90 protein-coding genes (2 of these 90 running past the window's edge) are annotated in these 115,343 nt (G+C 55.2%); 34 read left to right on the top strand and 56 right to left on the bottom strand.

The window, feature by feature from the left end:
* A protein-coding gene (locus tag MKY96_RS06965) for a Gfo/Idh/MocA family protein (RefSeq protein WP_340939421.1) crosses the window boundary here: on the bottom strand, positions 1–634 show its 5' portion. Its footprint begins 302 nt before the window's first position; the window shows 634 of its 936 coding nt (coding positions 1–634); the start codon lies at positions 632–634; its stop codon lies beyond the left edge, outside the window.
* Between the two features lie 162 nt (positions 635–796).
* On the opposite strand from MKY96_RS06965, the gene MKY96_RS06960 reads away from it, so the two are divergent.
* The gene (locus MKY96_RS06960; RefSeq protein WP_340939419.1) at positions 797–1,408 is read left to right on the top strand and encodes a TVP38/TMEM64 family protein; all 612 of its coding nucleotides are present in this window, start codon (positions 797–799) and stop codon (positions 1,406–1,408) included.
* Between the two features lie 98 nt (positions 1,409–1,506).
* The gene (gene msrA / locus MKY96_RS06955; protein ID WP_340939416.1) at positions 1,507–2,493 is read left to right on the top strand and encodes a peptide-methionine (S)-S-oxide reductase MsrA; all 987 of its coding nucleotides are present in this window, start codon (positions 1,507–1,509) and stop codon (positions 2,491–2,493) included.
* Between the two features lie 209 nt (positions 2,494–2,702).
* On the opposite strand, the gene MKY96_RS06950 is transcribed toward msrA, so the two are convergent.
* Positions 2,703–3,845: a DUF4349 domain-containing protein gene (locus MKY96_RS06950; RefSeq protein WP_340939414.1), complete on the bottom strand. Its 1,143-nt coding sequence runs from the start codon at positions 3,843–3,845 to the stop codon at positions 2,703–2,705.
* Positions 3,846–4,217: 372 nt separating this feature from the next.
* Between MKY96_RS06950 and MKY96_RS06945 the strand changes: the two genes are divergently transcribed.
* Complete coding sequence (locus tag MKY96_RS06945) at positions 4,218–4,370, top strand: DUF1540 domain-containing protein (protein ID WP_076079942.1); 153 nt, start codon at positions 4,218–4,220, stop codon at positions 4,368–4,370.
* A 190-nt stretch (positions 4,371–4,560) separates the two neighbouring features.
* On the opposite strand, the gene metE is transcribed toward MKY96_RS06945, so the two are convergent.
* Together metE and MKY96_RS06935 are read right to left on the bottom strand one after the other, a co-directional pair.
* Positions 4,561–6,861: a 5-methyltetrahydropteroyltriglutamate--homocysteine S-methyltransferase gene (gene metE / locus MKY96_RS06940; protein ID WP_340939412.1), complete on the bottom strand. Its 2,301-nt coding sequence runs from the start codon at positions 6,859–6,861 to the stop codon at positions 4,561–4,563.
* 195 nt (positions 6,862–7,056) lie between these two features.
* Positions 7,057–7,917, bottom strand: a complete 861-nt coding sequence (locus MKY96_RS06935; protein WP_340939409.1) for an undecaprenyl-diphosphate phosphatase — start codon at positions 7,915–7,917, stop codon at positions 7,057–7,059.
* 194 nt (positions 7,918–8,111) lie between these two features.
* Here MKY96_RS06935 and MKY96_RS06930 point away from each other — a divergent pair, with 194 nt between their 5' ends.
* The 4 genes from MKY96_RS06930 (at position 8,112) to MKY96_RS06915 (ending at position 10,890) form a co-directional block, all read left to right on the top strand.
* Positions 8,112–9,143, top strand: a complete 1,032-nt coding sequence (locus tag MKY96_RS06930) for an NADH:flavin oxidoreductase/NADH oxidase (protein ID WP_340939408.1) — start codon at positions 8,112–8,114, stop codon at positions 9,141–9,143.
* Between the two features lie 88 nt (positions 9,144–9,231).
* Entirely contained in the window at positions 9,232–9,666 is a 435-nt protein-coding gene (locus MKY96_RS06925) for a MarR family winged helix-turn-helix transcriptional regulator (protein WP_340939407.1), read from the top strand.
* Positions 9,667–9,795: 129 nt separating this feature from the next.
* The gene (locus tag MKY96_RS06920) at positions 9,796–10,068 is read left to right on the top strand and encodes a PQ-loop domain-containing transporter (protein WP_076079946.1); all 273 of its coding nucleotides are present in this window, start codon (positions 9,796–9,798) and stop codon (positions 10,066–10,068) included.
* A gap of 78 nt (positions 10,069–10,146) precedes the next feature.
* Complete coding sequence (locus MKY96_RS06915) at positions 10,147–10,890, top strand: class I SAM-dependent methyltransferase (RefSeq protein WP_340939406.1); 744 nt, start codon at positions 10,147–10,149, stop codon at positions 10,888–10,890.
* 73 nt (positions 10,891–10,963) lie between these two features.
* On the opposite strand, the gene MKY96_RS06910 is transcribed toward MKY96_RS06915, so the two are convergent.
* The 5 genes from MKY96_RS06910 to MKY96_RS06890 form a co-directional block, all read right to left on the bottom strand.
* Positions 10,964–11,650 carry a YitT family protein gene (locus MKY96_RS06910; protein ID WP_340939405.1) on the bottom strand — a complete coding sequence of 229 codons (687 nt, stop codon included), beginning with the start codon at positions 11,648–11,650 and terminating at the stop codon, positions 10,964–10,966.
* 321 nt (positions 11,651–11,971) lie between these two features.
* A complete protein-coding gene (locus MKY96_RS06905) occupies positions 11,972–12,472 on the bottom strand; it encodes a Crp/Fnr family transcriptional regulator (RefSeq protein WP_036731809.1) in 501 nt (166 codons plus the stop codon).
* Positions 12,473–12,646: 174 nt separating this feature from the next.
* Positions 12,647–14,596, bottom strand: coding sequence for a PTS fructose transporter subunit IIABC (locus tag MKY96_RS06900; RefSeq protein WP_340939404.1), 1,950 nt, complete (start codon positions 14,594–14,596; stop codon positions 12,647–12,649).
* A 47-nt stretch (positions 14,597–14,643) separates the two neighbouring features.
* Positions 14,644–15,555 carry a 1-phosphofructokinase gene (pfkB, locus tag MKY96_RS06895; RefSeq protein WP_340939403.1) on the bottom strand — a complete coding sequence of 304 codons (912 nt, stop codon included), beginning with the start codon at positions 15,553–15,555 and terminating at the stop codon, positions 14,644–14,646.
* Positions 15,556–15,594: 39 nt separating this feature from the next.
* Positions 15,595–16,356 carry a DeoR/GlpR family DNA-binding transcription regulator gene (locus tag MKY96_RS06890; RefSeq protein WP_340939402.1) on the bottom strand — a complete coding sequence of 254 codons (762 nt, stop codon included), beginning with the start codon at positions 16,354–16,356 and terminating at the stop codon, positions 15,595–15,597.
* A 347-nt stretch (positions 16,357–16,703) separates the two neighbouring features.
* Between MKY96_RS06890 and MKY96_RS06885 the strand changes: the two genes are divergently transcribed.
* On the top strand, positions 16,704–17,021 hold the full coding sequence (locus tag MKY96_RS06885; RefSeq protein WP_340939401.1) for a hypothetical protein: 318 nt from the start codon (positions 16,704–16,706) through the stop codon (positions 17,019–17,021).
* A gap of 26 nt (positions 17,022–17,047) precedes the next feature.
* Here MKY96_RS06885 and MKY96_RS06880 read toward each other — a convergent pair whose 3' ends face one another.
* Positions 17,048–17,515, bottom strand: a complete 468-nt coding sequence (locus MKY96_RS06880) for a hypothetical protein (RefSeq protein ID WP_340939400.1) — start codon at positions 17,513–17,515, stop codon at positions 17,048–17,050.
* Positions 17,516–17,699: 184 nt separating this feature from the next.
* Between MKY96_RS06880 and MKY96_RS06875 the strand changes: the two genes are divergently transcribed.
* Positions 17,700–18,836, top strand: coding sequence for an AI-2E family transporter (locus MKY96_RS06875; protein ID WP_340939399.1), 1,137 nt, complete (start codon positions 17,700–17,702; stop codon positions 18,834–18,836).
* 262 nt (positions 18,837–19,098) lie between these two features.
* Here MKY96_RS06875 and MKY96_RS06870 read toward each other — a convergent pair whose 3' ends face one another.
* From MKY96_RS06870 to MKY96_RS06855, 4 genes are all read right to left on the bottom strand, one after another.
* Complete coding sequence (locus MKY96_RS06870; RefSeq protein ID WP_076079955.1) at positions 19,099–19,503, bottom strand: hypothetical protein; 405 nt, start codon at positions 19,501–19,503, stop codon at positions 19,099–19,101.
* Between the two features lie 31 nt (positions 19,504–19,534).
* Complete coding sequence (ung, locus tag MKY96_RS06865; protein WP_076079956.1) at positions 19,535–20,203, bottom strand: uracil-DNA glycosylase; 669 nt, start codon at positions 20,201–20,203, stop codon at positions 19,535–19,537.
* A gap of 71 nt (positions 20,204–20,274) precedes the next feature.
* On the bottom strand, positions 20,275–20,940 hold the full coding sequence (gene rnhA, locus MKY96_RS06860; RefSeq protein WP_076079957.1) for a ribonuclease H: 666 nt from the start codon (positions 20,938–20,940) through the stop codon (positions 20,275–20,277).
* Positions 20,941–21,097: 157 nt separating this feature from the next.
* Positions 21,098–21,673, bottom strand: coding sequence for a TetR/AcrR family transcriptional regulator (locus tag MKY96_RS06855; RefSeq protein ID WP_340939398.1), 576 nt, complete (start codon positions 21,671–21,673; stop codon positions 21,098–21,100).
* Between the two features lie 158 nt (positions 21,674–21,831).
* Between MKY96_RS06855 and MKY96_RS06850 the strand changes: the two genes are divergently transcribed.
* The 3 genes from MKY96_RS06850 to MKY96_RS06840 all read left to right on the top strand — a co-directional run bounded on the left by MKY96_RS06850 (position 21,832) and on the right by MKY96_RS06840 (position 24,815).
* Positions 21,832–22,383, top strand: a complete 552-nt coding sequence (locus tag MKY96_RS06850; RefSeq protein WP_076079959.1) for a hypothetical protein — start codon at positions 21,832–21,834, stop codon at positions 22,381–22,383.
* A gap of 93 nt (positions 22,384–22,476) precedes the next feature.
* A complete protein-coding gene (locus MKY96_RS06845) occupies positions 22,477–23,838 on the top strand; it encodes a metallophosphoesterase (protein ID WP_340939397.1) in 1,362 nt (453 codons plus the stop codon).
* A gap of 74 nt (positions 23,839–23,912) precedes the next feature.
* Positions 23,913–24,815, top strand: a complete 903-nt coding sequence (locus MKY96_RS06840; RefSeq protein ID WP_340944480.1) for a manganese catalase family protein — start codon at positions 23,913–23,915, stop codon at positions 24,813–24,815.
* A gap of 120 nt (positions 24,816–24,935) precedes the next feature.
* Here the strand turns inward: MKY96_RS06840 and MKY96_RS06835 are convergent, their stop codons facing one another.
* Complete coding sequence (locus tag MKY96_RS06835) at positions 24,936–26,054, bottom strand: DNA alkylation repair protein (RefSeq protein ID WP_340939396.1); 1,119 nt, start codon at positions 26,052–26,054, stop codon at positions 24,936–24,938.
* A gap of 173 nt (positions 26,055–26,227) precedes the next feature.
* Here MKY96_RS06835 and MKY96_RS06830 point away from each other — a divergent pair, with 173 nt between their 5' ends.
* The 7 genes from MKY96_RS06830 to MKY96_RS06800 all read left to right on the top strand — a co-directional run bounded on the left by MKY96_RS06830 (position 26,228) and on the right by MKY96_RS06800 (position 34,032).
* On the top strand, positions 26,228–26,476 hold the full coding sequence (locus tag MKY96_RS06830) for a hypothetical protein (RefSeq protein ID WP_340939395.1): 249 nt from the start codon (positions 26,228–26,230) through the stop codon (positions 26,474–26,476).
* Positions 26,477–26,691: 215 nt separating this feature from the next.
* Positions 26,692–27,687 (top strand): LacI family DNA-binding transcriptional regulator, encoded by a 996-nt coding sequence (locus MKY96_RS06825; protein WP_340939394.1) that lies wholly within the window; start codon positions 26,692–26,694, stop codon positions 27,685–27,687.
* 137 nt (positions 27,688–27,824) lie between these two features.
* Positions 27,825–29,246 carry a tagaturonate reductase gene (locus tag MKY96_RS06820; RefSeq protein WP_340939392.1) on the top strand — a complete coding sequence of 474 codons (1,422 nt, stop codon included), beginning with the start codon at positions 27,825–27,827 and terminating at the stop codon, positions 29,244–29,246.
* A 64-nt stretch (positions 29,247–29,310) separates the two neighbouring features.
* Positions 29,311–30,798: a UxaA family hydrolase gene (locus MKY96_RS06815; RefSeq protein ID WP_340939389.1), complete on the top strand. Its 1,488-nt coding sequence runs from the start codon at positions 29,311–29,313 to the stop codon at positions 30,796–30,798.
* 36 nt (positions 30,799–30,834) lie between these two features.
* Positions 30,835–32,256 carry a glucuronate isomerase gene (uxaC, locus tag MKY96_RS06810; RefSeq protein ID WP_340939388.1) on the top strand — a complete coding sequence of 474 codons (1,422 nt, stop codon included), beginning with the start codon at positions 30,835–30,837 and terminating at the stop codon, positions 32,254–32,256.
* Between the two features lie 17 nt (positions 32,257–32,273).
* Positions 32,274–32,960 carry a rhamnogalacturonan acetylesterase gene (locus MKY96_RS06805; RefSeq protein WP_340939387.1) on the top strand — a complete coding sequence of 229 codons (687 nt, stop codon included), beginning with the start codon at positions 32,274–32,276 and terminating at the stop codon, positions 32,958–32,960.
* Positions 32,961–33,189: 229 nt separating this feature from the next.
* Complete coding sequence (locus MKY96_RS06800) at positions 33,190–34,032, top strand: sugar phosphate isomerase/epimerase family protein (RefSeq protein ID WP_340939385.1); 843 nt, start codon at positions 33,190–33,192, stop codon at positions 34,030–34,032.
* A 331-nt stretch (positions 34,033–34,363) separates the two neighbouring features.
* Here the strand turns inward: MKY96_RS06800 and fucU are convergent, their stop codons facing one another.
* From fucU to MKY96_RS06780, 4 genes are read right to left on the bottom strand one after another with little or no spacing between them, the layout of a single operon-like run.
* Complete coding sequence (fucU, locus tag MKY96_RS06795) at positions 34,364–34,804, bottom strand: L-fucose mutarotase (RefSeq protein WP_340939384.1); 441 nt, start codon at positions 34,802–34,804, stop codon at positions 34,364–34,366.
* A gap of 23 nt (positions 34,805–34,827) precedes the next feature.
* Positions 34,828–35,478: a class II aldolase/adducin family protein gene (locus MKY96_RS06790; protein WP_340752660.1), complete on the bottom strand. Its 651-nt coding sequence runs from the start codon at positions 35,476–35,478 to the stop codon at positions 34,828–34,830.
* Between the two features lie 53 nt (positions 35,479–35,531).
* Positions 35,532–37,127 (bottom strand): rhamnulokinase, encoded by a 1,596-nt coding sequence (locus MKY96_RS06785; RefSeq protein WP_340939383.1) that lies wholly within the window; start codon positions 37,125–37,127, stop codon positions 35,532–35,534.
* A 24-nt stretch (positions 37,128–37,151) separates the two neighbouring features.
* On the bottom strand, positions 37,152–38,918 hold the full coding sequence (locus tag MKY96_RS06780; RefSeq protein ID WP_340939382.1) for an L-fucose isomerase: 1,767 nt from the start codon (positions 38,916–38,918) through the stop codon (positions 37,152–37,154).
* A gap of 321 nt (positions 38,919–39,239) precedes the next feature.
* Between MKY96_RS06780 and MKY96_RS06775 the strand changes: the two genes are divergently transcribed.
* Positions 39,240–40,013, top strand: a complete 774-nt coding sequence (locus tag MKY96_RS06775) for a DeoR/GlpR family DNA-binding transcription regulator (RefSeq protein ID WP_340939381.1) — start codon at positions 39,240–39,242, stop codon at positions 40,011–40,013.
* 3 nt (positions 40,014–40,016) lie between these two features.
* Here the strand turns inward: MKY96_RS06775 and MKY96_RS06770 are convergent, their stop codons facing one another.
* On the bottom strand, positions 40,017–40,856 hold the full coding sequence (locus MKY96_RS06770) for an MBL fold metallo-hydrolase (protein WP_340939380.1): 840 nt from the start codon (positions 40,854–40,856) through the stop codon (positions 40,017–40,019).
* A gap of 192 nt (positions 40,857–41,048) precedes the next feature.
* On the opposite strand from MKY96_RS06770, the gene MKY96_RS06765 reads away from it, so the two are divergent.
* Positions 41,049–42,986, top strand: coding sequence for an NAD(+) synthase (locus MKY96_RS06765; RefSeq protein ID WP_340939379.1), 1,938 nt, complete (start codon positions 41,049–41,051; stop codon positions 42,984–42,986).
* Positions 42,987–43,077: 91 nt separating this feature from the next.
* On the opposite strand, the gene MKY96_RS06760 is transcribed toward MKY96_RS06765, so the two are convergent.
* From MKY96_RS06760 to MKY96_RS06745, 4 genes are all read right to left on the bottom strand, one after another.
* Positions 43,078–43,506, bottom strand: a complete 429-nt coding sequence (locus tag MKY96_RS06760; protein WP_340939378.1) for a GreA/GreB family elongation factor — start codon at positions 43,504–43,506, stop codon at positions 43,078–43,080.
* Between the two features lie 173 nt (positions 43,507–43,679).
* The gene (locus MKY96_RS06755) at positions 43,680–44,612 is read right to left on the bottom strand and encodes a class I SAM-dependent methyltransferase (protein WP_340939377.1); all 933 of its coding nucleotides are present in this window, start codon (positions 44,610–44,612) and stop codon (positions 43,680–43,682) included.
* A gap of 143 nt (positions 44,613–44,755) precedes the next feature.
* Positions 44,756–45,157: an RrF2 family transcriptional regulator gene (locus tag MKY96_RS06750; protein WP_340939376.1), complete on the bottom strand. Its 402-nt coding sequence runs from the start codon at positions 45,155–45,157 to the stop codon at positions 44,756–44,758.
* 291 nt (positions 45,158–45,448) lie between these two features.
* The gene (locus MKY96_RS06745; RefSeq protein ID WP_340939375.1) at positions 45,449–48,121 is read right to left on the bottom strand and encodes a glycoside hydrolase family 78 protein; all 2,673 of its coding nucleotides are present in this window, start codon (positions 48,119–48,121) and stop codon (positions 45,449–45,451) included.
* A gap of 157 nt (positions 48,122–48,278) precedes the next feature.
* Here MKY96_RS06745 and MKY96_RS06740 point away from each other — a divergent pair, with 157 nt between their 5' ends.
* From MKY96_RS06740 to MKY96_RS06725, 4 genes are all read left to right on the top strand, one after another.
* Positions 48,279–49,187, top strand: a complete 909-nt coding sequence (locus MKY96_RS06740) for a helix-turn-helix transcriptional regulator (RefSeq protein WP_340939374.1) — start codon at positions 48,279–48,281, stop codon at positions 49,185–49,187.
* An 82-nt stretch (positions 49,188–49,269) separates the two neighbouring features.
* On the top strand, positions 49,270–51,015 hold the full coding sequence (locus MKY96_RS06735; RefSeq protein WP_340939373.1) for an ABC-F family ATP-binding cassette domain-containing protein: 1,746 nt from the start codon (positions 49,270–49,272) through the stop codon (positions 51,013–51,015).
* 111 nt (positions 51,016–51,126) lie between these two features.
* The gene (locus MKY96_RS06730; RefSeq protein WP_340939372.1) at positions 51,127–52,881 is read left to right on the top strand and encodes a sensor histidine kinase; all 1,755 of its coding nucleotides are present in this window, start codon (positions 51,127–51,129) and stop codon (positions 52,879–52,881) included.
* Positions 52,871–54,559, top strand: coding sequence for a response regulator (locus MKY96_RS06725; protein WP_340939371.1), 1,689 nt, complete (start codon positions 52,871–52,873; stop codon positions 54,557–54,559). Before MKY96_RS06730 ends, MKY96_RS06725 begins: the two co-directional genes overlap by 11 nt.
* Before the next feature lie 355 nt (positions 54,560–54,914).
* On the opposite strand, the gene MKY96_RS06720 is transcribed toward MKY96_RS06725, so the two are convergent.
* The 10 genes from MKY96_RS06720 to MKY96_RS06675 all read right to left on the bottom strand — a co-directional run bounded on the left by MKY96_RS06720 (position 54,915) and on the right by MKY96_RS06675 (position 72,162).
* Positions 54,915–56,453, bottom strand: coding sequence for a hypothetical protein (locus tag MKY96_RS06720; RefSeq protein ID WP_340939370.1), 1,539 nt, complete (start codon positions 56,451–56,453; stop codon positions 54,915–54,917).
* Positions 56,454–56,515: 62 nt separating this feature from the next.
* On the bottom strand, positions 56,516–59,278 hold the full coding sequence (locus tag MKY96_RS06715; RefSeq protein WP_340939369.1) for an FAD-dependent oxidoreductase: 2,763 nt from the start codon (positions 59,276–59,278) through the stop codon (positions 56,516–56,518).
* Positions 59,279–59,296: 18 nt separating this feature from the next.
* Positions 59,297–60,133 carry a carbohydrate ABC transporter permease gene (locus tag MKY96_RS06710; protein ID WP_340939368.1) on the bottom strand — a complete coding sequence of 279 codons (837 nt, stop codon included), beginning with the start codon at positions 60,131–60,133 and terminating at the stop codon, positions 59,297–59,299.
* A 2-nt stretch (positions 60,134–60,135) separates the two neighbouring features.
* Positions 60,136–61,119 carry a carbohydrate ABC transporter permease gene (locus MKY96_RS06705; protein ID WP_340939366.1) on the bottom strand — a complete coding sequence of 328 codons (984 nt, stop codon included), beginning with the start codon at positions 61,117–61,119 and terminating at the stop codon, positions 60,136–60,138.
* Between the two features lie 80 nt (positions 61,120–61,199).
* Entirely contained in the window at positions 61,200–62,723 is a 1,524-nt protein-coding gene (locus tag MKY96_RS06700) for an ABC transporter substrate-binding protein (protein WP_340939364.1), read from the bottom strand.
* Between the two features lie 384 nt (positions 62,724–63,107).
* A complete protein-coding gene (locus MKY96_RS06695; protein ID WP_340939362.1) occupies positions 63,108–66,293 on the bottom strand; it encodes an alpha-mannosidase in 3,186 nt (1,061 codons plus the stop codon).
* 48 nt (positions 66,294–66,341) lie between these two features.
* Complete coding sequence (locus tag MKY96_RS06690; RefSeq protein WP_340939360.1) at positions 66,342–69,581, bottom strand: alpha-mannosidase; 3,240 nt, start codon at positions 69,579–69,581, stop codon at positions 66,342–66,344.
* Positions 69,582–69,830: 249 nt separating this feature from the next.
* On the bottom strand, positions 69,831–70,253 hold the full coding sequence (locus MKY96_RS06685) for a hypothetical protein (RefSeq protein WP_340939359.1): 423 nt from the start codon (positions 70,251–70,253) through the stop codon (positions 69,831–69,833).
* A 166-nt stretch (positions 70,254–70,419) separates the two neighbouring features.
* Positions 70,420–71,460 (bottom strand): LacI family DNA-binding transcriptional regulator, encoded by a 1,041-nt coding sequence (locus MKY96_RS06680; protein WP_340939358.1) that lies wholly within the window; start codon positions 71,458–71,460, stop codon positions 70,420–70,422.
* Positions 71,461–71,646: 186 nt separating this feature from the next.
* Positions 71,647–72,162, bottom strand: a complete 516-nt coding sequence (locus MKY96_RS06675; protein ID WP_340939356.1) for a hypothetical protein — start codon at positions 72,160–72,162, stop codon at positions 71,647–71,649.
* Between the two features lie 249 nt (positions 72,163–72,411).
* Here MKY96_RS06675 and MKY96_RS06670 point away from each other — a divergent pair, with 249 nt between their 5' ends.
* Positions 72,412–73,419: an ABC transporter substrate-binding protein gene (locus MKY96_RS06670; protein ID WP_340939355.1), complete on the top strand. Its 1,008-nt coding sequence runs from the start codon at positions 72,412–72,414 to the stop codon at positions 73,417–73,419.
* A 150-nt stretch (positions 73,420–73,569) separates the two neighbouring features.
* On the opposite strand, the gene MKY96_RS06665 is transcribed toward MKY96_RS06670, so the two are convergent.
* From MKY96_RS06665 to MKY96_RS06640, 6 genes are all read right to left on the bottom strand, one after another.
* Positions 73,570–74,916, bottom strand: a complete 1,347-nt coding sequence (locus MKY96_RS06665; RefSeq protein WP_340939354.1) for a glycoside hydrolase family 30 protein — start codon at positions 74,914–74,916, stop codon at positions 73,570–73,572.
* Positions 74,917–74,977: 61 nt separating this feature from the next.
* Entirely contained in the window at positions 74,978–76,618 is a 1,641-nt protein-coding gene (locus MKY96_RS06660; RefSeq protein WP_340939353.1) for a sugar ABC transporter substrate-binding protein, read from the bottom strand.
* Positions 76,619–76,651: 33 nt separating this feature from the next.
* Entirely contained in the window at positions 76,652–77,539 is an 888-nt protein-coding gene (locus tag MKY96_RS06655) for a carbohydrate ABC transporter permease (RefSeq protein WP_340939351.1), read from the bottom strand.
* Between the two features lie 13 nt (positions 77,540–77,552).
* Entirely contained in the window at positions 77,553–78,548 is a 996-nt protein-coding gene (locus MKY96_RS06650; protein WP_340939349.1) for an ABC transporter permease, read from the bottom strand.
* Positions 78,549–78,673: 125 nt separating this feature from the next.
* Entirely contained in the window at positions 78,674–79,693 is a 1,020-nt protein-coding gene (locus MKY96_RS06645) for a LacI family DNA-binding transcriptional regulator (RefSeq protein ID WP_036698589.1), read from the bottom strand.
* A 391-nt stretch (positions 79,694–80,084) separates the two neighbouring features.
* Positions 80,085–80,840 (bottom strand): YheC/YheD family protein, encoded by a 756-nt coding sequence (locus MKY96_RS06640; protein ID WP_340939345.1) that lies wholly within the window; start codon positions 80,838–80,840, stop codon positions 80,085–80,087.
* 217 nt (positions 80,841–81,057) lie between these two features.
* Here MKY96_RS06640 and MKY96_RS06635 point away from each other — a divergent pair, with 217 nt between their 5' ends.
* Both MKY96_RS06635 and MKY96_RS06630 read left to right on the top strand, forming a co-directional pair.
* A complete protein-coding gene (locus MKY96_RS06635) occupies positions 81,058–81,873 on the top strand; it encodes a DUF6492 family protein (RefSeq protein WP_445671474.1) in 816 nt (271 codons plus the stop codon).
* 16 nt (positions 81,874–81,889) lie between these two features.
* On the top strand, positions 81,890–83,215 hold the full coding sequence (locus MKY96_RS06630; RefSeq protein WP_340944479.1) for a sugar phosphate nucleotidyltransferase: 1,326 nt from the start codon (positions 81,890–81,892) through the stop codon (positions 83,213–83,215).
* A gap of 177 nt (positions 83,216–83,392) precedes the next feature.
* Here the strand turns inward: MKY96_RS06630 and MKY96_RS06625 are convergent, their stop codons facing one another.
* The 7 genes from MKY96_RS06625 to MKY96_RS06595 form a co-directional block, all read right to left on the bottom strand.
* Positions 83,393–86,881 carry a glycoside hydrolase family 2 TIM barrel-domain containing protein gene (locus MKY96_RS06625; protein WP_340939342.1) on the bottom strand — a complete coding sequence of 1,163 codons (3,489 nt, stop codon included), beginning with the start codon at positions 86,879–86,881 and terminating at the stop codon, positions 83,393–83,395.
* Between the two features lie 56 nt (positions 86,882–86,937).
* Positions 86,938–87,816 (bottom strand): carbohydrate ABC transporter permease, encoded by an 879-nt coding sequence (locus tag MKY96_RS06620; RefSeq protein ID WP_036698597.1) that lies wholly within the window; start codon positions 87,814–87,816, stop codon positions 86,938–86,940.
* A 13-nt stretch (positions 87,817–87,829) separates the two neighbouring features.
* Complete coding sequence (locus MKY96_RS06615; protein WP_340939340.1) at positions 87,830–88,738, bottom strand: ABC transporter permease; 909 nt, start codon at positions 88,736–88,738, stop codon at positions 87,830–87,832.
* 86 nt (positions 88,739–88,824) lie between these two features.
* Entirely contained in the window at positions 88,825–90,420 is a 1,596-nt protein-coding gene (locus MKY96_RS06610) for an extracellular solute-binding protein (protein ID WP_445671473.1), read from the bottom strand.
* 189 nt (positions 90,421–90,609) lie between these two features.
* Positions 90,610–92,892 carry an AraC family transcriptional regulator gene (locus tag MKY96_RS06605; protein WP_340939338.1) on the bottom strand — a complete coding sequence of 761 codons (2,283 nt, stop codon included), beginning with the start codon at positions 92,890–92,892 and terminating at the stop codon, positions 90,610–90,612.
* Positions 92,893–93,099: 207 nt separating this feature from the next.
* A complete protein-coding gene (locus MKY96_RS06600; RefSeq protein WP_340939337.1) occupies positions 93,100–93,894 on the bottom strand; it encodes a Nif3-like dinuclear metal center hexameric protein in 795 nt (264 codons plus the stop codon).
* An 86-nt stretch (positions 93,895–93,980) separates the two neighbouring features.
* Positions 93,981–96,062, bottom strand: coding sequence for an alpha-glucuronidase family glycosyl hydrolase (locus MKY96_RS06595; RefSeq protein WP_340939335.1), 2,082 nt, complete (start codon positions 96,060–96,062; stop codon positions 93,981–93,983).
* Between the two features lie 194 nt (positions 96,063–96,256).
* Between MKY96_RS06595 and MKY96_RS06590 the strand changes: the two genes are divergently transcribed.
* Positions 96,257–97,162 (top strand): AraC family transcriptional regulator, encoded by a 906-nt coding sequence (locus tag MKY96_RS06590; protein WP_340939332.1) that lies wholly within the window; start codon positions 96,257–96,259, stop codon positions 97,160–97,162.
* A 207-nt stretch (positions 97,163–97,369) separates the two neighbouring features.
* Here the strand turns inward: MKY96_RS06590 and MKY96_RS06585 are convergent, their stop codons facing one another.
* A complete protein-coding gene (locus MKY96_RS06585; protein ID WP_340939331.1) occupies positions 97,370–98,023 on the bottom strand; it encodes a GntR family transcriptional regulator in 654 nt (217 codons plus the stop codon).
* A 227-nt stretch (positions 98,024–98,250) separates the two neighbouring features.
* Between MKY96_RS06585 and uxuA the strand changes: the two genes are divergently transcribed.
* Positions 98,251–99,327 carry a mannonate dehydratase gene (gene uxuA / locus MKY96_RS06580; RefSeq protein ID WP_340939329.1) on the top strand — a complete coding sequence of 359 codons (1,077 nt, stop codon included), beginning with the start codon at positions 98,251–98,253 and terminating at the stop codon, positions 99,325–99,327.
* Positions 99,328–100,944 carry a mannitol dehydrogenase family protein gene (locus MKY96_RS06575; protein WP_340939328.1) on the top strand — a complete coding sequence of 539 codons (1,617 nt, stop codon included), beginning with the start codon at positions 99,328–99,330 and terminating at the stop codon, positions 100,942–100,944.
* Positions 100,945–101,335: 391 nt separating this feature from the next.
* Here the strand turns inward: MKY96_RS06575 and MKY96_RS06570 are convergent, their stop codons facing one another.
* The 3 genes from MKY96_RS06570 to MKY96_RS06560 are packed head-to-tail and all read right to left on the bottom strand — an operon-like array spanning position 101,336 to position 105,695.
* Positions 101,336–102,919 (bottom strand): glycoside hydrolase family 43 protein, encoded by a 1,584-nt coding sequence (locus MKY96_RS06570; protein ID WP_340939326.1) that lies wholly within the window; start codon positions 102,917–102,919, stop codon positions 101,336–101,338.
* Entirely contained in the window at positions 102,916–104,895 is a 1,980-nt protein-coding gene (locus tag MKY96_RS06565) for a YjhG/YagF family D-xylonate dehydratase (protein WP_445671422.1), read from the bottom strand. The genes MKY96_RS06570 and MKY96_RS06565 overlap by 4 nt, the downstream gene beginning before the upstream one ends.
* A gap of 41 nt (positions 104,896–104,936) precedes the next feature.
* On the bottom strand, positions 104,937–105,695 hold the full coding sequence (locus tag MKY96_RS06560) for an IclR family transcriptional regulator (protein WP_340939325.1): 759 nt from the start codon (positions 105,693–105,695) through the stop codon (positions 104,937–104,939).
* 96 nt (positions 105,696–105,791) lie between these two features.
* On the opposite strand from MKY96_RS06560, the gene MKY96_RS06555 reads away from it, so the two are divergent.
* Positions 105,792–106,706 carry a dihydrodipicolinate synthase family protein gene (locus MKY96_RS06555; RefSeq protein WP_340939324.1) on the top strand — a complete coding sequence of 305 codons (915 nt, stop codon included), beginning with the start codon at positions 105,792–105,794 and terminating at the stop codon, positions 106,704–106,706.
* A 247-nt stretch (positions 106,707–106,953) separates the two neighbouring features.
* A complete protein-coding gene (locus MKY96_RS06550; protein ID WP_340939323.1) occupies positions 106,954–107,982 on the top strand; it encodes a CdaR family transcriptional regulator in 1,029 nt (342 codons plus the stop codon).
* A 40-nt stretch (positions 107,983–108,022) separates the two neighbouring features.
* On the opposite strand, the gene MKY96_RS06545 is transcribed toward MKY96_RS06550, so the two are convergent.
* From MKY96_RS06545 to MKY96_RS06525, 5 genes are all read right to left on the bottom strand, one after another.
* Positions 108,023–109,165: a glycerate kinase gene (locus tag MKY96_RS06545; protein ID WP_340939322.1), complete on the bottom strand. Its 1,143-nt coding sequence runs from the start codon at positions 109,163–109,165 to the stop codon at positions 108,023–108,025.
* A gap of 27 nt (positions 109,166–109,192) precedes the next feature.
* Positions 109,193–110,494, bottom strand: coding sequence for a GntP family permease (locus MKY96_RS06540; protein WP_340939321.1), 1,302 nt, complete (start codon positions 110,492–110,494; stop codon positions 109,193–109,195).
* A gap of 642 nt (positions 110,495–111,136) precedes the next feature.
* A complete protein-coding gene (locus MKY96_RS06535; RefSeq protein ID WP_340939320.1) occupies positions 111,137–111,358 on the bottom strand; it encodes a hypothetical protein in 222 nt (73 codons plus the stop codon).
* Positions 111,359–111,454: 96 nt separating this feature from the next.
* Positions 111,455–112,084 carry a hypothetical protein gene (locus MKY96_RS06530; RefSeq protein ID WP_340939319.1) on the bottom strand — a complete coding sequence of 210 codons (630 nt, stop codon included), beginning with the start codon at positions 112,082–112,084 and terminating at the stop codon, positions 111,455–111,457.
* Positions 112,085–114,079: a hypothetical protein gene (locus MKY96_RS06525; protein ID WP_340939318.1), complete on the bottom strand. Its 1,995-nt coding sequence runs from the start codon at positions 114,077–114,079 to the stop codon at positions 112,085–112,087. It abuts the gene before it with no gap.
* 697 nt (positions 114,080–114,776) lie between these two features.
* On the opposite strand from MKY96_RS06525, the gene MKY96_RS06520 reads away from it, so the two are divergent.
* On the top strand, positions 114,777–115,343 hold the 5' portion of the coding sequence (locus MKY96_RS06520; protein WP_340939316.1) for a sensor histidine kinase. It continues 1,224 nt past the right edge of the window; 567 of the gene's 1,791 nt are visible here — the first part of the coding sequence; it begins with the start codon at positions 114,777–114,779; the stop codon falls past the right edge of the window.

Raw genomic sequence — 115,343 nt, 5'->3', positions numbered from 1 at the left:
CCCAGCCAAGCATTCCTGAGGCGTGCAGAAGCCGCCCCTCCGTATCCGCCTTCAGGCTGGTGTGCAGCAGCTCATAATCCCCGCCGGACAGCCAGAGCAGCAGATCCAGCATATGGATTAGATCATCATGGATCGTCTCATGGCTGCTGCCCTGCTGCAGCTTCGTCCGGTGTTTGACAGCAGCGGATTGGCTGATGCCTCCGGCCTTATGCAGCCAGGATTTGGCGGCGGCATACATCGGGGCATAGCGGCGGTTGAAGCCCACTCCCAGCAGCAGCCCCTTGTTCTCAGCAAGCTCTGCCATCCGGCGGGATTCCTCCAGATCATAGGAGAGCGGCTTGTCCACATACACGGACACCCCATGCTCCAGACAAGAGGTAACCAGCTCATAGTGCGTAGTTGTAGGACTATGTATGAACACAGCATCCAGATCCCAGGACAGCAGCTCCGTAAGCTCGGTTGTCCCCCGCTGAAGGCGATAAGCCTGGACTGCCCGCTCGACCGTAGCAGAGGAATGGCTGAGCACTCCCACCACCTCGGCCTGATCATGCCGGGAGAGCAGCGGCAAATAGACTTTACGGGCAATATCGCCTATGCCGATCATTGCCACTCTTTTACGGACAGGTAGTTTCATTACAGCAGCATCTCCCTTACATGTTGGGGGAATTTCTATTCCCTTATAGATGTATTATACCGTGACATGCTGCGGGAACAATGATCTTTGCTTCAATAATTGCTTTAATTGCTTTTTTTTCAGTATGATGAAATGGATGGAGTGAAGAAGGGGCATAGTATAATGAGAAAATGGCTAACGGTTGTTCTGTATGTTTCGTGCATAATCCTCGCGTTTATCTACAGGTATGAACTCCTGGCCTGGCTTAGAGAGGATCATCCTTTGTATTTGTCCATGCTCGCCGCCACAGTGCTGGCCTTATTTCCGGTCCTGCCCTACAAGCTGATTATCGGATTGTTCGGGTATGCTTATGGAAGCTTCGCAGGAGCGTTAATTTGCTGGAGTGCTACTACGATCGCGGCAGCCCTTGTCTATGGAGTCGTTACATCCATGTTCCGGAGCAAATCGATGGCCTATCTAAGCAGCATTTCCGCGCTGGACAGATTTGTGTCTGCTGTGCAGCAGCGTCCTTTTGCATCTGTAGTGATCGCCCGCCTGGCACCGTTCATTCCGCAGATGGCTGTGAATATCTACGCCGGTGCCGCCGGACTGCCTTTCTGGAGCTATCTTGGAGCCACCGCACTTGGCAAAATTCCCGGCATCGCCCTCTACGCCTTCCTGGGAGGACAGATGTTCCAGCATCCGCGAAGTGCAGCTGTAGCTATAATCGTGTATATTGCCGTACTGGCTGTAGCCGGATTATCCATGCGCCGCCGTCCTTCTGCGGGCCGCTGACGCTTCAAGAATTTCCGGTATGCTGGCAGTAAGCCTCTATTTGATTTATAATTAAATTGTGATCTATTTAATTGCATTCTACAGATGGAGGGATAACAATGAGTGAATTTCAAGCTGATTCTATAAATTTCAAGACCGAACAAGCCACCTTCGCCGGTGGATGCTTCTGGTGTATGGTATCCCCTTTTGAAGAGCTTCCGGGCATTGTCAAGATTATCTCCGGTTATACAGGCGGACATACTGTGAATCCGACCTACGAGGAAGTATGCTCGGAAACCACCGGACATGTTGAGGCGGTACAGATTACGTTCAATCCGGATATTTTCCCATATAGCAAGCTGCTTGAGCTGTTCTGGCAGCAGATTGACCCTACCGATGCCGGAGGGCAATTCCATGACCGCGGCACTTCTTATGGAACGGCAATCTTCACCCATTCGGAGGAGCAGCGCCAGCAAGCAGAGGCTTCCAAGGCGGCCCTTCAGGCCAGCGGACGCTTCTCTGCTCCCATTGTGACGCCTATTCTTCCGGCTAAGCCCTTCTACCCAGCCGAAGAATATCATCAGGGCTATCATCACAAGAATCCAGCCCATTACAAGCGTTACCGCAAGGGTTCGGGCCGGGAAGCATTCATCGAAGCTCACTGGACGCATAAGGAGGACCCGCAGAGCCTGAAGGAGCGCCTGACTCCGCTTCAATATGAAGTAACGCAGAACAGCGCTACGGAATCTCCATTCCGCAACGAATTCTGGGATCACCACGGAGACGGGATCTATGTGGATATTGTCTCCGGGGAGCCGCTGTTCAGCTCAGAGGATAAGTTCGATTCCGGCTGCGGCTGGCCGAGCTTCACGCGTCCGATCCGGGACTATGCGGTCAAGGAGAAAACCGACCTCAGCCACCTGATGGTCCGCACCGAGGTACGCAGCAAGACAGCGGATTCCCACTTGGGCCATGTATTCAATGACGGCCCCGGAGCGAACGGATTGCGGTACTGTATCAACTCGGCAGCTCTGCGCTTTGTTCCCAAAGAGGACCTGGAGAAGGAAGGCTATGGCGAGTACCGTGTGCTCTTCCAGCATGCTTAAGGCTGGCTGGAGGTCCCGGCTTGTCTGCTCCTCTAATGGACAGCTTTAAACACTTACCTGCGCGCTAGCACAATGTATGCTGTTTTCCGCGTACATTCGGACCACACGCCTGCATTTCCTGAACAAGAACAAAGCCTCCAGCCCGTATTCACGGGTAGGGAGGCTTTATTCTTTACAAATGATCCTTATGTTTATTTGTGCAGCCCGTTCTACTTGTTCTGCTTATCCGTATTCTCCTCTTCCGGTGCAGTTGGTACTACAGGTGCACTCTCAGGATGAGGCTGCGATTCCCGGCCCGGCAGATGCTTACCGCCCAGCCGTGCCTGTTCAGGGTGCGCAGGTTGCCGCCGCTTGAAGCTTCGCCGTAACCAGAGCACCAGCGCAACCACCACTCCAGCTACGAGCAGGACGGGGAGAGCAGCCGCCAGTACAACAACAAGCCACTGGAACATCACAGACAACGCCTTCATGCTGCCATTCAGCGCTTCTGAAGCCCGTACACCCAGCGGTCCCTGAGCATTGGTCTTCGTAAGGGTAAGACTCTTCTCCGTCTGGTAGAGGCGAAGCTCCACTGTAGAGAAAGATACGTTCTGATCGATATACCGCATTCTGCCCTTGATCTGTTCGATTTGCTCCTGAATTTCCCCAAGCTGGTTGGCGAACTGGACGAGATCGGCCGGTTTGGTTGCTTTTTTCATAAAATCAATATACTGCGCCTCCATCATCTGCTTCGCCTTAAGGCGTGACTCCAGGTCCACATATTCCTCCGACACATCCTGCCCCTGGATGCTTCTCTGGAGCTTCTCATGCTTAATCTTCTCCAGATTGTTCAGGAACGGAGAGAAGCCCGCCGCAGGCACTTTTAGGATAAAGGTTCCGCCCTGTTCATATTCAGACATATTCTCTGAGAATTCGATAATGTAGCCCCCGGCCAGAGTAACCATATTCCGCACTTCAGTCTGCGCTGCCCCGTAGTCGCTTACCTCCATATTGAGGTTCGCCTTGTAGATCAGCTTCTTGTTCAGCCCTGCTACCACATCGGTGCCGGTGAATCCGGCAGAAGCATCTGTCCCTTGCTCAGCCCCCGCCCCAGGGACTGCCGAATTTCCGCCGCCGCCTTTCTGGTCAGCCTGATCATTAACAGCCATCGCAGTATTCGAGGTTAGACTATCCTCCTTGATCTCCACCGCAGCAGGCGCACTCTCCGCCGATCCGTCTGATGCTGCTTCATTTCTGAACGCGCTTTCTGTATTCGCGGCCGAATCTGAATTGCTACTCGACGCGCCGCAGCCCGTTAGAACCACGGCTACAACCACTAGATACAACAAGTAATGCAGACCCCATTTTCGCATGCTCATTCCTCCATCAAGTGTAATTGTATACTGCTTCCTGTGTTTCAGCTTCCGCGGCGAAAGGCCGTTATCTGTATCGGTCCGTTCCGCGCTTATCCCTCTTGACGTTCCAAAAGCTGGAAGGTTGCAGCCATTTACGGAAAATAACAAATAAGACCATTCAGCCATAGATAGCCAAGTGTGGTCCTGTTTGCGTATTGCCTCTTTATTTGTTACAATTACGATGATAAAACGGCAAAAAAACACCAAAAACCCTATTCGCATAGAATAAGGTTATGGCGCTATTCGGACAAGCTCCACCTTGCCCGGGCAGCTGTAATTGATTTCTTGCCGATTTATGATGCCTACTACTACAAGAGGAGGTGAACCCTCATGGCAAAAGACGTATTGTGCGCAGTTAATTCTTGCACCTACTGGGCTGAAGAGAACAAATGCAACGCTGAGTCGATCTTCGTTGCTTACCACAGCTCCAAGCAGCCTACACAATCTGAGGAAACAGATTGCAAAACCTTTGAAAGCAAATAATGAATGATTGCAGAAGTTGAAGGAGCCCTCCACAGGTTCCTTCTTTCTTTTCTCATTCTATCAAGAATGAGAATTATTATCAAGTGTTTCCTGCAAAAATAAAACCACTGCTGGCCGGAGACTGTACTCTCCCGCTTGCAGTGGTTTTTCTGTGCGAATCCAAGGATCTTAAACGGAACAGCTCCGGCTGTTAACGGGTCACTGCGCCGTGCTGCTCTCTCACCAGGACCGCAGCCTTCACCATATTACGCAGTGCGCCTGTGGTCTCTTCCCAGCCCCGTGTCTTCAGTCCGCAGTCGGGATTAATCCAGAACTGCTGGACATCCAGCACGCGCAGCGCACGTTCGATGGCCGAAGTCATCTCCTCTACCACCGGTACGCGCGGACTGTGGATATCATACACACCCAGTCCAATTCCCTTGTCGTATTCCTGCTCCTCGAAGCTGACGATCAGCTCACCATGGCTGCGCGAGGTCTCAATGGAGATGACATCCGCATCCATCGCCGAGATCGAACCGATCATGTCATTGAATTCGCTGTAGCACATATGCGTATGCACCTGTGTGGTGTCCTTGACATGATTCGTGGCAGTCCGGAAGGATTTCACCGCCCAGTTCAGATAATACTCATGATCTCTCGCCTTCAGCGGCAGGCCTTCGCGGATCGCCGGCTCATCGACCTGAATCATCTCGATCCCAGCCTCCTCCAGTGCGGATACTTCATGACGCAGGGCGAGGGCAATCTGTCCAGCCACCGCCTCGCGGCTGAGATCATCGCGGACAAAGGACCAGTTCAGGATCGTGACCGGTCCGGTCAGCATTCCCTTAACAGGCAGCTTCGTCAGTGACTGGGCATACACGCTCTCCTTGACGGTCATCGGCTCGATGAAGGCAACATCCGCATAGATGACCGGCGGCTTCACGCAGCGTGAGCCGTAGGACTGAACCCAGCCGCCTGCGGTGAACAGATAGCCAGCCAGCTTCTCCCCGAAGAATTCCACCATATCCGTACGCTCGAACTCTCCGTGTACCAGCACATCCAGACCAAGCTCCTCCTGAAGCGTAATCGCTTCAGCGATCTGCCGCTTGATGAACAAGTCATAACGCTCCTGGTTCCAGACTCCCTTGCGCCATTTCAGACGGGCCTGGCGGACTTCAGCCGTCTGCGGGAAGCTGCCGATGGTCGTGGTCGGCAGCAGCGGCAGACGCCACTTCTCCTGCTGAACCTTGACACGCTCGGCGAACGGAAGGCTGCGGCGGTCCGGCAGCTGGGCAAGGGCACGCACCTGCTCCGCTACATCCTTACGCCCGCGCTCCGGCAGGGCACGGAATACGGCCAGCACCTCACGGCTGCGCTCCAGCTCGGCGGCGTAACGCTCTCTTCCTTCGTTCGCGGCTGCCGCAATCAGAACAAGCTCGGCCAGCTTCTCATTGGCGAACGCCAAGGCATTCTTAACCGCAGCCTTCAGCTTGACCTCGCCCTCAACCGTTACAGGCACATGCAGCAGACTTGACGCTGGCTGGAGAATCAGCTGCTCCTTAGGCACATAGGTCAGCAGCTTCTCAACCAGCTCCAGCTTGGCATCGGTATCGGCGCGCCAGATGTTGCGTCCGTCAAGGATACCGGCTCCGAGTGTCTTATCCTGCGGCCACCCGAGGCGTGCAACCGACTCCAGATTCTTGCCGCCGTCATGGACGAAGTCAAGACCCAGACCCTGCACAGGCAGCGCCAGCAATGCTTCAAGCGGCTCCGCAGCTTCGAAGTACGTCTGCAGCATCAGGTTCAGACCAGGTACGGCCGCAGCAATCTCACTGTAAATGTTCTGCAGCAGCGCGGTATCCTCAGCCGTTAAGCCTGTAACAATCGCCGGTTCATCGATCTGTACCCAGGCCACTCCTTCCGCCTTCAGCTCCTGCAGCAGCTGCACATACAGCGGGAGGAAGCGTGCGGCAACGGCGGCGATGTCTGCTGCCGGGAAGCCCTTGGACAGCTTCAGGAAGGTATACAGTCCGACTATAACCGGCTTGCCCTCAATGCCTGCCCGCTCCTTGGCGAAGCGGTAGGCGGCCAGCGGTTTATTCGCTGTCAATACCGGGGACAGGCTGCCGATCTCAGGTACAATGTAATGGTAATTCGTATTGAACCATTTCGTCATCTCGCAGGCCGGAGCCTCTGCATTGCCGCGCGCCATTGCAAAATACAGATCCAGCGGAATCTCTCCGCCCTTATATCCATAACGCGCCGGTACGATCCCGAACATGGCGGCAGTATCCAGCACATGGTCATAGAAGGTGAAGTCGCCCACAGGAATCAGATCAATTCCGGCCTGCTGCTGGGTCTGCAAATGCTGAAGCTGAATATCCTCCATCTGCGAGCGGAAGCTTTGCTCATCGATTTTGCCGGCCCAATAAGCCTCCAGCACTTTCTTCCATTCACGGTTCTTGCCGATTCTCGGATAACCGAGGCTGCTTGTATTGATTCCTTTACTCATAGGTGTCCACTCCTCTGTATAGTTGTCTGTCGCTTATGCCTGCAAGCCTTAATCTGATGCCATCTTACTGCACGGCTTCCGCGCCCTGCAACAGTTTCCACGCAATCCGGCTATACAGATTCCCTATAGCAGAACGCCAAAAAAAGCCGCACCCCCATGAAGGAGGAGCAGCTTAGACTCTGCGGTCCGGCGAAATCAGAACCAGATCAGATAGACCACACCGGCAAGCACAATCCGGTAGATTGCGAAGGGCAACAACTTGATCCGGTTAATCAGCTTCAGGAAGAAACGCATCGATACCAGTGCGAATACGAAGGCGCTAATGAAGCCGGCAATGAAGAACGGCAAGGCATCCAGCGTAAAATACTGCCAGTTCTTCAGCAGTGAAATCAGGCTTGCCCCGGCCATAATCGGTACCGCCATGATGAAGGTGAAATCGGCTGCTGCACGGTGGCTCATCCCCAGCAGAACCCCGCCGGATATCGTCGAGCCGGACCGCGAGAAGCCCGGCCACAGGGAGATACATTGAATCAATCCGACTGATAGCGCCTGCCTATATGTAATTTGATCCACACTCTCAGTCCGGGCATTCGCAGGCGCAAAACGGTCAGCACAGATCATGAACAACGCTCCTACCACAAGTCCAATCAGCACAGTAAAGGTAGAGAACAGATGCTCATCGATGTAATCCTCCAGCAGAAATCCGAAAATACCGGCAGGCAGCAGTCCAATGAGGATATGCGTCAGCTTCAGCCGTCCTTCAACCGGAGCCTGCCGCTGCCCTTCCGGCACTACGGCCAGATCCTGGCGGCTAAGCTTCCTCAGGCCCAGCAGATCAATGAACCGGTTACGGAAAATAATGACGACTGCAAGAATGGAGCCTAATTGAATCACTACCTTGAAGGAGTTGGCCGTGTACTTCCCCAGGAACTCCTGCGATTTAAGCCACATATCATCAACGATGATCATATGGCCTGTCGAGGATACCGGAGCAAATTCGGTCAGCCCTTCTACAATGCCCAGGATGATTGCTTTGACAATGGTCAGCAGCTCCATGGCGATCCCCCTTTATTGTTTTCAATATAATAATTGTAAACTCGCACAGCTATTTCTGAAACTTACAGCGTATATGCAGTATTGCAAATTTTAATCCAGCTGACTTGACAGGCAGAAACCTACGGCTTATATTTATATGCATGCGCATGCATTTATTGTTTATCCATCCCATATAGAACGAAGGAGCGACATTCATGACGAAAGATCTGTTCACCCCCTATGAGTATAAAAACTTAAAACTGAAGAACCGGGTGGTGATGCCGCCCATGTGCCAATATTCAGTTACCAATAAGGATGGCATCGCTAACGACTGGCATTACAATCACTATGTAAGCCGTGCTGTCGGCGGCACCGGACTGATCATTGTCGAGATGGCTGATGTGGACCCGGACGGCCGGATTACCGATTATGATCTGGGCCTCTGGTCTGATGAGCAGATTCCTGCGCTGGCGCGGATTGTGGAAGCCAGTCATGCCCATGGAGCCAAAATCGGAATTCAGGTGGCCCATGCCGGGCGCAAGGCGGAGGATGCCAAGGTTCCTGTCTCCTCTTCGGCTATTCCTTTTGACGGCAACTCCAAGACTCCCCATGCCCTGACAACAGAGGAAGTTAAAGACATGGTCCAGAAATTCAAACGCGGCGTAGAGCGTGCGGTTCAGGCCGGGTTCGACACTATTGAGCTGCACGGAGCCCACGGCTATCTGATTCACCAGTTCCACTCTCCGCTGACCAACCAGCGGACTGATGAGTATGGACAGGATCTGACCTTGTTCGGCCGGGAGGTAATCGCTGCTGCCAAGAGTGTGATGCCTGAGGATATGCCGCTAATCATGCGGATTTCCGCCAGAGAATATGTGGAAGGCGGCTACGGCATCCAAGAGGGGCTGGAGATCAGCAGAGCCTATAAGGAAGCGGGGGCCGATATTTTCCATATCAGTTCAGGCGGTGAAGGAGCCGTTGACGCAGAGAATGGACCGGGCAACCATGCAGCTTATCAGTTACCACTGGCCAGAATCATCCGCCAGGAGCTTAACGTGCCGGTGATTGCTGTCGGCCGGTTGGATGAAGCGGTGCTTGCCAATGCGGTCATCGGCAATGAAGAAGCTGACTTGGTGGCAGTGGGACGGGGAATGCTCCGTAATCCTTACTGGACGCTGGAAGCCGGTGTGACGCTGCGCAAAGACGCAGATATACCTAAGCAGTACACATTAGGATTCCCGCGTTAAGGACAATTCGTCAGCAGCTTGCCTATGGTGATGGTATACTGTATAACAACTACTATTCATTACAGGTATACACCGGGAGGATGAAGACATGACTAACCCCCCTTCAAATGATCTGATTAACAGCTGGTTATCGCTCTCTCTGATACAGATGAAGGTGGCCGCAGTCCTTGAAGCGAAGCTGACCGAGAACTATGAGTTATCGCTTAAGGAATTCTATGTATTGCTGTTTCTGTCCGAAGCCCCTGAGCAAAAGCTGAAGCTCCAGCAGCTGGAATCGATGGTCGGGCTTAGCCAGAGTGCTGTGTCCCGGCTGGTCAGCCGCTTCGAAGCCAAGGGCTGCGGAGCGCTGGAGCGCAAGTCCTGCGAGGCAGACCGCAGAAGCATCTATACGTCCCTGACTGCCATTGGGCAAGACAAGGTTGACCGGGCGAAGCAGACCGTTAATGAAGTGCTGCAGGAAGCCTTTCCTGTAGACGACACGCAGCAGCTGCTGAAGCAGCTTATCCAGCTGAAGCAATCCTAGACCCGGGCAGATGCCTGCCGGGTGAACCCGCCGTCCCTCCCGAGGGATGGCGGTTTTTTTGTCTGAACCTCCATTCCCCCTAGAGCATACATCGTACTAATACGAAATTAAGAATAGCGGGGTGTATGAATGGTGTTCACAGTTATGCAGCTGGTTGGCGGTCTTATTCTCTCTGTAGGCTGGATTCCGCAGATTGTGCAGATCCTCAGGACCCGTTCTGTTGCAGATCTCAGTCTGAAATCTTACCTGCTGATGCTGCTGGGCATCGCACTTATGGAGGCTTATGCGGTTAACCTGGCCGCGCAGGGGGTCGGATTTGCTTTTCTGATCACCAATTCCTTATCACTAGCCGTTGTAACAACGGTAGTCCTGCTGATTATCCGCTACCGGACCCAAGGGTAATAAAGCATTCTTAAGGCTGCACCCCCGTCCCATCTGCGTTATACTTTCTGTAATACAAGGATGTGGGAGGTTCAAGAAATGAAGCAAAATAAGTATGACGACGCGGGTTTTTTTGAGAATTACAGCCTGATGCCCCGCTCTACGGGCGGACTGGAGGCTGCCGGAGAATGGGAGGTCTTCCGTACCCTGCTGCCTGATCTGTCCGGCCAGCGGGTGCTTGACCTGGGGTGCGGGTTCGGCTGGCACTGCCGGTATGCCCGGGAGCAGGGGGCGGCTTCCGTCGTAGGCATAGATCTCTCCGCCAATATGCTGGAGCGTGCCCGTACGATGACAGACGACCCGAAGATTGAGTATCTCCAGCTCGCGATTGAGGATGCCGCATTCGGGGCAGAGCAATTTGATACCGTGATCAGCTCGCTGGCGATCCACTATATTGAAGATTTCGGCAGTCTCTGCCGCCAGGTCCGGCATTGCCTGAAGCCCGGGGGAGCCTTCGTCTTCTCTGTGGAGCATCCGATCTTCACCGCGCTCGCCGCGCAGGATTGGCATTACAGCCCGGACGGGGAGAAGCAGCACTGGCCCGTGGACAACTACCATCTCGAAGGGCTAAGACTGGCTGATTTTCTCGAACACGAGGTTGCCAAATACCACCGGACCACCGCCACCTACCTGGGTACACTGCTCGAATCAGGCTTCGTCCTGAAGGAGATGTCGGAGCTGCAGCCGACCCCTGAGATGCTGGAGAAGAATCCGGCCTGGCAGGAGGAGACGCGGCGTCCGATGTTCCTGCTGCTGTCCGCGGTGAAGCAGTCCACGGACTAATCTTACCGCACAAAAAAAAGACCAGCCGGACGGTAGTCCGCTGACCTTTTATCATCCCCGTGGTTCACGGAGTTCACATTGCATTATTCACATTCACTGTACCTTCCTGAGTCTTGGCAAGTGCGGACGGAATCTTAGGTGCCTGAACCAGCTTCCGTCTGCCCAGAGAGGTTGTAAAAGTGATTACATAACCGGCTACAACTACAGCCATCACAGTGTACAGGGTTTCTCTTAACGGCATATAGAAGAGGGAGAAAGCCAGAACGATTACATCCATCAGGATAAATACGGTTCCTACCTTAATACCTTTCCATTCACTGATCAGCACGGACAAAATATCGTCCCCGCCGCTCGCCCCGCCGCCCAGCAGGACCATTCCTGCGCCCAGACCTGTCAATACCCCGGACAACAGCGCCGCAACCGGCAAGTTATCCTGCAGGTCAATAACCCAGCCGGAATAGCGTTCCATCATCCCGTAGAATACCGTGAAGGCCACTACGGAGATGAAGGTGTTCACTACGAATGATTTTCCTTTGAAAATGATTGCGATGATGAGTACCGGAATGTCCAAAATCAGGATGCTAAGTGATGGTGAAATCCCCAGTACATACTTGCCGAGCAGCGACAATCCTACGAATCCGCCTTCGGTCAAGTGGTTCTGATAATTAATGTGATAATACGTAAATGCAAGCAATAGTGTTCCGGTCAAAATAATAGCTAACCGGAGCGGCAAACTCATGCCACTGTCTTGTTTCCTCATTACTCGGTCTCCCCTTATCGTATATGGCGGCTAGACGTTCGTGCCAGCCTCTACGAAGGGTTATACCGGAGGAGATGTTGCTCCTTCGCATACAATACTTCCTTCCCTTCGCAGAAGCGGCTTCGTCAATGAACAACGGTTCGCGCACATGCTACAGGGAAGCTAAGTATAAGACAGATCATAACGTTTCCAAATCGTCCTTTGGGGAATCGTCCTTCGGGGACACATGGTATCCTGATCCTTTCTTTAGTTTGATATGTTCTGAATAGATTATACCACGCGGAGGGGCCACTCTAAACAGTTTCCACTGAAAATAAGCAATCAGCCCGGATTCCGCAGCAGACGGTTGACGGTCTCGCGGCGGACGCCGATCAATTGTCCGATCTCTTCCTGTGTCAGCAGATCTGTGAGCTGTGCGCCATGAGAATATTCGGTCAGCCAGCGGGTCAGCAGGGCCATCCGCTCCCCCGGCGTTCCAACCGTGAGATGATCGAGCCTCGTCTGCATGAACCGCACCTTCTCCTGAAGCAAAAGGGCGATCTCCATCACCTTCTCAGGCTTCTCCCTCAGCTCCCGGTACCATTCTGCAGCCGGAATCAGCTCGACCTCACTTTTCATCATTGCAACTGCGGTTCCATGCGCCTCCTTCGGCGAAATGAGGGAATGATGCGGAACGGTCTCACCCGGATATAGCAGGTTGAACAATACCATGTTCCCGTTCTCATGCAGTCTCGTGACCTTGAACAGTCCGCTCTTCACCTTGAACAGGTTCTGGCCGCCGTCACCCTGGCGGAATAAGACCTCACCTCTGTGCAGAATCATTTCGCATTCTCCTTTGCCTTCTCTGTATATATATTTTTAATTATACCGAAATAAGACACCAAATTGGAGGGGCAAGCGTAAAACAGTCCTGTTACAGGGTCTAAATGGCAAAAACCGCCTGGGAGCAGAGGTCTGTCTCTGCTCCCAGGCGGTTCCAGGGAAAGGCAAGATACGTTATTTTGCTGTGATCGGCTTCTTCCAGAGCCCCAGGATCAGACCGGAAATCACGGAACCGATCAGCACAGATAACAGGAACAGCGCGGCATTGCTGGACAGGAAGGCTACGAACACACCGCCATGCGGTGCGGGAACGTTGAGGTTCCACAGCTGGGTAAGTCCGCCGGCTACGGCAGAGCCCAGAATACAGGAGGTGAGCACCCGCAGCGGATCAGCCGCAGCGAACGGAATAGCCCCTTCGGTGATGAACGACAAGCCCAGCACATAGTTGGTTACACCGGATTTGCGTTCGGTCTCCGTGAATTTATTCTTGAAGAACGAGGTCGCCAGGGCAATCGCCAGCGGAGGCACCATCCCTCCGGCCATCACTGCGGCCATCATCATTCCGTTTGTATTGCCGCTGGATGTAAACACGCCGATAGCGAAGGTGTAGGCTGCTTTGTTGAACGGACCGCCCATATCAATGGCCATCATCCCGCCAAGCACCAAGCCCAGCAGAATCTTGTTGCCGGTACCGAGATTGTTAAGCGCATCGGTCAATCCTCCGTTAATCCAGCTAAATAACGGATCGAACAGGAAGAACATAACTGCGCCAGTAATTAGCAAACTGAATACGGGATAGAGCAGAATCGGCTTCAGACCGTCCAGTGTGCGCGGCAGGCCCGAGAAGGCTCTGCGGAGCATAATCACAACGTAGCCGGCCAGGAACCCGGCAGCCAGACCGCCGAGGAAGCCCGAATTGGAGTTAAGGGCCATCAGACCGCCGACCATACCCGGCATCAGCGCAGGCCGGTCACCGATGCTCATCGCGATAAATCCGGCAAGGATCGGAATCAGGAAGTGGAAGGCTCCGTCTCCGCCGCCAATGCTCTGCAGCAGCTTGACCAGCGGATTGTCGGGACTGGCCACCTGTTCAATCAGGAAGGAGATCGCCAGCAGAATGCCTCCGCCGACTACGAACGGCAGCATATGCGAGATGCCGTTCATCAGGTCTTTGTAGATTTTGCTTCCAATAGAACCGGACTTCACAGGCGCTGAGCCTTCTTCATTGCGACCAGAGCCGCGGTAGATAGGCGCATCTCCTGCAACTGCAATCCGGATTAGCTCCTCTGACTTGCGGATACCGTCGCTAACCGGACGCTGGAGCACAGGCTTGCCGCTGAAGCGCTCCATCTCCACGTTCTTGTCGGCGGCAACAATGACCCCGCTGGCCCGGGCGATCTCATCTGGGGTCAGCACATTCTGCGCACCCTCCGAGCCGTTCGTTTCGACACGGATATTGACACCCATCTCCTTGGCCTTCTTCTTGAGGGCATCCTCTGCCATGTAGGTATGGGCAATACCCGTAGGACACGCTGTTACAGCAACAACGAAGCTCTGTGAATCCGGGTTCCCGGTAATGATTCGTGCCGGTTCAGCTTGCGGTGCGGCTGCCTTAGGAGCAGCTTTCACTGCCGCTGCCTTGGCTTCCGCTTCCGCCTGGGCTTCAGCCTCCGCTTGCTTGGCATCGAATAAGGCGGACACCTCGGCAGGATTCTTGGCCCTCATGATTTGTTCGATGAATTCGCTTTCAATGAGCAACCTGGACAGTGCAGCGAGTGTCCGCAGGTGCATATTTCCAGCTCCGTCCGGCGCGGCGATCATGAAGAAGATGTGGGCCGGCGCTTCATCCAGGGAGGCAAAATCAATTCCGGCGCTGCTCTTCGCAAAGACTACTGTTGCTTCGCTAACGGCCTTGGTCTTGGCATGAGGCATAGCAATGCCTCCGCCGATGCCTGTGCTGGACTGGGCTTCACGCTCCAGAATCTTCTCCTTGAACAGCTTCGCATCCGTGATGCGGCCGCTGGCCGCGAGGCTGGCAATCAGCTCGTCAATGACCCCTTCCTTCGTTGTCGCCTGCAGCTCCATAATCATCGTTTCCTGTATCATCAAATCTGTAATTTTCATCAATTCTCAACTCCCCGAATGTACTTGAACCTGTTAACCTCTGTTATTCATAGCTGAGAAATGGCAATAAGCGGACGAAGCTCTTCAATCAATGCCCGGTCTGCCAGATCATCGGAGAACGCTGTGGCACTTCCTGATGCCACACCGACACGGAATGCCTCCAGCACATTCCCTGTCAGCGACAAGGTGCCCACGAATCCGGCAATCATCGAATCTCCCGCACCTACTGAATTCCTCACCTGGCCCTTAGGAGCGCTGGCATGGTATACTTCTTGCCCGGTAAGGAACAATGCGCCTTCGCCAGCCATCGAGACCAGCACGTGCTTGGCACCACCCGTAAGAAGCTTGCGTCCGTAAGTGATAATCTCTTCTCTGGTACTGATCTGAACACCGAACAGCTCTGCCAGCTCATGGTGATTCGGCTTGACCAGCAATGGCCCCCGGGATAAGGCGTCCTGCAAGGCCTGCCCGGTCGTATCAATAACGAACTCCGCGCCCTTCTGCCTGCATACTGCAATCAGTCTGCTGTAGAAATCTCCACCCAGCGAAGGTGGCGTGCTGCCTGACAGGATCACAATGTCACCCGGCTTCAGGGCTTCCAGCTTAAGCAGCAGCGAAGACATCTCGGTCTCCGTAATGACAGGCCCGGCCCCGTTAATCTCTGTCTCCTGCCCGGCCTTAAGCTTGATATTGATCCGGGTATCGTCCGCAATATGAACGAAGTCGCCGGTGATCCCCTCCTGGCCCAGCCAGGTATCAATGTAGCCGCCGGTGAAGCCGCCCAGAAATCCGGTTGCCGTATTCTCAACGCCCAGCTGCTTCAGAACGCGGGATACGTTGATTCCCTTCCCGCCGGGCAGCTTCATATCACGCTTCATCCGGTTGAGTCCGCCTAGTGTTAATTCTTCTACCTCCACGATATAATCGACGGAAGGATTGAGTGTCACAGTATAGATCATCATTCATCCCTCATTTATAATGTTTGTCTTCCCATCCCGTCACACCAGTGTATAATCCACATCCAGCTTCTCAAGCTGCCTCCTGAAGCTATCCGGTGTGCCCGTATCCAGAATGCAGTGATCCATCTCCTGCAGATCTGCAACCTTGCAAAAGGAGATCTGCCCGATCTTGCTATGGTCGGCCAGCAGGATCGTCTGCTTCGCTACAGCGATCATTTTGCGCTTGGTGGCCGCTTCCAGCATATTCGGCGTCGTAATCCCTTCACGGATATCCAGCCCGTTGGTGCCAAGGAAAGCCTTATCCACCCGAACCATATCCAGCGAGCGTTCGGTCATTGGTCCGACAAAAGCCATGGTGTCCGGCCTTAGCATCCCGCCTGTAATAGACACCTCGATATGGCGGCAGTCCTTCAGCTCGTTCAGCGCCATGATTGAGTTGGTAATGACCTTGAGATTGCGGAACGATTTCAGCGCCCGGGCAATCTGCAGGGTAGTGGTACCTCCGTCAAGGAGAATGGCATCACCATCCTCAATCATCTCCACAGCCTTCCCGGCAATCCGCAGCTTCTCTTCCAGGAACCGGTCTTCCTTGTCCGTAACCGCCGCTTCAAAGTTCACACTCTGCAGGGATACCGCCCCGCCATGCGTACGCTTCAGCAGCCGCGCTTCCTCCAGCTCCTTAAGGTCCCGGCGGATGGTCGATTCCGAGACGGACAGCTCCTGGCCCAGCTCCTGAACCGAGGCTCTTGTGTGCTTCTCGACAAACAGCAGAATCATCCGTTTGCGTTCTTCTTCAAACATGCAGCTCACTCCTTAGGATGTGCAGCTACCCGCTGCTGGATTCCTATATATACACTAACTACCTGAATTGAAAGATAAGATGACTGGATTCAAATCACTTGTGACTGATGTTGATCATTTGTGCTCATTTATGATTGTAACAGCGTTTTCATGAACTGTAAAGAGGCTACTATTCCAGCCGGATACACTACTGCTGTAAGTATTCGCGTATGCTCTGCTCATTTATGCTCATTTCAGCCTTGTAACTATATCATCCGGTGCGGCAAATTACCTCCCGATTGCCCATTTCACAATGGCAGCGGGCGACATATTTATATTACATATGGGGAAAAGCGGGTGAACAGGAGATGGCCTATTACAATAACAACGGATATGGCAGCGCGGGCGGTAACGGCGGTAATGGCAGCAATGGCGGCATTAACGGCCAAGGAGGGAGCGGCAGTGACGGCCCAGTAGAAACCGAGGAGCTCAGTGCAGAGGATTATGCGATTATCGCTGCCGGCTTTGGCGTACTCGGGGAACTGTTTGCTTTTTTCTCTCTGGTAAAAGCCAAGCAGGTGACCAAGGAAACCGGCGGACAGGTAGGTGCCGGCATCGACCCCGTGCTGTTCGTACAGAACCGCAAAAAAAAAGCAGCCAGACGAAAGTCCCGCCGGCTGCGTTGATCCCTTATATTTTCCGAATCCATCGCTTAATTCAAAGGTATGACATCATGCTTCGCAAATATGGTCTGCACTCTCTCCCGCAGCTCCTCTTCAGGCAGAAGGACAATGACAATAATATGCTCCAGGTCAGCATGCTTCGCATACGCCTCCGCGTCATCTTGCGGAATCCCCATTCCGATCAGGCTGACCGCAAGGCCGTCTGTCTCCAGATCCGCCCCCGCGAGCTTGCGGGCTGCCGGACCTGCTGCGACCGCAGAATCAGCGACCATATCCAGGCCTACCCCAAGCCCGCGGGCTGTACCGTACAAGCCATTATTCCCCTGCCCCGTCTCCACTTCTCCAATCGCGGCATCCTTGCTGATGATCTCCAGCGTGTTCTTCTGCTTCGTGACAGCTGAGATATGCTTCGCCTTGATCCCACTCTTCTTCAATTCTTCGATCGCCAGCACCGCATCACTCCGGTGTCCAAAAATCCCCAATACCAATGTTGGCATGCGGCATCCCTCCTATTACTGCTACTGCAATATTTCCACTCTGCTACTGCGATATTACCACTCCGCCTGTGGCTTGAATCCCGCATGTGGCGGCGGCTCCCGGTCAGGCCTGAATCAATCTCTTCTAATTGGGTTATAAAGATACGTATACATAAACATAACTTAAGAGATAGGGGGGGCTGCTGTGCTTCAAAGCAAGTATTTTCGGACCTGCCTGGCCATTATCGCCTTTTTGACGATTCTGTACCTGGGCTCGAAGGTCATTTTTCTGTTCACACCGCTGGTATCTATCATTCAACTGCTGCTCGTACCCATGATGCTGTCGGGCTTTATGTATTATCTTCTGCGGCCGATTGTCAACTATCTGGGGACCAAAAATGTTAACCGCGGGCTGTCCGTCCTGCTGATTTATCTTGTGTTCGCCGGACTGTTCGTCTTATTCTGGGTGCTGGTCTGGCCTACACTGCGCGAGCAAATCCAGAATTTCATCGACAATACGCCATATCTGGTCGAGGGTATACAAAACCAGTTCAACAAACTGCAGAACGACCCGTCACTCTCCCGCTTCTTCAAGGGTGACACGGATGTGACCACACGCCTGACGGAGTATTTGAACAGTGCCATTAACTGGGTGACCAATTCGATGTCCAACCTGATCACAGTGATCTCCAGTATTGTCGTGGTTATCGCTACCCTGCCGATCATTCTCTATTACATGCTGAAGGACGGGCACAAGCTGTCCCCGATTCTTCAGGGCCTGATTCCGAAGAAATACCGCAAGGAAGGCCAGGAGATGTTCAAGGATATCGACTCTGCACTCAGCGGCTTCATCGTTACACGTGTCCTGCTTAATGTGGTGCTGGGCATCTTGCTATACATCGGATTTTTGCTGATCGGCCTGCCTTATTCTCTGCTGCTCGCCGTGATCTCCATCCCGCTGAATTTCATTCCCTATGTGGGCTCGCTGCTGGCGGCGGTTCCCGTTGTTATCGTGGGGTTCATCGAATCGCCTTCACTCGCGATCTGGTCAGCCGTCGTCATTCTGATCGCGCAGCAGATTCAGGATAACGTGCTGTCACCGGTCATCTATGGCAAGTCGCTGGATGTTCACCCGCTCACAACAGTGCTGCTTGTACTCGTGGGGGGCGACTTCTATGGACTGATCGGCGTCCTCATTGCGCTTCCGGTCTATATGATTATCAAAATCATCTTCCTGCGCATTTACGAGATCATTGTCGCCGAACGGGTGGATCAACCCGTACCCGAGCCAGGTGCTCCGCCGGGGATTGAGATTGAGATCGTCAAGGACGATAAGGTATAGCAAGTGGAAACGGCTTTGCCGTCCTTTTAAAGGACGGTACCGTTTCAGCGAGAAATAGAAGGATAAGTTATCGTGTGCAACATATAAATTCTATATTTTAAAACAACCCCACAAAGTGGGGCTTTAGCGCAGGTGATAACTCAAGTACTTTGCGGGGGCCCCAAAACATATAAATTCTTATCTTTTAATAAAAAGCCCTCCGGCGCTGATGATCTCCGCGCCGGAGGGCTTTTCAATGTACACGCTTGAATGTATCTGGACTTCATCCCCGCAGCGAGCGGACCACGAAAGTGTGGTTGCCCTTAGGCAGGTTCTGCCCGTCACGCAGCGTCACGGAGCCTTTGGTATGTGCGATGATCGTCGCATTGAATGCAACCAGCTGGTCCCCTTTCCAGACAGTAACCGCTGATTTGAAATAGACGGCATTATCAAACTGCAGACGTTCTCTCATAATATATCCGACCGAATGGAGAACCGGGGGCAAAGCCCTCTCTTTGGGAGCCAGAGCCTTGATGTACACAATATCGCGGAAAGGGACGGCAATCTCCTGATGCCCGATGACGGCTACCGAAGCTGCAAGATCCCATCTGCGCAGAACGCCTTTCATAATCGTATATGGCTGCTCGCCGCAGTACATAATGACCGGTCTGCCAACCCAATGCTTCATGGCTCCACGCCCTTCCCTGTGCCTGAACTACTTATACCTTCGGTATGGACCAGTCTATGCCCTTAAGCCCATGCTGCTCCAGATACTGGTTGGCCTGAGAGAACGGGCGGCTGCCGAGAAATCCGCGGTGTGCTGAGAACGGGCTCGGGTGCGGGGACTGGATCACCTTGTGTCTGCTGCGGTCAACTACCGCGCCCTTAAGCTGGGCATGGCTGCCCCAAAGGATGAAAACCATCGGTTCCGTCCGCTCGTTCAGCTTCTCCATAATGGCATCCGTGAAGGTCTCCCAGCCCAGCCCCTTATGCGAATTCGGCTGGCCCTCGCGTACTGTCAGTACGGCATTGAGCATCAGCACACCCTCTTCCGCCCAGTGCAGCAGCGATCCGTGGCCCGGCACCTCCAACCCGAGATCACTGTGCAGCTCAGCGTAGATATTGCGCAGAGACGGCGGAATCCTTACACCCGGCTCTACCGAGAAGCTAAGACCATGGGCCTGTCCTGCGCCGTGATAAGGGTCCTGTCCCAGAATGACTACCCGGGTCTTACTGTAAGGCGTCAGCTTCAGCGCCGAGAACAGCTTGTCCTTCGGGGGATAGACTGTATACTGCTTGTACTCGCGTGCCAGGGCATAGCGCAATTCCTCAAAGTAAGGCTTCTGCGTCTCTTCCTGCAGCACTTCATCCCAATCGTTGCCAAACATTCGGTTCTCCTCCCAATTACCCTGCTATTAGTATTGTTTCATTATCTGTTATTAACCAGAATAACAGGAACTTATTTGCGGCCATAGTCCGCCTTGATCTCGCCCCATGACTTCGTCTGCCATTTCAGCACCTTGTTGTCATAAGTATGGCTGCGCAGCCAGCTCTCCGCCCGGTCAATCAGCTGCCAGATCTCCTCTGTAGAGGCATCCCGGGGCAAGGTCGTGGCCACCTTTTTCTGCTTGACCCATTTCATTGCATTGACAGAATCACTATAGACCGTCTTGCTGCTGCCTTCCTGCTTAAGATGAGCCAGCGCATGCACAATCGCCAGGAATTCTCCGAGGTTATTGGTGCCTTTACGGATCGGACCGCAGGAGAAAATCACATCCCCGGTCTGGGTATCTACGCCTTTGTATTCGACCGGTCCGGGATTCCCCCGGGTGCCTACATCCACGGAGATGCTGTCATAATCGATCTCCTCAGATGTCTCCACTCCGGCACTCCGGCTCCAGGACTTGCCTGACTTGCTTGTGCCGGAAGTCCCTGAAGCTGCCGCACCCGTTCCCCAGTTGCCCTTCCAGCCTGCCTTGAAGGCTGTCTCAGCCGCCGCCTTGCTCTCATAGGACTTATATTTCGCTCCGGTATAATGATCCGTCTGCGCCTGACATTCCGCCCATGTATTGTAGACTCCGGGCTGCTTGCCTTCCCAGACAACGTAGTATTTCTGCTTAGCCATTCCTATTGCTCCCTCCTGCCGGTGTAACCTTATCCAGAATAATATTGTACTGCATACTGCGTTCATATTGAAGTCTGAATACACCCGCACGCCTGCTGCCCGCCCGAATATCTGTTTGGATAATTACCGGCAGGCGCGTTCATACTAATACGGCAGCTCAGTCCAGCACAGCCAGCGTAGTATCAATAATGGTCTGGAGCTTGCCTTCATCCCTCGTTGCCTTGACCATAACCCGCAGTCCAACCAGGGCATTGTGCAGATAAGCAGCAAGCGCCGGAGCCGCATGCCGGGAGGAGAGTTCTCCAGTCTCCTGTCCATGCAGGATCAGCTGTTCCATTAATCTCTCGGTATTCAGAAAAGCTTCATTGGCCCGCTCAGCTGCTTCCGGATCATGAGCCGACAGCTCCACTGCCGTATTCACCAGCATACAGCCCTTCGGCTCCGCTTCACTTCTATAGACTGTGGCTTCGAATAAGAGGCGGATGGCTGCCTTGGCAGAGGTGATGCCTTCGATCCGGCTCTCCAGCCTGGAGCTTTGAATGGAAGCAAAGCGTTCCAGCGCTTTTATATATAAGGTATGCTTGTCTCCAAAGGTGTCATACATGCTTCGCTTGTGAATTCCCATGCCGGCTACAAGATCCTGCATTGACGTCTTCTCATAGCCCTGCTGCCAGAAAATCGTCATTGCCTTGAGCAATACATCATCAATGTCAAACTCTTTGCTTCGCGCCATGATCATGCTCCTTTCGCGGTCTATTTTACCATTTATAGAACGATCGGTAAATATTATTGTAGCAGTGTTAACTAGATCACATCAATTCCGCACCAATCATTCTATATTAATTTTAAGGAAAATACCATCAGCATTACACACCCCAAGGAGGTTATCACATGAGAAAACTCGCAGTAATACTTGCGGCATTCACCCTGACCCTGCTGATCGGATGCGGCAACAATAACAAAAGTACAGAGAACACTAACACCTCAGCGAACACGGGCAATACGGCTACCGCTGCCCCGGATGCGGTCACTTCAGCTTCAGTGGTCGACAACGGCGAAGCCTTCAAGAAGGCGATCAGCAAGGACGGCACCTGGATTGCAGCCACCCTGAAAGACCTGAGCTTCTCCGAGGAGCTTGTGGTGGACGGACAATTCATTAACAAGGAAGAACCTGCCCGCAAAATCGCGCTCTATACCCAGGATGCCGATCACAACATCACGAACTCCTTCAAGCTCACCGCCCCCAAATTGACGATCCGCAGCGAGAATGCCCGGATTCAGGGAGGGACCTTTGTGGGTGATGTCTATGTGGAGGCTGACGGCTTCGCCGTCGTGAATGCCACCATTGAAGGCAATGTCTATTTCTCCGATGCCAAGTACCAGGCTACCTATACAGCAGCTGATCAGGGTAAGGTAACCGGCGTCACCGAAGTGAAAAAATAATGCGGCTGGGTGCGGGGTGTTCCTCTTCGGGCAAGCGGCCGGGGAGGATACCCCTTTTTCTTGTTCCTGCCCGCGAAAAGGGGTGCTGGCCTAATGAAGTTCATCCGTAAATATGCTATTCTTCCTCTTCTGCTCCTGATGCTCTCCTCCTGCGGCGGACAGGATGTAGCGGAGCCGGAGCCGCAATACCGGATTCAGTCCGGCCATGATCTGAGTATTCTGACAACGAGCGACACCCATTATTTAGCGCAGGAGCTAAGAGATCTCGGACCTGCCTTCCAGCAGTTTCTGGCTGCCGGAGACGGAAAGCAGCTCGGCTACAGCAAGGAGATGATGGAGGCGCTGGGCTATGATATCGGAATCCGCAAGCCGGATGTAATGATTATCAGCGGGGATCTCAGCAACAACGGGGAAGAAGCCAGCCATAAGGAGCTGGCCGGACATCTGAAGCGCATTGAGCAAGATACCGGAACCCGGATCTATGTGATCCCGGGCAATCATGATATCCGGAATCCCTGGGCCCGGAGCTTCCGCGATAAGCGCCAATATGCCGCAGATTCCGTGAGCGTCAAGGCATTCCGCCAAATCTACGGCAGCTTCGGTTATGATGAGGCCCTGCTGAGAGACGAGGATTCGCTCAGTTACCTGGCCGCCCCGTCGGAGGATCTGTGGCTGCTCATGCTTGATACTGCACAGTATAAGGACAATAAAGCACTGGGACATCCCCAGCTGGAGGGACGGGTCAGCGGCCGGACCCTGGAATGGATCGCCGCCTGCGGCGCGAAGGCCGCGGCCGCAGGCGCGCAGCTCGTGACGGTCATGCATCACAGCCTGCTGAATCACAGTGAATTCATTCAGGAGGGCTTCACTGTAGAGGATCATGCCAAGGTTACAGATGCCTTGATGCAGAGCGGTGTGCGGACGGTTCTCAGCGGGCATATACACATTCAGGACATCAGTGAATATAGTCATGACGGGGAACATATCTATGACATCGCCAGCAGCGCTTTATCTGTTTTTCCCCATCAATATGGACTCTTAACCTATTCCTCCGCCCGTCAGACTCTGGATTACAGCACGGCAAGATTAGGGATGGAGCAATGGGCAGCAGCCACCGGCAATACCGATCCGAATCTGCTGGGCTTCAGGGCCTACAGTGAAGCCAGCTTCCGCAAGCGGTCTGCCACCCGGAGCTATTCCCGTCTGGCTGAAGACCCCGCTTATGCCAGCTATACGGAGGCTGAGCTGAAGCAAATGGCTGACGTTGTCGGAAGGCTGAACGAGAATTACTTCGCAGGCTCTGCCAGTACAGGCAATGCCGCCGTGACCGCCACAGCAGGCTACCGGCTTTGGCAGGACGCCCCGGCAAGCGGAACGAGAAGCTATGTTCTGGAGATGGCCTCGCAGCAGCCGAAGAACAATCATGAACTGCATGTCCAGCTTCCTCAGCGGTGATGTTTGAAAAACTGGAAACAGGTGTAAAATAGACAAGTATGCTTACACCTACTGCTGAGGAGATGATGATCACCATGTTCACACGTATGGATGAGATAATGATTGAAATCCCGGACGTCGAGAAACCAGATCCTAATGCTGCAGCAGCCGTTCAAGAGCTGCTCGGAGGCAAATTCGGTGAAATGTCAACACTCAATAACTACTTGTACCAGTCCTTCAACTTCCGCTCCAAGGACAAGCTGAAGCCCTTCTACGACCTGGTAATGAGCATTACCGCCGAGGAGCTGGGCCACGTTGAGCTGGTCTCCCACGCCGTGAACAAATGTCTAAGAGGTTCCACGGCTTATAAGAAACCGGATTCCACGCCGCTTGCGGATGTCAAAGACGCACGGCTGTCTTATCATTTCCTGGCAGGCGCGCAGGGGGCCATGCCGTTCGATTCGATGGGCAATCCATGGACCGGAGCCAATGTGTTCAACAGCGGCAACCTCGTGGAAGATCTCCTGCATAACTTCTTCCTGGAGTGCGGGGCCAGAACCCATAAAATGAAGGTCTACGAAATGACCGACCACCCTGCAGCCCGGGCGGTAGTCGGCTTCCTGCTTGTCCGTGGAGGTGTTCACGTGGTCGCTTACGCCAAGGCGCTGGAGATTGCCACAGGCGTCAATGTTACCAAGCTGGTGCCTATTCCTTCCTTGGACAACAAAGCATTCAATGAAGCCAGAAAGTACGAGGAAAAAGGCGTTCATACGAAGCTGTATACCTGGAGCGATAAGGATTTCAGCTCCATTGACCAGATCTGGAAGGGTACTCACCCCGAGGACGGGCTTCCGCTTGAGGTCATTCAGGGCGTACCGGAAGGCTTCCCTATCCCCGAGGCCCCGGAATTGAAGGAAGAATTCGCACCGGGCATCTCTGCCGAGGAATTCAAGGAGATTGCCAAACGGCTTAAAATGGCCGGGAATATTCATGACTAGCAGCCGGAGCCAAGCATAGCGAATAATATCACCCATAGAGAAGCGGATGTCCCGGAAGCCATGAACTGGCTGCCGGAACATCCGCTTTATTTGGGAATGGATTCTTCTAAGATCTCTGCCTTATAACTCCGGTAACTCCGGCTCAAGCAGTAGTAGGGTATCGGCAACAGCCCGCCCATTCACAAGCAGCACTATGGTATGCTCTCCGGGATAGTGCTTCCGTGTAGTCAGGTTGGCCCAGCGGTGGGTCCGTGTACCGGAGAGTCTGGTGCCGCCGGGCACGGTTTTGTCGGATAACAGAAACAGCTTGCGCGAGGTCTTGCCGCCGGCCTTGACGAAGTTGATCCCGTATTCAATGCGGATGCGTACCGGTCCGCCCTCCCGGATGGTCAGAGCGTATTGCAGCTCACAGTGCTCTCCGATCCGCAGTACAGCCGGGTCTGCCGTGAGGACAGCCGAGCTGACCAGCGGGGTGCCGCTCTCCTCCGGAGCATATCCGAACAGCTCCATGATCTCAGGATCTGCCTTGCGGATCAGTGAGCGGCAGCCATGCCGCACAATCCAGTTCGTGTTCGCGTTACTGCCCAGCCAGCGGCGGGCGGTAGCTATCACGATATCGGGGTGATCCTTCGCGATATCGTTCAGGTTGTTGGCTACACTTTTGCGCACATAGAGTGACGGGTCAGCCTTCAGCTTCTCCAGCAGCGGCAATAGCGGAGACGGATCGCGCTTGAACACCGGCAGTGCCTGGCCCCAGGGCAGGCGGGGACGGCATCCCTCACTGGCGAGCCGCCGCACATGCTCCCCCGGATGCTCCGCCCAGACCAGCATCTGGTCTATCATCGCTTGCGGATCACGCAGCAGGAACGGCCTGACGGCAAATTCCGCCGAGGACCTCTGGGTGAACCGCTCCAGCGCCTCCATCGACAGCTCCCAGTGCTCCCCGCTTCCGCCATACACCTCCACGAAATCCGGGAAGATCAGATACGGGAAGCCGACACAGTCCTTATCTATCGCATACAATATCTTCAGCGCTTCCTCATAGGCCGGGGGCAGGCAGCTGCCCAGTGTCTCTGTAATCCTCCGCATCCGCGCCTTCAGCTCCAACTCCTCCCATGGCTCCTTCATCGCCTCAGCCATGAAGCGGTCTGGCTCGAACGAACCGTAGACGGCTTTAATTTTCATTCCCAGGCTATGCAGGAATTCTTGGTTGTACATTGCTTTCAAGGGTTCGGCCATTCTTGAGTTCCTCCTGCTGTTGTAATTAGATTCTCTTAATAATGAGAGCATACCATACGAACCGGACATCCCTGTGTCAACTTTCAGCTGGATATATATACACCAACTATAGCCTATGTTCAAATCCGGCAGCCTGTCGTACAATAAGGTTTAAGTTTTTTTGCCCGCTGACGATGTACTACCTCATGAAAGGACTGGGACTTTTGCCACAGACACTTGTTAAAAACATTGATTTTTTCGTAGCCGCACTGTCACAGACCTTCGTATCCGCCCTCCAGCTTGACCCTGACGGAATGTACTCCCAGGTAGGCAGCGGAGTCGTTGAGAAATTCTCTGATGAGTATGTCCGGCTGAAAAGATTCGACGGCACCACCTCGCATTACGCCCGCGATATTACGAAATTCCAGCACAACCATGCCTGAGAAGGCTTCGGGGTCTCTTCATCAGAGGAGAAGCAGCGCTCGCCTGTGATCCTTCCTCCCCTCTTCAAACGCAGACCCTGGACCCTGATCCGGGTCTGTTTTTGCGTTGACTTTTCACAAAATATTAACGTGTGCATTCCAATAAACTATTGACTTGACGCTGCTGGAGAACTAAACTGAAATCGTTAACAATTCCATGTACCCGGGGAGAACCTATGATTACCATCAAAGATATTGCCCGTGTTGCCGGTGTGTCCCATACTACCGTATCGAGGGCGCTGAACGGCAACCCGCTGATCAAGAAGGCCACCCGGGATAAGATTGAACGGATCGCCGCCGAAATGAATTATGTGCCGAATTACAGTGCCAAGAGCCTGGTCACCAAGAGATCGTTCATCATCGGCCTGTTCTTCTCCAGTATTGAGCAGGGGACTTCCGCAAGCTTCCTGGTGGATGCCATCAAAGGCATTACGCACAGTCTGGATGAGAACTATAATCTGACGGTAAACGGGATCGACGGTGTGCAGCATTTCAGCAATATTCAACCGCAGCGCTTCGACGGCATTCTGGTCATGAGCCAGAGCGATGAAGACAATGCCTTCATCTATCATGTGAAGAAGACGGGCATTCCGCTAGTGGTGCTGAACCGCCAGCTGGAGGACCCCGGCATCATGAACGTGGTCGCCAATGACCGCGAAGGCGTCAAGGAAGCGATTGATTATGCTGTGCAGCAGGGTCACCGCAAGCTGGCTATTATTGAAGGCAAGCCCGGCTTCAAGTCCTCAAGCGAACGTAAGCAGGGCTTCCTGGACAGTCTGATTGCAGGCCGGCTTGCGCTGAATCCTGATTATTTTGCCCCCGGAGATTACAGCATTGAGAGCGGATATGCGGCGATGAGCAAGCTGCTTAGCCTGGAGGACCGGCCTACGGCGGTGTTCTGCTCCAATGATGATATGGCGATTGGCGCCATGAATGCCTGCTATGCCCACAAGGTGCAGGTGCCGGAGCAGATCTCACTGATCGGCTTCGATGATATGATGTTCGCCCGCTATACGAATCCTGCCCTGACCACGGTCCGCAAGCCGATTGCCGAGATCAGTGAGCTCGGCATTACCATGCTGATCCAGCTGCTTCAGCAGCCGGAGACCCCGCCGCAGCAGCTGTTCGTTAAGACTTCGCTGGTGGTACGGGATACGGTTGCCGGAGTATAACTCTATCAGTACCCCACCCGCTATTTTCTGCAGATACGGAGCCTTCCTGGACAAGAGAAGGAATTCCGGATCTTGCTTAAAATAAAATGTTAACGTGTGCAATTAATCACTGTATTCTAAAGGAGATCATGACCATTATGACAAACCGTTTATCCAGAAGCACTCACCCGGGGCTAACCCTCCATCCGGAACGGATGATTCAGTTCGGCGAAGGCAACTTCATGCGTGCGTTCGTAGACTGGCAGCTGCAGCAAATGAACAATCAGGGTCTGTTCAACGGAAGCGCTGTCCTCATTCAGCCCATTGCTCAGGGACCCGGAGGAGTAGCTGATCTGATGGCCGCTCAAGACAACCTCTACACTGTGCTGCTTAATGGCATCATGGACAACGAGACCGTCAATTCCCGCGAAATTATTAGCTCGGTCAGCCGGGTGATTAACCCATACATGGATTATGAAGCTTATCTCGCGCTCGCCGAGAATGATGATCTGGAGTTCATCACCTCCAATACTACCGAAGCCGGCATTGCCTATCTTCCAGGCGACCGCGCAGACGATGCTCCCCCTAAAAGCTTCCCGGGCAAGCTGACCGCCCTGCTCCACCGCCGCTTCGAGCTTGGCAAGAAAGGCTTCGTTATTATTCCTTGCGAGCTGATTGACCGCAACGGCGAGAAATTGCAGGAGATCGTAGAACGTTATGCGGCTGACTGGAATCTTGGCGCAGAATTCCTGCAATGGCTGAAGTCCGAGAATACCTTCTGCTGCAGTCTGGTGGACCGGATTGTTCCTGGTTATCCGCGTGACCAGGCTGCTGCTCTCGAAGCTGAGCTCGGCTATCTCGATAACGTAATGGTGACCGCAGAGCCGTTCCTCTTCTGGGTCATTGAAGGACCGGAGTCTCTGGCAGAGCGCCTGCCGCTGGCTAAGGCCGGACTGAATGTCGTGGTGACACCGGATATGACGCCTTACCGTGAACGCAAGGTTCATCTGCTGAACGGACCGCATACCGCTATGGTCCCTCTGGGCCTGCTTGCCGGTCTTGAGACGGTTGAGGACGTCATGAATGACAGTACCTTCTCCCGCTTCGTGAAGCAATTGATCGAAGAGGAGCTGATCCCTATGCTGGATCTCCCTGCCGATGAGCTACTGTCCTATGCCGGCGCTGTGCAGGAGCGGTTCCGCAATCCGTTCATCCGCCATGAGCTGACCTCAATCTCGCTCAACAGCATTTCCAAATTCAAGGCCCGCCTGCTCCCGGTCTTGCTTCGCTACCAGCAGGAACGCGGCAAGCTTCCGGAGCGGATGACCCTCGCCTTCGCCGCCCTGCTGCTCAGCTACCGGGGCGACCGTATTCCCCGTCAGGACGGCGCAGAGGTACTGGCGGTGTTCGATCAGGCCTGGAGCCAGCCGGCCAGCTTCGTGAACACAATTCTTGCCGACACCAGCCTGTGGGGACAGGATCTGACCCGGCTGCCGGGACTGGCTGATGCGATAGCCGCCCATTTGCAGCAGCTGGAGCTTGAAGATTCCCGCGCAGCATTACAGGAACTCGTCGGCTGAACCGGCGTGTTTGTACGAAGGAGCTCAGGAAAGCGCAGAATCACTAACTTTTAGGAGGGCCAACATGAAGAACTTAATGAAAATGAACCCGAGAGATACGGTAGCTGTAGCCTTACGGCCGATTGCTGCCGGAGAAGAACTGACGATAGACGGACTGACGCTTCAGGCCGCCCAGGAGATTCCGCAGGGTCACAAGATTGCCCTGACCGGTTTCAGCAGCGGAGACATCATTACCAAATACGGTTCCCCGATCGGCCATGCCACGGCTCCGATTGCCGCAGGCGACTGGATTCATACGCATAACATCAAAACCAATCTGTCCGGCGAGGAAGAATACGAGTATGTGCCTGATGTCCATCCGGTGATCTATCCGCGCCGTGATCTGACCTTCCAGGGATACCGTCGGAGTAACGGCAAGGTGGGCATCCGTAATGATCTGTTCATTATTCCGACCGTGGGCTGTGTGAACGGCGTTGCCGAGCAGATGCTGCAGGAGTTCAAGGCCGAGCATCCCGATCTTGGCGGATTCGACAACCTGACCGTGCTGAAGCATCCTTACGGCTGCTCCCAGCTGGGCGATGATCACCGCATGACCCGCAGCATTCTGCTCGATGCCGTCAATCATCCCAATGCAGGCGGTGTACTCGTCTTCGGCCTTGGCTGCGAGAACAATATCGTCTCCGAGTTCCGCAGCATGCTGGGCAATTATGACGAATCCCGGGTTAAATTCCTGGTGGCCCAGGAGGTAGGCAATGAGCTGGAAGCTGGTCTTGTGCTGCTGGAGGAGCTGTATGAAGCCGCTGCGAACGACGTTCGTGAGCCGGTTCCGCTCAGTGAGCTGAACATCGGGCTGAAATGCGGCGGCTCTGACGGGTTCTCCGGCATTACGGCCAACCCGCTGCTGGGCGCATTCTCCGACTTCATTATCTCCCAGGGCGGAACGTCGGTGCTGACGGAGGTGCCGGAAATGTTCGGTGCGGAGAAGGTGCTGATGGCCCGCGCAGAGAGCAAGGAGGTCTATGATGATATCGTCTCGCTGATCAATAACTTCAAGCAGTATTTCCTCTCCTACGGCGAGCCTGTCTATGAGAATCCGTCTCCGGGCAACAAGGCTGGCGGCATCAGCACGCTGGAGGACAAATCACTCGGCTGCACCCAGAAGGCCGGATCGTCGCCGGTGGTGGATGTATTGCAGTATGGCGTGAAGCTGCGCAAAAAAGGGCTGAGCCTCTTACAGGCTCCCGGCAACGATCTGGTTGCTGCGTCTGCGCTTGCCGCTTCCGATTGCCAGCTCGTGCTGTTCACAACTGGCCGCGGCACGCCATTCGGCAGCTTTGTGCCTACAGTCAAGGTGGCGACCAACAACGACCTTTTTGCCAAAAAAGGCCACTGGATGGACTTCAACGCAGGTCCCCTGCTGGAAACGCCGATGGCCGATGTGCTGGAGGAATTCATCACGTATATCATTGATGTCGCCAGCGGCCAAAAAACACGGAACGAGCAGAATGAAGTGCGTGAGCTGGCTATTTTCAAAACAGGCGTTACCTTGTAGAACTTATTCCAATCCATTCAAAGGGAGATCCTACTCATGTTCCTAAACGAGGACTTCATGTTGTCCGGCGAAACAGCACGGCTACTCTTTCATAATCACGCCAAAACCATGCCCATTATCGATTACCATTGCCATCTGGACCCGCGCGAAATCTATGAGGACCAGCCCTTTGAGAATCTGACCGCAGCCTGGCTGTACGGGGATCATTACAAATGGCGGCTGATGCGCGCAAACGGCGTGCCTGAATCGCATATTACCGGCGACGCCTCTGATTATGATAAATTTCTGGCCTGGGCCCGTACACTGCCTAAGGCAGTAGGCAACCCGCTGTACAGCTGGACGCATCTGGAGCTCCGCCGTTTCTTCGGTGTAGAGGAGCTGCTGTGTGAAGCCACGGCGCCGGCCATCTGGGAGAAGGTCAACCGTAAGCTGGCTGAACCGGGCTTCACCCGGCGCGGCCTGATCCGCAGCAGCGGTGTCAAGGTGATCTGCACCACCGATGATCCGGCAGATTCCCTGGAGTATCACAAGCTGCTGCAGGGGAGTGAGACCGCCTTCCAGGTGTTCCCGACCTTCCGTCCTGACAAGGCGCTGAACATCGATGCCGAAGGCTTCGCCGCCTGGATCGGGAAGCTGGAGTCGGCCTCCGGCCTGCCGGTCAAGAGCTATGCCGGACTGCTGGATGCCCTGCGTAACCGGGTTGCCTTCTTCCACGAGCAAGGCTGCCGCCTGTCGGACCATGCGCTGGATGTCCTGCGTTACGAAGCGGCTGCGCCTGAGGTGGTGGAAGCTATTTTTGCCAAAAGAATGCAGGGAGCTGCGCTGTTACCGGAGGAAATCACCCGCTACCGCACAGAGCTGCTGACCGCGCTGATCGGCTTCTATCATGACAAAGACTGGACTATGCAGCTTCACCTGCATGCCTACCGCAATAATAATACGCCGATGTTCCAGCGGCTTGGACCGGATACCGGCTATGACGGCATCAACGATCTGCCGCTGACCACAGCACTGTCGCAGCTGCTGGACCGGGCCGAGAGCGGCAGTGGTTTGCCGAAGACGATCCTATACTCGCTGAATCCCGGCGACTACCCTGCCCTGCTCGCTCTGCTGGGCTGTTACCAGAAGGATACCCCCGGCAAGCTCCAGCTTGGCTCCGGCTGGTGGTACAACGATACGCGCAGCGGCATGCGCCAGCAGCTGACTCTGCTGGCTGAGGGCAGCCTGCTCGGCAACTTCGTCGGCATGCTGACCGATTCGCGCAGCTTCCTGTCGTATACCCGGCATGAATATTTCCGCCGGGTCCTGTGCGGACTGCTTGGTGAACTCGCCGAACGCGGGGAAGCGCCGGATGACCTCGAAGTCCTCGGGGCTATGGTCCGGGATATCTCCTACAATAACGCAGCCGGGTATTTCGGCTTCCAGACTGCCGGCAGTGAAGCCGGAGTCACTGTCTAGATGGAGGCATGCTGAAGATGCCGACTATCTATATCGCCGGAGACTCTACCGCCGCCCAGAAGGGCGGCGGGGAATGGCCGATGGCCGGATGGGGCGAGTACCTGCGGCAATACGTCAGCCGGAAGGTGCGGATTGAGAACCGGGCCATCAACGGACGGAGTACACGCTCCTTCCTGGCTGAGGGAAGGCTGACAGACCTGGAGCGGGACTTCCTCCCCGGAGATTTCCTGATGATCCAGTTCGGCCATAATGACCAGAAGCTGGAGGACCCTCTCCGTTACACGGAGCCGCATACCGATTACCGCGAGAATCTCAAGGTATTCATCGATTCTGCCCGCAGCCGGGGCAGCTTCCCTGTGCTGCTGACCTCCGTGAGCCGCCGCCGCTTCACTGCGGACAGTGAACCGGACCCGCAGGCTGTGGGACTCTATCCGCAGGTTATGCAGGAGGTTGCAGAGGAGACCGGAACACCTCTGCTTGATATTTTTGCCGCCTCCCAGCAGCTCTACCGCAGACTGGGGACCGAAGCATCAGCCGGGCTGTTCATGCACCTGCCGCCGGGTGCCCGCCCCAACTACCCGGACGGCATTACCGATGACACGCACTTCTCCCAATCCGGAGCGCAGCAGATCGCAGCGCTGGTAGCCGAAGCGCTCGCACAGTGTGAGGAGCTGAGGCTGCTGCACCCGTATCTGCGGGTGTAACTGGGGGATGCAGGGGAGTGTGTCGCGCGGATTAGGTTATTCATCGGCCTGTGGAGCATTGCAAACGCAGCGCACATTATTCGCCATTCTTACATGTTGCTCACTCCTCAGTCAGCATGATCAGGCCGCCTGTGACCACTTTCGGACACAGGCGGCCTTCTTCGTGGGAACCCGGCCCTTCGGTGCTCCATGCGAACTCTTATATCTGAATACAAAGGAGTCTAACCCTATGACCGTTCCGTTTCACCTGGGCGTCCGTGCCCATGACTTCAAGCGGTGTCCGCTGCCGCAATTAATAGATAAGCTGAAGGAGTATGGCTTCCCGGCAGTTCAGTTGGCGTTGCACAAGTCTTTTCCGGAGAGTGTGGCCGAGCTTGGCGCACTAAGTCCGGGCGCTGCTGCGTACTATGGCGATACCTTCAGACAAGCCGGTATCAAGATTGCAGTCCTCGGCTGTTATGTGAACATTATTGATGCTGACCCTGCCAAGCGCGCGCAGGCGCTGAGCGACTTCAACACTCATCTGCGGCTGGCCCGTGACTTCGGCGCAAGTCTGGTAGGGACAGAGACCGGCAGTATGGGTCAGGGGTATACACCGGATAATTTCACGGAGGAGGCTTTTCTGGAGGTCGTTGCCTCGGTTAGCGCCATGGTTGCTGAGGCCGAACGGTTCGGAGTAACTGTAGGCATCGAGGCAGGCGTCAACCACCCGCTCTACACGGCCCCGTTAGCCCGGCGTCTGCTGGATACCGTGGCGTCCAATAACCTGCAAATTATACTGGATGCCGCGAATCTGATGACCCCGGAGAATTACCTTCAGCAGGAGCAGATTGTGGCACAAGCGCTGGAGCTCCTCGGAGACCGGATCGCGGTTCTGCATCTGAAGGATTTCACCGTTAAGAACGGCGCCATCGACATCGTGCCTGCCGGACAAGGCATGCTGAACTTCGCCCCGCTGCTCCGCTACATGAAATATAAGCGCCCGCATATCCAAGGCCTGCTGGAGAGCACTCCTGAGGAATATCTCCAGCCCAGCGCGCAATTCCTGCGGAAAATGTATAACGAGGTTTAACAAAAGTGCTCTGTGGATGGATGTTGAGTGCTGGATGAGAGTAATCTTGCACAAATTGCAGCATTTCCCCCAACTTATACACTCATAGCTGGAATTGTTGCACAAAAGGCAGGAATCCTCCTCCAACTAAGCATCCTGGCCTGCACATTCCTGCATTTCCTGCAACAATCCTCTGGCAAGCCCCGGTTTCAGGGTAGCCAAGTTGCATAACTTGCAACATTTGAGTTATTTAAGGGTGTTTGCTCTAAACGAGCGGTTCACTAAGCAGCGCGCTCTAGGTATAGCAATAAGACCGCCCATAGTTAACCAGGCGGTCTATTGCTTGAGGCTGCTATTCCCCGGCCTCGGGGGAAATCACACCTTTTTTGAGAATAATATTCCCGTAGAGCGCCTCTTCCCCTGTAATCAGAATGGCGTAGCTGTGCTTGGAGCGGTCATAGAAGTCAAAACGCTCTTCATACTCCACCTGCACCGCAGGATCATGCCGGGTAAGAATCTCCTTGTACGTGTCCCATATCACAGGGACTGTGGGGTCTCCCTCCACTACAGCCATGAAGGCCGCCTGAGCCGGAGCATAATGATCCAGCGGTAGCAGCTCCAGGATGGCGTCAAGCAGCAAGGGGATACCGATCCCGTCAGCCCGCAGCACCCGGGAATGCAGCGCATGTCCCGGATAATTGGCATCCGCCAGCACCAGCTCATCCCCGTGGCCCATCTCCATCAGGGTGCGGACGAGCTCGGGGGAGAGCAGTTTGGGTATTTTTTTGAGCATTATCCTATCTCCTCCCGGCTTCCTTACATCCCGTAGAATGATCTCAGCGCCACCAGCTCCTCAATCCGGTGCGGCGGCAGCTCGCGCTCTCCCCCGATCATGCGGGTCAGGAAGGTCAGCTTCGCCGTATACTCAAGCCGCTCCATGTTCATATAAGCAGCCATTACATCCTTGCCCCAGGTCAGGGCCCCGTGGCTCTCCAGCAGCACAGCGGTCTTCTTGCCCAGGAAGGGAGTCAGCGAATCCGGGATCTCATCGGTCGAAGGCGTCCCGTATACCGCCAGTGGAATGTCCCCCATGGCAATGACGGATTCCGGCATCATCATTTTGTCCAGCGCTTCACCCTTGATGGCAAAAGCGGTAGCATACGGCGGATGCGCATGCACCACCCCGCCCATCTCCGGCAGCTCGTTGTAGATCTTCAGGTGCATCTTCACTTCCGTGGAGGGCCGGTAGCCCTCCGCTGCATCCAGGATTTCTCCCTGCAGATTGACTTTGACCAGCATATGCGGCTGCAGATAGCCTTTGCTGACTCCGGTGGGCGAAGTAATGACCTCGGTGGCCGACAGGCGGGCGGAGATATTGCCGTCATTGGCCGCGATGAAATCCTTGTTGAACAGATTCCGGCCGATATCGCAGATTAGGCGCCGTAGTTCTTCTTCGTGATTATTCATAATTGCCCCCTTGATTGCTACTTGATTGCTAGTTGATTGCTGTATGAAGCTTATCAGTTCTGATGTGTTAAAGACGGCTGGTACCGGAGCGTTGAGCAGGACCGGGCGGCCACCCTTCGGACCTCTGCGGGATCGACAGCACCGAGCGCCGTCAATTGCACCAAAAGGTTGCCGATCGCGCTCGCTTCTACCGGTCCGGCAAAAACCTCTTTGCCGGTGGCATCCGCCGTCAGCTGGCACAGCAGCTTGTTCTGAATGCCGCCGCCGACCATGTGAATGCAGCGCACCGGACGGCCGGTGAGTGCCTCCAGCTCGCGGATCGTATCCGCGTAAGACCGGGCCAGACTCTCCAGAATCGAGCGGATGATCTCCGCCCGGGTCTGCGGCACCGGCTGTCCGGTGCGGATGCAGTAGGATTCAATCCGCAGCGGCATATCGCCCGGCGTGCTGAAGAGCGGATCGTTCGGGTCCAGCATGGCGATGCACGCACCCGGCCGGTCCAGCTGCCCGGCCAGCTCGGCGGCTTCCTGATGGCTCAGCGGTTCCCCCGCTTCAGCCCAGCTCCGCTGGGTCTCCTGGAGCAGCCAGAGGCCGGTGATATTCTTCAGCAGCCGGTTCGTGCCGCCGAAGCAGCTCTCGTTGGTGAAGCCGCTGGCCCGGGCGGCATCGCTTAATACAGGCTCCGCCGTCTCCAGGCCCACCAGCGACCAGGTTCCGCAGCTGATGAATGCAGCGGATGGCAGCGTGGGGCTGAGTCCGGCGGGCCGGTAAGGTCCGGCGGAACTTGGATCTGGGGAGCTAAGATCGGCGTTGCTAGGATCAGCGCTGCCAGGGCCGACGTAGCTAGAGCCGAAGCCGCCGTAAGGAATGGACGCCAAGGCCGAAGCCGTATCATGCGAGGCTCCGGCGATGATCTTAAGCGGACCGCTGCCCAGCTCTTCCTGGAGCGCGGGCCGGAGCTCCCCCAGCACCGTGCCTGCCGGAACCAGCCGGGGCACAAGCGTAACCGGCAGCTCCAGCCTGCGCAGCACTTCGGCTGCAGGCGCTGTGGACTGCGGATTCAGCAGGCCGCTGGTGCTCCAGATGGTCTGCTCGGCTACGGCCACGCCGCTGAGCATATAATGGAACAGATCCGGCATCATCAGGAGCTGTCTGGCAGTTGTCCGCAGCTCCGGCTTCGCCATAAGATCGGCAAACAATTGATACACCGTATTAATCGGGCTGGACTGGTTGCCCGTCAGCTTGAATTGCTCTGCCGGAGGCAGCGCAGCCTCCAGCACTGAAGCGATGTCCGCCGTCCGCTGATCCCTGTAATGATGCGGAGCGTCCAGCAGCCCGCCCTGTTCATCCAGCAGGCCGTAGTCGACTCCCCAGGTATCAACGCTCAGAGAGCGCAGCGGGCCATACTTTGCCGCAGCCGCTGCAATCCCTTGCTTGATCTCCTCAAGCAGCCGCTGCACATCCCAGTGCAAATGTCCGTTAACCTCTACCGGTCCGTTAGGGAAGCGGTGAATCTCCTCCACCGTCACCTTCCCGTCCCTGTAGCTTCCCAGCATCACTCTGCCGGAGCTGGCTCCCAGGTCGATGGCCAGCAGCCGGATTCCTTGGTTACCGGTTACCTCCATCACTTGCGTCTTCGCCTCTGTCATCTTCCCACCTCTTCACGTGGAGGATTAGTAGAGCGGGCCAAAGTTGCGGCAGGCTCTGTAATCGGCACTCTCCAGATTCTCTGTGCCGAACAGCGACCAGACGCGCGGGCGGAAAATCCGTGATTCTTCCACGTTATGCATGCTGACCGGAATCCGCAGGATCGAGGCCAGCGTAATGAGATCCGCACCGATATGCCCGTAGCTGATCGCCCCGTGATTGGCACCCCAATTGTTCATCACATCGTAGACAGACTGGAAGGAGCCCTGGCCGGTCAGCTTCGGGGCGAACCAGGTTGTCGGCCAAGTAGGGTCCGTCCGCTGGTCGAGCGTGTCATGCACTTCTCCCGGCAGCTCCACCGTGTAGCCTTCCACCAGCTGCAGTACAGGTCCCAGACCCTTCACCAGATTGAGCCGGGCCATGGTGACCGGCATACCGCCACGGGTCAGGTAATCCGTCGAGAAGCCGCCTCCCCGGAAATATTCCTGGGAAGCCGGACGGAACTGGGTCTGCGCGATACAGGCCGCCGCCTCTTCATCCGTGATGTCCCAGAACGGCTTGATCGCCGGCTTGCCGTCAATACTCTGCTCGCCGGTGCCGTCCAGCGCTGCCGAGCCGGAATTAATCAGATGCAGCAGGCCGCCTGCCGCTGCTCCCTCCAGCTCATACCCGGTCACGCGCTTCACAGCAGCCGGACTCCAGAAGGTGCGCACATCAGCAAAGATCTGCGCCGTATTCGTCAGCAGGTAATTGAACAGCATCGTCACCCCGTTCAGGCTGTCATTCTCGGTGGCGACGATATAAGGCGCCCGTCTGCCGTTCCAGTCGAACGAGGAGTTCAGAATCGTCTCCATGAAATCGCCGTTAGGGAAGTGATCGGTCCATTGCCGCTGGCCCTGGAAGCCGCCCAGCAGGGCATTGTGACCACTCGCTTCTTCTTCGAAGCCAAGCTTCGCAAGCTGCGGATTGCCGGTCATGAGATCACGGGCAATCAGCGTCATTTTGACAACCGTCTCCCACTGCTCTTCCTTAACCTCTTCAGTGAGCTGCAGATGCTGCGGGTTATTATCCGCCCCCACACGGCAGTTGTCCTTCACCCAGGCCAGCGCCCGCGTGAACTCCTCGGGATCATAGATCCCTTCCTCAAATCTGCGTACAAATTCGGACATATCGATATATTCATTGCGCATGCCGAGATATTCCTGGAAGAACTGCTCGTTTACAATAGAACCGGCGATTCCCATCGACACGGAGCCCATCGACAGATAGGACTTCCCCTTCATCAGAGCAGCCGCCAGTGCGGACTTCGCAAACTGCAGCAGCTTCACCTGAACATCCGCCGGGATCTCCTCGCTGCTGGATTCCTGGACATCCTCTCCGTAGATGCCGAAGGCCGGAATGCCTTTTTGCGCATAAGCAGACAGAACTGCCGCCAGATATACCGCCCCGGGGCGCTCCGTTCCGTTGAAACCCCATACCGCATGCGGGATTGTCGCATCCATATCCATCGTTTCCGATCCGTAGCACCAGCACGGGGTGACTGTAATGGATACGCCTACACCTGCACCCGCGAACTTCTGCGCCGCCGCCGCAGCCTCCTTCACACCGCCAATCGTAGAATCGGCAATGATACATTCCACCTGAGAGCCATCAGGATACCTTACATTCTCCTGCAAAAATGCCGCCACGCGCTGCGCCATGCCCATCGTCTGCGCCTCCAGCGATTCGCGCACCCCGCGTCTTCTGCCGTCAATTGTCGGCCGGATTCCAATCTTCGGATAATTTGCTGTCACTGCTGTTCCTCCCCCAAATCGTTAGTTGATAGTATGAGAACATTACACTGGAGCTATAGCTCCGATTAGTAAGCGCTACCAAATACAGCCTCTGCGGTCTGCACCCTTTTGTCTTTCGCCGCAGGCTTTCCATTTCCTCTACATCATAGAATCACTCACCTGCAAAGTCAACACTATTCCACACTTTAAATTTGGTTTTTGTGTGGTTTTATGTGATATAATTTCGATGAACTGTGGAATTGTTTGTGATTGTGGGATTTATGTCAGGCAGCAGATTATAGTAAACTGTATACAACTACATAACGTAAGGGTGGGCATGATATGAAGGCTTTTGAACGGCGGGATCTGGTCATTAATGAGCTCTACAGGCATAAGAAGGTTCACGTTGCGGATCTGGCGCAGAAATTCGGTGTATCGGAGGAGACGATCCGGCGCGATCTCGACCGGCTGGACAAGGAGGGCATTGCCAAGAAGAATTACGGCGGGGCGATTCTGAACGTCCACACCAACGAGGACCCTTCCTACTCGCACAGGCATCAGGTCAACATTGAAGCGAAGCGGATGATTGCGGCAAGGCTGCTGGAGCTGATTAATGACGGGGACAGTGTGATGACGGACACCAGCACAACGGCTTTTGAAGGCTTGCGGAGAATCGTCGAGGACAAAAAAAATCTGACCATCATCACCAATTCCCTGGCGGTATTGTCAGAATTCCAGCATTCCGGGCAAAAGCTCATCTCCACGGGGGGCCTGCTCGGGCCGGAGACCAGCTCTTTCGTAGGGCCTACGGCCTCGCAGACCATCCTGAAATATAATGTGGATGTGGCTATTTTCAGCTGCAAGGCACTCTCCATGAACGGCGGACTCTGTGATTCCAACGAAGCGGAGACCGAGCTTAAGGTGCTGATGCAGCAGCAGGCGAGCAAGGTGGTCCTTCTGGCTGACCATTCCAAGTTCGACCGGATCGCCTTCATCCGGCTGTTCAGCTTCGACAAGGTCGATTATATCGTCACCGATCAGCGGCCGTCTGAGGAATGGATCGAGTTCCTTGCCAAGTATCAGGTCTCCCTGCTCTACCCTGCGGATTCACAATAAGTCTTAACGTTCACGCTTAAAAGCCTGCGCAGACACGTACACGAACCGTTCCGCTCTGGCCATCATATGGAACTTCTGCTCCGGGAAGTGGCGGTACAGGTAATCCACGAAATAGCCCGGATTCTCGGCGTTGCCGGCGAACAGGTCATAATGCAGCGGAACCACGGTCTCAAAGCCTGAGGTTGCCGCAAACTCCGCCGCTTCCCGGTAATTCATATTGCCGACAATATTGCGGCTTCCCCGGTAATAGTCACGGCCGTTAATCGGCAGCAGCGCCAGATCGATCTTGCGGCTGCCTACCTCCTCAATCAGCTCAGGGAACAGCACGGTATCCCCGGCATGATAGAGCTTTACCCCGTTCAGCTCCAGAATGTAGCCGATATACTTGGGATTGCCCTGTTCATCGCGGTCCAGTTGCTCATGCGCCGCTGCCACCGGATAAACCTTCAGGCCTTGTGCGGGCTCTGCTTCACTGGCAGGCAGGGCAGCGGTGAGGCGCTCCTTGCCAATGCCCAGCTCCTGCAGACGCTCCAGGCAGACCGCCGGAGCCATGAACTGCGCCTGCGGATTCAGTCCGGCAAGCACGGGCAGGGCCTCCTCATCCAGATGATCCGAGTGGTCGTGGGTAATCAGGCAGACCTCCATATTCTTAATATCTGCCGGTGCAACCGGCGGCGGGAAGCTGCGGTCCGGATTCGGTGATACATACGGGTCAATATATACGGTTACATCTGCGCCCTTGACAATAACGCTGGCTTGTCCGAGGAACCAGACCGCCAGGCAGCCGTAAGGCACCTCGGTGCTGCGGATTTCTTCGATTAATTCTTGTCCTGCTAATGGCATAGCGGGTTGCTCCCTTCCTCTTCTATCTCTCATTCTTCACAGCTGTATGTTACATCCCTGTTTAGTTTATACCCGCGAGAAGACAAATGGAAGCGCTTGTGATAATCCCTGCTTGTTACCAATGCCATTTCATGGGTACAATTATTAGATAGTCTACTTCTATAATGGACAGGTAAAGGACAGGTGAAATGAATGCAGAATTACGGATTCGCAAGAGTCGCCGCCGCTTCCCCGGAGCTCCGGGTGGCCGACTGCGTCTTCAATGCAGACCAGATAATTGAAGCCATCAATACAGCCAGCACCCAGGAGGTGGAGTACCTGGTACTCCCGGAGCTGTGCATCACCGGCTACAGCTGTGCGGACCTGTTCCTCCAGCCCCGGCTGCTGGAATCCGCGATGCAGGCGCTGCTGCGGATTACAGCAGCTACGGCAGAGCACCGGATGATTGTCATTGCCGGTCTGCCGGTCTCCATCAAAAGCAGGCTGTTTAACTGTGCCGCAGTCCTCCAGCAGGGCCGGATTCTCGGGATGGTGGTCAAGACCTGCATCCCCGGATACAGCGAATTCTATGAGCCGCGCTGGTTCGCAGGAGCCGAAGAGCTGGAGGTGTCCGAGCTGCGGATCGGCGGATCGGCGGTGCCGGTGGGCAATGATCTGATTTTTGCCTGCGAGAGTGACGGGAATCTGTCGTTCGGTGTGGAGATCTGCGAGGATCTCTGGGTGCCGGTGCCGCCAAGCAGTCTGCTGGCCCAGGCTGGGGCGACGCTGCTGTTCAACCCGTCGGCCAGCAACGAGCTGGTTGGCAAGGCGGATTACCGCCGCCAGCTGGTCGGCGGCCAGTCCGCCTCCTGTGTGGCCGGTTATGTCTATGCCAGCTGCAATACGGGCGAATCGACAACAGACGTTGTCTTCGGCGGACATTCGCTGATCGCGGAGAACGGCCAGCTGCTGGCCGAATCGGAACGCTTCACCCATGAGAGCCGGATGATTACCGCCGACATTGACCTGCCCCGGCTGCAGTATTCCCGCACCGTGATGGGAACGTTCCGGGCCGGCAAAGGCGGACGCAATTACCGCGAGATTCTCTACGCCGCGCCGCTTAGCAGCGGCAATGAGCGGGAGCTGAAGCGTTCTGTAGGCGTCAACCCGTTCGTGCCGGGCAATCCGCTCCAGCGGGACGAGCGCTGCCAGGAGATTCTCTCGATCCAGACCTCCGGTCTGATGAAGCGTATCCGCCACATCGGCACCAAGCAGGCTGTGATCGGCATCTCCGGCGGCCTCGACTCTACGCTTGCGCTGCTGGTTGCCGTGCGGGCTATGGAGCTGCTCGGGCGTCCAGCCAGCGATGTGCTGGCGGTCACGATGCCGGGCTTCGGCACGACCAGCCGCACTTACGACAACGCGGTAGGCTTGATCAAGGCACTCGGCGCCTCAATGAAGGTCGTTGACATCAAGGCGGCCTGCCTCCAGCACTTTCAGGACATCGGCCACGACCCGGAGGTGCATGACCTGACCTACGAGAACGTACAAGCCCGCGAGCGAACCCAGATTCTGATGGACCTCGCCAACAAGAACGGCGGAATTGTCATCGGCACGGGCGACCTGTCCGAGCTGGCGCTGGGCTGGTGTACCTATAACGGCGACCATATGTCGATGTACAGCGTGAATTCAGGCATTCCGAAGACGCTGATCCAGTATGTTGTCGCCTGGTATGCGGACCACGAAGCACACGAGACGGTGAGTAAGTATCTCTACAGCATTATCGAGACCGGAATCAGCCCGGAGCTGCTGCCGCCTTCGGCCACCGGAGAGATTGTCCAGCTGACCGAGAATATTCTGGGCCCTTACATTGTGCATGACTTCTTCCTGTATTACATGCTGCGTACAGGCGCTTCTCCCGGCAAAATGCTCTATCTCGCCCAGCACGCTTTCAGCGGGGCTTATCCCAAGGAGCAGCTGACCGCCTGGCTGAAGGTGTTCGTCACCCGCTTCTTCACCCAGCAGTTCAAGCGCTCCTGCCTGCCGGACGGACCGAAGGTCGGTACGGTCAGCCTCTCGCCGCGCGGCGACTGGCGCATGCCAAGCGATGCTTCCGCCGCGCTCTGGCTGCAGGAAATCGAAGAACTGTAGCTCCTGGCCGTTGCTACATGGCCGAAGACAAATAGGCGTCCCCCATCATCACAGGATGATCAGGGACGCCTCTTTTTTTCAGCAATCTGCTTCACTCGTACCTATTATCAAGAATCAAGACTTCATCGCTGCCGAACGGGGTCTGAATCGTTACCGTCTCTCCCGGGCACGCCAGAATCAGCCCTCTGCCCATGGGTGACCAGAGTGAGATGCAGAATTCATCCAGCTCCGCTTCACCGGGGATGACAATCCGGTACGGCTCATCAAGCGTCTCCTGGCCGATCCGCAGCGACACCCGGGACCCGACCAGCACCATAGAACGCTGAAGCGCATCGCTGTCACCGGACAGAATCTGCTCCACCGTCTCCTGATAACGCTTGATCATCGCTTGAACCTCTGCCCGCTCAGCCGGAGACTCCCACGTTCCCCTGTCCAGAATGGAGAATTTATGCTCATCGAGATAGACCAGCTGCTGCACCAGCTCCTCGCGGAAGGAAACCGTTTTGAGACTATGGCTCATAGTAGATTTCACCTACCTTCTTCATCAGGTCATGCTCGAAAATACGCTTGTTCCTGCTCATAGCCCTCAGTCCTCCCATATAAGAAAATAGATCCCGCGCAGGGACCTATTCTCTATGATAGCATCTTTCTATGGAAAGACAATCTCATGTACTGGGAATGGACAACAGCGGCTCAGTGCTTCACAGAATATGCAGATTTCCCGGATGCTTCGGCAGCGGACCGGCTGTACATATTCAGGTCCTGCAGCTTGATCAGCACCTTGCCGAACCGTCCGCCTTGGCGGACAACGACTTGCTGCTGCGGGTAGGCCGTGTGCAGATAATCCGTAACTGTCTTGCGGGTAGTCTCTCCCCCGTCCAGATGATGCAGCGGCAGCATCTCCATCACCTCTGCGGCTGCTGCTTCCAGTGATAGCTCCTTGCTTTTCGTTTCGCGGGTAATGATGGTCTCATAGGAATAGCCCTTCAAATATAATAATTGAGTCAGATAAGCCATATCCGAGGACTCTGCATGAACTTCCCGGCCGGTCAGCAGCGGCAGCACTTCATTCATCAGGCTGTGCTCCTGCACACCTGCCGAGGTGCTGATATAGCAATATTGCCGGGCACAGCTGATCACCTTCTCCGTGCTCTCCCAGTCGAAGACCGCCGGACACATGGACACGAAGACCAGATCGAAGGCGTTCAGCCAGCCGCGTGCGGCAATGTCGATATTCTCGAACGCTTCATGCACCAGCTCCACCTGTCCCGGAGCGAATCCGGCAGTGTTCTTCAGGAACAGCTCCGCTAAGGGAACATTAGGTTCTACTGCTGTAACCTTGGCCCCCCGCTCGATAAAAGGAACCGTGAACCCGCCCGAAGCCGCCCCCACATCGAGCACAGTCAACCCGTTAAAATCCACGCCCTGGCCTTCCATCCAGCCGATAATCCGCTCACTCCGGTCCCGCCCGGCACTGCTGAATACCTCTTCATTGAACACCTGCGCCTTATGATCGAAGCTCGTGTGCGGGTTCATGCCCATCGCCTTGAACTTGTTGGCCATTGCCTTGGGATCTTCCTTCCAGGCCTTCTCCCATACGCTTGCATCGAATAATTTGTTGCTCATCACTGAATCATCCTCTCGTGGATACATAATAATCTTAATGTAGGACTATTGGCTTTACGGACTTAACAGACTTTGAATATCTATAAAAACTCCTAAGTTGAAACGGATGTACCCTCCTTTAAAAGGACGGCTCCGTTTCATACTTAGTGGCACTGCCTCATTTTCTCAGCAAGCTCGGACATCATTTTGTTACGCAGATAGTCCTCCATCTGCCCTTCGGCCTTGACCATCTCCTGCTGGATCAGACACTCGCTGGGATGGTCCAGGGTGCAGTCAAACAGCGATGCAGTCCCTTCAATGGCATGGATGATATCCAGAAACGAGATTTCTTCCCCTTTGCGCCGCAGACGATACCCGCCATTCGCCCCGGATGCAGATTCGATAAGCCCGGCCTTGACCAGCTTGGTCAGAATCTTGGATAAATACGTAGGCGATACATTCTGCCGCTCGGCAAGCTGCTGCACGCCCATTGGCTTATCAGGAGTGTGCGCCACCAGGAACAGCATCGTGTGCAGGGCGTAGTTCGTTGCTTTGGAGTATTTCATGTCTTATTCCACCTTACCTATGGACTATGTCCGCAATTACAGACTTCATTTGTCTATGATAACCCTTATGCGGAGGGAATGCAAGGGGCAGGAGAGGGGAATGGGCGGAGAGATTGGGGGGGAAGAAACACAAGTGAACACAGCTTAGTTGTCCTTTAAGCAGCCAACCTACGTGCGCACCGGCACATTGTATTCGCATTTTCCAGCACAACAAGAACACAGAGCCCCATAATCCATGAGGCTCTGCATCGCAGCATTATCAGTGGCAGATATGCCCCGTCTACACTCTGCTTACTTCCGCAAAGGGTACTGGAATCTGTATTCCCCGGAGCCGAGTGTAACCTTCACCACCTGTGCCAGCTGCTCAGCGGAATGAATGCCGGGGACCTGCTCAAGCGGCTGCCCGGCTGCCATTCCTGTCTCCGACACTTCGGCCAGCAAGGCGTCCGGCAACAGCACCGTAGCTGAGGTATTCGGCGGAATCACGGCGATCAGCGCGATTGTCCCGGAATCTATCGTCCATTCGGAGCGGATCATCCCGTACATGGATTCCAGACTGGCGGCAGCCGAGGTCAGTCCGCCTCCCGGATGCGGCTGGATCAGGAACTGCTTATAGCCCGGCCCCTCCTCTGTCTGCTCGATCCCGGCCACATGGCGGTACAGGAAATCCCCTACCGCTCCATAAGCATAGTGGTTGAAGGAATTCATCGACGCACTCCAGAAGCTTCCGTCCTCCTTAATTCCGTCCCAGTGCTCCCAGATCGTAGTTGCGCCGCGGGTAATCGGATACAGCCAGGATGGATAGTCCGTCTGGAGCAGCAGCTTGTAGGCAGCCTCGCAATGTCCCGCATCCGCCAGCACCAGATTCAGATAAGGCGTGCCGACGAAGCCGGTCGTAAGGTGGTACCCGCTCGCTTCCAGCAGCTGTATAAGTCTCGCTACCGTGCGGTCCTTCGCACTCCCCTCCACTAGTCCGAACATTAACGCCAGCACACAGGCTGTTTGGGTAGCCGGACCTTTCTCCCCCGCTGGCAGGATATACGCTTGGTTGAACGCATCTTTGACCTGGTGATGAAGCTGTGAGTAATTCTCTACATCTTCTGTCCTGCCGAGCACCTTCGCCGTCTTCTCCATCAGCTGGACCGAATAGGCATAGAAGGCAGTTGCGATATAATTCCGGTCCGTTGCACCCACATGACTGTCAGCCTTGGCATCCAGACCTAGCCAATCTCCGAAGTGGTCGCCGGTATTCCACAGGAACTCATCCGTACCCTGGCGGCGGATATACTCCACCCAGCCCTTCATGCTGCTGTACTGCTGCTCAAGAATCCGCATATCCCCGTAACACTGGTAGACCGTCCACGGACAGATGACCGCCGCATCGCCCCAGGCTGCAGAGGAATGCGCCTCCTCCCCAAGCACATGCGGAATCACGTAGGGAACACCGCCATCCTCCCGCTGATCCGCAGCCAGATCCCCCAGCCATTTGCTGAAAAAAGGTGCCACATTCATCAGATACGCCGCCGTGCGGATGAACATCTGTGCGTCGCCGGTCCACCCCAGCCGTTCATCCCGCTGCGGGCAGTCGGTCGGCACATCGACGAAATTGCCCTTTTGCCCCCAGAGGATGTTGTGCTGGAGCTGATTCAGCAGTGCATCGGAGCAAGTGAAGGTGCCGGTCGGCTCCATATCGGAATGCAGCACCACGCCTGTGAAGTCCTGCAGATCCAGCGGGTCCGGGAAGCCGATCAGCTGGACATACCGGAAGCCCTGGAAGGTAAAACGCGGCTGGAAGCTCTCCCGGCCCCCGCCTCCGGCGATATAAGTAACGGTCTGCCTGGCTGTCCGCAGGTTCTCGGTATATACATTGCCCTGCTGATCCAGCACCTCGAAATGCCGCAGCTGATATTCCTGACCCGCCGCGCCGTCTACGGTGAACCGCAGCCAGCCGACCATATTCTGGCCCATATCGAGCACCGTCTCCCCCGCCGGAGTGCGGATGAGAGCAACAGGTGCCAATTCCTGGACCGCCCGGACCGGATCATTCTGCTGTGCAAGCATAATATTCTTGGCATACGGAAGAATCTCAGCAGCCAGCCACAGCGTGTCATCGTAACCCGGCGTGCTGAAGCCGTGCTGCGCCAGGCGGGCGTCATAGGTCTCCCCGTGATACAGCTCCGACATCAGCAGCGGGCCGGGCAACACCTTCCACTGCGGACCGCTCCCTATGATCTGCTCCGTGCCGTCCTCATAGGTGAGATGAAGCTGCAACAGCAGCGCTGTGCGGTTGCCATAGATATGCTTCCTGTGCTCCCAGCCGAGATTCCCTTTGTACCAGCCGTTCCCGAGCCAAGCTCCGGCCACATTGTCCCCAACCACCAGTTGTTCCGTTACATCATACGTCTGATACTGCAGGCGGTGGCTGTAGCTGGTCCACCCAGGATTAAGATAAGTATCTCCGACCCGCACCCCGTTCAGCTCCAGCTCGTACAGCCCGAGACTGGTCACATAGATCCGGGCCCGGGCGAGCGGCCGGTCCACCTGGAAGCTTCCGCGCAGCAGCGGACTTTGCTCTGCATCTTCCGCAAGGCAGGCCAGCGGAGCCGTAATCCATTCTGCGGTCCACTCCTCCGGCGAGAGCAGCCCCATCTCCCACCAGGCCGCCTGCGACCACTCCGTAGGGCGGTTGTGCTGATCCCATATTTTCACCCGGTAATAATAAATCTGCCTGGACTGCAGCTCCAGCCCCTTCAGCTCGATATGGAGAGATTCACCAGACTCCACTCTGCCCGAATCCCACCATATGCTCCCGAAATCCGCCGCACCTGACACCTGTAATTGATACGCCTGCTGTCTCACATCGCGCTCATCCGTATGCAGCTGCCAGCTGAATCTCGGTAAGCGGATATCCAGTCCCAGCGGATTCTCCTGGTATTCCACTCGCGGTTTTTGGATAGCTATCATTGAATACACCTCACCTTTTATAGGATTAATCCTGTATACCTGTATATATGATGCGCTTTCTATTACAATTATAGGATTCCGCATGGTTTGCATGACCTGCAATGTGGACATTTCACCGGGGTAAAAAGGACTTTATGCCATCTCGAGGAGGGAACTGATGGATTCGGCCAACCATACGCTAAAAGGGGAGTATTTCTTCCGGGGCAATCTCCTGTTATATGTGAACCGCGCTACCGAGACCTATGATCTTCCGCTTCACTCCCATGACTTCATGGAGCTGACCTTCGTGGCCGAGGGCAAAGGCTTTCATTATATCGGCCAGAAGGCTCACCCGACCGGCAAGGGCCAGCTGCACTTCATTCCTGTCGGCGTGTCCCATGTCTTCCGTCCGTCTTCACCCAGCTCTCTGCGCGAGCCGCTCGTCGTGTACAATTGTTTGTTTAAGCCGGAGCTGCTGGACCGTCTTGCCTGCGTGATTCAAGACCCGCCGATTGCCTCCTACCTGGAGCAGATCAGAGAACAACGGCTGCCTTCCTTCTCCCTGACGGATCTGAATGGTTCCATAGAGAACCTGTTTCTGGCGCTTCACCGGGAGCTTCACCTGCCGCAGAGCGGCTCGGACAGCTATTTGCTGACCCTGTTCATTCAGCTTCTGATCAGTATCTACAGGCTGGAGCATGATGAGATTCAGTTTCCGCTGGGCAAGCAGACGCAATTTTTGCAGATTCTGAATTACGTCCACCTGAATTATGTGCAGGAGATTACCCTGACGCATCTGTCACGCAGCTTCGACTGGAGTGAACGGCATCTTCAGCGGCTGTTCAAGGCGCATACCGGGCAGACCTTCTACCGGTACCTGCAGAACGTCCGGATTCAGAAGAGCTGTCTGCTGCTGGTCCAGCAGCCCAAGTCGCCCGTTCACCTCATTGCAGAGCAGGTAGGCTACCGCGATCCGTCAACGTTCAATCAGGTGTTCAAGCGGATTATCGGCACCACACCGGGGATCTACCGGCAAGCACCGGGAAGGAAACCGATGGAAGCGGTGAACCCGGAGGAACAACTTTAACGCGGAATCATTGATGTTATCAGGAAATAGTGTTAGGCTATCAACGGTAAACTCCATTCCAGCTACAAAGAAAGGTAGTCCTATGATTAAAGTTCAACACCTGTCCTTCTCCTTCCCGCAAAAAGAGCTCTACACTGACATTTCGTTTACGCTCGAAGAGGCGCAGCATTGCGCTTTTATCGGAACCAGCGGCAGCGGAAAAAGCACCCTGATCGATATCCTCATCGACCGGAACAGATATTTGTTCGACGGTACAATAGAGATGGAGCCTGATTGCAGCATCGGGTATGTGAGCCAGTTCGCCAAGCCTGACCAGTCTCTAGACACCACCGTGTTTGAATATATAGCCGGACCTTTCATTAAGCTACAGGATGAAATACAGCTCATCTGCACTGAGATGGAGACCTCGGCGGATATTGAGCCGCTGCTGGAGAAGTATCAACTGGCTCTGGACGCTTTCGACGCCTTGGGCGGAGATGATTACGAGAGCCTTATTCATAAAAAGCTGAATCTGGCAGACCTCATGAAGCGCAGGGATCTCAAGGTATCCGAGCTGAGCGGCGGGGAATTCAAGCTTGTTCAGGTCATGAAGGAAATGCTGAACCGGCCCGACTTCCTGATTATGGATGAGCCGGATGTCTTCCTGGACTTCGAGAACCTGAATGCGCTCCGGCAGCTGATTAACTCCCATAAGGGAATTCTGCTGGTGGTTACGCACAACCGTTATTTGCTTAACCATTGTTTTAACAAAATCATTCACCTAGAGAATAAGGAGCTTCAGGAGTTTGACGGCCGTTATCTGGAGTACAACCTCTCCCTGCTTCAGACCAAAATAGAGCTGCAGGAGCTGGCCCTCGCCGAACAGGAAGAGATTGAGCGCAACGATGTGATCATCGATAACCTCCGGGCCATCGCCACGTATAATTCAGAAGCCTCCAGAGGGAGAGCATTGAAAGCGAGAGTGAAGTTCCAGGAAAGACTGGAGGCCCGCAGAATCAAAGCGCCGTTCGTGGACATTAAGCAGCCGCAGATTCATTTGGGGATGGTGCATGAGCCGCAGGACACTGATGCTCCTGTAGTGACAGTCCAGGATTACCGGGCGGCCTTCGATGAGCTGCTGCTGGACAAGGTTAGCTTCGAGATGAATGCTGGCGATAAAGTCGCCCTGATCGGTCCGAACGGTACCGGCAAAACAACCCTGCTGCGCGATATCGCGCGGGGCCGGCACGACTCTATAACCCTCAGCCCGGAGGCTGCGGTAGCTTATCTGTCCCAGCTTCAAGGCGAAGTGCTGACCGATTCCAACACCCTGCTCGAAGAATTCATCGAGGCCGGGATGGCTACGTATGATGAGATCCGCTCCCATCTGGCAGGCTACGGCTTTGAAGGCGAGATCGTGAACCAGAGAATAGCAGCCCTGTCCGGCGGCGAAAAGAATTTGTTACAGCTGGCCAAGGTGTCTGCCCTGAAGGCCAATGTCCTGCTGCTCGACGAGCCGACCAGCCATCTGGACACCTACACGCAAATCGCGCTGGACAAAGCCATCCAGGAGTACAAGGGCGGGATTCTTATGATCTCGCATGACTTCTACTCCGTGGTCAACGGGATGGACTATGTGCTGATTATTGACGATAAGACGGTCCGCAAGATGACGATCAAGAAATTCAAGAAGATGATCTATGCCCAGCATTTCGATAAAGACTATCTGGAGCTGGAGCAGAAGAAGAAAGCAGCCGAAACCCGGGTAGAACTGGCGCTGAAGGATAACAATTTTGAGCTTGCCAAAAGTCTGGTCATCGAGTTGGAAGAGCTGATTAAACAGATGTAAACAGGGTTCCTCCGGGAGCCCTTTTCTGCATTGACAGCAGCGAAAAAGAATCGTTAAACTGAACGTACTACGCGAGATTCCATCAGGAGGCACCTACAGGAGGCAACTTAGATGAAGAAGCTTCTTCTCTCCCTGCACAAGATCCGTTTCAAAATGTTCGTGATCATCCTTGCCTGTATGCTGACCGTTGCGCTGTCGATCAGTCTGATTGCCTACCGGTATATCACCGATCTGCTGACCGAGAAGCAGATGAGCCAGATGAAGTCGTATGCCGACCGGCAGTTCGAGCAGCTCGAACGGATTCTGGCGGACATCAAGGCTCCGCTGGGGCAGCTGGCCGGACAACTGGCCGAGACAGACCAGTCCCGTGAAGCGGTTACCCGCGTCCTGCGGATGTATCAGTATTCGGTGTACCCTTTTTCCAGAGGCATGTATTTCATCGCCCCGGATTATTCGATTTATGAGACGGCGCAGACTACAACGCTGCCCGATGAGCTGAAGAACCGGCTGTATGCCGGAGCCCGGTCCTCCTGGACCTCCCTGCAATCCTTCGGCCCCTACCAATCCGCTAATAAAGGCCTGGTGCTGACCATTGCCGTAACCGTTTACAGAGGAACAGAGATCCAGGGCATCCTGGCGGCTGACCTCGACCTTCTGGCCATTAACGGGCTGATCACCGGGATGAATCCCTCCCCGGCAACCTCTACACTGCTGTTCAATTCCGGGTTACAGCCGATCCTCAGCTCGGTGAAGGTCAGACAGGATGAATACAGCGGGCTTTTTCCCCAGATCCAGAGCTTTCTTAGGCATAATGAAGACGGCCTCCTCCCCCTGTATACCGATCACGAAGAGTTTGTTGCTCTGTTTGGCGGTCCCAATTCGCAGGGCTGGCGGCTGGTCAGCTTTGTCGATAAGCAGGATATTCTCGCACCGGTCACCCAGCTCCGCTATTATGCGATCTATCTGGCCCTCTTTTTCATCCTGCTGTCGCTGATGATCTCCTTCTTCCTGGCCCGTTACATTGACGGCCCCATCTCCGGCCTGATCCTCCAGATGCGCCGCATCCAGAAGGGGAACCTCGGGCTGCGGGTCCAATTGAAGCGCAAGGATGAATTCCGCACGCTGGCGGATTCCTTCAATATCATGCTGGACCGTATCGGGGAGCTGATTGACGACAAACTGCGGACGGAGAAGCTGAAGAAGCAGTATGAGTTCCGGGCCTTGCAGGCGCAGATCAACCCGCATTTCCTGTACAATACGCTGAACTCGATCAACGCCCTGGTCGATCTGAAGCGGACAGATGAGATCGCCAAGGTGCTGCATGCACTGGTGAATCTGCTGGATTATTCCATGGGCAAAGGCGAGGCGCTGACCACGCTGGAGAAAGAGCTGGAGGGGCTCAGTCATTATATCTACCTGCAGCAGATCAGGTACCAGTACAAATTCGAGGTCAGCATAGACGTTGACGAAGACGTGCTGGACTGCCGCATTCTGAAGCTGACCCTGCAGCCGATTCTGGAGAATGCCATCTTCCACGGGATAAGGGGGAAGCGGCGCGGGGAAGGACTGATTACTGTACGCGGCAGGCTGCTGCAGTCCAGGCTGGTGCAGCTCGAAGTAGAGGACAACGGCACCGGGATCGCACCGGATCGCCTTAGCGGGCTGCTGGACCCCTCCGCCCCGCCGCCCGGCGGAGCGGAGGGGATTCCGCATTATTCTTCGATGGGCCTGCGGAATGTCCACGAACGGCTGCAGCTACATTTCGGCGAGGCTTACGGCCTGAAGATTACAAGCACAGAAGGCGCGGGGACGATCATCAGCATCACCTTCCCCGTAGTGAGAGGAGAACCGGCAGATGAGCAATAATCCGGTTGTACTGGACAAGATACGATGTATTGTAGTGGATGATGAGGCGCTGATCCGGGAGCGGTTCCGGTATGCTTTTCCGCTGGAGGAGCATGGATTCGAAATCATCGGGGAAGCAGAGGACGGCGAAGAAGCGCTGGAGCTGTGCAGACAGCTCAGCCCGGATATTGTGATCACCGACGTGGTGATGCCGGGGATGAACGGGCTGGAGCTGACCGGACAGCTGAAGCAGCTCCTGCCGAGGATCAAAGTCATTATTCTGTCCAGCTTCCAGGAGTTTGAGTTCGCCCGCAAGGCGGTGGCGCTGGGCGCACTGGGCTATCTGCTGAAGGTAACCTCGGGCTATCAGGAGCTGCTGGAGATTCTGGATCAGGCCCGCAGCGAGATCGAGGCCGACCGGGAGCGGATGCTGCTGTCCATTGAGGAGCGCAAGCAGCTTCAGGACAGCCAGCCGCTGCTGCGCAAGCAGCTGATCCTGGATATCCGCAGCGGAATGGCCCATTCCCCGGCCAGGCTCGGGGCCGCCTGCGATTTCGTGAACTGGCACCGGCCGGGCCCGGTATTCACGCTGGGGCTGGTCAGCATCGACCGCTACAGCAGCCTGTCCCAGACCTTCCATTCCAAAGATCTGGCGCTGTTCAAATACGTGATGATGCGGATGATCGAGGAGTTGGCGGAGACCAGCCTCCCCTGCAATGTATTTGACTGGGATGAGCAGAGCATCGGTCTCTGGATACTGCTCCAGGACCCGGGCGATGCTGCACAAGTGTCGCCGCTCTGTGAGAGCATACTCCACCATGCGCGTAAATACCTGCCCTTTACAGTGTCGGTCCGGGTTAGCAGGGCGCACCGGATGGAGGCTTCGCCGGAGGGGTGGCCGTCCGCTTTCGGAAGTGCATTCGGGGACTTAGAGGAGCTGAAGGCCGCCTTGTTCTATGAAGGCCATGGCAGCTATCACGCATATAGCGCTGTGCACGGAACGGTTCAGGGTAAGGAACCGGGTACTGCCTTGGTGGCTGCCGCCTCCTCCCGGCATAGTATGCCGGAGCTTCCCGATCCGGCTGAACGGCTGGCCGGACTGAGCGACCCTGCCGGGCTGCAGCGGCTGGTGCATGACGATTATATCCGGCCCCTGGTGTCGGCGAAGCCGGAACCGGAGCGGCTGCTGCACTGGATGGAGGAGCTGGCCGGGCGCTGGACCGCTGCCGACTCCCATTCCCGCAGCCGGTTCCTCGCCGGAATTGGCGGCGTGGAGACGATCCATGATGCGGAGGAGTTCCTGCTTAGCCTGTTCCTGTGGAAGCAGAGCGCAAGCCGGCTCGCCTTCGACCAGCCGGTACAGCGGGCCGAAATCCAGAAGGCGCTGGATTATGTCGCCCGCCATTACCGCGAGCCGCTCAGCGTGGCAGACATCAGCGACTACACGGCCATCAGCCCGAATTACTTCAGCCACCTGTTCAAGGCTCAGACCGGCATCAACTTCTCCGACTATGTGACCCGTTACCGGATCGAACGGTCCAAGCAATACCTGCGGGAGACCGAGATGCAGGTCGGTGAGATTGCCGAACAGATCGGCATCCCGGATTACAAATATTTCGCCAGAATCTTCAGGCGGCTTGTCGGCAAGACACCCAGCCAATACCGCGAGGAGGAGGGCGGGCGGAGCGGCCGGGTGTAGCGGAACGGCCGGGAGCAGGCGGACGCAGGCGGTGCGCCCTCTGGCTAATACTGAGAGTTTTCTCTCCCACCGGTCGCCTGTATGGAGAACATTGCTGCACATATTGCAGGATTTTTCTATAACTGTTACTGGCGGCGGTACAATGTTGCATGATTTGCACAAATTCCGGTGCAAAGAGCAAGTTAGCGCCGACTATGTTGCATTTCGTGCAGGATTTCAGTATAGACCGCTTCTATTGGGCAATATTGCTGCATTATTTGCAAGATTTCCTAAGCAATGACAAAGAGGCCGTCCCGAAAGCCATGGATCATGGCTTGGGACAGCCTCTTCTATTCTTTTTTATAAGCGGTCAGCCTTACAGGGTATCATCCGCCACGACCAGTTCGAACACCGAGCCGGCGGCGAACAGCGTTCCGTTCTTCGGCTTGAAGGTCACGGAGGTCACAGCGGCGTTGTTCTTCCAGCGTCCGCCGTACAAGGCCAGGCGTCCGCCCGCAGCGCCGATCAGCGACAGCATATGCTTATGGCGGTCAGTGTCGGCATGGCGGATAATGGACAGCGCTCCGCAGCCGAACTGGCCCGCTTCCGCTTCCCCGCCGGGGATCACCCCAATCTCATTATCGCTCTGGAGCACGGTCTCATGCGTCTTGTCCATGGCAGATGCCCGCCGGATCGCATAATTGGCCGCAGAGGCATCCCCGTTCAGCTCGATCAGCAGCCGGTCCTCCGTCCCGGAGGCATTGGTTCTTGCCACGGCCACCGCACGCAGGCCTACAGCACCAGCCGGGACCTGGAGCGTAACGGAGGCTTCGCCCGCTGCTGAGACCACATGCCGGGCCGCCGGAGCTTCAGCCTTATAGGCGCTGATGATGGAGCCCAGCAGGAAAGACTCGCCGCCCATACCGGGGAAATAATGCAGATGGTTCAAGGCCTCCGTGTTCCTTCTACGGCCGTTCTCCTGGCTGACCGGATAGAAGACCTCTTCAAAAGCAGCATGCTGGCTGATCCATGGCTTATGGAAGGCGGTGCTCCGGTACTCCGGATACATCACCACCAGATTGCCAAAGGAATCCGCCGGGGCAGCGGCCGCCGTTGACCAGCCCACCCGCTTCTCCGTAAAATATTCATCAATAATTTTATTATCCGCGATGCCTTCCCCCCCAAGGCGCTGGATGGGATAATTGGCGGATGACGTATCATTATTAAGCTGCTGATAGACCCGGTCGCCCTGGCGGGTAGCCAGATTCTGGCTGGATCTCATCTGCATCATCAAGACCAGATGGTTAGCATCTGCGGGCAGTGAGCCGAAGGTGAATTTCTTCGACTTCTCGTCAGGCAAGCGGTCTGCTGCCAGCCGGGCCTCATCCACGGCATACAGTGTAACAATGGACCCGATGGCCCATTGGTTGACGCCGCCGGGAACATTCTGCCACGGCCGCAGGGCGATGGAATCCACAGCCGCCGTGCTCTCCCAGGCCCCGGAGTGGCGCTGCAGCCGGGTCTCCAGCGAGGACCCCATACTCTGCCACAGCTTCAGGTTATCTGTGCGGAAGGCATACGGGAACAGCAGATACCCTCCTCCGTATCCGGCAGAGGCTGGAGGGATGTCCACGCCCTGCGCAATGTTGGTATTCGTAGTGCTGACTGTCGTAATCGCTGTGCCGCTTGCTGTGAATTCCCGGCGGTTATAATGGCTGGCCGTATCGCCGTTCAGAATGACCTCGCAGAATCTGCGCTCGGTGTAGGTCTGGGCGGCGTTCACTTCAATCACCAGATGGCGCGTGCCTGCTGGCACGAGCGCCGCCAGGGAGGTGAAGGTGACCGCCGTCTCCGGCGCACCCTGGACCTTAATTTCAGCAACACGGACAAGCGGCAGTGCAGATAGAATACTCATGAATCATCGCTCCTTCGATTTTTGGAATAGGTAACCTGTAGTGACATCATTCAGAACAAGGGCTAACTATGATCCGGCACCCGGGCGGCAGCGGCCAAACCGGCTGTGATCCGGCGGGCAATGAAGGTATCCTCCTTACTCATTCCGGCAGCTTGCGCAGCTTCATCATTGCCGGACGACTCCCAGGGTAAGTCTTCCGGCCATATGTCATCAGCAATATAGGCCAGCGCAGCGGCATCGGGAATCCGGCCCTGTCTGCGCAGCTCCTCTACCGCAGGAACCATCAGCAGCTCACCGGAACCGGCTGTACCGGCGGCTTCCTCCGGCCAGCGGATATCCAGGTAAATCTCATCCGGGTAGAAGCCTTGGCGGAGACGCAGCAGCAGCCGTAAGTCCCCCATCCGCCACGGCTGCCAGCGTCCGTTCCCCTCCTGCCTAAGCGGCTCTGTCCCCGTCAGGACGGCCGTTAGTGTTAATGGAGACTCTCTGCGGGAATTGCCCTTCCCGTCACCGGACGGAAGAAGTGACCCCGCCCGGATGAAGCCGCGCCCGTTCTTGGTGGCGATCTCCACTACAATCTGCGCACCTTCCTGCCATGATCCCAGACTCCGGGCTTCGTACAGAACGCGCACTCCGGCTTCTTCCAGCAGCCGGTCTGCCGCCAGTTGGGTCAGTACCGGCTCCAACTGCTCGCCGTTCCACGCCCCCTCCTTGCGAAGCAGCTCCAGCAGCTTGCGGACGGCCGCAGCCTCCTGCTTATCCGCTCCATGGAAAGCAGTGAGCCGGGACCGGGTAACCTCCGTCATCAGAGCACTGCCCGGCGCAAGCAGCACTACGCGCTTGCCTGTCAGGCCCAGGGCGGCAGCACAGATCACCTCAGCTGTTCCCGCTCCGGTAACCGCAACATCGAATGTACCAAGCGGTGGAACTGCCGCTGCCTGAGACGCTGCATCCGCTGTACCGCCGGGAAGCAGACGGGCGGCTGTGTTGCGGACGTACCCCCGCGCATCGGCGGAGGCTGCGGCAGCCAGCTTCCCGCTTAGGCTGTCATCCGCCCCGGCTTGCGCCAGAATGGCGGCGGCCCGCAGCTCCAGGCTCCAGCGGAGCGATTCAGGCCGGTCGCCGTGCATCCGGTAATCCTCCCCGGGAACGCCGGAGGCCAGCCAGTTCTTCACGGCCGCAGCCGCTGCTGCCTGCTGCTCCTTGTCCAGCAGCGGCAGGACAGCAGACAAGTAATCCAGCAGGAACGTGCTGTGCACTGCACCCGGCTGCTCCGCAAGTGCACGGGCCGCCTCTTCCAGCCCGGCGGGGCTCTTCAGCATCCGCAGCAGAACGAAGGATGCCACCCAGAAGGGCACGCATTTCGGATGGTTGCTGAGCTTCCTGCCATCCCTTGCGCCAATAAGGCCAAGCAGATAAGGAATGGCCTCCTCCCTGCCGAGCAGCGCCAGTGTTATGGCAGCATTGAAACCAGCCACGGCAGACTGCTCCTCCAGTATTCCTGCCAGTAACCGGACCACCTTCGGGTCACTGCCTGCGCCTGCGGAATGGCCCAGCAGCCAGACCGCCTTCCAGCCCTCTTCCGTGCCGAAGTACCCGGCAAGCTGCTCACTGTATGTGGCAGCGTTATCCCCATCCAGCTTCAGACCGGCCAGACTGCCCAGCCGGAAGCGTAGGTTCCGCCCTTCGGTCCGCCGCAGGTCCTCCTGCTCCAGCACGCCGCGCTCAGCCAGTCGCTGCTGCAGCAGCGAACGGTCCACCTGACGGGGCGCGCAGCCGCCTTGTACGCTCAGTGCAGCCGCTACGCCGGCTGCTTCGCCAACCTTATGCATGTCCTTCTGCATCCGCACGCCCATGCCGGCATCCCTGTCCACCGACAGCGCGCGGCCTGCCACCAGCAGCCGTTCCAGCCCTTTTGGCAGTAGCGCCCCGTAGGGAATATCGCACCACAGCCCCCGGACGAACAGGCCCATCACCGCAATCCACAGCTGGCTGAACTCACTCTCATTGCCGGTATCGAAGCCGTGATTATCCAGATGGGAATAGCTGCGGGCGATCACCTCCGGCGAAGGCCGGTCTTCGATGTAATCCTGCAGCGTGATGACGGCATCCCCTTCAATAAGTCCGCCTTCTCTCACGCCAAGCATGGAGGACACAGCGAAGTAACGCGCCCCCTGAGCGTAGCCTTCCCTGACCCACTCTCTTCCGCGGGTGAATGCCCGGGAGACATCCCAGGGATCATACGGGTCCACCCACCCGGCATCCAGATTGTCGTACCCGATCTCACCCTCCAGGGTCCGGCGCGGAATGAACGAGTAGTTATGATAGATGCCGTCCAACTCCCGGCCGTAGCGGAGCCTGCCCCCGGCCATCCGCACCAGATGGGCGTTGCCGGTGCTGTCGATGATGACCCCGGCGCGGACTTCCAGCGGTCCGGCCGGACTCAGTAGCCGCACACCTGCGACTCCCTCACCTTCCATGATTACCTCATAGACCACCGAATCCAGCCAGACCCGGATTCCCTTCTCCCGGCAGAGGGCGGCGAGCGCCACCCGCTTCGCATCGGGATGGAAGCCCTTGGTCCTCCCTCCGAACACGGCAGCCGCTTCGGCAGTCCGGCGGTCAATCTCTTCCTGAAGCCCCCCGGGAGACCCGTAGTAATAACGGTGGATGCCGCCCCGGGTGGCGACACCGCCCAGAGCGGTATCATTCTCCACCAGGATTACACTGGCACCTTCATCGGCGGCCGCAAGGGCCGCTACACAACCAGCCGTCCCTCCTCCAACGACAAGTACATCTGCTGAGACGGCTTTTGACTGAATCATGCACACACCTCCTGTTGCTTAGCCTTTGATGGAGCCGGCCAGACCTTCGATGAAATACCGCTGCAGGAACAGGAACACGATGATAATCGGCACCACCGACATCACCGCTCCCGCGGCAAGTCCCGTCCAGTCTACGCTGTTCGTCCCGAAGAAGTTATACATGCCGACCCCCAGCGTACGCAGCGACGGCTTGCTTAAGGTGAAGGTCAGCGGGACGAAGAATGCATTCCACGCGCCGATGAAGCTGAAGATCGTCACTGTGCCGAGAATCGGCTTGGACAGCGGCAGCATGATGCTGAAGAACATCCGGAAGTACCCGGCGCCGTCAATCGTAGCGGATTCCTCCATCTCTTTGGGCAGGGAGGCGAAGTAGCCGACGAACAGCAGAATCGAGACGATTTTGGACGGACCGGACTCGGCCAGAATGACCCCCATCAGCGTATTATTGAACCCGAGGCCGACAATCAGCTCGAACAGCGGGAGAATCGTGAAGCCCTTGGGCAGGAACATGGAGATAATCAGCAGGGTCATAATCAGTTTTTTGCCAGGCATGTTGCCTCTCCCCAGCGCATACCCGGCCATCGAGGTAATTACCAGGACAAGCAGAACTACCGATGCGGTAACAATCACCGAGTTGAAAAAGTACTGATAAAAGTTCGCCAGCTCCCACGCCCGCACAAAGTTATCGAAGGTCGGCTCTTTGGGGATGACGTTAATGCCGCCCAGGAACATTTCGCTCTGCGACTTGAAGGATGACGAGATGATCCAGATGAACGGATAACTCCAGATTAAAGTGAAGCCCAGCAGCAGAAGCTGGACAGGCAGTTGTCTGAGCAGCCGGTTAAGCCTGTACATGGTTATTCCGCTCCTTTCGCGCCGGATCTGCGGGCATATTTGCCGGTCAGCGCCTGGATGATGACGACTACGAGCACAGCCAGACTGAACAGAATGCCTGCGGCCGAGGCGAAGCCATACCGGGACGAACCGCTCTCCGGCTCAAACGCATACCGGAAAATATAAGTCTGCACAACATCGGTCGCTTTGACCGGGCCGCCCTCAGTCATCGTACGAACCAGATCGAACGGGTCCAGGTTATTGATGAACGTCAGCAGGGTAATGACCAGGCCAATCGGGGCCAGCATCGGAATCGTGATCCGGAAAAAGCTCTGCACTCTCCCCGCCCCGTCAATTCTCGCCGCCTCGTACAGCTCACCCGGGATCGTCTGTAATCCTGCGAGCCAGTAGATCATGGGGGTCCCGAAGCTTTTCCAGACGGAAACCGCCAGCAGGGTGGGCAATGCCAGCTTGGTAGAACCCAGGAAGTTAATCGGCTCACTGATGATTCCGGTATTCAGCAGCATCTCGTTCACCGCACCGCCCAGCGGATTCAGCAGAATGGAGAAGATCACTCCGATTACCGCTGTCGTAGAAATCACAGGCACAAACAGCAGCAGCCTATAGATATTTCTCCCCGCCAGGAACTGGTTGTTGAGAATAACCGCCACCACCAGCGCCAGCGGCATCTGGATCAGGACATGGGTCAGGGCGAAGAAGAAGGTGTTCATGAACGCGTTCCAGAAGCCCGGGTCGGCAGCCACCTCCCGGAAGTTGCCCAGTCCGATGAAATCGGTCGGCCAGCCGATGCCGTCCCAGTTGAAGAACGAATAATACCAGCTTGCAATCATCGGCCATAGGGTAAAAGCGGAAAAGAACACCAGCATCGGCAGCACGAACAGATAATGATAGCGGTGCTTCTTGATTTGTTTGAACAGCTCCGCTCTCCGGGAGAGCGGAGCCTTGCCGGCGGGAGCAGGGATCGTCTGCTGCGTGCCGTAGCCCATGATGCATTCACTCCTGTCTGTTTCTGTATGGTTTCTGTATGTTTCCGGGGCCTGAGCCAGGCTCAATGCTTGTTCAGCGCTTATTCAATGATGTAGTTCTGCATCGGGTCCCAATCCGGGTATTTCAGGTCATCTCTGGTGAAGGTGATTCCGCCGTCATTGGCGATTTTGATCTGCTCATCAATCACCTTATTCGCCTTGGTATCGTATTCCTCTGCGAGCGGCACCGGGTCTTCATTGCTCATCACCGCCTTCAGGAAAACCTCCTGAATCTTCGGCTTCGGCATCGAGGCGCTGATGTTCTTCGAGAACTGGTCATAGTTCTGGTTGTTCGTATTCACCGCCGGAGCCATGCGGATCGTCTCGTCCATGACCTTCACAATCTGCTGCATATCCGCCGACATCTCAATGCCTTCCATCGCTGCCGGCATCAGCACCAGCTCTTTGGCATATTCATAATTCGCCCGCTCGAAAGCTTCCGAGCCCAGGAAGTCCAGTACCTTCCACGCAGCATCCTTGACCTTCGACTGCGAGCTCATGGCATACCGCGGCTCGGCAATGGTCGGCGTGTCGCGGTAACCCTTGCGGCCTGCATCCGGCACCGGCGCTGCGGCAATCCCCATATCCATGCCTGCATTCAGCTTGCGGATCTCCTCCGCCTGCCAGGCTGCGCCGATGAACATGGCTACGCGTCCGGCGGCGAACTGCTGGTGCATCTGCGCGGTATCCCAGTTTTCCCAGCCCGGGGCTACAATCTTCTCAGCGTTCAGCTTGCGCAGGATCTCAACCACCGGCGTCGCCGACTTCGACGAGAACAGGCCGGTCTTGAGGTTGATGATCGTGTTGCCCTCGTATCCGATGACGCCGCCTTCAAGTCCCGAGCCCAGGCCGGATACGCTCAGCCCGAACACCGCCGGAGCCTTGCCCATCATGGCGAAGCCGTAGACCTGCCCCTTGCCCTCCTTCGTAATCTTCGTTGCAGCTTCGACGAATTCACTGTGTGTCTTCGGCGGCTCACTGTAGCCGTATTTCTCCAGAATGGCCTTGTTGTAATACAGCGGTCTTACCTTATCGAAGCGCGGGTCGCGGACCGGAACGCCGATGATCTCCCCGTTCACCCGGGTCTGGCTGGTGCGGCTGAAGGCGCCCTCCGGGAAGCGGGCCTGGAAGGCATCGTCCATGTAGCTGTCCAGCGGCTCCGCCCATTTGTTGTCGTAGACGGTCCGGGCCTGCGGCTGGCCGCCTTCGATGAAGAAGAGGTCCGGGCCCTCATTGGCGGCAAAAGACAGCTGAAGCGCATTATTATACTGCTCTGTCGGATTGGCGATAACGGTGACTTTGACGTCCGGATTTGATTTCATGAAGATGTCCATTTGTTCCTTGTAAAAGGCTTCATCGCCGGGTCTGGCCGAGACGATGGAGAAATTCACCTTCTGGACCGCAGCGGCTGTAGCCGCAGGTGCTTCAGATGATCCAGCCGGAGCAGTTGTCCCGCTGCTTTCCCCCGTGTTATTGCCGCCGCAGCCGGCCAGCACCCCTGCCATCATGCCCGTCAGGGCAAATACCGTTGTCAGCGCTCTCATGAATGAACGTTTTTGGGTCAATTGCATACACTCCCCTTTAAGTAGGCTCGGTGATGATTGATATACCTCGTCTGTATCGTTACTTCTCCTTACAGCCTTATTGTAGCAAGTACCGCGAACCGCGCGTATCCCATGCATCTACGATCCGGGTGGAGATATCTATGCAATTAGTGGGGGATGGGGTGCACATGTACAGTCGTCGCGGGCAGCGTCCAGCGAAATCAGGAGCACTTATGCTCCTCATTCGCTCTCCTAGCCGACTTTTGAGGAATTCAAGTGCACTTCTGCTCTTCATTGGCTCATTTGGCCAGATAGAAACTTGTATGCATTAGCCAGCAATCTGAGCGCCTGCTCTCCTCATCAAAAAAAGCAGTGCCGCCCATACAGGCGAACACTGCTCTTTCATTATGGTGCGGTCACTTTCAGCGTAACCACCTCGTACGGTGTCAGGACGCGGAAGACGGTCCCTCCGCTGGCCGCCAGCCCGGACTCCGTAACCGGCTTCTCCATCAGGTTAAGTTCCGTCAAGCCGGCTGGGTCCAGCGGCAGGTTAAGCTCCACCCGGTCCCGGCCGCCGCCGGATTCGTACAGGCGGAGTACAGCACCGCTGCCATCCTCCGCGATCTTGACGGCATCCACGATCGTATGCCGGCTATGCACATCCAGCAGCGGGCCGGACGGCGGCAGGCTGCCCTCATGCTGAACGGCCGTACAGGCAAGCAGCGGCTGGTTCAGCTCGAACCCTTGCTGCACAACGTTCCCTGCTCTCCAGTCACCTTCGTGCGGATAGAGGGAATAGGTGAATTCGTGCACCCCGATATCGGCGGTATGGTCCGGCCAACGGGGCGAACGGAGCAGGGACAGGCGCATCGTATTTCCTTTGATATCGTAGCCGTACTTACAGTCGTTCAGCAGGCTGATCCCGTAGCCGCCCTCCGACAGATCCGCCCAGCGGTGCCCGCATACCTCGAACTGGGCTTGTTCCCAGCTTGTATTGTTATGGGTCGCCCGCTCAATGCTGCCGAAAGGAATCTCATACACTGCCTTCGCGGCCCGGATATCCACCGGAAAAGCAGCCTTCAGCAGCTTATGCTCCTCCCGCCAATCCACCCGGGTCTCGAAATCCACACGCCGGGAATGGCGGTGGAAGATGATATGCTGTTCCACCCGTGACTGGTTCAGCTCCCAGGTGAAACGGAGAATATCGCGGGTGTTCCCCTGCAGGACCGCTTCACTGGACAGCAGTCTGGCTTCCGCAGCGGGCTGCTCCGCAAAATGCGGGTCCATATCCCACGCATCCCAGACCGTCGGCCGGTCATGGAACAGCTGCAAGCCGTTGGCGGCGGCGCCTGGAGCGACAAGCTCCCGGCCGTTGCTTTTGTCCAGCCAGGAGCTGATCCGGCCCAACCTATCGAAGGTAATGTGAACATTCTCTGTCTCCCAGCGGTCAAGTAGGGCAGGTATCTCTGCTGATTCTCCGCCAAGACTTGCCGGGTCCGCAGCAGCTACTGCCACAGCCCCTCCTGCTCCTCCGGTCACCCTATGGCGCAGCCAGATTACCTTGTACCCCATCGCTGGAACTTCTCCCGGCGCAATGAACAGCTTCACCTTGCCGCCAGACTCCAGCACATCGCAGGGAAGGGCCTGACCCTCCGCATCATAAGGCCGCTGAGCGAGCAGCTCCGCACCGCCTTGAACCAGAACCGTATCCTTCCGCGCCCAGGACAGGCTGTTGAACACAATCAGCGGCGTGCCTTCTCCCCGCGTGTCTATAGCAGCTGCCAGTGTGCTGGTGGCTTGACTGCGGGCCTGTTCCCCATAGCCAAAAACATCCTCATAATGCGCCTCCGACTTCACATACACCTCCGGGATGGAGGTGCCGGGAATGATGTCGTGGAACTGGTTCAGCAGCAGCAGCTCCCAGCCTTGGCGCAACGGCCCCTGTTGCACCTCCACACAACGCTCAAGCGCTGCCGCGCCGGACAAATAGGACAGAGCATTCCAGATTTCCGCTTCGCGGTAGAGCGCCTCCGCCTTGCGGTTCCAGCGTTTATTTTTGGCGTGTGTGGTATAGGTTCCTCTGTGCAGCTCCAGATACATATCCCCGGACCAGACAGGCAGCTCAGGGGCAGCATCACGGATTCCGTCAAAAAACGCATGGGCCGTGCTGAACCGGCTCTCCGGCAGCCCCGGCAGGGAAGCGGAGCGTTCAATCACTTCCAGCATTTCGCGCGTGACCCCGCCGCCTCCATCCCCGTAGCCGTAGAGCAGCATTTGTTCGGGGTGTGCTTTTTGCTGGCGGAAGCTGTCCCAATGCTCTCCTACATCCGCCGGAAGTGTATTCTCATTCAGGCCGTGATTAAGGAAGGACAGAATCCGCGTGCCGTCGATGCCCTCCCACTGAAACAAATCATACGGAAAAGCATTCGTGTCATTCCAGTTCATCTTCGTAGTCATGAAGTAATCGACACCGGATTGCTTCAGCAGCTGGGGCAGGGAGGCACAATAGCCGAAGGTGTCCGGCAGCCATTCCACCCGCGGAACCTGGCCGAATTCCTGCTCATAGAAGGCACGCCCGTAGAGAAGCTGCCGGACCAATGACTCTCCGGAGGGGATATTCAGATCCGGCTCGACCCACATCCCGCCTACCAGCTCCCAGCGTCCCTCTGCGATACGCTGTTTGATGCGCTCGTACAGGTCGGGATAGTGCTTTTTGGCGTATGCATATAGCTGCGGCTGGCTCTGGGAATACCGGTAATGCTCATAATGCTCCATCAGCGTGATGACTGTCGAGAAGGTCCGGCCGGTCTTGCGCACCGTCTCCTTCAGCGGCCATAGCCAGGCCAGATCGATATGGGACTGGCCGACCATGTGCATCGTACCGGCTACTCCCGGGTTCCGGCTTCCTCCGGCAGCTTTGAGTGCGCTTCTAAGCTTCGCCTCCGCTTGCCCCATCTGCTCTTCACTTAGCGCTGCCGGGTCCCCGGCTTCCTGGATCAGCGCTTCCAGTGCGCGTTCAAGATATAGCCGTTCTGCGGAATGTTCCGGCAGCCGCTGCAATGTCCCGTAACCTACGGTTACCGTAAAATATAAGCTCTCCGCCGCCGTATCCACGCTCACCAGTCTGGCCTCCTCGAACCTGACCGGCGGGGCATCATTGTCCTTCTGCCCGTTGAGCAGATCTGTGGGAATCGGCGGCACATGATACAGCTCGATCTCCAGCTTCAGCTTGCCGCTTGCCGCCAGTTCAGCGGAGAGCGGCACGAAGCTCCGGTTCTTGTCCAGGCCGTGATACGGTGTGCCGTTCACAGACAGCAGCCCCTCGCCCCCGGCCTTGAACACAAGGCCGGTCGTTCCTGCCTGCCATGCAGCAGGCACCTGTGCGGTTGCCGTAAGGAACAGGGTCTCCCGCACCTTGCTCGCAAGACGCCCGGGGGAAGCCGTCTCCCCTTCCGGTCCGTAATAACGGTAATCCCCTTCGTCTACATACTCCGCTCTGCGCAGCGACCACTCTTCAATCTCCAGGCTGTCCCTATACCGGCGCAGCATCAGCTCACTCAGCAACCGTCCGGTCCGTCTTGTCAGCGGCATATCCCAGCCTCCTCTATTGAGTTAGATGCTCCTGTTTCAACCCTCGCATCAGGCAAAAGTCAAATGAACTGTGTGGATCTCATAAGGCTTGAAATCAAGCCGGATCGCAGGTCCGTCCACCGTCTCAGTCTCCAGCGGCCGCTCCATCAGATCGCGCAGCTGCCAGGAGGAGACGGCATAATCGCTGCTGACATCCGCCGTGCAGCGTGTTCCGGTGAACTCATGCAGCCGGACGATACAGCCGCTGCCGTCTTCGGCCAGCTTCACGGCATCGATGGCAATGTTCGGGGCATCGCAGGTGATCAAGGATTTGCCGGCTCCGGCGGCGTAGGCTCCTTCGACGGCCAGCAGCGGCTGGTTCAGCGCCCATGCTTCCTGCACCGTACCCGCAGCCACCCAATCCCCTTCATGCGGAAGCAGCGAATACGTAAAGTTATGCTCTCCCTGATCCGCCAGCCGGTCGGGGCTGGTCGCCGATTTGATCAGCGACAGCCGCATCGTATGATCCTTAATGTCATAGCCGTATTTACAGTCATTCAGCAGGCTGACCCCGTAGCCCCGCTCCGACAGATCCGCCCACTGATGACCCACGCTCTCAAACCGTGCATAATCCCAGCTTGTATTCCAGTGGGTTGGCCGCTTCACGTTACCGAACTGGATATCATAGGTCGCTTCTGTAGCACGCACAGCCACAGGGAAAGCCGCCTTCAGTAGCTGGTGCTGCTCATGCCAGTCAACATAGGTCTCGAAATCAATCCGCGCGCTTCCGGCATAGACCTTGACCTTCTGGACAATGGTGGAATCCATATAACTCCAGGCGAATTCCAGCACCGCCTGAAGCGGGCCGCTTTCGGTCAGCTTGACGGAGCGCAGATCGCTGATGATCCGCATCTTCTCCTGATAGTACAGATCGATATCCCAGGCATCAAACATCTTCGGCTTATCCTCGAAGACCTGAAGCACATTGCCGCATTCACCCGGTGCCAGCACCTCGCGTTCTGCGCTGCGGTCGAAGATCCGGCTAAGCTGTCCTTCCGCATTCCACTCCAGAATATAATAAGGAGTAGTCAGTATGGAATCCTGCCAGCGGAAGGGAACGGAGGGTTCTGGCTGAGCGGCTTCTGAACCGTCAAGCTGAGCGGCAACAATCACTGTACTGCCCATCGCCGGGACCGCCGCTGTCTGCACCAGCCACTGCCCGCCGGAGCGCTGTGCAATCAGCCGTTTGCCCTCGGCATCCGTCCAGATGGCGTTTTCTGCATCGTGAGACACGGTTGCCAGCCGGGGCGCGGTGAAGAAGGCGCTGTTAAACAGTGTATATTCTGTGCGCAGCGGGACTTCCGCCGGAGAGAGCCCGGCTTGCGGCGCAGGTGAACCCCCGGCAGACTCCGCAGGGAGACCGGCATGCGTTGCTGGCGAACCCGCAGACGTCAGGCCGACAAGCCCTGCCGCCGCAGCCTCCCGCGCGGCCAGGCCAAGCTGCTCCGCTTCGGCATATTCTACGCGGGAATCCTGGTACACCTCATGAATGGAGGAGCCGGGAATAATATCGTGGAACTGGTTGCGCAGAATAGTCTGCCAGCCTTCCAGAAGCGAGTCCGCAGGATACTGCTCGAATCCGCCGCTTTCCGCCGCCCAGAGCATCTGCAGCCATTCCGCTTCGCGGTAGAGCAGCTCCAGCTTGCGGTTCATTCTTTTATTATAGGCTTGGCTGGTATAAGTCCCCCGGTGGTACTCCAGGTATAGCTCCCCGTCCCAGGTATGCACATACTCCTCTGTAGCATCTATCGTCTCATGGAGACGCTCGAAGTACTCCGCTGCCCGGCCCGTCTTCACCTGCGGAAGGCCCGGCATACTATCCAGCCGCCGCCGCATCTCCAGCATCTCGCGGTTGACACCGCCGCCCCCGTCCCCGTATCCGTAGGATAGCAGCAGCTCACGGTTCAGGTTCTTGTCCCGGTACTGTTCCCAGATCCCCTGCACGGAGAACGGCTCGATCAGGCCGTTATAGGTGTAATACCAGGCACCCGATTCCGGGCCCTCCGGCGTCGTGATGAAGTGGGTCAGCACCTCGCTGCCGTCAATTCCTCTCCACTGGAACGTATCATGCGGCATCCGGTTGTACTGGCTCCAGCTGATCTTGGTCGTCATGAAGGTGTCAATGCCCGACTTGCGCAGAATCTGCGGCAGCGCCCAGCTATACCCGAACACATCCGGCAGCCATAAGTACTTGCAGTCCACGCCGAACTCTTCACGGAAAAACTTCGTCCCGTACAGAATCTGCCGCACCAGCGACTCGCCGCTCGTCAGATTACAGTCCGCTTCCAGCCACATCGCCCCTCCGGCTTCCCAGCGGCCCTCTTCCACCCGCTGCTTAATCTCCTGATAGATCTCAGGGTAATCCTGCTTGATGTATGCATAGAGCTGAGGCTGGGTCTGCAAAAAAATGTACTCCGGGAACTCCTTCATCAGCCGCAGTACAGTGGAGAAGGAGCGGGCGGCTTTCTCGCGGGTGTGGGTCAGCCGCCATAACCAGGCCACATCGATGTGGGTATGGCCGATGGTGGTTACCGTCACCGGATGCTCCTGCTCCAGCCGGGACAGGTCGGCGAGCAGGCTTGACTCGGCTTCCTGGACTGAAGCATAGAATGCCGAGTTTCCGGGTCTGGACCAGTCCAGCAGGTTGAAGGCCTTGTTCAAGGCAGCCAGCAGCTCATGCTTCTGAATCTGGCTGTCTGGAAGCTGCTTGATTGTCCCAAGCGCCGCCCGGCCGGTGTAATAGAGGTTGTCGGCGGACTCATCCAGATAGGCCAGCTCCGCCCGCTTGATCTTGTGTTCCTGAGGGATCAGCTGCCCATCGCCGTTCAGGCCCGACCATAAGCGGAAGGTGAAATCCAGCTCACGGCCAGCCGCGCCGTCTTCCAGAAATACCTCCTGGTGGTTGGAGTCCACCCCCTGATAAGGCTTCCCGTCCAGGTACAGCAGCGATTCGAACCCGCTGTTATTGCCCCCGCCGGTACGCCCGAAATCGAACAGCCCAACAACACGTTTACCCTGCCAGTCCGCAGGCACGCTTACTTTGCGGTGCAGCCACAGATAAGCATCATAGCCGGTCCAATACTCCCCGGTCCGCAGCTTCGTACCCCCGTCAAGTGTAGGCGGATAAGCACCATTAGCCCCCTCCTGATCCTCAGTAACCAGCCATTCCTCAAGTGTAATCCCCTCACGGTACCGGTACCCTTCCAGCTCTCTCAACCGCGCGCCAAGCTTCTCTTCTGTCCAGAACATATTCGTTCTCCTCCTTCGTTATAACACGTGTTATTAAGCAGGCAAAAGTGGTGGGCGGGCGGAGGTCAGGTGCACTAGTGCTCCTCATTCGCTCATCTAGCCAAATTTCGGCAAATTCAAGTGCACTAGTGCTCTTCATTCACTCAGCTAGCCCACTTTCGGCTAATTCAGGGGCACTAGTGCTCCTCATTCGCTCATCTAGCCAACTTTCTAGAAATTCAGGTGCACTAGTGCTCCTCATTCGCTCATCTAACTCACCTCAAGCAGCACATCCAGCCCATTTCCAGCCAACTCAAAGGGATTTATCCCTCTCTTTCCAGCTTCCAGCCCATTTCCAGCCAACTCAAAGGGATTTATCCCTCTCATTCCAGCTTCCAGCCCACTTTCAGCCAACTTAAAGGGATTTATCCCTCTCTTTCCAGCTTCCAGCCCATTTCCAGCCAACTTAAAGGGATTTATCCCTCTCATTCCAGCTTCCAGCCAACTTTCAGCCAACTTAAAGGCATTTATCCCTCTCATTCCAGCTTCCAGCCCATTTTCAGCCAACTCAAAGGGATTTGTCCCTCTCATTTCTGCATCCAGCCTGCTTTCAACCGAACCAAAGGGATTTATCCCTCTCATTCCAGCTTCCAGCCCATTTTCAGCCAACTTAAAGGCATTTATCCCTCTCATTCCAGCTTCCGGCCTACTTCCAGCCGAACCAGAGGGATTTATCCCTCTAAATTGCCGCATCCAGCCCATCTAGCCCACCCGGTGCATTTCATTTTACAAACCGGACTATCTCCAAGTACCTCCAGCAGCTAAGCAGCTAACACTTTAGCTCCACTTCCTCCAGCAGCTACGCGCTTTCCCCTGCCCTCAACACGGCCGGGAGCCAGATTTTCTCGGCCTGCCCTGCTACATTCCCACCGCTCATCTGTACGAGCAGGCAGCGTACCGCCTCCTCCCCCATACTCACATAGGGGATCTCTACGCAGCTTAAGGATGGCAGGCTGAGCCGGTGTCCCTGAATGGTATTATCAGCTGCCATGATGCGCAGGTCTTCGCCGATCCGCAGGCCCAGCTTATGGGCCGTCCGGTACAGCTCCGGGATCTCGCTCGACCAATTGACCAGGAGCGGCGCATTCGGCTGGCCGGAATCTCCCGCCAGCCCCTGCAGGCATTCTGCCCAAGCGCCCCCATGCTCCTCCAGGCGAATAATTACCGGTTCCATCCCACGCGATGTACACCAGCTCGTGTAGGCTTCCCGGCGGTTTCGCTCCGCCCAGTTATCCGCGTCAAGCGCATGATACACCTCGGCGTAGACCGGCCCCGGGTGCTGTGCCGTGCCTTCCCGCATCAAGTAATCCAGTGCGGTCTTCACACTGCCTGAATAATCAGCCAGTACCGAGTATACTCCCGGCACTTCCGCATATCCTTCCACGGAGACGTAGGGGACTCCGGCAGCGCTGACGCGGGAGGCCCATTCTTCGTCCCGGTAGCTGGTGTGGTCCAGGGTGACAATGCCGTCGATCTTCCGCTGGTGATACAATTCCAGCAGCTCGGCCCTGCCGCCCGTATTGCCCTTGGGGCGCGGGGAACAGAGCAGGATGTGATACCCGCCCAGCTCACACTCCCGCTGCATCCCTTCCAGCAGCCGGATGAACAGCGGATGGCGCGTATCCCCGTATGCGGCAAGCGTCATGCTTCTGCCTGTCTTCATGCTGCGCGCGCCCGCGTCCACATGATAATTCAGCTCACGGATCGCTTCCAGCACAGCCTCACGTGTATCTGCCCCAACCCCTATGCCGGGCGTATCGTTCAGCACCGCAGAGACGACACTGCGCGACACGCCCGCCCGTTTGGCTACATCGAAGCTGGTGACTCTTTTTTTGCTCATACTTTTCAGCACCTCAAGGGAAGTATAACACGTGTTATGAAACAAAGTATAGCGCTATCTTATGGTGACGGAAAGGCAAGCTAAAGCCGGGAAGTCCCCCCTCAACAAGTCACAATCCGCATACCCATCCGCACAAAAAGCCCCGCAGCCCATATTCAACGTCATTCATGGCACGGGGCAATTTATTTATTTCTGCAGCTCCTGGTCCTTTTGCTTCAGCAGGTCTGCGTATTCTTCCTTGTACTGCTCCAGCTTCTGCTTGAGCTCGGCATTGCCGGGACTCGTCTTCAGCAGGCTGCTGGTCGTCAGGATGTTAGTGACCACACTATCAATCTTCTCGTCAATAATATCAATTTTGCTCTTGGCCGCAGTCAAAGCAGGATCTGGCGTAGTCACCGGCACTGGACCAACCAGCGAGCTTCTCTCATCGGACAACGGAGGCGCCGGTTGCCCCTTATCCTCCAGACTAATCGTTTTGCCCTTCACCGTCACTTTGAACCCGGCCAATTCGCCAATCGCCCGTACGGGCGCGTAGCTCTTGCCATCAATGACAATGGCCGGATCTGCCAGCTTTTTTCCATACACATTTACCGTATACTCCGCCTGAATGGCCTTTCCTACCAGTGTTGCAGAAGCACCAAGCGCCTGCGCACCCACCATCAGTATCGCTCCGGCAATGACGCCGGCAGCAATCTTTTTCATAAGAAATTCACTCCCTGTATAAGACTATGACTATTATTCTATCATTTTATAGCGGCGGGTGCTTCTCTTCGGCTGTAAATTGGCTTACAGTTATTTTTTTCCAATGAAAAAAGAGTTCTGATTGTCCCCTAATTACCTCGGATCAGACCAACTTAGAGATTGACAACACGGCTATTCCTCTCTATCATAGTTAAATGATAATGATTATCATCTTCATTCAACTACATACCTTCTAAAGGAGCATAGCACATGCCAAGCCTCAAAAAATTAGTACTCCCGTTAACCCTGCTTCTCTTCACCTTGATTCTGGCCTCCTGCGGCCAGCCGGACAATACGGCTGCGTCCACTCCCACAACACCCGCCGCCACAAATCAACCAACCTTAGCTCCTGAAGCCAGCCCGGCGGCTGTCACGGAAGCTGCTGCAACACGGAAGTATACGGATTACAAGAAACGGGAGGTTGAAATCCCCGCCGATCCTCAGAAAATTGTGTATGTTGGCAGTAATCCGGGTGACCTGCTGGCGCTCGGGATTAAGCCTGCGGGAGCTTCGCTAAGCGTCATCGGCACTCAGGTGGCTTACCCCGATCTGCTCGAAGGGATTGAGGACATCGGGTATCCGTTCTCTGCTGAGAAGATTCTGGCCTTATCCCCAGACCTGATTATCTTCGACGATTGGGACGAGACCGGGATTGAAGCATTAAGTAAAATCGCGCCGACCGTGGTGGTGGGACTGGACGGCACCTTCCCGACGGAGGAGCGTGTCCGGCAACTCGCTGACTTGTTCGGCCGCACGGAAGCTGCGGACCGCTGGTTCAATGATTATAAGACGAAGGTTGCCTCCGTGAAGAAGCAGCTCAACCTAACTGAAGGCGATACAGCTACCTCCCTGCTGGTGCTCGGCTCCGAGCTGTACATTATGGGCGGCAAAGGTCTGAACGAAACGCTGTACGGACAGCTTGGCTTCAAACCGGCAGAAGGCGTACAGAAGCTGGTCGATGCCGGCGAACGGTTCGTAACCATCTCTGACGAGGTGCTGCCACAGTATATTGGAAAGCATATGTTCCTCCTTACCGACACCAGCAGCAAGACGGCTGCAAGACAGAGCGCGCTGATGGACAGCGGCTTGTGGAAGGCCATTCCTGCCGTCAAGGAAGGCCGCGTATATACCTTCGACAGCAAGTATAACTTCGATGACCCGATTACGCTGGACAGGCTGCTGGATGAGATCGCGGGCATTTTCAAAGGTAAACAGTAATTAGAAAAATCGCGTTGACCGCATGTAATCGGTTTTTCGATTACATTCGGTCCATGTACATCGCGACTGCGTATCCCCAAAAAAAGACTAAGGCTGCCTGGGAAAATCCCGGCAGCCTTAGTCTTCGTCCAGCTATAATTCTACTCCTGCTTACCCGCCCACCTTCACAGAAACCGCACCCTTCGCAGCGATATCTAGGGTCAATAATTCTTCCCCCTCCAGCCGCACAGCCACGGTCTCCGGGGTCTCTCCGTCGTTGAACAGGACGACCGCTAGCGAGCCGTCCGCGTTGCGGAAGGCAACCGAACGCAGATGCTCCCGGCTCGCCGCAGACTCCAGGCGCAAGGCTCCGGGGCGGATCACCTTGCTGAAATGTGCCAGTGCATAGTAGTCCAGGGTATACGTCAGCTCCCGGGTCTGCTGGTTGACCGTCACTACCCCACGGCAGGTGCTCTCCCCGAAGCCCGGCACCGTAGGGCCGTTCAGTTCATCCAAGGCCATATTCCATAGCACGAACGATTTGCTGTGATTCCGCAGAATCTCAATTCCCGTGCGCATCACATTGGAGAAGGCCTGCTCGAACGGGGGAATCCATTCCCCGCCGGAGCCTTCGGTGAAATGGACCTCATGATCCGGGTAGGCCGCCTGCACCTCCGACTGCGCGGACGCCGCGCCGCCGTACCAGTGCCAGGCTACGCCGTCCACCTCTGCCCCGGCTGCCTCCAGCACAGACAGCGGATAATCCGGCCGGTCCCAGTTATGGTCATAGCAGAAGATTTTGGCGGCCAGCCCGTGCTGCCTGAACGCAGGCTTCAGATAGTCCCGGATGAACTCCCGCTGCTCCTCCGGCAGCATCAGCATACTGGGGTAATGCTGCGGCTCATAGAGCGGCTCGTTCTGCACAGTGACAGCATAGATAGGTAAGCTATGAGCGGCATAGGCCTGAATATAGCGGACAAAATAATCCGCATACACCCCGTAATACTCCGGCTTCAGCCGCCCGGCGATCATCGAGCCGCTGGTCTTCATCCAGCCCGGTGCACTCCAGGGTGAGGCCATCAGCTTCAGCTCAGGATTAAGCCTGATTGCCTCCTGTACCAGAGGAATGATGTCCGCTTCATCGTGGGCGATGGAGAATCCGGCCAACTCTGGATCACTCCCGCCTTCAGGCAGGTCGTTATAGCTATATACCGTTCTTGCATAATCCGAGGCGCCCATGGGATTACGCAGGAAGGACAAGCCGATCCCCGCCTGCGGATCGAACAGCTTCCGCATCACCTCCGTCCGCTGCTCTGCGCTTAGCACCTGATGGATCAGGTAGGCGGCCGAGTCGGTGAAGGAAGCCCCGAAGCCATCCATCTCCTGATAGGTCTTACTCGCATCAATGTCAACGGTGACCGTAACTCTACCAGCAGGAGTCTGCGGCAGCGCCGCAGCAGGCTGTTCCACGAACAGCCGGTCCTCTCCGCCGGACTGGTACATGATCATTTCCCGCATGTGTTATCCCTCCATCTTCTTATATAAAAGGGCCCAAAACGGGCCCTCCCTTGCGCCTTGCCTACTTAATGCCCAGCTTTTCTTTATTGGCCTTCATCTTCTCGCTGCGGACCTCTACAATCTTGCTCCAGTTGTTCTTGTCCAGGAAGGCCTTATGCTCCGCCAGAACGCTGTCAAAGGTTGCCTCGTCCTTGGCACGGATCATGCTGACCAGCGTAGTGTTCCAGTTCGTATTAATGGCCGTCTGGCCGCGGGCCTCCGGCGTTCCCTGATCCGGGTTAATGTTCTCCAGGATGAAGTGCGGCTTCAGCTTGCCCTTGCCCCATTCCTGCATCTGCTTGATGGACTCGGGGAACGCATCCTTGCTCAGCGCTTTGTGACGGTCATGTCCGAAGAACATGAATTCGCCCATCCGGTAGTCCTTCTTGAACTTATCCGCATTATTCAGCTGCAGGTCCTTCACTTCCGGCAGCAGCTCAACTGTACCGTCCGGGTTCGATTTATACGTCACGCCTTCAACCCCGTAGTTCATCAGCTTCTGTCCTTCTTCGCTCAGCAGATACGTGAAGATTTGAATCGCTTTGGCCGGGTCCTTGCAATTCTTCGTGATGTAATTGATCATCCAGCCGGTAATCCCGGATTGATTGAGAGTCGGCTGATGTCCTACAGTGCTCTGCGGCCCGTCAATAGCCATGTACTCCTTACCTGGATTGGCACTCATGAAGATCTGCAGATTGCCGCCCTGCTGAGGCGTACCGTCGAGCAGCATCGTAGCATATTTGCCGGATTTCACCTTTTCCTCAAAGCCGGTTCCGTCATCCGCGAAGCTGTCATCACTGATCGCCCCGTCCCGGTACACCGCATTCAGCGTCCGCAGCCAGGTCAGATAATCCTCATCCAGATTGCGGTTGTAGAACTTACCGTCCTCCGTCTCCAGCGGAACGCCGATGAAATCCTGCAGCGCATCCCCGAGCGAGCCGGTCCCTTCCCCGATCGCATTGAACCCGAAGGGAATCATATCCGGGAATTTGCTCTTAATCTCATTCATTGTTTTCTGGAAGGCCTCCGGGGTCCCGAAGTCAGGGCTGCCCAGCGCTTCATAGACATCCTTGCGGATGACAAAAGCCGTCTTCGCCGGAATATTGCCGCTGTCATAATCCGCCTGTGTATTGGAATAGTTCGGATAACCGTAGGTTTTGCCGTCCTTCAGCTGGAACCAGTTCAGCGTGTCGGCAGCGGCCACCTTGTTGAAATACGGGTCATACTTCTCCGCCAGCTCATTGAGCGGAAGCGCCCAGGTGGCGGCTTTTTGCACAACCGGGGAATTGGAGTCGAAGATCGTCAGCAGATCCGGCATATCGCCGCCCGCGAAGAACGTATTCAGCTTCGTATCGTCCCCGGTAATGAACTTGATGTTGATGTTCAGATCCTCTTTGATCTTCTTGGTGACTACATCCTTGCCGAAGTCCGTATTCCACCAGTCTGCGTTCACATACCAGGTTAAGTCCGTAGTCTCGCTCTTCTTATCCAGCTGCCAGGCCGGAGTCTCCGGGTCTACCGTATACCGGCCTTCAAGCGACACCTCTACTTCCTTAGTCGAACCGCCGCCGGAGCTGCACCCTGCCGCCACCAGCATAGCTGCCATCAGGAGCAGCACAGGCTTAAGCGTCTTTTTGCCGAGAACTTTAGTCATCTTGATCATCTTCTTGACCTCCTATAATGTAGTGAACCTCTTCTACTCCTTGACCGCTCCCAGCATCATGCCCGAGATGAAGTACCGCTGAAGAATGGGATACATCGCAACAATCGGCAGTGTGGTAATGACAATGGTGGCCAGCTGAACGCCTTTGGTGGTGGTCTCAATGACGACGGAGCCTCCGATATTCTGCATGGACTGGGTCTGCGACTGCACAATAATCTCATACAGCTTCATCTGCAGCGGGTAGAGCGCCTGGTCGGTAATATACAGCTTCGTGGTCATGAAGTCGTTCCATTGTCCCACCCCGTTGAACAGGGCGATGGTGGCCATCGCGGGCATGGACAGCGGAATGAAGATTTTGAGGAAAATATGCCAGTCGCCTGCGCCGTCAATCTTGGCCGACTCCTCCAGCGAATCCGGCACGTTGCGGAAAAAGTTCATCAGAATCACCACATCGTAATAACTGAATAATGCCGGGATAATATACACCCAGAAGCTGTTCAGCAGCCCGAGCGATTTGATCAGCAGGTACGTCGGAATCATTCCGCCGGAGAAAAACATCGTGATGACGCCCATCGCCACATACAGCTTGCGGCCGCGGATGTATCTTTTGCTGAGACCGTAGCCGATCATCGCGCAAAAGAATACGTGGGTGATCACCCCTATGAACGTCTTAGCGACCGAGACAACGAAGGATTGACCGATCGTGCTGTCATTGAAGACCGCCCGGTAATTCTCCAGCGAGAATTCTTTGGACCAGAAGATGAATCCGCCCTCGGCCAGCGCCCTGCCCGAACTAAGGGAGGAGATAATTACGTTCCATAGGGGAACGAGGATAATAACCATGAAGCAGACCAACAGCACCTTATTCACCGCATCAAAGATCCGGCTGTCGAGATCTTCCCGTATGACCTTCCGATTCACTCTAACGCCCCCTCTACAACACGGATTGATTATCGTTCAATTTACTGGTGACCTTGTTGGCCATAAGCAGCAGGATTACCGACACAATGGAGACACCGAGGCCGACAGCCGTAGCATAAGAGAAATCGCCCTGCGTCATCCCCATGCGGTAGACATAAGAGTTGATGACCTCTGCTTTCTCCCGGTTCTGCGAGTTCATCAAGACCAGCGTCTGATCCAGATTCGAGCCGAGCAGGCCGCTTACCGTCAAAATCAGATTCAGGCTGATGATCGCCTTCATGTTCGGAAGGGTGATATTCCAGATCTGACGCAGCCGGCCGGCTCCATCAATCCGGGCCGCTTCGTAGTAGGTGGGGTCAATCTTTGCCATAATCGCCAGATACAGAATGGTACCCCAGCCGGCTTCCTTCCAGATATCGGACAACGTGGCAATCCACCAGTACTTGCCTGCATCCAGCAGGATATTGGACGGCTTCGAGATCAGCCCGAGATTCAGCAGCAGCTCATTGAACAGCCCCGAGGTAGAGAACCAGGTGATCAGCATCCCGCCCAGGACGATCCACGACAGGAAATGCGGCAGATAGGAGATGGTCTGGACGAATTTTTTGAAGCGGCCCATGTTCAGCTCATAGATCATAATGGCGAGAATAATCGGAATGATGAATCCGATGCCCAGCTTCAGGAAGCTGATCCCCAGTGTATTCACGACCGCATCCCAGAAGTATTCGTCCGACAGAATGATCCGGAAGTTGTCCAGCCCCACCCAGGGTGCAGTGGACAAGGTATCAATGACCGTGTAATTCTTGAAGGCAATCGTCAGCCCGTAGATCGGTATGTAGCAGAAAATAATCATAAAAATAATGCCCGGCAGCACCATCGACTGAATCTCCCACTGCCTCTTGTAATCGGTTACAAATTCTTTGATCCGCTGCCCCACAGGCTTCTTGGCGGACGGCGGGATCACTGGCGGGATGGAAGCTGATGCAGTAGACGCTGATGGTTTATTCATGATCTTGTCCCCCTCTCCATTGAGATATCACGTTAGTGCTCAATTTGTTGCTCAAAGCAATAAAAACGTTTTTATTTTGGCGCAAAAAATCCCCCTCCTGTAAAATCAGTTTCACCCGCTGCCCTCTATCTGCGGTCCTTCCGCTCCAGCTTCACATGACTTGAGCCTCTTACGACAAGCTCGCCCTGCAGCTTCTGTGCTGCGCCCTGCTCCTTGTCTTGAATCATGCGGACCAGATGATCAATCGCCAGCATGCCCTGTCTTGCAATCTGATTCCTTACCGTCGTAAGCGGCGGCGAATAATAAGGGGCGATATCAATATCATCGAAGCCCATCACGCTGACATCCTGCGGCACTTCATAACCGTAGCTCTTGAGTGCTTGAATACAGCCCATTGCACTGATATCATTGCCGGCCAGGAAGGCGTCAGGGACTCTCGCGGGATGCAGACGGAGATAAGACTTCACGGCATTATAGGTGCTGTCCTCCTCAAAATACCCCTGAAGGATAAAATCCTCCTCCACCGGAAGCTGGTATTCACGCAGCGCCGCCAGATAGCCTTCCTTCCGCTGCACGCTGTCGAACATCGTATCCACGCCGGAGATATAGGCAATCCGCTTATGCCCCAGGCTGATTAAATACTTCGTAGCCTCATAGCCTGATTCGTAGGAATCAAAGATAATGCTGCCCATCCCTTCATCCTCCAGCACCCGGTCCAGAAACACCGCCTTGATCTTGTCTTTCTTCATAGCGGCAATATCCTGCTCGTCGATGCCCAGCTCCTCATAGATAATGACGCCATCCACCCGCCGTCCGAGGATATTGCTCATAATGACTTGTTTGTCCTTGGTGACGAATACATTCAGGCCATAGCCCATGCGGTCGCACTGACGGGACATGGATTCTACCAGCTTATAGAAGTACGGACCGGACACACTTGTCGTGAAGAACCCCAGCATCTTCGTGGTCCCTGATTTCAGCAGCTTGCCGTTCAGATTCGGCACGTAATTCAGGCGCTGGGCTACCTTGAGAATATGGGCTTTGGTCTCCGGGCTCAGCACATCCACATCATTCAGGGCGTTGGAGACCGTGGAGATGGAGACCCCGGCTTCCCGTGCGACATCTTTGATCGTTATCTTAGCCATATCAATGTTCCTTTTTGATAAAAACGTTTTTATTGACTCTAAAGTAACATGAAACCGCTTTAAATACAACACTTTTTCTCATTAGCTTTTTCCAGCCACCTTTTCTGCTCATTATTGCCCGCCGGACGCAAGCATAAGCTGGTTCAGCATACAATAACTTCTATGTATTTGATTTTATCTTATTTTACTATAAGACAGCGGGAATTAGCTATGCCAGGGTGAGGGTGCGGAGCAGACTTATGCCAAGTGGAAACGGCTTTGCCGTCCCTTTAAAGGACGGCACCGTTTCGGCGAGAAATAGAAAGATAATGCATAGGGTGAAACATATACATTTTTATATTTCGAAGGAAAGCCTTGCTTAGTCTGGCAGGCCTTCCTTTGGCATATCGTATTATTTGGTCAAGCCCAAACGCCGGTATCTCATGACTCTGCGGTACATGGATTTATCCTTGAGCTGATTAAAAATATAAGGATCGGGATTCATATTCACTTCAATAATCCACGGCTTCAGCGCGCGGTCCAGTCCGATGTCTACACCGAACTGCCGGTGGTGCGGATAGGTCTTCCGCAGCTGTGACGCTATGCGGACGCCCAAGCGGTTCATTTCCCCCTTAAGCTGCACAAGCTGCTGCGCAGACAGATGGGTGGAGAGCAAATGCTCCACTGCGGTCGGTTTGCCGCCGCTGTGGTAATTGGTCACAATTTTGCGCGGGTGCCCGAGCCGCCCGATAATCCCGGTAGCTTCCCAGACTCCCTTAGGACCGCGCTGTACCATCACCCGGATATCGAAACGGCGCCCGTGGTGCTTCAGCAGGTGGATGCCTTTTTGCAGCAGATAGCTCCTCTTGCCGATTCTTGCCGCCAGACTGTGATGAAAAGCCTCAAACGTAGCGAACCGGCGCACGGTCTCCTCATATTGATACATATATCCCTGCCGCTCCCTCCGCTCCGCGCGGATTACACCCATGCCATACGTTCCCCGTTCCGGCTTGATATAGATCATTCCATAGCCGTGTATCATCTGCTCCAGATTGCGCCTGTTAAATCTCCGGGTATCGGGGATAAAAACCTTGATTGTCTCGTTCTTAAGCAGCAGTTGTGTCTTATACCATTTGCTCTGACCTGACTGAACTTTTTTGGCTGTCACTTACGCACTCTCCTGTCCGGGATGGGAGCCACCGCTCCCAATTTACATAAAGTTACATATTCACTGCATCCTATGCCGGTGGAGGTACAGTTGAATATATCATTTGCCCCGCACAAAAAGATTAACTTTCTCAGGATGATGGCCCTATCAACCGCTGCTCAGCAGGCATACCCTAGTGAAGACGCTCAAATGTCAATATATGTATGGAGATGAAGCTATGTCCGTTGCTGCCGTAAGCGTGGCCTCAAGTGCTCCACCGATCGATGTCCTGATTCCTGCTATCGAAAAGGATCTCGCCACCCTCCCTTATGTAATTGATAGTCTTCGCCGGTATGTCCAGCACTCTATCAGTAATATCTATATTGTCTCGCCGGAGAATCGTAGAATCAGACAGCTGTGCTCCCGGAAAGCTTGCGTCTTTGTCAATGAAACCACCGTCCTCCCGTTCACCAAAAAAGCGATCCGCTATTCCTCCTCCCGCTGGAACCGGTCAGGCTGGCTGTATCAGCAGCTGCTCAAGATGAATGGGGATCAGGTGTGCCGTGAGAAGTATTTCCTGGTCATTGATGCAGATACGGTGCTCATCCGTCCCCACCGCTTCCGTTCCGGCGGGAAAAGCATCTTCTATTGCCGCAGCTGGAGCCAGCCGGAATATTTCCGCACCTACCGCAAGCTGCTCGGTGCCCCTGCGCCTTCACCCAAGTCGTTCGTGACCCACTACATGCTGTTTGATTCCGCGAAGCTGGCCAGTCTCAAACGAAAAATTGCAGCCCGCCACGGCATGTCCTGGCACGCGGCTATTTTGCACTCTATCAACAAGAAGCGGCAGTTCGGCTTCTCTGAATTCGAGACCTATGCCAACTATGTGTACAGCGCAAACCGCACCTCTGTGCTGCTCAAGAATGCCAATAATAAAGCGCTGAAGACCCCGGCGGGCTCGCTGACTGAGGCGCAAATCCGGAAGTACGCCGGGTCTTACCGTTCGCTCTCCTTCCATCAGCGCAAGGGATACTCCACTCCGGGCAAGCCTTAAGGAGGCAAGAAACGTGATGCATACTATTCTTCTGTGCGGCGGCTCCGGCCAGCGGCTGTGGCCTCTGTCCGGCAGCATCCGCTCCAAGATGTTCCTGCCGCTGCTGCCCGCACCGGGCGGGGGCACAGAATCCATGATCGGGCGGGTATGCCGTCAGCTCGGTCAGGCCGGACTGGATGAATCCCTGTTGCTCGTGGCCCATCAGGAGCAGATAGCCCTCATACAGCGGTATACCGGGAGTAAATATCCGGTGACCGGTGAGCCTTGCAAGCGCGGCACCTTCACTGCTGCCGCGTTAGGCGCGCTGCATTTGCTTGCCGCTGGAAAGGCACAGCCGGAGGACATCCTCTGTATCGCTCCGGCCGACATGTTCGCGGATGATGATTTCTTCCGCCAGTTCCATCAATTTGAGGCACTTCTGGCCGATTCTGAGGCCGAACTCCTCCTGCTTGGAACAAGGCCTTCGTATCCCTCAGAGCAATACGGCTATATCGTTCCGTCACTGGAGAGCTCTTGCGGGTATGCTCCGGTATTAACTTTTGCAGAGAAGCCGGATAAGGTTAAAGCCCTGGAGCTGATGCGGGAGCAGGCCTTATGGAATTGCGGGGTATTCGCTGCGCGGATGAGCTTCCTGCTGGAGCATCTGGAGAGGCTGGGGCTGCCCGTGGAATTCGCAGCATTAACCGTGCAGTATCCAGAGCTTCCGGTCCGCAGCTTCGACAAGGAAGTGGCAGAACGCAGCACCAAAGCGGTTGTCGTAAGGCATGAAGGGGAATGGTCCGACCTGGGAAGCTGGGATACGCTGACAGACCGGCTGCCATCGCAGGTTATTGGAGCAGGCGGGCTATGGGGAGAATGCGGAGACAGTTACCTTATTAACGAGCTGGAGTTGCCGCTGCATGTCATTGGTGTCTCCGGCATAGTAGCCATAGCCGGTCCCGAAGGTATCCTGATCGCTGATAAGAAGGACGCTAACACCATCAAGGATATTCTGGCGGAGAATTCAGTAACGGAGCCGAGGTATGGTGAAACGGGCTGGGGCAGCTATACCGTTGTAGACCGGGAATCAGACGGCTCCCGGCTTGTCCTTACGGCAATGCTTACCCTGCTGCCGGGCCATGAGCTGCCTGAAATGACCTGTGAGCATTGTGCCAAGTCCTGGATGATTGTGTCCGGTCACGGAGAGGTTACGGTGAACGGAGCTACATCAGCTGCATGTGCTGGCGGAAGCTATACCATAGCGAGAGGACAACAGCATACGGTCAGCGCCTGGAGCGCAATGAAGCTTATTGAGGTACGGATAAGCGAAGCAGGAGAGGACGGGAAGGTCTATAGCTGCTGATAGGAAGATGCGGACTTCCTCTCCACTGCCGACGGCACAATCAAGAGGGATACTGCAAACATCAAAGGGATACCGCAAACGCCAGCCATCCGGCTGTGTGCGGTATCCCTTATTTGCGGTGAATGCTGATGCCTGCCGTTAGACAATCTGCCGGCGGACAGCCGGATGGCACAGATTCTAGGCGAACGGCGGCAGGAACCGGAACCACTTGAAGTCAAACCGGCTGCCCGGCAGGAACAGGAAGGTGACGGTCTGGCTGCCGCTTACCGGCGGCTCCAGCGTGAATTCACGCTCCATATAGCTGGCGCTTCCGGCAAATTCAATCAGCTGCTTCGATTCACCGGCAGGACCGCTGAACAGAATTTGCATTGTATTGTTCGCAAGCGCTGAGCGTCCACAGATGAGGAGCCGCGAGCATTCCGCTGCGCCGAAGTCCATTCCGGCAAATATAAGCGACACATTGTTGCCGATGCCCTCGACGGCCTCCTCCGTTATGGTGAAGGTATCGCCGTAGACCGCAGTGTTGGCCAGTGCATCCAGACGCTCGAACGCCTTGGTCTTGCTGACAAACGTGAAGCCCTTCAAATGAATCTTCTTGCGCAGAACGAAGGACAGCGAGGTAATCCCCGTCAGCCGTCTGGGCAGCGTATACCGTTCCTCCTGGTAGACATTCCAGCGGGAAGGCTTCTGGTAAGTCACGGTTGTGAGCCTCCGGGCACCGGGCTGCCCGGGCACGCCTTCCCATATCTCTATCGGAAATTCCTGATCATCCAGCGAGAAGATCGGCAGAATAATCTCATCGGCCCCATATCCGCCGAAGTCGATTCGTTCGAAGCAGATCAGGCTCTCCCCTTCGCGGGCGGTAGCCACCCCCCGTTCATTGCCGTTGGTCAGATTCAGGCTGTGGGTGCTGTTAAATCCTGCTGAAACAAACTCATAGGGATTCAGATAAGCCTGCCCGAAACCCGTAAGCTTGAATTCCATCTGCGAATAGAGCCGAATCCCGTCAGCGCCATTGGCTGTCCCGCAGCGGATGTATACCTCTCCGTCACCTAAGGCCGTGATTACGGCTTCATGGCCGCTCGTCTCAAGGGTGGCGATATTGGCATCAATTCCGGCGGCATTCGTAATCCGCCACTCGACATCCTGCCAGGTGGCCCCCTGAGGATGAAGCTTAACACGGACTGGAAGCGACGGGCGATCAGGCGTCAGAGTATTCCCCCCGGGGCAGATGATCTCCAGCTTGCGGACCGGGATCTCCCCAGCCCTGCCGCTCTCCGGATGACCGGAGGACACATCTGCCTCCAGCGGATAATGCGCATACAGATACAGCTCATCTTCAGTTGTCGTCCCCGCTGCCGGAAGCACCGATTGCAGCGTAAGCTCAGCCGGAGCCAGATCTGCCGAAGCCGCACGCAGCGTAATCGTTCCGGCCTCCAGTGTGCCGGCAATCACTGCCAGCAGCTTGCCGCTGAACAGGCGGCGGCTTACGCCCTGGTAGGAATCATAGTCCGTGCTGTCCCCGTTATCCAGACCGATCAATCGTCCGGGACCCTCCATACTGAGGTGAACGCGGTTATTGGCATTCGCTACCGGCCGTCCCTCCTGATCCAGAGTGCTGATCGTTACGAAGATAAGGTCCGTACCGTCTGCTGTAATTACCTGCTTGTCGGGAGCAAGGACAAGCGAAGCCGCATCTCCGAACGAGGAGATTTGCTCTACAGCAACGACCTCCCCCTTCTCATCATAAGCCGCTGCCCGCAGGACACCGTCCGCATAAGGCAGCTGCCATTCGCCAAGCAGCTTGTGTCCATGGGCATGGTCGATATCCACGCTGCCCTGCGAGACTTCATTCAAGAACAGTTCAATGCGCGGAGCGTTCGAGCAGACACGCACATCTATCAGCTGACCCTGCGAGAAATCCCAGTACGGGAAGATATGAATCATCGGATGCGTACGGTAATCTGTCCATTCCGCCTGATAGATATAATAGGAATCCTTAGGGAAACCGGCGGTATCCAGCTGTCCGAAATATGAGTTCTTGGTGTGATAAGGGGTAGGCTCCCCGATATAATCAAAGCCCGTCCACAGAAACTGTCCCAGCGAGAAGGAGGCATCCCGGTCGGCGGTGATACAGGCCTCCGTGCTTTTAGCGCCCCAGCTGGTAGAACTGTTGCCTAGCGATGAGCACTGCTGATCATCATCGGCAAGCACAGATTGAGCCAGCGGGAAATGATAGACTCCCCGGCTCTGCACTGTCGAGCAGGTCTCACTGCCGTAGATGATCCAGTCGGGATGCTGCTTGTGATGCTGCTCATAATATTTCTCCGCATAGTTGTAGCCTGCAACCTTGACGATATCAGCGCATTTCTGCGCATTCTCCCAAGGCATATAGTTTGAGCCGATGGTAACGAAGGCATTGCCCCGCGGATCATGAATTAGCACTTCCTCCTGCAGCTCCCGGGTGAGCTCCTGGCCGCGGCTGTCTGCATGGGTATCGTATATCTCATTGCCGATACTCCACATGAGCAGACTTGGACGGTTGCGGTCCCGCCGCACCCAGCTGGCGATATCGCGCCTCCACCACTGCGGATAGAACCGTGCATAGTCATAAGGCGTTTTGCTGCGCTCCCACATATCGAAGGCTTCAGACACGATCAGCAGCCCCATTTCATCGGCCAGCTCCATAAGCTCTACCGCCGGCATATTATGCGCGGTACGGATGGCGTTGACTCCCATCGCCTGCAGCAGGACGAGCTGGCGGCGCAGCGCCGCTCTGTTCACAGCAGCCCCCAGAGCGCCCAGGTCATGATGCTGGCAGACTCCGTATATTTTGACATGACGGCCGTTGAGGAAGAAGCCCTCGTCACTGTCCAGCTCCAGGGTCCGGAAGCCGAACCTCTCCCTCTCCGCTTCAATCACCTCATCCTCAGCCAGCAGTTCGGTTTGCAGACTGTAGAGATGGGGACTGGAAATATCCCATAGCAAGGGCCGGTCAACAGTCAGGCGGCTGTGGGTATGTACGGTTAATTCACCCTGCACCGTCACCTCAGTAACTTGCCCTGCAACTAAGGCTCCTGCTGCATCCAGAATGCTATGCCGCAGCTTCAGCTTCGTCCCCGCGCCCGCTGCTTCAGCGATATGCAGCTCAGCATCCACATCTACAGTCCAGGCCTGACCTTCCGTTGTCCTGGCTGCAATATACAGCCCGTCAGTGGCGATATGCGTCTTCGGCACCGTCTTTAGCCAGACGGGCCGGTAAATTCCGGCACCGGAGTACCAGCGGGAATTGGGTGATTCGTGGATTACACGCATATAGATTTCATTCTCTCCGGCGACCAGGTGCGGAGTTATCTCGAATTCAAAGGTAGAGTAGCCATATTTCCACTCACCCGCTACCTGTCCGTTCACATATAGTGTCGAGTTCATATACACTCCCTCGAAACGCAGGAACACAAGCTCATTCACCGGCACTGCATCGAACCGGAGGCGGGTGCGGTACCAGCCCTCTCCATTCTCGTAGAGGTTGCGGGTATCATAGATCAGCCAATCATGCGGCAGCGTAACAGCTATCCAGTCCGCACCTGCGGCCACCTTGGCAAGCTCCGAATGAAGCGGCTGCTTGCTGAATTGCCAACCTTTGCTGAGTTTCCTTTTTAGACTCATGGCTATACTTCCTCCTTATCCTCACCATAGCTAAGCTTCCTGATTGACTTCATCCCTCATCCCTTCAATGCCCCAACCATTACGCCCTTGACGAAATACTTCTGCAGGAACGGATACAGCAGCAGGATCGGCGCTGTGCTCACGATGATTGCCGCATATTTCAGCGTTTCGGTCACATCACGGCTATGGAGCAGTGTTGTAGTCCCCAGCATGCTGGCATTATCATTCTCAAGAATGATGTTTCGGACCACGAGCTGGATCGGGAACAGGCTCTGGTCGCGCAGGAAAAGCATGGCGTTGAACCAGCTGTTCCAGTGGCCTACACCGTAATACAGAATCAGCACCGCAACCACCGGCATGGACAGCGGAATGAAGATACGGAACAGAATGGTGAAATGGCCTGCACCGTCCAGGAAGGCGGACTCCTCCAGCTCCTTCGGTATCGCCATGAAATAAGTGCGCATGATGATTAAGTTGAACGTACTCACCGCCGTTGGCAGAATCAACGCCCACAAGCTGTCGAGCAGGCCATAGGATTTCACGATCAGGTAGAATGGCACCAGTCCTCCCTGGAAGAACATCGTGAATACGATGAAGAACATAATCGGCTTTTGCAGCATAACCCCTTCTCTGGACAGGAAATAGGCTCCCAGGGCAGTAAGCGTCATGTTAATGACAAGCCCTACCGCCAGGATGAACAGCGTATTCTTGAAGCCGGTCAGAATCACGGGGTTGTTCAGCACCGCCTTGTAAGCTGCCAGCGAGAAGCCTTGCGGCCACAGCAGAATGCCGTTGAAGGAGACCAGCCGGTTCCCATTGCTTAAGGAGGAGAACAAGATATATAGCATAGGATAGAGTGTAAGAATAATCATTAGAACCATAATAATAGAATTGCAAATATCGAAGACACGTTCGCCGAGCGACGCTTTAATCATAGGTGTGCACTCCTTACCAGAGACTGTTCTTACTTGCGCGTTTACTGAATGAGTTGGCGAGCAGCAGAATGGTGAAATTGATGACGGAGTTGAACAGGCCTACCGCTGCACTGTAGCTGTAGCTGAATTCCAGAATCCCTTTCCGGTATACAAAAGTGGATATGACATCAGCCGTCTCATAAATACTGGCGCTGTATAACAGAATGATTTTCTCAAATCCGACATTCATAATATTTCCGAGTGCCAGAATCAGCATAATCATAATCGTCGGCAGAATACCGGGCAGGGTAACGTGGCGGATCTGCTGTACCTTGGTGGCTCCGTCAATTTTGGCAGCCTCATACTGCTGCTGGTCAATGCCAGTAATGGCTGCCAGATAGATGATTGTGCCCCAGCCGATCTGCTGCCAGATCTCACTGATGATATAAATGGGGCGGAAAAATTCAGGCTGTTGCAGGAACGAAATCCGGGCCCCGCCAAAAAAGGCAATAACATCGTTGATCAAACCATCCGATAAAGTGAAATAACGCACGATTCCTGCTACCACCACAAGTGTTATAAAATGCGGCATATATGTAATCGTTTGCGTGATCCGGCGGAAAAGCGGGCTTTTCAATTCATTCAGCAGCAAGGCCAGAATAATGGGTGCCGGGAAGCCGATCAGCAGATTGAAGAAGCTTAGCAGAACAGTGTTCTTAATGACACGGAAGAAGTAGATACTGGAGAAAAAAGCTTCAAAATGCTTGAATCCGACCCATTCGCTGCCCCAGATCCCTTGGGAAGGGACGAATTGCTTAAAGGCGATAATGGTCCCGTAGAGCGGAACATAGTGAAACAATACATAATATAGGATGACAGGCAGCACCATCAGATACAGCCATTTATTACGCAGGATGTCTTTCCCCAGTCTGGTTTTAAGCATATTCCTCTCTCCTTTGCTGCAACTACATGGTCTTAGGCCGGGCTGCCGGTACCTGTTATCTGTGTTGCAGCCCCTGCCCGCCCAAATTAACGGTTCAGATAACGTTCATACGCCGCTTGTTGAATTTCCAGTGCGCGTTCGATACCGAGATCCTTCATCTGCTGCACATATTTATCGTAATTGTCTACGGAATCGGTGCCCAGGATGATCTTGAGCTCGGCCTCTTTCACAAAAGCGTTAATGTCGTTCATAATGCTGCTCATTTCATCTGCTTCTTCGGCAGTCGGTGTGACCGGAGGAAGCAGGTGGCTCTCGTGATTGGTTTGTTTCCAGATGCCGATGGATTCGGTCGTTGCCGGATATTTTGCCGGCAGATTATTGTCCTGCTGAATCATCGGGAAGTTGGTGCCATGAGAATATTTGCCCATTACCTGGTCGCTGCCGAGGCCATCCGAGTTCTTCACCACAAGATCGGTATAGACGGGCTTTCCGTCTTTGAGCGTGTAGGTAATGCCTTCAACCCCATAGGTATTGAGCATTTTGCCTTCTTCGGTAAAAGCGTAATCCAGCCAGCGCATCGCAGCCTCGACATTCTTGGTTGTCGCTGAGATCGCCGCCGAGCTTGTCCCCGCATAGGCATTATCCAGCTGTCCAAACTCCGGAAGCCCGCCTTTGACGGCAGCCGGGTATGGGGCGGCCACGAAGTCGGCCTTCGGATCTGTTTCCTGTACGGCTGAATTATATTTTTCAATATAATACTGCCAGCCGATTGTTGCTCCGCTGACATTAGAAGTCATTTTCTTATCCACTGTAGCTGAATCAATCGAAGCGAAATCCTTATCGATCAGGCCTTCTTTGTACCACTGGCTCATCGTTTTCAGATATTCCTTATAGCCAGGCTCCAGATAGCCGTAGACTACTTTGCCGTCGTTGACGTAGAAGTTCCCCATCACACCGAAGGCTCCGGCGAATCCGCCGGTCCGTTCTCCCAGGAACATCGTGCGGAAGGTTACAGGGGAGGCCGCCTTTTTCTTCTCTTTAAAAGCAGTCAGTACGGTGTGCCATTCGTCAATCGTCTCCGGGACACTGAGCTTCAGTTCATCGAGCCAATCCTTGCGGATAATCGGCCCGCCGTAGACCCGTCCGATCTCCGAGCGGATGAACGGGAAGGCGTAATAAGTGCCGTCATCCGTTTTAATCATTTTGTCTATATCCGGATTCTCCTGAAGCGTTCTCTTCAGATTCGGCGCGTATTGATCCATAAGGTCATTGAGCTTCAGAATATACCCCTGCTCAACGGCTTTATCGGGACCGCCAGGATATTGCAGCCAGGTATTGAGGAAGATATCCGGCAGATCGCCCGATGCCAGCAGCAGACTGAATTTCTGATCGGTCATAGGGGTTCCGCCCAGCTGCTTGATGGCGATGCCTGTACGTTTCTCATATTCGTCATCGACCGGCAGCCGCTCCGGTGTGCCTCCCAGCTGTTCATTCATATAGGTCAGCTCTATTCCGCCTTTCATCGGATAAGCAAAAGCTGCTGCGGCTTCCTTGGAAGCCGGGCCGTTCCCGGCAGGGTTGTTAGGGACACTCTCATCATTTGCATTCTTGGAACTAGTGCAGCCGGCAGCCAGCATGGTGAAACCTAACAAAACGGCGAGCGGTTTGTGAAGCCTTTTCATTCCAGATAATTTGATCACTAGTATGACCTCCGTAATTTGTGTAGTTGACGACTTAATGCCTCTACAATGTATGCTGAATCTTGTATACAAACAATATTCAAAATGCGTAATTCATTGTCAAAAACGCAAAAGAAGGATAGATCCGGCCTGCTTCTATCCTCCTGTCAGGAAATTGTGTATTCTGTTTGTTTATTGCAGAGCTTTGAACCGCCCCGGCGTGATGCCTTCATACTTTTTGAATACCCGAATGAACGCACTGCTGCTGGAAAATCCTACACGGGAGGAGATCTCCTCGATGGTGACGCCTTGCTGAAGCAGTTTCTTGGCTTCGGCTGTACGCACCTGACTGATGTAGTCATGCAGTCCCTGCCCGCTCTGTTCTTTGAACAACCGTGATACATACTGCGGCGTGATCCCGAAATGGGCACCAATCATGGACACACTAAGGTTGATATCCGCATAATGATCCTGCACAAAGGCCGATACCTGGTCTCCGATTCCAGAATTTGAAGCAAGCTTTTCCGAGGCTTGGCTGCAGGCCAGCTGGATCAGCTCGGTCAGCTCGTTACGGAAATCTGCGCGCGTTGAGCAGGCCAGAAGCCTTTTCATCGGACGCCATTCTTCCCATAGCTTGGAGCGCTTCGTCTCCTGGGGGACTGCCTTCATAATAGAGCTGCTTAAATCAATCATGGCATATCTCACAAGCTCAATAGACACCTGGGAGCCGAAGAAGCGGGCCAGAATCTCCTCCACCATCGCTGCCGCTTTCCCGAAGTCACCGCTTTTGACCAGATTAATAAAAACCACCTCGTCATTGATCGTCAGGTAATAATCCGTCTGCTGCTGCTCAATATCCCCATACCAGACCGTCGTATTCTCCTCCAGCACCAGCCGGTATTCCTGAGCCTCCAGCGCCTGCAGATACCCCTGATGCAAACTTCCCATGCCCGAGAGCAGCTCACTGCCGGCCATGGCGATCTGCAGACCGTATTTCCGCTGAATGAACTCCAGGGTTTGGCTGAGTGCTTCTTCAATATCCTCTTTCCATCTGCCGGAACGCCCGGTGTTAATGTTCATCACTGCCGCCAGCATGCCATCCATCTCGGTGAAGCTCAGGACGTGATTCGGTCCGGTGAAATCCATGATGATATTGGATACGATGAAATTGGACAGGCTTGGCGAAGGCCCCTCTTCCCCGCCGGACTGAATATAGAACAGAAGCACCGCAAAATCCTCGGAATCCCACTGGAAATGATGAACTCTGGCCACTTCCTCCAGCGATAATCCGTTCTCCGCCTGCCCTCTGAGCAGCTGCGACAAGTAGTAGGTCTGGAGCACACGGAGCTGCCTGAACTGCCGGCTGTTCACATCATCCCTCTCCCGGATGGTAGCCAGCGCACTCTCCCGAATGAAGGAGAATTCATCCAGCACCCGCTGCGTCTGTTCATCGGCGGAGGGCGAGAACATATGGACCAGCTCGCGGACAGGATTATAGTTCTTGCGGGCAAAGTAAGAAATAACCACCGCCCCGATCAAAAAGCTGATGAACAGCCCAAGCAGGTTCAAATTGCGGATTTGCCGCGCTTTTTCCCAGAATACGCTTGAAGGAAATACGCTGATATACTTCCAGTTGGTGTTATCGGAATCAATGAAGGAGACCATGTTCTCCGTGCCGGCAATATCCTGAAAAGAAGTGCCCGCAGTCTCACCGCCAGCCTCAGCGTCAGGCATTGGCTGCTGCGGAGAAGCCTCATTATTGCGGAATAATACCTGATTATGATCATCGGTAATGTACACATCACCGTTATTTACCCAGTCCACGTTCTTCAGCATGCTATGAATCTTGCTGCCGTTCAGCGGGAGAACCAACATCCCCTTCTGTCCATTGCTTGCAGTGGCACTGGTGAAGGGCTTCATCATCACAACCTTCTGCTCCCAGCGCTTAAACTCAATAAACGGAAGGGCGGCTTCTCGCCCTGCGGTCTCACCGTTCAGCTGTGCCAGCCACTCCTGATAAGACAATCCGATCATCTTACTGTTCATTGCATAAAAGGTTTCACTGTCCGTATACGTCTCATCTGTCAGCACACGGTCCAGACTGCTTGAATACAGATAGATCCCATCGATGAAATCATTGGCGGATTTGTATTTGCTGAGCTCCTGCCGGATCTGATAGATCTGAAAGGAACTGGCCCTCTCTGCGCCAGGTGTGAGGGATAAGAATTTGTTCACACCGCTATGAATCGATAACTGCATCGCTAATTTCTCAGCTTGATTAATCTCGCTGTCTACAGTATTCTGCATCTGCTTAAGCATGGCGTTGCCTGCACGTTCAATCTCATATTCGACAATCTGTTTGGTCTGCAGATAGATGATAGCGCTAACAATAAGCGGGATAATCATGATTACTGAATAGGAGATGATCCATTTAAAGGCTACACTTCTGCTGAACCTCAGGTGCTTGTGCTTCATCTTCTACGCTCCTTACCTCATATAGAATTCCACTATATGATAGTTGTGCCCGGGGGGCAATCCGCAATATGAACCAGATCGTCAATTTGTAAACAAGTCCGCTATACTATGCCATCCGGCTGGACAAACAAAACCTCTTTGCCGGCAGAAGACCTGAAGGGACAGCCATTGTCCCTTGGTCTTACACCTTCAAAGAGGTTTCTCCAGCTATACAATTTGAAATACGGGCTGATCCTGAATGTAATGCACCGGCACCTGCGGGAACTGCCGGGCCAGCCGCTCCGCCAGCAGCTTCATTCCCGGCGCTTCGCTCTCGGCATGGCCGAGCATGATGAGCGCCCTGTCCTTGCCCTGGCGGACCGCATCGCGGATATACTCAGGCACCTCCCATTCAGGGCCTTCACCGGCGATGACCAGATCAAGCGACTCCTGCTCGTACATCGGGATGACCGACTGGCCATTTCCCCGGTAACCGACCAGTACTCCCGCTCTGGAGCAGGTGGCGGAGAGGTTCCCGGCAACGCGGACATAAGGGATATTCAACTTCTGCTTCAGATACTCTGCAACCCCGGAAACGGTCATCTCAGGAATGGAGAGGATCGACACCTCGGGCAGATGCCGCTCTACATATGCTTCCCATTCCAGCTCCCGCAGCAGCCCTTCGGTAATCCCGTCCGGCGTATAGCGGTGTATCGTGTCATGGAAGCGATAGAGGCTTACCCCGCTGCTTGTAATCAGTGCAGACTTCTCCTGGTAGACGGAATCTTGCTCAAGCGTACTCCCGTGTCCCTGGTGGCTATAAAATACACCTTCATGCGTGATCACCAGGTTGGCGCCAAGCCGGGCCGCCTGCTCCACTACATATTGCGAAGCGGCGAAGGCAGCCACGATTCCCTGCACTTCTGTTCCCGCAGCGTCCGGCGTAAGCCTATCCACCGTATTCACGGGCAGCTGTACCCCTGCATTCAAGTGCTCCATCACATCACTGAAAGTCAGTGCCATGAGATCTACTCCTCCTTGATGTTAGCCAAATGAGTTCCTGGCCTGTCAAAAGACAGGACAAGGCTGTCCGGAACGCAGACGCTCCCTTAGTAGATGGTCCGGCCTAATGCATCTGCAATTCCGCTCTTGCGGTAGAAATACGTATTAATCTGGTCACGCCATTCCTTGGCATGAGCCGCCTGTCCCTTAAGGCGTTCCTCCACCTGAGTGTACAGGCCGTCTGCGATGCTGCCCTTCAGTCCGCCCCATGCGTCCAGAAGCCCTTCGGCGCGCTCTGCACCTTCGAAATGCGTATCGTAGATATGCTGGATCACGGTTTTGCCGGAATGCAGCACATGAGTGTACGGCACATGATGGAAGAACAGCAGCAGCTCATCCGGGCATTCCTCCAGCGAATCATAACGTACGGCGTTGCTGCCCATGTACTGTGCGCTGTAGCCGGTACCGGTATTCACGGTACGGTCTACCCCGATGCCCTGATGATCGGCATAGTGGTAGGTGCCCCACATTGAATATTCATAGCCGTCCACATTCGGGCCGTAGTGATGCTCTGGATTGATCATCCAGCCTACGCCAAGCGGCGACGTATATGACTCATAGATCTCCCAGGAGTCCAGCAGAATCCGGCTGATCACTCCGGCAACCGCTGTGTCCGTGCCGAATGTCAAGGCGATCCATTCGGCCGTAATCTCCTCCGCACTCAGCTCAGGATTCCAGGCCAGACGCCCGAAGCCATAGAGATTCGCCTGAGCCAGCAGGTGGCCGGTCCAGTTGCGGTCATTGCCCACATTGGATACCGCCGCAATCCCGCTCAGGCGGTTGCCCCACAGCGATCCGTCAACGATCCGCTTAACAGGGGCCGGGCCGCCCTTGGCCTGCGTATCGAATTCCATAATCTCCTTCCACTGCGGAACGAGATAGCAGACATGGCGCTGCTGTCCGGTATATTCCTGGGCGATCTGGAATTCGATCACATGGTTCGTCCGTTCCAGGGCGCCGAAGAGCGGAGATACCGGCTCTCTGACCTGGAAATCCATCGGGCCGTTCTTGATCTGCAGAATGACGTTATCATGGAACTGGCCGTCCAGCGGCTTGAAATGGTCATAAGCCGCTCTGGCCCGGTCCGTCTTGCGGTCACGCCAGTCCTGCTTGCAGTTGTATACAAAGCAGCGCCAGATCACGATGCCGCCGTAAGGCTCCAGGGCTTCCGCCAGCATGTTAGCCCCGTCTGCATGATTCCGCCCGTAAGTGAACGGGCCGGGACGGTTCTCCGAATCGGCCTTGACCACGAAGCCGCCGAAATCGGGAATAGCAGCATAGATGTCGGCTGCTCTCGACTTCCACCATTCCCGCACGCCTGCATCCAGCGGATCTGCGCTGCCCACTTCCCCTTCGTGCATAGGTCCGGCAAAGTTCACGCACAGGAACAGGCGGATGCCATAGATGCGGAAGATGTCGGCGATTCTTGCCACATCCGGCAGATAGGTGGAGATAAACAAGGTCTCCAGCGCATGAACATTCACGTTGTTGATCGCTATTGCGTTAATGCCGGCGGTAGACATCAGCCGCGCATAGTCTGTAATTCTGTCCATATCCTTCGTGAACTGGTTATTCTCATACAGGAAGGATCTGCCGGAATAGCCGCGCTCCACGCTGCCGTCGAAATTATCCCAGTGATTAATCATCCGCAGCGAATTCACAGGATTCACTATTTCATCCAGATTCTCAATGTCCTTGCCGCTGGCAATCAGGCGCAGCAGATGGAAGACGCCGTATAACACACCTGCCTGGGAGGAAGCCCCTACAGCGATGCATTTCAGGGACTGGCTGGTTCGGATGGCGAACCCTTCTGCTCCTACAGCTTGAACGGTCTTGTCATCGAACAGGCTCTGGATCAGCGGATCACCCGTGAAGGTGCCGAAGGCCACACCGAAATCTTCCGGCTGCGGCTTGGAGACGGCTTCAAGGCCCAATAGCGAGGCCATGCCTCTTGTCCATTCCTGAAGTGCAGCCTGGATGGTCTCCCCGGCTTCTGTAACGGATACCGCCCCGCACCATTTCGCATATTGCTTATATAGGGGGCCTTGCTGAAGCTTAGGATAGCTTAGCCACGCATTGTATCCGCTGTCATATTGTGCAGCATACTCATTCCCGGATTGTTGTCTCATGTCCATATCTCCTCTGCATACATCTTGTATACTAGATTTCATTCAGGTTCATCCTACCACGCAGCCGCAGCCCCGGAACATTGTCAAATCACGCTAATATTTACCCAAATCAAGCAGAATCCTGTATACTAATAACAAGTGTACAGCCTGTACATCCCTATCAAGAGAACGCAAAGTATCAGGGGGCGATCCTATTGGTTGCAGCTTTTGAACCGCCGGTCCCGGGGCAAAGCCTTAGTGAAACGATTATCCCGGATGTGAAAACCACGCTCAACCTGTTCGGCATGCATCTGCGCAAGGTGAGCGGGGAATGGGATTATCCGCAGCACGCCCATCCCCAATATGAATTCAATTATGTGCTTGAAGGAGAGCAGCTGCTCACGGTCAACAACCACAGCTACCTTCAGCGCGCCGGGGATCTGGTCCTCTTGAGGCCGGGCGATATCCACTCCAGCCGCAGCGGAAACGGCGGGGCCTTCACCTATTTCTGTATCCATTTCGATATCGATGACAAGCTGTTCATCTCCCTGCTCAGCAGGCTGAATCATGTATTGTTCACCTCAGAGAGCAATGTGGCCCACCGGTTAGGACCGCTCCTCAGCAGGCTGGTGGAGATTTCCACCTCCGGCTCCGGCAGCGTCACAATCTCCCAGCGCATGAGGCTGCAGTCTGCCGTCTTCGAGCTGTTCGCCCAGCTCTGGGAGGTCTTCTCCCTGGAGGCTGACAATTCCTCCCCGGGCACTTATGAGCGGATCGAGCTGGCCCACCAGATCCGCAGCCGCCTCCAGAGCCTGGTCTATCAGCAGTTCACGCAGGAGGTGCCCTATGACAGCCATTATGGCGTTGACGACATCGCCGCTGAGCTGGGGATCAGCCCCTCGCATTGCTACCGGGTGTTCCGTCAGGTATTCGGCCTCTCCCCCCGCGTCTACCTGTCGGAGCAGATGCTGCATGAAGCCAAGGTACTGCTGGATGACCACAGCCTGAGCGTCAGCCAGATCTCCGGCCTGCTCGGCTACCGCGATATCGCCCATTTCAGCAGACAGTTCAAGCGCTGGAGCGGCCAGTCACCGCGGGAATACCGCGAGGGCAGGAGCTAGGCAGAGCGCGGAGCCTGTACGGCTTTATATCAAGTAGAAGCGGCTTCGCCGTCCTTTTAAAGGACGGTACCGTTTCAGCGAGAAATAGAAGGATAAGTTATCGTGTGCAACATATAAGTTCTTATATTTTTAGTAAAAGCCTGCCTTCATCGTTGATGAGGGCGGGCTTTTTGCGCTATTGCGGGCGGGGCTTGATGTAGGCCAGCCCTATTTTTTGATATACATGGCGAAATGCTCCTGGAGGTTCTTGGAGTCGATATCCGCCCGCAGATGGTGGTGCAGCAGCTCGTCGATCCCCGCGCTGTCCCCCTGCACGATATAATCCAGCAGTTGCTGATGCTCCTGCTGAATCGCCGCCAGCTTCTCGTCCTTCAGCATATGCAGCTTGCGGTAGCGGATGTAGTGCACATTGAACTGCTGGAGCACCCCCCACAGGAACTCACGCCCGGCCAGGCCGAACATCGTGCGGTGGAACTGGTCATCGAGCTGCAGGAACACCTCCGCTCCCTCCGCCTGCTCAATACACTTCTGCTGCTGCGCAAGGTTGTCCCTCAGCTCATGCAGCCCTTTCAGCGGGATATTCCCGGCCAGCGATTTCATAATCTCCTTCTCCAGCACATTGCGCAGGTAGATAATCTGTTCCACGGACTCCAGGTCTATGTAGGATACGAGATTGCCTTTTTTGGGATAAATATCGACGTATTGCTCCAGGGACAGCTGCTTCAGCACATCACGGATCGGCGTCCGCGACAGCTGGAAGCGCTCGGACAGAGCCGTCTCACTGATCATCGCCCCCGGCTTCAGCTCAAGGGAGAGAATCTCCTGCTTGAGGTAGGCCATTATTTCTTTTTTGGAAGTCATGGAATAGACCAACTTTCTGTTCGGGATTGTTCTTCCCCCCATTATATAGAAAAGGGATATGAATTTCATTGACAAAGATGAACGCATATTCTATGATCATTACGAATTGAGTCTTGTATACAAGATTATGCCACATGTAACGCTGGTTCTGTAAGGTCAATTGTCACAAGGCTTCGGAAGGTTATCATTTGTATTTATGCTTATCTCACTTAAGGAGGAAAATAACAATGAATATGACATGGAGATGGTACGGCGAGGGCAATGACAACATCACTCTTGACCACATCCGTCAAATCCCGGGCGTTATGGGCATCGTCTGGTCGCTGCACCACAAGGTGGCCGGTGAGGTCTGGGAGATGGAAGACATCCAGAAGGTGGCCGATCAAATCACAGCCAAGGGCTTCAGCACAGCGGTTGTTGAAAGCGTCAACGTTCATGATGATATCAAAATCGGACTGCCGTCCCGCGACAAATACATTGACATCTATATCGATACGATCCGCAAGCTGGCCAAGGTTGGCGTCAAGGTCATCTGCTACAACTTCATGCCGGTGTTCGACTGGACCCGTACCGAGCTGTACAAGGAGCTGCCGGACGGCTCGAATGCCCTCTTTTATGAAAAGGCTGCCATTACCGACAATCCGCGTGAGATGGTAGACCGCATCCTGAAGGGTGCCGGACAATTCACGATGCCGGGCTGGGAGCCGGAGCGGCTGGCCAAGCTGGATGAGCTGTTCGCGGCGTATGCTGACGTTACCGAGGATAAGCTGTTCGACAACCTGAAGTATTTCCTGGAGCGTATCATTCCGGTGTGTGAAGAAGTAGATATCAAAATGGCAATTCACCCGGATGATCCGGCCTGGCCGATCTTCGGACTGCCGCGCATTATCCGCAGCCGCGATACGATCCGCCGCTTCCTGGACATGGTGGACAGCCCGTATAATGGCCTGACCTTCTGTACCGGATCGCTTGGAACGAACCCGGAGAATGATCTTCCGGCGATGATCCGCGAGTTCAGTGACCGGATTTATTTTGCCCATATCCGTAATGTGAAGGTGTTCGAGAACGGCGACTTCATTGAGGTATCCCACCGGGGCCGTGATGGCAGCGTAGATGTTGCAGAGGTTGTTAAGGCGTATCATGAGAGCGGCTTCACCGGTTATGTGCGTCCGGACCATGGCAGACATCTCTGGGGCGAGGAAAAGAACTGCCGTCCGGGATATGGCCTCTACGACAGAGCGATGGGTATCATGTATCTGCTCGGCGTATGGGACAGCCTGGAGAATGTCAAGGGGGCCAAGTAAATGCTGAGTCTGAGCAGAAGCAGCATCGCGGACCGGGAAGCCTGGGAAGCCGCAGGGGCAGAGCTGCCGCAGTTCGATTTCGCAGCGGTAGCGCAGAATACGCTTGCGAAGCCGGAGTGGGTTCACTTCGGGGCAGGCAATATCTTCAGAGGCTTCGTGGCGAATGCGCACCAGAAGCTGCTGGACAGCGGCAAGGCCGATACCGGCATCATCGCCGCCGAGACCTTCGACTTCGAGATGATCGACAAGGTCTACCAGCCTTATGACAATCTGACTCTGCTGGTGCTGATGAATGCGGCGGGCGACTTCCAGAAGCGGATCGTCAGCAGCATCGTCGAAGGCATCACTGCAGATAAGACGCGGGAAGCGGATTACAGCCGCCTGACTGAGATTTTCGAGAATCCCAGCCTGCAGATGGCGAGCTTCACGATTACGGAGAAGGGCTATTCGCTGACCGGTCCTGATGGACAGTACCTTGGCATCGTGCAGAAGGATATCGCCGGAGGACCGGAGCATCCGGTTCACGCCATGAGCATCGTGGCATCCTTCGCCTACAAGCGTTACCTGAAGGGCCAGTATCCGATGACCTTCGTCAGCATGGACAATTGCTCGCATAACGGCGACAAGCTGAAGAACGGCATGGTTACGATCGCCAAGGAATGGGCCGCTAAGGGTTTTGTAGAGGAAGGGTTCGTAGCCTACCTTGAGGATGAGCAGAAGATTACCTTCCCGCTGTCCATGATCGACAAAATCACCCCGCGCCCGTCCGAATCCGTCCAGGCAGCATTGCTGGAGCAGGGAATCGGCGGCATGGATGTGATCGTCACCTCCAAGAACACGTACACTGCTCCCTTCGTTAATGCGGAGATCAGCGAGTATCTGGTCATTGAGGATAAGTTCACCAACGGCCGTCCGGCACTTGAAGCAGCCGGTGTGATCTTCACGGACCGCGACACGGTCAATAACGTGGAGACGATGAAGGTAACCACCTGCCTCAACCCGCTGCATACGGCGCTGGCAGTAACCGGCTGTCTGCTCGGCTACACGCTGATTGCCGATGAGATGAAGGACGCCACGCTTCGCAAGCTCGTGGAGACCATCGGCTACAAGGAGGGCCTGCCGGTTGTCGTTGATCCGGGCATTCTGAGTCCGAAGCAATTCCTGGACGAGGTGCTGCAGGAACGGTTCGCCAACCCGTTCATCCCGGACACTCCGCAGCGGATCGCTACGGATACCTCGCAGAAGGTCGGCATCCGCTTCGGCGAGACGATCAAGTCGTATATCCGCCGGGAAGATCTGGACCCGTCGCAGCTGACTGCCATACCGCTGGCTATCGCTGCCTGGTGCCGGTACTTGCTCGGCGTGAACGACGAAGGCGCTGCGTTCACGCTCAGTTCCGACCCGCTGCTGGAATCGCTGCAAACGCGGCTTGCGGGAATTACGCTGGGCGCGCTTGCTGCGAAGGCCGCTGGCGTACGTGCGGTGCTGGAGGATCAGGCCATCTTCGGCGTGGACCTGTACGCCGCCGGACTTGGCGGGACTATCGAGGACATGTTCACCGAGATGCTGGCGGGTCCGGGTGCGGTAAGGGCTACGCTGGAGAAGTACACGGCCTGAGTAGTGGGCGGTGGCGGCCCGGCGGCTGGATGGTTGGGCCGCCGGGGCGTTTGGAGGCCGGGTTGTTTGGAGGGCAGGCCGTCAGGGATTCAAGTGCATAAATACACCTCATTTTCGCGGATGAGCTCGATTCGGAGAATTCAAGTGCATTAATACACCTAATTTCTGCGGATGGGCTCATTTCGGAGAATCCAAGGGTATTAATGCTCTTCATCTCCCCGGTTCGGCTAAATTTGCGAAATTAAAGGGTATTTATGCACTACATTTCCACAGTTTGCACGGTTTGGCTGCCCGCCCAGCCCATCGGACTACACCTATATCACACCAAAAAGACCAGGAGAAAGCTCCTGGTCTTTTTGGTGTTTGAAAGCAACTGGGGGAAGGGTCTGTTCTACTCCTGCTCCAGATACTCAAAGTAATCAAAATCCGCCGGATGCAGCGTTCCGCTGAGATCCTGTGCACACATGCCGATGAAGGTGCCGGTGAAGCGGATGTAGGCCGGGAAGTCATCGGACAGATGATAGATTTCCAGGGCCGGCCCGAGCTTCTCCCAAGCGGATTCGCCGAACTTGTAGTAAAACTGGGCGAGCTCGCCGTCGATGACGACCTTAAGTGCTACGCTTACTCCGGGAGGCAGCGGCACTTCAGGCGTCAGAGTGTCTTCATAGACTCCATCCTTGGAGCGGATGAGTCCCAGAGTTCGGCCAAGGACTTCATCGTGCGTGATCCGCAGATAGAGGTAATCCTTCGTATCGTAATAGACGATCAGACCGGCCATCTGCTGGAAATGCTCCGGCTCGAAGTCGACCGAGGTCTCGGCGCTGCAACGGAAGGCCTGCTGGCGCAGGGCCACCAGACTCTGGCGGTGCATGGAGCTCATCGATTCCCTGCCACGCAGGCGCAGGTATCCCGGACGGTCCTGAAGCGAGAGCCAGGATTCATCCGCAGGCACCCGCAGGGTGCTCCAGCGGACATCCAGCTGCGGAGCCTCGAAGTCGTCACGCGGAGCGGCTGGTGTAAAAGGATGGGCCGGAAGATCCGGGCTTTCCACGGTCAGCGCCGGAGCGTTCCCGCCCCCGAACAGGGCCAGCCAGCCCTCTTCTGTGAATATGACGCGCTGAATCGCCGTCTCCCGGCCCAGATTGCAGTAGTTGTCCTTCACGGGACGGCCGCACAGATGGACCATGTACCATTCGCCGGTCTGCGTCTCTACCAGACTGGCATGGCCTGCTTTTTGCAGCGCAAGCTCGGGATTACCGGCAGAGGTCAGCAGCGGATTAACGGGAGCGGTCTCGTAAGGACCTTCAATCTGCTTCGCGCGGGCTACGGTCACCGCATGGTTATACTGCGTACCGCCCTCAGCGGTAATCAGATAATACCAGCCGTCCTTGCGGTACAGATGCGGGCCTTCGGTTAGGGCCAGCTCTGTTCCCTTGTAGATCGGAGTAACCGGTCCGACCAGGCGCTGCTCTTCCACCGAATATTCCTGGAGCACAATACCTGCGAAGCTGTTGCGCCCGGTGCGGTGATCCCACAGCATGTTGACCAGCCATTTGCGTCCGTCTTCATCATGGAACAGCGAAGGGTCGAAGCCGCTGCTGTTCAGGTACACAGGCTCGGACCAAGGGCCTTCAATATTCTCTGCAGTTACCAGATAGTTCGGCGTATCCTTGAAGGCTCCCTGACGGCTTTTGACATCGGTATAGATCAGATAAAAGAGTCCATTATCGTACGTAAGGCAGGGCGCCCATATGCCCCCGGAATCCGGGTCCCCTTCCATATTGAGCTGTGAGCTGCGGGTCAGCGCATACGTCAGCGGCCGCCAGTTCACCAGATCGCGCGAATGATGAATCCGCACGCCGGGGAACCATTCAAAGGTTGAAGTAGCAATGTAGTAGTCATCTCCAGCCCGGCAGATCGACGGGTCGGGATGAAATCCGCGCAGAATCGGATTATGAATCAGATTTCGGCTCATAGTTTCTCCTCCAATGCTTGCCGTCCTGCTTCCAGTAAGGCAATGATTTTGTCGGTATCGTAGATACAGCCCTTCCAGGTTCCGCCGCTGGCCGCTTGAAGCGCAGCCCACAGCCGGGTGTCCTCCGGCAGACCCGGGTCTACTGCCAGGCCCGGATGCGGTGTCCGCGAAGCAAGAATCAGCGTTCCCGCTTCCTTGGTCAGCGGCTCATCTCCCTCACCTACCAGATTCACGCTTCCTTCCAGAGTCACCGTATCGATCCGCACTTCCACCCAGTCATTATCGCGCAGCTTGCCGAGCGGGCCGCCAGCCAGCGCTTCCGGGCCCATGTGGCCGATACAGGCACCGGTGGATACGCCGGAGAAACGGGCATCCGTGATCAGCGTGACATATTTGCCGTAGGGCAGATGCTTGAGCGCCGAGGTGAGCTGGTAGGTCTCCTCCATCCCGGTCCCGCTCGGCCCGCGGCCGATGACAGCCAGAATATCCCCGGCATGGACCATGCCCAGCTTGATGCTGCGGATGGCGGCTCTCTCTGTGGTGAACACCTTCACTCGTCCGGTATGGCGATAGACACCCTCGCTGTCCAGAACGGCAGGATCGATCGCGGCCGATTTGATGACTGCGCCTTCCGGGCAGAGATTGCCGACCGGGAATGTCATGGTGGACGCCATGCCCTGGCGCTTGGCCTCTTCCGGGCTCATGATCACGGAATCCGGGTCTACGCCGTCCGCTTCCAGCAGCCGCTGGCGCAGCTCCGTCCGGCGCTGTGAGCTCTCCCACCAGTCCAGATTCTCGCCCAGTGTCCGGCCCGTAACCGTCAGCACGGACTCGTCAATCAGTCCCAGCTTGCGCAGATGCAGCATGACCTCAGGAACGCCCCCGGCCAGGAACACCCGGATGGTCGGGTGCGGTACCGGACCATTCGGCAGTACGCTGACAAGACGCGGTACCATCCGGTTCACCCGGTTCCAGTCCTCGACAGTCGGAACCTTCAGCCCGGCGGCATGGGCGATGGCCGGCAGATGCAGCAGAAGATTCGTGGAGCCGCCGAAGGCAGCGTGCAGCACCATCGCATTCTGGATCGACTGATCTGTCAGAATGTCGCTCATGACGATACCGTTCTGGTCCAGATGCTGAAGAGCCCGGGCCGACTGGCGGCCGATATTCTTCCAGATCGGCTGGCCCGAAGGGGACAGTGCCGAGTGCGGCAGCGCCATACCCAGCGCCTCTGCAATGACCTGGGCGGTAGCCGCCGTACCGAGGAACTGACAACCGCCGCCCGGCGTCGCGCAGGCCCGGCAGCCGAGATCTGCCGCTTCTTCGAGGGACAGCTCTCCGTTGCTGTACCGTGCCCCGATGCTCTGCACCTTGCCTGCGTCTTCTCCCTCCACCGGCGGAAGGGTTACGCCGCCGGGGACGATAATTCCCGGCAGCTTATGCATACCGGCAAGGGCCAGCAGCATGGCGGGCAAGCCTTTGTCGCAGGTAGCTACGCCAAGCACACCTTTGCGGGTAGGGAGTGAACGAATCAGCCGCCGCAGCACGATGGCCGCATCATTACGGTAAGGCAAGGAATCGAACATGCCTGCGGTTCCCTGGGAACGGCCGTCACAGGGATCGCTGACGTAACCGGCGAACGGAATCCCCTCATTCGCGGTAAGCTCCTCCGCAATCTCCTCCATCATCACGCCGATCTCCCAGTGGCCGGTATGATATCCGAGCGCCAGCGGAGTGCCGTCCTCACGCCGGATACCGCCCATCGTTCCGAGAATCAGGTACTGGGGCCGGTTCAGCAGCAGCGGATTCCAGCCCATCCCGGCATTCTGTGTCATCCCAAAAATCTCTCCGCTCGGTGCATTCCGCAGCACCTCCCCGGTGATCGGCAGCTGGCCTGCCGGACCTTCCGCAGCGGTATGTACCGGAACAGCTTCAATGATGTCTTCCTTCATAATCTCTTGTACGGTCAATTTCATATGAATCCCTTCTCTCCCTCAGAATGAATGTGCCCGGATGTCTATGACAGTGAGAGCTTCCCCGCCAGCGCCTTCACCTCACGCAGCGCAATCTCCCGCTTCGCATCGAATGCGTGCTGAAGCATCGAGGTGCTCACCGCAGCAACCGCCCTTCCTGCGGCATCCAGAACAGGCGCAGCGGCGCAGCTGATGCCCTGGATAATCTCCTCCTGATCCAGCGCATAGCCGGTCTTGCGGATCACAGCCAGGGCTGCGGTGAACTCAGACCAGTCTGTCAGCGTGCGGGAAGTGACCGCAGGCAGCATTTTACCCGGATAACGCCGCTCCAGTTCCCCCTCCGGCAGCAGTGCCAGCATCATCTTGCCCATCGCAGTCGCATGGGCCGGAAACCGCATCCCGGGGCTGGACTCCAGCCTCACCAGGGACTGCCCCTCCTGCTTGGCCAGATAAATAATCTCATCGCGGTCCAGCACCGACAGCTGAAAGGTCTCCCCCACCGCTCCGACACTCTGCACCGACTCTGCCAGGAACCGCTCTACCAGATTCATATTCTGCTTAAGCGAATCATTATAGACGGTATTATAATAGGAGATTCCGGCACCAAGCACGTACCTCTCGCCCGCATCCTTCACCACCCACCCCAGAGTCTCCATGGTGCGCAGCAGCGAGAACATCGAGCTTTTGTTAATGCCGGTCTCCTCACAAAGGTCTGTCATCTTAAGCGCTCCGGTCTGTCTTGAGATGGCCTTAAGAATCAGATCAGCCCGTTCCAATGCCGGAACCCAGTACTTCTGGTCCACACCTTCATTCCCCTCTCATAAATCCATTGATTAAGCCTTCCAAGTTCACTATAATAATCATATGTTTATAATACCAAACCAGGAGGCAAAAATAAAATGAAACTTAGCCACCCGAATGCAGGTGTCATTCCTCCCGTCCCGACCATTCTGGATTCCGCCGGAAAATTCGACCGTGACGGAATGAAGCTGCTGATCGACAGCCTGATCGCCAAAGGGGTTCACGGTCTGTTCTTCCTTGGAACGGCCGGAGAATTCACACTGTTCACCGCAGAGCAGCGTGAAGAGATCGCAGAGCTATGCCTGGAGTATACGAATGGCCGTCTTCCGGCCTGGATCGGCACCGGCAGCAATACGGCCCCTGAGACACTCCGGCTCTCCCGCCATGCTGCTGAGCATGGAGCTACCGGCATCGTCATTATGAATCCGTATTACTACAAGCTGAACGGGGACGCCCTGTTCGCGCATTATGCCGCTGTGCTGGAAGCGGTCGATGTACCGCTCATGCTGTACAACTTCCCGGCCATGACCGGCCAGGATCTGACTCCGGCCTTCGTAGCCCGGCTTGCCGCACATTATCCGAATGTAGCGGGCATCAAGGATACCGTGGACCAGCTTAGCCATATCCGCCAGATGATTATGCAGGTGAAGGCGGTCAGTCCGGACTTCTCGGTATTCTGCGGCTTCGACGAATATTTGCTGCCTACGCTGGCTGCCGGAGGAGACGGGGCGATCGCTGCCAGTGCCAACTTCGCTCCGCAGCTGATGCTTGGCGTGTACGACAGCTTCAAGAAGGGAGACCTGGCAGGCGTCCTTCAGTTCAACCGGCAGATCGTTGAAATTCCGGCGCTGTATGCCATCGACGACCCGTTCATCGCTTCGATCAAGGAAGCTGTCCGCTTGTCCGGCGTACCGGTATCCACCTTCAGCCTGGCTTCGCCTGGGGTATGGAGCGCAGAGCATGAGGATAGGCTGAAGCAGATTTTTAGCCGGGCGGGTATTGCCCAAGGGTAAGCGATATATATAGTGCGCACTCATCCATTCATATTTATCAAAGTCAGCCCGTCTATCAAGGTCAGTCAGCCCGCATTGGGGCTGGCTTTTTTTTGTACAGCTTCTTGCACGGTTCCGTGTAAACTGCCTCGTGATGTTCCCCCTATCTTCGCGGTGAAGGTTAGTCTATAATTTTGTTCAGGTGCACAATGAGTGAAGTAGAGGCAATAGAGGCGGTTACCCGCTCAAGACGAGGAGGGCGTTCCGGTTGTTTCAGCTATCCGAGAAGCAGGCGCAGGAGATTGTAGACAAGATGATGATGGACATCCCCTATAATATCAACATCATGAATCATGAGGGGATCATCATCGGCAGCGGGCATAAGGCAAGGGTGGGCACCGTTCATCGGGGGGCTGTCAAGGCGCTGTCCACCGGGCAGAGGGTCGAAGTCATGGAGGATGGGCGATATGAGAAAAAAGGCACCAACGAACCGATTGTCATCGGCAATACCCGCGTAGGTGTGATCGGGATCTCCGGCAGCCCGGAAGAGGTCCGGCCCTTCTGCAATATCGTGAGGACCACGGTAGCGCTGCTCATTGAGCAAAGAAATACGCTGGAGCATCTGGCCAGCGAAGCCAATCGCAAGAAGGCTCTGCTGGAGATGCTCCTTGACCATCAGGGAGCGTACTCCCAGAAGCTGCGAAAAGAGGCTGCGGCCTATCAGATCGATCTTCTGCTCAAGACCACCGTGCTGTATCTCAAGCATGTGCGGCCGGAGCTGGATGAGGCGAAGCTTCTGTTCCTGCATCCGTCCTTCCAGCTCGACGGGGATACATGGGTAATCCTGGTCCAGAACCGGCCGGACTGCAGCCCGCTGATTGCGCAGCTGCTGCATAATCAGCCGCAGCTCCTGCTGTCTTCGGGCCGGCTGGAGGCCAGTATCGCGGAGGGTTACCGTCAGGCCAAAGCTGCCCTTGGCGTTCTTCTGGCACTACGCCCTACTGAGCAATCAATCCGCTACGAGGATGCGGAATTCCTGGTGAAGCTCAGCCAGGCGAAGCTGTCAGACAAGCCCGGCACGGCGATCAAGCTGGAGGATACCGCCGATCTGCTGGAGACGCTCCGCAGCTTCATCAATCACAATTGCAGTGTCTCGCAGACGGCTGAGCAGCTGAACATCCACCGCAATACGCTGCAGTACCGTCTCAAGCGGATCGAGAGCATCACCGGGAAAGACCCGAGGAACCTGCTGCAGCTCTTCGAGATTACGCATGAGCTGCTGGCATTGTACAAGTAGATGGCCCCAGGATTATTCCCGGGGCCACAGTTTGCACATTCTATTCAGCCAGCTTCAGCAGCCTGGCGATATTCTCACAGGTCCGCTCGACATTGGCGGGGCCGTCCGCCAGCAGCTTCTCCAGGCTCGAAGCGCCGGGAACGATGCCGAAGACGGCATCGATTCCCTCGGCGTAGAGCGTCTCGATGCCCTCGCCGATGTAACCGGCCAGGGCGATGACTTTTTTGCCGCTGGCCATGGCGGTGCGGGCTACGCCGTACGGCGTTTTGCCGAATTTGGTCTGGAAGTCAATCCCGCCTTCACCCGTGAAGACGAAGTCCGCCTGCTCCAGCTTCTGCTGAAGCTCTGTGTATTCAATTACGATCTCGATTCCCTTCTGCAGCGTTGCCCGTGTGAAGATCATCAGACCCGCGCCCAGTCCCCCCGCTGCACCAGCTCCGGGAAGGTCGCGGACATCCTTGTGAAGCTGCTGCTTCACCACCGCCGCATAATGGGCCAGATTGGCGTCAAGCTGCTGCACCATATCGGGCGTGGCCCCCTTTTGTGGACCAAATACGGCTGAAGCCCCCTGCTCTCCGCAGAGCGGATTGGTCACATCACAGGCAACGATGAGCTGAACCTGCTGCAGTCTTGCATCAAGCCCGCTAACGTCAACACTCGCCAGTTGCCCCAAGCTGCCGCCGCCGCGCGGAAGTACGCTCCCAGCTTCATCAAGGAATCTGGCGCCAAGCGCTTCGGCCATTCCGGCACCGCCGTCATTGGTGGCGCTGCCGCCGATGCCGATGATGATTTTGCGGATACCACGGTTCAGACATTCCAGAATCAGCTCGCCTGTTCCGTAGGTGGTGGTGATCAGCGGATTCCGCTCCGCCTTGTCCACCCGCTGAATGCCGCTGGCCGAAGCCATCTCGATGGCCGCCGTCCGGCCGTCACCGAGAATGCCGAATTGTGCCGTCACCGGCTGTCCCAGCGGTCCTGCAACTTCTAAATCATGAAGCTCTCCGCCCGAAGCGTCGACAAGGGACTGCACGGTCCCCTCCCCGCCGTCAGCCATCGGAACATGGATGTAGGTTGCTTCAGGGTATATTTTGCGGAGTCCGGCCTCCATCGCTGTACATACTTCTTTCGCGGTCATGCTCTCCTTGAAGGAATCCGGCGCCAGCACAAAGGTTCTCTCTCTCATTTCCACACCTCATCTATCATATTGATCTTAGAGTAAAAATCCGTAAACCAGCGTAGCCACAATCGTCATCGTGCCGCCAACCATGGCCTCATACGGGATGAGCCCCATGCGCTGCTTGATTGACATTTTCATACTGTCCGCCGTGACATGGAAGTAAGTGCCCTGCGGCAGCGAGTCGATGACCGTAGCTCCGGTATGAACCATCACAGCGGCAGCCAGCGGAGCGGTGCCCATATTCAGAATGGCCTGCCCGAAGGAGCCGGTAGCGACAATAACACCCGTGGATGTTGAGGCGGTAGCCGCAGCCATCAGTATCCCGGAGATCGGTGCCAGGAACGTCCCGGAAATCCCGGACAGCTCAATCAGATGCACCACCTGGGCGGACAGATCGGAAGCGGAGATCAGACCGGCGATGCCGCCTGCCCCGATTAGAATCAGGACGGTTGCGGTCATTTTGCTAAGGCCGGAGGACGTATATTGCAGCACCTTGTTGCCTTGCCCCATCGCTAGCATCCCGATAATCCCTGCCAGCGGCAGAATATAGAGCGCATCCACCTTAAGCTTGGTCAACGCTTCGATCCCGGAGATGGAGCCGATCGGGTTAATCATGAGCAGGACGATGGCCACGAGCGGAGCCACAATAGCTCTGCTGAGCGGCGGGTAAGCGGCTGTGTTCGCAGTGTCTGTCCCGTTCGCAGCCTCCGCCGGGGTAACCATAACCCCCTTTTTCTTCAGCAGGGTGGCTAAGATAACGGTTACAATTAATCCGCAGATTGCCGGGATCACGCCTGCCAGCATGACATTGCTCAGATCAAGATCGAAGCCGCGCGCAGCAGCAATCGTATTTGGATTCGGTGAGATAATATTACCCGCCTTCCCCCCGCCCGACAAGGCCAGCAGCAGCGCCAGCTTCGAGATCTCCATTTTGTTGCCTACGGATAAAGCAATCGGAGCCACAATCAGCACCGCTACCGGGATGAATACGCCCATTGCCGTAATGACCATAGTTGCCAGCGCGAGGGCCAGAATGGCCTTGCTTCCGCCGAACTTTCGGACAATAGCCTGGGCTATGGCTTCAGCCGCACCCGACTCCATCATCACACCAGCGAGCACACCGGCGGCCAGCACCCGCAGCACCGTGCCCATTACACTTTGTGTACCGCTTACAAGAACACTTACGGTCTGTTCGAGATTGGCTCCGCCGATCAGCGCCCCTGCAATGGCACCCAGGAACAGAGCGTAGACCGGATTTAATTTTCTAAGGATCAGAATAATGGCAATTGCCAGTCCTGCGAGCGCTCCATACCAACCAATGATTAATCCTTCCATTTCAAATATCCCCCTAACAACTTGTTGAACACGCTCTCATTATAAGGTCTGGGGGGAGGAAAAGAATATTGATGAACGGACGAAATGCATTGTGCATGTGACCAACGGAATCGGGGTAGATCTCAATTTTGGAATAGGTGCTCTGTAAAGAAATACGGACACTCGCAATATAGGGATTATTGAAGAATACGCTCTCTAAGTAATTCTGCGAGTAGTCCTGAAATTGCTTGAGTTCAAGCTTCTGATGATGGCCATCTCCTGCCCTCTTCTCCTCCAACTGTCGAGTTAGAATGATATTTCCATTAACTATGACTCTAAAGATTTCTAACAGTGTTTAATCGAAAGTATGGGACTTCGAACATGCAAAAAAGCTCATTCCTAATCATGGTTCAAGTGGGAATGAGCTTTTGAAAGTTCATCATGTGTTAGATGGTTTATTCATTTTCTATAATTTCAACTTCTAACATTTTTTGTTCAATCCATTTCATAACCATATCTGCCTCCTCTAGAGCAATTATTCCTTTCTAGCTTTTATATTTATAAGTTTCGTAAGCCCATAATAATATAATCCCCACAAATTCCACTGTCTCTAATTTACAGACCGGTTCAATTTCATTTTCTTCCTCATCGTAAAACGGATCTTCAATTATAGTATATTTTTTTATAAGATATAACGTTTGATGCATTTCCTCCATGTCTATATTCGGGTATATTTCCCCTTAATAAATCAAAATAATTCTCAATATCTTTTTTCAAATCTTTAAATCTCCAAGGTATATCAGATCCTAAGGGATCACTTATCATACTGGCGAACTCAAGTGATTTTTCATCGTCAAAATCCAATACAACCCATATTGAATTCATCCATGTATTTCAATCTAAATTTATATTTCATCATCACTGTAGTACCCTTCAATTCAGGATATTTGTTTGCTCAAGCTTCTCACTTTACTTAACTCTCTAATTAAAATATTCATTTACTACTGCAGTTAATAGGTCGTTTCCTAGCTCAATATTAGTCAAATAATAAATGAAATAATCTTCTACATCAGATTGTTTAAACAGACTCAGATATTGGAATGCAAGCAATACAGTATTATCTAATCCATTGCTTTTTTCTAGTTTTCTTTTTACATATTGAATTATTTGATTAGTCATTTTATTATCCTTTGTCTTATGAAGAGCATTGAGAACGAATATAATTTCATCCTCGTTGTCTTGTTCAAAAATCTCATGTAATTCATCATCACCTAACTCTTCTTGAAATAGCTGTTCCTTGACTAAATTGAACTTTTTCAAAGCTTCTAATTCATCATTATAGTAATCTTCCCAAAAACTTAAATAAGCAAGTTGCTTCGGTAAAAAAGCCGAACTATTATTAGGCTTGTTCCACAAAATCCAATCAGAGTTTTTCCTATCGGATACAATGTCAAATAAAGAGATAGAATACGGCACAACTTGTTTTAGATCATTTTCCACTCTATAAAATTCCTCTTTATTCTTGCTTGTTTCAACAGAATAAACCATATATTTTTTATCTATTGATAAATTTTCTTGTTTCTGGATTCCCTCTTTAATACGTACTCTCATTTACCTTACTCCTTTAATATTAAAATCAGCATCTAATTCAATTATCCAAAATAGGTCGTTCTCATTTACTCTGAGACTCTTCGGTTTAGATACCTTCAACTTTATATCAAACGAACTAACCTTTCCTGTCACCTGATTCTGGTAAAAATGAATTTCTCCCTTTCCATACGGAGTTTCATACTGTTGCTTTGAGGTCATTTTAGCCCAATCTTCTATTTTAGTACCATCATTAGTTAATGTTTTCAGAGCTTTTTCATCCCATAAATCCTCGCCTTTAATTATAACATCCGAGTTTGATAAAACATCCTCTTTAAGGATCGATTGCTTATACTGTTGATGTTTATAAATGTCACTTGCTTTACCCGGCCCCTCAACCCTACCACTCTTCCCATCCACCCCATCCAAATACCGCTGCTGCACCGGTGTCTTAGGCAAGGCTGGAGTATCAGGAATCTCCCCTATCTTGAACACAAACCCATCCGGCGTCTGCACCACCGGACCCAGATCCGGAAGCTTCTGCCTGATCCCTTGCAGGGCATCCTTCGCCGCTTGGCTGATGACGTCTTCAACCTCGCCCAGCACTTTACCGGCTTTGCCTGCTTTGGTGACCTGGAGTCCGGGAACTAAAATCGAAGCGACCGAGCCCAGCATTTTCGCCTTATCTTCCGGGGTGCCTTCGTCAAACTGATGATACGCCATCTTGGCCGCTTCCACCAGCACTTCGGGATGCTCGATGAGATATTGCACTTGCTGCTTCATTTCTGTGGTGGTTTTGACCGGGTCTACCACTAGTTTGAAGGCAAGGGTTGCCGTATCCGCTACACCCATGACGACCTCTTTCACCAGGCCTTCGGTAAAAGCCAGCACCACACCATCCGCCTGATGGACCTTGCTCTCCCATTTCGTGAGACCATACGTGTTATCCAGCCACCCGAGATAACTGGTGTACATCGGGGTGAGATTTTCATTTGGCACATAGACTTTCGTCTGATAAAAGTCCCACGTAGTCTCATTTTCCTTGTTGTCTGCGGTAATTGGCGTGCCATCCGGCAGGGTAAGCGGCGGCCCGTTCAACCGCCGCTGCGCTTCGATCTGCTCTTGAACCTGCTTAAGAGCCGCTGCGGTCTGAATTTCCTGCCGCTTCGCCGCAAGCTGACTCCGCGCATACGCTCCGGCGGCAGTCTTCTCCATCGCCAGCCTTAGCAGCAGCAGATATTCTTCGTTATGTAATAATGGAACCTTGTCCGCCGTGATCGACGGATCATACGTACAGGCGGTGACTGCTGGTTGTCTGTAGTGGGCGCTCAGATCCTTACCGGCTTCATAGTAGATCTTGGCTACACCTAGAGAAGCCAGCTTCTGCCGGGCTTCTTCGGCCTTTGCATGAACTGTCTTCATCTGCGCCTGATTGCCGAACGCCTGATACACCTTGAAGGCCATCTGTGCCTTAGCGATCTCATTCCGCGCTGCGAAGATATCGTTCAGCTTACTTTGTGCAGCGATACTCTCTACAGTCAGCAGGCCGGAGGTTTGAATGACCTTCCTGAGCTGCTGCACCACCGGGTCCCTACTGAGCTCATCTTTTCCCGATAGAGCCGCAATCGAAGTGATGAGGTTCGTCGCACTTCGCTGCACAAATTCGGGGATGGAGAACCGTCCGGCGGCTGGTTGCAGCCCCAAGCTTCCGAAAGCAGCGAGCAAAAGACTAAACTGCCCCGTCAGCCTGTCCGCCTGCCGTTTATTCTCTTCCTGTAGCTCCGATACGCCTCTTAGGGCGACCCGGATGATATCCTCTAATTTCTCCGCTTCTACGGTTAATTCATTGATCAGAACCTGGGCCTTGACCAGATGATCGCCCATGGGAATACCGCCCCAGCTGCTGGACTGGCCCTTCAATTGAAGATATAGCCGATTGGTGTCCTGACTCACTTGGCCGATTTTCGTTTGCAGGCGCCGGACTTCATCCTCGTTAAATACAAGCTTCGTTGATGCCATCTTCGCCCTCCCGCTGTACAGCATGTTTAACTGTAAGTTATGTTACACAAATTCACAGAATCATAGACTTATAACTCCTTGCAAACATACGGAGTTCTAAGATGATTAATTAACTCGCTTGAAAGATACTTTTTCTGGTATTGATCCAAGGTTGTATTTATGATTACGTTACCATCCAAGTAGAAGTCACCGGGCCAAATGTATGTGGAAAACCGAATACAATGTGCTTCCACCAAGGGATTCGGGCCAATGTATGCCAAAAACAGCATACATTGCGCTGTTGAGCAGGTGTGTGGTCGAATGTATGCCAAATACAACACACATTGTGCCGGTGCGCAGGTGTGTGGTCCGAATGTATGCCAAATACAGCATACATTATGCCAGTGCGCAGGTGTGTGGTCCGAATGTATGCCAAATACAGCATACATTGTACCGGTGCGCAGGTGCATAGGCCAAATGCATGCGATAAACCGAACACAATAGATGGTCCCGCGTACTTCTTCAGAATGGAGTTCCAGTATTCCACATAAGGATTCAATATTTATCCATTATTGTTGTGCAGATCCCTTTATTATCGGAATTCGGAGCCGTAAAGTTTATCAAAAAAATATTTTCATGACATATATTGGCTGCCTGTTTCGCGCTATACTCTATTGTAAGCGTTATTACAAATGTACTTACAGAGGTGATTTCATTCGTGTATACCCGTATCATCACCTTCATGAACAACCTGAAGCTCAGGACCAAGCTCTTCCTCTCCTTTGGCAGCGTCGTCCTGATTCCGGTGCTCATTGTGGGGGTGTTCCTGACCAGTGAACTGCGGAATATGGCGATGAACAATGCGCTGAAGCAGATTACGGCGAATGTCGACCGTGTGAAAAAACGGACCAGCGAGATGCTGAACGTTCCGGTGGATATCGTCTACCGCCTGTCCAATGACAGCCGGCTGGAGGAGGCCGCGAATCACCGTTACGAATCGGTCTATGATGTGGTGCAGGCCTATTGGGATTACCCCGACTTCCGGGATTTCGTCCGCCTGTACAAGGAAGTCTCCAGCATCCGGCTGTATATCGACAATCCGACGGTGCTCAACAACTGGGAATTCCTCCAGGCCGATGAAGCGGTTACCCGGGAGCCGTGGTACCAGCTCGCCCTGGCCCAGAAGGGACTGGCGTTCTGGAGTTACATTCCTGACAGCCGGAACGGCCAGTATTATCTCAGCCTGATCCGCAAGGTCGACTTCCTCAAGCAGCGCACAACCGGT

Source organism: Paenibacillus sp. FSL R7-0302 (genome assembly GCF_038006885.1).
Classification (GTDB): domain Bacteria; phylum Bacillota; class Bacilli; order Paenibacillales; family Paenibacillaceae; genus Paenibacillus_AQ.
Note: the sequence above shows the minus strand (reverse complement) of the source record. Positions and strands in the feature narration are given on the sequence as shown.

Excerpts from the sequence above, each read along its gene's own strand:
- MKY96_RS06790 (WP_340752660.1), bottom strand. The coding sequence starts at position 35,478 with ATGAATAATCACGAAGAAGAACTACGGCGCCTAATCTGCGATATCGGC.
- MKY96_RS06665 (WP_340939354.1), bottom strand. The coding sequence starts at position 74,916 with ATGCGGGAAATGATCATGTACCAGTCCGGCGGAGAGGACCGGCTGTTC.
- pfkB (WP_340939403.1), bottom strand. The coding sequence starts at position 15,555 with ATGATCTATACTGTGACACTCAATCCTTCCGTCGATTATATCGTGGAG.
- uxuA (WP_340939329.1), top strand. The coding sequence starts at position 98,251 with ATGAATATGACATGGAGATGGTACGGCGAGGGCAATGACAACATCACT.
- MKY96_RS06735 (WP_340939373.1), top strand. The coding sequence starts at position 49,270 with ATGATTAAAGTTCAACACCTGTCCTTCTCCTTCCCGCAAAAAGAGCTC.
- MKY96_RS06800 (WP_340939385.1), top strand. The coding sequence starts at position 33,190 with ATGACCGTTCCGTTTCACCTGGGCGTCCGTGCCCATGACTTCAAGCGG.
- MKY96_RS06675 (WP_340939356.1), bottom strand. The coding sequence starts at position 72,162 with ATGAAAAAGATTGCTGCCGGCGTCATTGCCGGAGCGATACTGATGGTG.
- MKY96_RS06760 (WP_340939378.1), bottom strand. The coding sequence starts at position 43,506 with ATGAGCCATAGTCTCAAAACGGTTTCCTTCCGCGAGGAGCTGGTGCAG.
- uxaC (WP_340939388.1), top strand. The coding sequence starts at position 30,835 with ATGTTCCTAAACGAGGACTTCATGTTGTCCGGCGAAACAGCACGGCTA.
- MKY96_RS06805 (WP_340939387.1), top strand. The coding sequence starts at position 32,274 with ATGCCGACTATCTATATCGCCGGAGACTCTACCGCCGCCCAGAAGGGC.
- MKY96_RS06850 (WP_076079959.1), top strand. The coding sequence starts at position 21,832 with ATGAGAAAACTCGCAGTAATACTTGCGGCATTCACCCTGACCCTGCTG.
- MKY96_RS06530 (WP_340939319.1), bottom strand. The coding sequence starts at position 112,084 with ATGAGAGTACGTATTAAAGAGGGAATCCAGAAACAAGAAAATTTATCA.
- MKY96_RS06775 (WP_340939381.1), top strand. The coding sequence starts at position 39,240 with ATGAAGGCTTTTGAACGGCGGGATCTGGTCATTAATGAGCTCTACAGG.
- MKY96_RS06575 (WP_340939328.1), top strand. The coding sequence starts at position 99,328 with ATGCTGAGTCTGAGCAGAAGCAGCATCGCGGACCGGGAAGCCTGGGAA.
- MKY96_RS06670 (WP_340939355.1), top strand. The coding sequence starts at position 72,412 with ATGCCAAGCCTCAAAAAATTAGTACTCCCGTTAACCCTGCTTCTCTTC.
- MKY96_RS06960 (WP_340939419.1), top strand. The coding sequence starts at position 797 with ATGAGAAAATGGCTAACGGTTGTTCTGTATGTTTCGTGCATAATCCTC.
- MKY96_RS06855 (WP_340939398.1), bottom strand. The coding sequence starts at position 21,673 with ATGGCGCGAAGCAAAGAGTTTGACATTGATGATGTATTGCTCAAGGCA.
- MKY96_RS06885 (WP_340939401.1), top strand. The coding sequence starts at position 16,704 with ATGGCCTATTACAATAACAACGGATATGGCAGCGCGGGCGGTAACGGC.
- MKY96_RS06525 (WP_340939318.1), bottom strand. The coding sequence starts at position 114,079 with ATGGCATCAACGAAGCTTGTATTTAACGAGGATGAAGTCCGGCGCCTG.
- MKY96_RS06750 (WP_340939376.1), bottom strand. The coding sequence starts at position 45,157 with ATGAAATACTCCAAAGCAACGAACTACGCCCTGCACACGATGCTGTTC.
- MKY96_RS06845 (WP_340939397.1), top strand. The coding sequence starts at position 22,477 with ATGAAGTTCATCCGTAAATATGCTATTCTTCCTCTTCTGCTCCTGATG.
- MKY96_RS06815 (WP_340939389.1), top strand. The coding sequence starts at position 29,311 with ATGAAGAACTTAATGAAAATGAACCCGAGAGATACGGTAGCTGTAGCC.
- MKY96_RS06715 (WP_340939369.1), bottom strand. The coding sequence starts at position 59,278 with ATGATTCAGTCAAAAGCCGTCTCAGCAGATGTACTTGTCGTTGGAGGA.
- MKY96_RS06720 (WP_340939370.1), bottom strand. The coding sequence starts at position 56,453 with ATGAGTATTCTATCTGCACTGCCGCTTGTCCGTGTTGCTGAAATTAAG.
- MKY96_RS06680 (WP_340939358.1), bottom strand. The coding sequence starts at position 71,460 with ATGAGCAAAAAAAGAGTCACCAGCTTCGATGTAGCCAAACGGGCGGGC.
- MKY96_RS06635 (WP_445671474.1), top strand. The coding sequence starts at position 81,058 with ATGTCCGTTGCTGCCGTAAGCGTGGCCTCAAGTGCTCCACCGATCGAT.
- metE (WP_340939412.1), bottom strand. The coding sequence starts at position 6,861 with ATGAGTAAAGGAATCAATACAAGCAGCCTCGGTTATCCGAGAATCGGC.
- MKY96_RS06710 (WP_340939368.1), bottom strand. The coding sequence starts at position 60,133 with ATGTACAGGCTTAACCGGCTGCTCAGACAACTGCCTGTCCAGCTTCTG.
- MKY96_RS06705 (WP_340939366.1), bottom strand. The coding sequence starts at position 61,119 with ATGGGCTACGGCACGCAGCAGACGATCCCTGCTCCCGCCGGCAAGGCT.
- MKY96_RS06695 (WP_340939362.1), bottom strand. The coding sequence starts at position 66,293 with ATGCCGCTGACAAGACGGACCGGACGGTTGCTGAGTGAGCTGATGCTG.
- MKY96_RS06770 (WP_340939380.1), bottom strand. The coding sequence starts at position 40,856 with ATGCCATTAGCAGGACAAGAATTAATCGAAGAAATCCGCAGCACCGAG.
- MKY96_RS06555 (WP_340939324.1), top strand. The coding sequence starts at position 105,792 with ATGAAACTTAGCCACCCGAATGCAGGTGTCATTCCTCCCGTCCCGACC.
- MKY96_RS06900 (WP_340939404.1), bottom strand. The coding sequence starts at position 14,596 with ATGAAAATTACAGATTTGATGATACAGGAAACGATGATTATGGAGCTG.
- MKY96_RS06730 (WP_340939372.1), top strand. The coding sequence starts at position 51,127 with ATGAAGAAGCTTCTTCTCTCCCTGCACAAGATCCGTTTCAAAATGTTC.
- MKY96_RS06610 (WP_445671473.1), bottom strand. The coding sequence starts at position 90,420 with ATGAAAAGGCTTCACAAACCGCTCGCCGTTTTGTTAGGTTTCACCATG.
- MKY96_RS06660 (WP_340939353.1), bottom strand. The coding sequence starts at position 76,618 with ATGATCAAGATGACTAAAGTTCTCGGCAAAAAGACGCTTAAGCCTGTG.
- MKY96_RS06765 (WP_340939379.1), top strand. The coding sequence starts at position 41,049 with ATGCAGAATTACGGATTCGCAAGAGTCGCCGCCGCTTCCCCGGAGCTC.
- MKY96_RS06630 (WP_340944479.1), top strand. The coding sequence starts at position 81,890 with ATGCATACTATTCTTCTGTGCGGCGGCTCCGGCCAGCGGCTGTGGCCT.
- MKY96_RS06880 (WP_340939400.1), bottom strand. The coding sequence starts at position 17,515 with ATGCCAACATTGGTATTGGGGATTTTTGGACACCGGAGTGATGCGGTG.
- MKY96_RS06835 (WP_340939396.1), bottom strand. The coding sequence starts at position 26,054 with ATGGCCGAACCCTTGAAAGCAATGTACAACCAAGAATTCCTGCATAGC.
- MKY96_RS06570 (WP_340939326.1), bottom strand. The coding sequence starts at position 102,919 with ATGAGCCGAAATCTGATTCATAATCCGATTCTGCGCGGATTTCATCCC.
- rnhA (WP_076079957.1), bottom strand. The coding sequence starts at position 20,940 with ATGGCTAAGCAGAAATACTACGTTGTCTGGGAAGGCAAGCAGCCCGGA.
- MKY96_RS06935 (WP_340939409.1), bottom strand. The coding sequence starts at position 7,917 with ATGGAGCTGCTGACCATTGTCAAAGCAATCATCCTGGGCATTGTAGAA.
- MKY96_RS06625 (WP_340939342.1), bottom strand. The coding sequence starts at position 86,881 with ATGAGTCTAAAAAGGAAACTCAGCAAAGGTTGGCAATTCAGCAAGCAG.
- MKY96_RS06605 (WP_340939338.1), bottom strand. The coding sequence starts at position 92,892 with ATGAAGCACAAGCACCTGAGGTTCAGCAGAAGTGTAGCCTTTAAATGG.
- MKY96_RS06840 (WP_340944480.1), top strand. The coding sequence starts at position 23,913 with ATGTTCACACGTATGGATGAGATAATGATTGAAATCCCGGACGTCGAG.
- MKY96_RS06925 (WP_340939407.1), top strand. The coding sequence starts at position 9,232 with ATGACTAACCCCCCTTCAAATGATCTGATTAACAGCTGGTTATCGCTC.
- MKY96_RS06615 (WP_340939340.1), bottom strand. The coding sequence starts at position 88,738 with ATGCTTAAAACCAGACTGGGGAAAGACATCCTGCGTAATAAATGGCTG.
- MKY96_RS06950 (WP_340939414.1), bottom strand. The coding sequence starts at position 3,845 with ATGCGAAAATGGGGTCTGCATTACTTGTTGTATCTAGTGGTTGTAGCC.
- MKY96_RS06545 (WP_340939322.1), bottom strand. The coding sequence starts at position 109,165 with ATGAGAGAGAGAACCTTTGTGCTGGCGCCGGATTCCTTCAAGGAGAGC.
- ung (WP_076079956.1), bottom strand. The coding sequence starts at position 20,203 with ATGTTTGGCAACGATTGGGATGAAGTGCTGCAGGAAGAGACGCAGAAG.
- MKY96_RS06755 (WP_340939377.1), bottom strand. The coding sequence starts at position 44,612 with ATGAGCAACAAATTATTCGATGCAAGCGTATGGGAGAAGGCCTGGAAG.
- MKY96_RS06600 (WP_340939337.1), bottom strand. The coding sequence starts at position 93,894 with ATGGCACTGACTTTCAGTGATGTGATGGAGCACTTGAATGCAGGGGTA.
- MKY96_RS06725 (WP_340939371.1), top strand. The coding sequence starts at position 52,871 with ATGAGCAATAATCCGGTTGTACTGGACAAGATACGATGTATTGTAGTG.
- MKY96_RS06820 (WP_340939392.1), top strand. The coding sequence starts at position 27,825 with ATGACAAACCGTTTATCCAGAAGCACTCACCCGGGGCTAACCCTCCAT.
- MKY96_RS06870 (WP_076079955.1), bottom strand. The coding sequence starts at position 19,503 with ATGAAGCATTGGGTTGGCAGACCGGTCATTATGTACTGCGGCGAGCAG.
- MKY96_RS06830 (WP_340939395.1), top strand. The coding sequence starts at position 26,228 with ATGTACTACCTCATGAAAGGACTGGGACTTTTGCCACAGACACTTGTT.
- MKY96_RS06890 (WP_340939402.1), bottom strand. The coding sequence starts at position 16,356 with ATGTTTGAAGAAGAACGCAAACGGATGATTCTGCTGTTTGTCGAGAAG.
- MKY96_RS06540 (WP_340939321.1), bottom strand. The coding sequence starts at position 110,494 with ATGGAAGGATTAATCATTGGTTGGTATGGAGCGCTCGCAGGACTGGCA.
- MKY96_RS06565 (WP_445671422.1), bottom strand. The coding sequence starts at position 104,895 with ATGAAATTGACCGTACAAGAGATTATGAAGGAAGACATCATTGAAGCT.
- MKY96_RS06595 (WP_340939335.1), bottom strand. The coding sequence starts at position 96,062 with ATGAGACAACAATCCGGGAATGAGTATGCTGCACAATATGACAGCGGA.
- MKY96_RS06690 (WP_340939360.1), bottom strand. The coding sequence starts at position 69,581 with ATGTTCTGGACAGAAGAGAAGCTTGGCGCGCGGTTGAGAGAGCTGGAA.
- MKY96_RS06825 (WP_340939394.1), top strand. The coding sequence starts at position 26,692 with ATGATTACCATCAAAGATATTGCCCGTGTTGCCGGTGTGTCCCATACT.
- msrA (WP_340939416.1), top strand. The coding sequence starts at position 1,507 with ATGAGTGAATTTCAAGCTGATTCTATAAATTTCAAGACCGAACAAGCC.
- MKY96_RS06785 (WP_340939383.1), bottom strand. The coding sequence starts at position 37,127 with ATGACAGAGGCGAAGACGCAAGTGATGGAGGTAACCGGTAACCAAGGA.
- MKY96_RS06645 (WP_036698589.1), bottom strand. The coding sequence starts at position 79,693 with ATGGCTAAGATAACGATCAAAGATGTCGCACGGGAAGCCGGGGTCTCC.
- MKY96_RS06930 (WP_340939408.1), top strand. The coding sequence starts at position 8,112 with ATGACGAAAGATCTGTTCACCCCCTATGAGTATAAAAACTTAAAACTG.
- MKY96_RS06740 (WP_340939374.1), top strand. The coding sequence starts at position 48,279 with ATGGATTCGGCCAACCATACGCTAAAAGGGGAGTATTTCTTCCGGGGC.
- MKY96_RS06910 (WP_340939405.1), bottom strand. The coding sequence starts at position 11,650 with ATGAGGAAACAAGACAGTGGCATGAGTTTGCCGCTCCGGTTAGCTATT.
- MKY96_RS06685 (WP_340939359.1), bottom strand. The coding sequence starts at position 70,253 with ATGAGAGGGATAAATGCCTTTAAGTTGGCTGAAAATGGGCTGGAAGCT.
- MKY96_RS06915 (WP_340939406.1), top strand. The coding sequence starts at position 10,147 with ATGAAGCAAAATAAGTATGACGACGCGGGTTTTTTTGAGAATTACAGC.
- MKY96_RS06945 (WP_076079942.1), top strand. The coding sequence starts at position 4,218 with ATGGCAAAAGACGTATTGTGCGCAGTTAATTCTTGCACCTACTGGGCT.
- MKY96_RS06620 (WP_036698597.1), bottom strand. The coding sequence starts at position 87,816 with ATGATTAAAGCGTCGCTCGGCGAACGTGTCTTCGATATTTGCAATTCT.
- fucU (WP_340939384.1), bottom strand. The coding sequence starts at position 34,804 with ATGCTCAAAAAAATACCCAAACTGCTCTCCCCCGAGCTCGTCCGCACC.
- MKY96_RS06920 (WP_076079946.1), top strand. The coding sequence starts at position 9,796 with ATGGTGTTCACAGTTATGCAGCTGGTTGGCGGTCTTATTCTCTCTGTA.
- MKY96_RS06745 (WP_340939375.1), bottom strand. The coding sequence starts at position 48,121 with ATGATAGCTATCCAAAAACCGCGAGTGGAATACCAGGAGAATCCGCTG.
- MKY96_RS06650 (WP_340939349.1), bottom strand. The coding sequence starts at position 78,548 with ATGAATAAACCATCAGCGTCTACTGCATCAGCTTCCATCCCGCCAGTG.
- MKY96_RS06585 (WP_340939331.1), bottom strand. The coding sequence starts at position 98,023 with ATGACTTCCAAAAAAGAAATAATGGCCTACCTCAAGCAGGAGATTCTC.
- MKY96_RS06905 (WP_036731809.1), bottom strand. The coding sequence starts at position 12,472 with ATGATTCTGCACAGAGGTGAGGTCTTATTCCGCCAGGGTGACGGCGGC.
- MKY96_RS06535 (WP_340939320.1), bottom strand. The coding sequence starts at position 111,358 with ATGAATTCAATATGGGTTGTATTGGATTTTGACGATGAAAAATCACTT.